The organism is Streptomyces sp. KL109B (assembly GCF_030766935.1).
Taxonomy (GTDB): Bacteria; Actinomycetota; Actinomycetes; order Streptomycetales; family Streptomycetaceae; genus Streptomyces.
Genome location: NZ_JASERL010000002.1, coordinates 230,687 through 346,029 on the forward strand (window position 1 = coordinate 230,687; position 115,343 = coordinate 346,029).

The 115,343-nt window shown below is 70.8% G+C and carries 80 protein-coding genes (2 of these 80 running past the window's edge); 46 read left to right on the plus strand and 34 right to left on the minus strand.

Translation table 11 applies throughout. The features are described 5' to 3' along the window. Together RBJ65_RS07015 and RBJ65_RS07020 are read left to right on the plus strand one after the other, a co-directional pair. Nucleotides 1-196: the 3' portion of a hypothetical protein gene (locus RBJ65_RS07015; RefSeq protein WP_306316531.1), read on the plus strand. Its footprint begins 1,202 nt before the window's first position; only the last 196 of its 1,398 coding nucleotides appear in the window; the start codon falls outside the window, past its left edge; its stop codon occupies nt 194-196. 81 nt (nt 197-277) lie between these two features. Continuing rightward, nucleotides 278-1,414, plus strand: coding sequence for a serine hydrolase (locus RBJ65_RS07020; protein WP_306316530.1), 1,137 nt, complete (start codon nt 278-280; stop codon nt 1,412-1,414). 12 nt (nt 1,415-1,426) lie between these two features. On the opposite strand, the gene RBJ65_RS07025 is transcribed toward RBJ65_RS07020, so the two are convergent. Genes RBJ65_RS07025 through RBJ65_RS07045 form a run of 5 tightly spaced genes read right to left on the minus strand, consistent with a single transcriptional unit; the run spans nt 1,427 to nt 8,835 of the window. Beyond that, the gene (locus RBJ65_RS07025) at nt 1,427-3,616 is read right to left on the minus strand and encodes a trehalase family glycosidase (protein ID WP_306316529.1); all 2,190 of its coding nucleotides are present in this window, start codon (nt 3,614-3,616) and stop codon (nt 1,427-1,429) included. Then, a complete protein-coding gene (locus RBJ65_RS07030) occupies nt 3,613-5,673 on the minus strand; it encodes a beta-galactosidase (protein WP_306316528.1) in 2,061 nt (686 codons plus the stop codon). Before RBJ65_RS07030 ends, RBJ65_RS07025 begins: the two co-directional genes overlap by 4 nt. Beyond that, nucleotides 5,670-6,503: a carbohydrate ABC transporter permease gene (locus RBJ65_RS07035; protein ID WP_306316527.1), complete on the minus strand. Its 834-nt coding sequence runs from the start codon at nt 6,501-6,503 to the stop codon at nt 5,670-5,672. Before RBJ65_RS07035 ends, RBJ65_RS07030 begins: the two co-directional genes overlap by 4 nt. After that, the gene (locus RBJ65_RS07040) at nt 6,500-7,450 is read right to left on the minus strand and encodes a carbohydrate ABC transporter permease (RefSeq protein WP_306316526.1); all 951 of its coding nucleotides are present in this window, start codon (nt 7,448-7,450) and stop codon (nt 6,500-6,502) included. Before RBJ65_RS07040 ends, RBJ65_RS07035 begins: the two co-directional genes overlap by 4 nt. Before the next feature lie 5 nt (nt 7,451-7,455). Next, nucleotides 7,456-8,835 carry a sugar ABC transporter substrate-binding protein gene (locus RBJ65_RS07045; protein WP_306316525.1) on the minus strand — a complete coding sequence of 460 codons (1,380 nt, stop codon included), beginning with the start codon at nt 8,833-8,835 and terminating at the stop codon, nt 7,456-7,458. Between the two features lie 184 nt (nt 8,836-9,019). Here RBJ65_RS07045 and gcvPA point away from each other — a divergent pair, with 184 nt between their 5' ends. From gcvPA to RBJ65_RS07075, 6 genes are all read left to right on the plus strand, one after another. Further along, a complete protein-coding gene (gene gcvPA, locus RBJ65_RS07050; protein WP_306316524.1) occupies nt 9,020-10,417 on the plus strand; it encodes an aminomethyl-transferring glycine dehydrogenase subunit GcvPA in 1,398 nt (465 codons plus the stop codon). Continuing rightward, a complete protein-coding gene (gene gcvPB, locus RBJ65_RS07055) occupies nt 10,414-12,003 on the plus strand; it encodes an aminomethyl-transferring glycine dehydrogenase subunit GcvPB (protein ID WP_306316523.1) in 1,590 nt (529 codons plus the stop codon). The genes gcvPA and gcvPB overlap by 4 nt, the downstream gene beginning before the upstream one ends. Further along, complete coding sequence (locus tag RBJ65_RS07060; RefSeq protein ID WP_306316522.1) at nt 12,000-13,409, plus strand: ATP-NAD kinase family protein; 1,410 nt, start codon at nt 12,000-12,002, stop codon at nt 13,407-13,409. Before gcvPB ends, RBJ65_RS07060 begins: the two co-directional genes overlap by 4 nt. A 20-nt stretch (nt 13,410-13,429) precedes the next feature. Then, nucleotides 13,430-14,176, plus strand: a complete 747-nt coding sequence (locus RBJ65_RS07065; RefSeq protein ID WP_306316521.1) for an SDR family NAD(P)-dependent oxidoreductase — start codon at nt 13,430-13,432, stop codon at nt 14,174-14,176. Between the two features lie 52 nt (nt 14,177-14,228). Next, nucleotides 14,229-14,870: a GntR family transcriptional regulator gene (locus tag RBJ65_RS07070; protein WP_306316520.1), complete on the plus strand. Its 642-nt coding sequence runs from the start codon at nt 14,229-14,231 to the stop codon at nt 14,868-14,870. 181 nt (nt 14,871-15,051) lie between these two features. Beyond that, nucleotides 15,052-17,721, plus strand: a complete 2,670-nt coding sequence (locus tag RBJ65_RS07075; RefSeq protein ID WP_306316519.1) for a TIM-barrel domain-containing protein — start codon at nt 15,052-15,054, stop codon at nt 17,719-17,721. 62 nt (nt 17,722-17,783) lie between these two features. Here the strand turns inward: RBJ65_RS07075 and RBJ65_RS07080 are convergent, their stop codons facing one another. Together RBJ65_RS07080 and RBJ65_RS07085 are read right to left on the minus strand one after the other, a co-directional pair. Next, a complete protein-coding gene (locus RBJ65_RS07080) occupies nt 17,784-19,433 on the minus strand; it encodes a cytochrome bc complex cytochrome b subunit (RefSeq protein WP_306316518.1) in 1,650 nt (549 codons plus the stop codon). A gap of 77 nt (nt 19,434-19,510) precedes the next feature. Beyond that, nucleotides 19,511-20,215 (minus strand): FadR/GntR family transcriptional regulator, encoded by a 705-nt coding sequence (locus tag RBJ65_RS07085; protein ID WP_306316517.1) that lies wholly within the window; start codon nt 20,213-20,215, stop codon nt 19,511-19,513. 154 nt (nt 20,216-20,369) lie between these two features. Here RBJ65_RS07085 and RBJ65_RS07090 point away from each other — a divergent pair, with 154 nt between their 5' ends. Both RBJ65_RS07090 and RBJ65_RS07095 read left to right on the plus strand, forming a co-directional pair. After that, nucleotides 20,370-21,641, plus strand: coding sequence for an MFS transporter (locus RBJ65_RS07090; protein WP_306316516.1), 1,272 nt, complete (start codon nt 20,370-20,372; stop codon nt 21,639-21,641). A gap of 145 nt (nt 21,642-21,786) precedes the next feature. After that, entirely contained in the window at nt 21,787-23,250 is a 1,464-nt protein-coding gene (locus RBJ65_RS07095) for an MFS transporter (protein WP_306316515.1), read from the plus strand. Between the two features lie 42 nt (nt 23,251-23,292). Here the strand turns inward: RBJ65_RS07095 and RBJ65_RS07100 are convergent, their stop codons facing one another. Then, nucleotides 23,293-23,817: a hypothetical protein gene (locus RBJ65_RS07100; RefSeq protein ID WP_306316514.1), complete on the minus strand. Its 525-nt coding sequence runs from the start codon at nt 23,815-23,817 to the stop codon at nt 23,293-23,295. Nucleotides 23,818-24,012: 195 nt separating this feature from the next. Here RBJ65_RS07100 and RBJ65_RS07105 point away from each other — a divergent pair, with 195 nt between their 5' ends. Further along, entirely contained in the window at nt 24,013-25,839 is a 1,827-nt protein-coding gene (locus tag RBJ65_RS07105) for a long-chain fatty acid--CoA ligase (protein ID WP_306316513.1), read from the plus strand. A 31-nt stretch (nt 25,840-25,870) separates the two neighbouring features. Here the strand turns inward: RBJ65_RS07105 and RBJ65_RS07110 are convergent, their stop codons facing one another. Beyond that, nucleotides 25,871-27,937, minus strand: a complete 2,067-nt coding sequence (locus RBJ65_RS07110; protein WP_306316512.1) for a pectinesterase family protein — start codon at nt 27,935-27,937, stop codon at nt 25,871-25,873. 211 nt (nt 27,938-28,148) lie between these two features. On the opposite strand from RBJ65_RS07110, the gene RBJ65_RS07115 reads away from it, so the two are divergent. Further along, the gene (locus RBJ65_RS07115; protein ID WP_306316511.1) at nt 28,149-30,320 is read left to right on the plus strand and encodes a DEAD/DEAH box helicase; all 2,172 of its coding nucleotides are present in this window, start codon (nt 28,149-28,151) and stop codon (nt 30,318-30,320) included. Between the two features lie 12 nt (nt 30,321-30,332). Here RBJ65_RS07115 and RBJ65_RS07120 read toward each other — a convergent pair whose 3' ends face one another. The 9 genes from RBJ65_RS07120 to RBJ65_RS07160 form a co-directional block, all read right to left on the minus strand. After that, nucleotides 30,333-31,412, minus strand: a complete 1,080-nt coding sequence (locus RBJ65_RS07120; protein WP_306316510.1) for an endo-1,4-beta-xylanase — start codon at nt 31,410-31,412, stop codon at nt 30,333-30,335. A 66-nt stretch (nt 31,413-31,478) separates the two neighbouring features. Next, nucleotides 31,479-33,722: a glycoside hydrolase family 3 N-terminal domain-containing protein gene (locus RBJ65_RS07125; RefSeq protein ID WP_306316509.1), complete on the minus strand. Its 2,244-nt coding sequence runs from the start codon at nt 33,720-33,722 to the stop codon at nt 31,479-31,481. Nucleotides 33,723-33,767: 45 nt separating this feature from the next. After that, nucleotides 33,768-34,613, minus strand: a complete 846-nt coding sequence (locus RBJ65_RS07130) for a carbohydrate ABC transporter permease (RefSeq protein WP_306316508.1) — start codon at nt 34,611-34,613, stop codon at nt 33,768-33,770. Next, nucleotides 34,610-35,599: a carbohydrate ABC transporter permease gene (locus RBJ65_RS07135; protein WP_306316507.1), complete on the minus strand. Its 990-nt coding sequence runs from the start codon at nt 35,597-35,599 to the stop codon at nt 34,610-34,612. Before RBJ65_RS07135 ends, RBJ65_RS07130 begins: the two co-directional genes overlap by 4 nt. A 6-nt stretch (nt 35,600-35,605) precedes the next feature. Then, nucleotides 35,606-36,904, minus strand: coding sequence for an extracellular solute-binding protein (locus tag RBJ65_RS07140; protein WP_306316506.1), 1,299 nt, complete (start codon nt 36,902-36,904; stop codon nt 35,606-35,608). 127 nt (nt 36,905-37,031) lie between these two features. Further along, nucleotides 37,032-38,096 carry a LacI family DNA-binding transcriptional regulator gene (locus RBJ65_RS07145; protein WP_306316505.1) on the minus strand — a complete coding sequence of 355 codons (1,065 nt, stop codon included), beginning with the start codon at nt 38,094-38,096 and terminating at the stop codon, nt 37,032-37,034. A 98-nt stretch (nt 38,097-38,194) separates the two neighbouring features. Then, nucleotides 38,195-41,326 carry a glycoside hydrolase family 2 TIM barrel-domain containing protein gene (locus RBJ65_RS07150; RefSeq protein ID WP_306316504.1) on the minus strand — a complete coding sequence of 1,044 codons (3,132 nt, stop codon included), beginning with the start codon at nt 41,324-41,326 and terminating at the stop codon, nt 38,195-38,197. A 95-nt stretch (nt 41,327-41,421) separates the two neighbouring features. After that, nucleotides 41,422-42,234: an SDR family NAD(P)-dependent oxidoreductase gene (locus RBJ65_RS07155; RefSeq protein ID WP_306316503.1), complete on the minus strand. Its 813-nt coding sequence runs from the start codon at nt 42,232-42,234 to the stop codon at nt 41,422-41,424. Between the two features lie 2 nt (nt 42,235-42,236). Then, a complete protein-coding gene (locus tag RBJ65_RS07160; protein WP_306316502.1) occupies nt 42,237-43,352 on the minus strand; it encodes an LLM class flavin-dependent oxidoreductase in 1,116 nt (371 codons plus the stop codon). 193 nt (nt 43,353-43,545) lie between these two features. Here RBJ65_RS07160 and RBJ65_RS07165 point away from each other — a divergent pair, with 193 nt between their 5' ends. Then, complete coding sequence (locus tag RBJ65_RS07165; protein WP_306316501.1) at nt 43,546-44,601, plus strand: biotin/lipoate A/B protein ligase family protein; 1,056 nt, start codon at nt 43,546-43,548, stop codon at nt 44,599-44,601. Nucleotides 44,602-44,622: 21 nt separating this feature from the next. Here RBJ65_RS07165 and RBJ65_RS07170 read toward each other — a convergent pair whose 3' ends face one another. After that, on the minus strand, nt 44,623-45,048 hold the full coding sequence (locus tag RBJ65_RS07170; RefSeq protein ID WP_306316500.1) for a PPOX class F420-dependent oxidoreductase: 426 nt from the start codon (nt 45,046-45,048) through the stop codon (nt 44,623-44,625). Nucleotides 45,049-45,275: 227 nt separating this feature from the next. Between RBJ65_RS07170 and RBJ65_RS07175 the strand changes: the two genes are divergently transcribed. Together RBJ65_RS07175 and RBJ65_RS07180 are read left to right on the plus strand one after the other, a co-directional pair. Further along, complete coding sequence (locus RBJ65_RS07175; protein WP_306316499.1) at nt 45,276-45,644, plus strand: CU044_2847 family protein; 369 nt, start codon at nt 45,276-45,278, stop codon at nt 45,642-45,644. Further along, nucleotides 45,641-49,975: a trypsin-like peptidase domain-containing protein gene (locus tag RBJ65_RS07180; protein ID WP_306316498.1), complete on the plus strand. Its 4,335-nt coding sequence runs from the start codon at nt 45,641-45,643 to the stop codon at nt 49,973-49,975. The genes RBJ65_RS07175 and RBJ65_RS07180 overlap by 4 nt, the downstream gene beginning before the upstream one ends. A 15-nt stretch (nt 49,976-49,990) precedes the next feature. On the opposite strand, the gene RBJ65_RS07185 is transcribed toward RBJ65_RS07180, so the two are convergent. Beyond that, nucleotides 49,991-53,407, minus strand: a complete 3,417-nt coding sequence (locus tag RBJ65_RS07185; protein ID WP_306316497.1) for an NACHT domain-containing NTPase — start codon at nt 53,405-53,407, stop codon at nt 49,991-49,993. A 443-nt stretch (nt 53,408-53,850) separates the two neighbouring features. Further along, nucleotides 53,851-54,726, minus strand: a complete 876-nt coding sequence (locus tag RBJ65_RS07190) for a LysR substrate-binding domain-containing protein (protein WP_306316496.1) — start codon at nt 54,724-54,726, stop codon at nt 53,851-53,853. A gap of 118 nt (nt 54,727-54,844) precedes the next feature. Here RBJ65_RS07190 and RBJ65_RS07195 point away from each other — a divergent pair, with 118 nt between their 5' ends. Further along, entirely contained in the window at nt 54,845-56,020 is a 1,176-nt protein-coding gene (locus RBJ65_RS07195) for a mandelate racemase/muconate lactonizing enzyme family protein (protein WP_306316495.1), read from the plus strand. Nucleotides 56,021-56,156: 136 nt separating this feature from the next. Beyond that, nucleotides 56,157-57,095, plus strand: a complete 939-nt coding sequence (gene kdgD, locus RBJ65_RS07200) for a 5-dehydro-4-deoxyglucarate dehydratase (protein ID WP_306316494.1) — start codon at nt 56,157-56,159, stop codon at nt 57,093-57,095. A 145-nt stretch (nt 57,096-57,240) separates the two neighbouring features. Here the strand turns inward: kdgD and RBJ65_RS07205 are convergent, their stop codons facing one another. Continuing rightward, a complete protein-coding gene (locus RBJ65_RS07205) occupies nt 57,241-57,999 on the minus strand; it encodes a FadR/GntR family transcriptional regulator (RefSeq protein WP_306316493.1) in 759 nt (252 codons plus the stop codon). Nucleotides 58,000-58,101: 102 nt separating this feature from the next. Beyond that, nucleotides 58,102-58,869, minus strand: a complete 768-nt coding sequence (locus RBJ65_RS07210; protein WP_306316492.1) for an SDR family NAD(P)-dependent oxidoreductase — start codon at nt 58,867-58,869, stop codon at nt 58,102-58,104. 149 nt (nt 58,870-59,018) lie between these two features. Here RBJ65_RS07210 and RBJ65_RS07215 point away from each other — a divergent pair, with 149 nt between their 5' ends. The 6 genes from RBJ65_RS07215 to RBJ65_RS07240 all read left to right on the plus strand — a co-directional run bounded on the left by RBJ65_RS07215 (nt 59,019) and on the right by RBJ65_RS07240 (nt 67,130). Further along, nucleotides 59,019-60,995 (plus strand): beta-galactosidase, encoded by a 1,977-nt coding sequence (locus RBJ65_RS07215; RefSeq protein ID WP_306316491.1) that lies wholly within the window; start codon nt 59,019-59,021, stop codon nt 60,993-60,995. A gap of 112 nt (nt 60,996-61,107) precedes the next feature. Beyond that, complete coding sequence (locus RBJ65_RS07220) at nt 61,108-62,439, plus strand: ABC transporter substrate-binding protein (protein ID WP_306316490.1); 1,332 nt, start codon at nt 61,108-61,110, stop codon at nt 62,437-62,439. Nucleotides 62,440-62,555: 116 nt separating this feature from the next. After that, nucleotides 62,556-63,419 carry a carbohydrate ABC transporter permease gene (locus RBJ65_RS07225; RefSeq protein ID WP_306316717.1) on the plus strand — a complete coding sequence of 288 codons (864 nt, stop codon included), beginning with the start codon at nt 62,556-62,558 and terminating at the stop codon, nt 63,417-63,419. After that, nucleotides 63,416-64,321 (plus strand): carbohydrate ABC transporter permease, encoded by a 906-nt coding sequence (locus RBJ65_RS07230; protein WP_372341168.1) that lies wholly within the window; start codon nt 63,416-63,418, stop codon nt 64,319-64,321. The genes RBJ65_RS07225 and RBJ65_RS07230 overlap by 4 nt, the downstream gene beginning before the upstream one ends. A gap of 51 nt (nt 64,322-64,372) precedes the next feature. Continuing rightward, on the plus strand, nt 64,373-65,521 hold the full coding sequence (gene dgoD, locus RBJ65_RS07235; RefSeq protein ID WP_306316489.1) for a galactonate dehydratase: 1,149 nt from the start codon (nt 64,373-64,375) through the stop codon (nt 65,519-65,521). A gap of 130 nt (nt 65,522-65,651) precedes the next feature. Beyond that, nucleotides 65,652-67,130 carry an MFS transporter gene (locus RBJ65_RS07240; RefSeq protein ID WP_306316488.1) on the plus strand — a complete coding sequence of 493 codons (1,479 nt, stop codon included), beginning with the start codon at nt 65,652-65,654 and terminating at the stop codon, nt 67,128-67,130. Between the two features lie 34 nt (nt 67,131-67,164). On the opposite strand, the gene RBJ65_RS07245 is transcribed toward RBJ65_RS07240, so the two are convergent. Continuing rightward, a complete protein-coding gene (locus tag RBJ65_RS07245; RefSeq protein ID WP_306316487.1) occupies nt 67,165-68,256 on the minus strand; it encodes an Lrp/AsnC family transcriptional regulator in 1,092 nt (363 codons plus the stop codon). Between the two features lie 90 nt (nt 68,257-68,346). On the opposite strand from RBJ65_RS07245, the gene RBJ65_RS07250 reads away from it, so the two are divergent. From RBJ65_RS07250 to RBJ65_RS07265, 4 genes are all read left to right on the plus strand, one after another. Then, entirely contained in the window at nt 68,347-69,588 is a 1,242-nt protein-coding gene (locus RBJ65_RS07250) for an amidohydrolase family protein (protein ID WP_306316486.1), read from the plus strand. Beyond that, the gene (locus RBJ65_RS07255; protein ID WP_372341167.1) at nt 69,585-71,144 is read left to right on the plus strand and encodes an AbgT family transporter; all 1,560 of its coding nucleotides are present in this window, start codon (nt 69,585-69,587) and stop codon (nt 71,142-71,144) included. Before RBJ65_RS07250 ends, RBJ65_RS07255 begins: the two co-directional genes overlap by 4 nt. A gap of 32 nt (nt 71,145-71,176) precedes the next feature. Then, entirely contained in the window at nt 71,177-71,710 is a 534-nt protein-coding gene (locus tag RBJ65_RS07260; RefSeq protein ID WP_306316485.1) for a GNAT family N-acetyltransferase, read from the plus strand. Nucleotides 71,711-71,836: 126 nt separating this feature from the next. Continuing rightward, a complete protein-coding gene (locus RBJ65_RS07265; protein ID WP_306316484.1) occupies nt 71,837-72,259 on the plus strand; it encodes a nuclear transport factor 2 family protein in 423 nt (140 codons plus the stop codon). 4 nt (nt 72,260-72,263) lie between these two features. Here RBJ65_RS07265 and eno read toward each other — a convergent pair whose 3' ends face one another. Then, a complete protein-coding gene (gene eno / locus RBJ65_RS07270; RefSeq protein ID WP_306316483.1) occupies nt 72,264-73,556 on the minus strand; it encodes a phosphopyruvate hydratase in 1,293 nt (430 codons plus the stop codon). A gap of 174 nt (nt 73,557-73,730) precedes the next feature. Here eno and RBJ65_RS07275 point away from each other — a divergent pair, with 174 nt between their 5' ends. After that, the gene (locus RBJ65_RS07275) at nt 73,731-74,153 is read left to right on the plus strand and encodes a MarR family winged helix-turn-helix transcriptional regulator (protein WP_306316482.1); all 423 of its coding nucleotides are present in this window, start codon (nt 73,731-73,733) and stop codon (nt 74,151-74,153) included. 24 nt (nt 74,154-74,177) lie between these two features. Here RBJ65_RS07275 and RBJ65_RS07280 read toward each other — a convergent pair whose 3' ends face one another. From RBJ65_RS07280 to RBJ65_RS07290, 3 genes are all read right to left on the minus strand, one after another. Then, nucleotides 74,178-75,752, minus strand: coding sequence for a polysaccharide lyase family 1 protein (locus tag RBJ65_RS07280; RefSeq protein WP_306316481.1), 1,575 nt, complete (start codon nt 75,750-75,752; stop codon nt 74,178-74,180). A 248-nt stretch (nt 75,753-76,000) separates the two neighbouring features. Then, complete coding sequence (gene ppdK / locus RBJ65_RS07285) at nt 76,001-78,649, minus strand: pyruvate, phosphate dikinase (RefSeq protein ID WP_306316480.1); 2,649 nt, start codon at nt 78,647-78,649, stop codon at nt 76,001-76,003. Nucleotides 78,650-78,854: 205 nt separating this feature from the next. Continuing rightward, on the minus strand, nt 78,855-79,730 hold the full coding sequence (locus RBJ65_RS07290; protein WP_306316714.1) for a universal stress protein: 876 nt from the start codon (nt 79,728-79,730) through the stop codon (nt 78,855-78,857). A 182-nt stretch (nt 79,731-79,912) separates the two neighbouring features. Between RBJ65_RS07290 and RBJ65_RS07295 the strand changes: the two genes are divergently transcribed. From RBJ65_RS07295 to RBJ65_RS07355, 13 genes are all read left to right on the plus strand, one after another. Further along, entirely contained in the window at nt 79,913-80,479 is a 567-nt protein-coding gene (locus RBJ65_RS07295) for a hydrogenase maturation protease (RefSeq protein WP_306316479.1), read from the plus strand. Next, nucleotides 80,476-82,848, plus strand: coding sequence for a carbamoyltransferase HypF (gene hypF / locus RBJ65_RS07300; protein ID WP_306316478.1), 2,373 nt, complete (start codon nt 80,476-80,478; stop codon nt 82,846-82,848). Before RBJ65_RS07295 ends, hypF begins: the two co-directional genes overlap by 4 nt. Next, on the plus strand, nt 82,848-83,123 hold the full coding sequence (locus RBJ65_RS07305; RefSeq protein WP_306316477.1) for a HypC/HybG/HupF family hydrogenase formation chaperone: 276 nt from the start codon (nt 82,848-82,850) through the stop codon (nt 83,121-83,123). Before hypF ends, RBJ65_RS07305 begins: the two co-directional genes overlap by 1 nt. A 148-nt stretch (nt 83,124-83,271) precedes the next feature. Next, entirely contained in the window at nt 83,272-85,989 is a 2,718-nt protein-coding gene (locus RBJ65_RS07310) for a bifunctional GNAT family N-acetyltransferase/acetate--CoA ligase family protein (RefSeq protein ID WP_306316713.1), read from the plus strand. A gap of 10 nt (nt 85,990-85,999) precedes the next feature. After that, nucleotides 86,000-86,737 carry a CBS domain-containing protein gene (locus tag RBJ65_RS07315; protein WP_306316476.1) on the plus strand — a complete coding sequence of 246 codons (738 nt, stop codon included), beginning with the start codon at nt 86,000-86,002 and terminating at the stop codon, nt 86,735-86,737. Nucleotides 86,738-86,776: 39 nt separating this feature from the next. Next, nucleotides 86,777-87,046: a hypothetical protein gene (locus RBJ65_RS07320; RefSeq protein ID WP_306316475.1), complete on the plus strand. Its 270-nt coding sequence runs from the start codon at nt 86,777-86,779 to the stop codon at nt 87,044-87,046. A gap of 90 nt (nt 87,047-87,136) precedes the next feature. Further along, nucleotides 87,137-88,150 (plus strand): L-threonate dehydrogenase, encoded by a 1,014-nt coding sequence (gene ltnD, locus RBJ65_RS07325; protein WP_372341181.1) that lies wholly within the window; start codon nt 87,137-87,139, stop codon nt 88,148-88,150. Between the two features lies 1 nt (nt 88,151). Next, the gene (gene otnK, locus RBJ65_RS07330; RefSeq protein WP_306316473.1) at nt 88,152-89,444 is read left to right on the plus strand and encodes a 3-oxo-tetronate kinase; all 1,293 of its coding nucleotides are present in this window, start codon (nt 88,152-88,154) and stop codon (nt 89,442-89,444) included. After that, nucleotides 89,441-90,124 (plus strand): aldolase, encoded by a 684-nt coding sequence (locus tag RBJ65_RS07335; protein WP_306316472.1) that lies wholly within the window; start codon nt 89,441-89,443, stop codon nt 90,122-90,124. Before otnK ends, RBJ65_RS07335 begins: the two co-directional genes overlap by 4 nt. Nucleotides 90,125-90,178: 54 nt before the next feature. Then, nucleotides 90,179-91,486: an MFS transporter gene (locus tag RBJ65_RS07340; protein WP_306316471.1), complete on the plus strand. Its 1,308-nt coding sequence runs from the start codon at nt 90,179-90,181 to the stop codon at nt 91,484-91,486. A gap of 36 nt (nt 91,487-91,522) precedes the next feature. After that, the gene (gene otnI, locus RBJ65_RS07345; RefSeq protein WP_306316470.1) at nt 91,523-92,320 is read left to right on the plus strand and encodes a 2-oxo-tetronate isomerase; all 798 of its coding nucleotides are present in this window, start codon (nt 91,523-91,525) and stop codon (nt 92,318-92,320) included. Then, entirely contained in the window at nt 92,317-93,333 is a 1,017-nt protein-coding gene (gene denD, locus RBJ65_RS07350; protein WP_306316469.1) for a D-erythronate dehydrogenase, read from the plus strand. The genes otnI and denD overlap by 4 nt, the downstream gene beginning before the upstream one ends. Nucleotides 93,334-93,337: 4 nt before the next feature. Next, on the plus strand, nt 93,338-94,084 hold the full coding sequence (locus RBJ65_RS07355) for a FadR/GntR family transcriptional regulator (protein ID WP_306316468.1): 747 nt from the start codon (nt 93,338-93,340) through the stop codon (nt 94,082-94,084). 32 nt (nt 94,085-94,116) lie between these two features. Here the strand turns inward: RBJ65_RS07355 and RBJ65_RS07360 are convergent, their stop codons facing one another. From RBJ65_RS07360 to brxD, 3 genes are all read right to left on the minus strand, one after another. Next, nucleotides 94,117-94,560 carry an Ig-like domain-containing protein gene (locus RBJ65_RS07360; protein ID WP_306316467.1) on the minus strand — a complete coding sequence of 148 codons (444 nt, stop codon included), beginning with the start codon at nt 94,558-94,560 and terminating at the stop codon, nt 94,117-94,119. 326 nt (nt 94,561-94,886) lie between these two features. Next, the gene (locus tag RBJ65_RS07365; RefSeq protein WP_306316466.1) at nt 94,887-97,046 is read right to left on the minus strand and encodes a DEAD/DEAH box helicase; all 2,160 of its coding nucleotides are present in this window, start codon (nt 97,044-97,046) and stop codon (nt 94,887-94,889) included. Continuing rightward, nucleotides 97,046-98,359 (minus strand): BREX system ATP-binding protein BrxD, encoded by a 1,314-nt coding sequence (gene brxD / locus RBJ65_RS07370; RefSeq protein WP_372341166.1) that lies wholly within the window; start codon nt 98,357-98,359, stop codon nt 97,046-97,048. Before brxD ends, RBJ65_RS07365 begins: the two co-directional genes overlap by 1 nt. A 252-nt stretch (nt 98,360-98,611) precedes the next feature. Here brxD and pglW point away from each other — a divergent pair, with 252 nt between their 5' ends. From pglW to pglZ, 4 genes are read left to right on the plus strand one after another with little or no spacing between them, the layout of a single operon-like run. Then, entirely contained in the window at nt 98,612-103,162 is a 4,551-nt protein-coding gene (pglW, locus tag RBJ65_RS07375) for a BREX system serine/threonine kinase PglW (protein WP_306316464.1), read from the plus strand. Then, a complete protein-coding gene (pglX, locus tag RBJ65_RS07380) occupies nt 103,159-106,770 on the plus strand; it encodes a BREX-2 system adenine-specific DNA-methyltransferase PglX (protein ID WP_306316463.1) in 3,612 nt (1,203 codons plus the stop codon). The genes pglW and pglX overlap by 4 nt, the downstream gene beginning before the upstream one ends. A gap of 20 nt (nt 106,771-106,790) precedes the next feature. Continuing rightward, entirely contained in the window at nt 106,791-110,627 is a 3,837-nt protein-coding gene (locus RBJ65_RS07385; protein ID WP_306316462.1) for a DUF6079 family protein, read from the plus strand. Beyond that, nucleotides 110,627-113,434 (plus strand): BREX-2 system phosphatase PglZ, encoded by a 2,808-nt coding sequence (gene pglZ, locus RBJ65_RS07390; protein ID WP_306316461.1) that lies wholly within the window; start codon nt 110,627-110,629, stop codon nt 113,432-113,434. Before RBJ65_RS07385 ends, pglZ begins: the two co-directional genes overlap by 1 nt. On the opposite strand, the gene RBJ65_RS07395 is transcribed toward pglZ, so the two are convergent. Then, nucleotides 113,431-113,619, minus strand: a complete 189-nt coding sequence (locus tag RBJ65_RS07395; RefSeq protein ID WP_306316460.1) for a DUF397 domain-containing protein — start codon at nt 113,617-113,619, stop codon at nt 113,431-113,433. The two genes, pglZ and RBJ65_RS07395, sit on opposite strands and share 4 nt — an antisense overlap. Beyond that, entirely contained in the window at nt 113,616-114,467 is an 852-nt protein-coding gene (locus RBJ65_RS07400; protein ID WP_306316459.1) for a helix-turn-helix transcriptional regulator, read from the minus strand. Before RBJ65_RS07400 ends, RBJ65_RS07395 begins: the two co-directional genes overlap by 4 nt. A 166-nt stretch (nt 114,468-114,633) precedes the next feature. Here RBJ65_RS07400 and RBJ65_RS07405 point away from each other — a divergent pair, with 166 nt between their 5' ends. Continuing rightward, complete coding sequence (locus RBJ65_RS07405; RefSeq protein ID WP_306316458.1) at nt 114,634-115,137, plus strand: ATP-binding protein; 504 nt, start codon at nt 114,634-114,636, stop codon at nt 115,135-115,137. On the opposite strand, the gene RBJ65_RS07410 is transcribed toward RBJ65_RS07405, so the two are convergent. Beyond that, nucleotides 115,049-115,343, minus strand: partial view of a hypothetical protein gene (locus RBJ65_RS07410; protein ID WP_306316457.1) — the 3' end only. It continues 353 nt past the right edge of the window; only the last 295 of its 648 coding nucleotides appear in the window; its start codon lies off the right edge, out of view — the gene reads right to left on this strand; its stop codon occupies nt 115,049-115,051. The genes RBJ65_RS07405 and RBJ65_RS07410 overlap by 89 nt on opposite strands.

Consider the following 115,343-nt stretch of genomic DNA (forward strand, 5'->3'; position numbering starts at 1 on the left):
CGAGTGCGCCCGCGACATCTGTACGTACATCCTGTCCACGCACCGCCGCTTCCCCGCGCACACGGACGCCATCCATGTGCCGGGGGTCTGGCTGCAGGCGCACCACGTGGAGGGCGAGTACTACGACCGCTTCTTCACGAACGGCCTGACCGACGCGCACCGCGATCACGACACCCTGTGGGACGGCGATCGATGAGTTGAGTCGGCACGGGCGGTCTTCCTCTGTACGCTCACGCGGACGACGGCACCGCACCCGTACGCATTGGAGGACCGCCCGATGACCGAGAGCACCGGCCTGACCGACGTCCTGAGCCCGCACGTGTCGAAGGGGCCCGTGCCGGGAGCCGTGGGGCTCGTGGCCCGCGGCGACCGGGTCGAGGTGGCGGCCGTGGGGCACGCCGACACCGAAGGCAGCGCGCCACTGGCCCGCGACTCGATCTTCCGCATCGCGTCGATCACGAAGCCGATCGTGGCAGCGGCCCTCATGACGCTCGTCGAGGAGGGCCGCATCGCGCTCGACTCGCCGATCTCGCACTGGCTGCCCGAACTGGCCGCGCCGAACGTGGTCCGCGATCCGGCGGGCCCCATAGAGGACGTGATCCCGGCGGCCCGCCCGATCACGGTCGAGGACCTGCTGACCTTCCGGGCCGGCTGGGGCTTCCCCTCCGACTTCTCGCTCCCGGCGGTGCAGCCGCTGTTCGCGCTGATGGACCCGCACCACCCGCAGCGGGTGCCCGAGCCGGACACCTGGCTGGCCTCGCTCGCCGGGGTGCCGCTGCTGTACCAGCCGGGCGAGGCCTGGCTCTACAACGCCTGCTCGGACATCCAGGGCGTGCTCATCTCCCGGATGACGAGCCACTCGCTGCCCGAGTTCCTCGCCGAGCGGATCTTCGAGCCGCTCGGCATGACCGACACCGGCTTCGAGGTCCCGGCCGCCAAGCGCTCCCGTTTCACCAGCTTCTACGCTCCCACGGCCGACGGCGGCGCCGAACTCGTCGACACCCCGGACGGCCAGTGGAGCGGCCTGCCCGCGTTCCCCTCCGGCGCGGGCGGGCTCGCCTCCACCGTCGACGACTGGCACGCGTTCGCGCGCATGCTGCTCGACGACGGCGGCTCCGTGCTGTCCGCCGACTCGGTGCGGCTGATGACGACGGACCACCTGACGGCGGAGCAGCGCGAGGCGAGCGGCCTGTTCACCGAGGGCGAGGGCTGGGGCTTCGGCGGCTCCGTCGACGTCACCCGCACCCACCCGTACAACGTGCCGGGCCGCTACGGCTGGGTGGGCGGCACGGGTACGTCCGCCCACCTCACGCCGTCGACGGGGACGGTGTCGGTGCTCATGACCGGGTTCGGGATGGCAGGTCCGACACCGCCGCGGATCATGCGGGACTTCTGGACGTACGCGGCGTCCTGAGCACCCCCTAAGTCACTGCTCGCCGCTCAGGATCGGCAGCAGCAGCGAAGCCGACCAGCTGAAGTTCGGCGAGTTGAGCGGGGCGCCGGTCAGCGGGTCGTAATTCTCCTGGATCGGGCGGTCACCGGTGAGCCCCTCGCTGTTCGCGAGGAGCTTGCCGGTGAGGTCGTCGGCGTCCTTGGTGTAGCCGTAGTGGCGCAGGGCGCCGAGGGCGATGTAGGCGTGGTCGAACCAGACGGGGCCGCGCCAGTATTCCTTGGACGCGAAGTACGGGGAGGCCTTGGAGACGGTCGGGAAGGGGACGTGGGTCGCGAACTCGCCGGGGTCGGTGAGGCGTTGGCGTACGTGTGCGGCCTGGTCCTGTGACGCGGCGCCGGTCCACAGCGGCACCGCGCCCTCGATGCCGCGGCCCCGGTCGGTGAGCGGCGCGTCGTCCTTGAGGGCGATGTCGTGGAACCAGCCGTCGGCCTTGTCGTAGAACTTGGCGCGCACGGCGGCGCTCGTGTGCTCGGACTTCTCGCGCCACTTCGCGGCCCCGCCGGGGCGGCCGATGGCGTCGGCGATGCGCGCCAAGTAGGCCTGGTCCTGGGCGAGATAGGCGTTGAGGTCGACGGACTCCTGGTTGAGGGAGTAGCCGATGAGGGTGCCGTCGGAGGCGTGGTTGGCGACGACGGAGGTGCCGAGTTTCGCGTCGAAGCGCGGCGCGTTGTCGAGGCCGCTCTCCCAGGCGGCGGCGAGGCGGCGCTGTTCGGTGGAGTCGTTGGCGGGGTCGACGGTGGCGCCGTACTCGGCGAGGCCGTCGTGGTCGTGGTCCCGGTTGCGGTACCACCAGGCCTGGTAGGCGGCGAGCTTCGGGTACAGCTCGCGCAGGAACGAGCGGTCGCCGCTCCTCTGGTACACCTCCCACACCGACCAACTGGCCATCGGCGGCTTGGAGTTACGCTCGTTCCAGTTGCCGCCGCCGCGTTCGGGGTCGTTGTAGAAGAGGGCGTCGGGGATCATTCCGGCGTCCTGCGGGCGGGTCTTGGAGTCCGCGGTGACCTGGTAGTCGAACATGGACCGGATCTGCGACTCGGCGAGCGCCGGGTCGAAGCGGGCGGTGCCCACGGCCTGCTTCCAGCTGTCCCACGCCCACAGTCCACCCGTGAACCACTTGTACGAGATGGAGGGCGTCATGCCGTCGTGCTTCAACTGCCCGGCGGCGGAACGCCAGTTGGAGACGAGGGTTTCGAGGGATTTGACGGCGGTACGGCGTCGGTCCGCCGGCACCCCGCGCGTGACCCCGGCGACGTACCGCGCCCACCGGGCGTCCCCTGCGGTGGCGTACGCGTCCGGGGCGGCGAGCACGGAGCGCGCCCGCTCGGCCTCGCGGGTGCGCTCGGCGTCGGTGAACGTGTAGGACTCGGTCCAGTCGAAGTGGTGCGCGGCGCCGGGCGCGAGGGTGACGGGCGACGCGGCCCGCGTCTTGTAGGTGTCGCCGTCGACGGTCGTGTGCACCGGGTCCTTGTGCGTGACCTCGAAGCGTTCGGTGCCGTCGGTGAGGTAGTCCCACTTCTCGCGCACCTTCGCGAAGTCGACGCCGACGCCGTGCCCGGTGGGCTTCAGGGACGGCGCGTCGTGCATGGGCGCCTTCTTGGGGCGCAGCAGGCTGCCGGTCCAGTCGGCGCCGAGGGTGCGGGCGGTGTTGCCGGTGTTGCGAACTTCGGCCCGCACCATGGCGGTTCGGTTCGTCGCGAACCGGAGCGTGAGGTCGAGGGTGAGGCCGCGCCCGAGGTCGTACGACTGGAGGAGGCGGCCCGGCTGCGAGGTGAATCTGGGGGTGCCGCCCGCGTCGAGGGCCAGGGTGCGGCCGTCCTCCGTGAGCCGCATCCGGCTGAAGGACTTGCTGAGCCACCACGGGTACTCCTGCGCGATGTACAGCGGCCCGCTGAAGCCTCCGTACGCCGCCTTGTCCCCGGCCTTCGGCAGGGCGTACGCGTGCCAGGCGCCGCGGTCCGAGAAGGTGCTGATGGGGTTGTTGTCCTCGGAGTCGCCTGGCAGCGCGGCCTTCGGGGTGCCGTGCAGGTCGAGGACGTCGGCGTAGTCGGGTCCCTGGGGTGCGGCGGCGCTGGCGGGCGGGGCGGCGAGGCTCGCGCCGCCGACGAGCAGCAGGGCGGCGGCGAGGGCGCGGGCGGGGCGGCGGGCGGATCGGTGGGTGGTCACGGGGTGGTGTCTCCAAGCGGTTGTTCGGTGGTGCGGAGGACGGCGGCGCCGAGCGGGCCGAGCGTTACGGAGCCGGAGCCGGAGCCGTGCGTGTCGGCGCCCGTGAGCAGGTCGGTTCCGAAAGTGCCGGGCGCCGGGACGTCGACGGCGTGGTCGTTGTGGTTGAGGAGGAAGAGGTACGAGGCGTCAGGCCCGGTGCGGACCGTCGCCTCGACGCCGTCCGGGACCGGGGCGCACGCGGTGACACCCGCGTCCCCCAGCACCCCGTCGAGGACGTCGCCGATGCCCTCCGGCAGGTGGCAGCTCACGTACCAGGCGGCGCCGCGCCCGACGGTGTTGCGGGTGACGGCAGGAAGCCCCGCGAGCGGTCCGGCGGCGTAGGTGTCACGGACATCGGCACCGGCACCGGCACCGGCATGGGCCACCACCCACTCGCTCCACACGGCGGCCTCGGCCCCCGAGGCGAGCGGCACCCGCTCCCCGTCCGGCACCGGCCAGAACTCGTCGACGCGGACGCCGAGCAGCGCGGCGAGCGGTCCGGGCGCTCCCCCGTCGTGGATGTGGTCGTGCTCGTCGACGACGCCGCTGAACGGCCCGCACACGAGGTGCCCGCCACCCGCCACGTACGCGGTGAAGCGCTCGGCGTCGGCGGTGCGCAACAGGTGCAGGTTCGGGGCGAGCACGGCGCGGTAGCCGGTGAGGTCTGCGGACGGCGGGGCGAAGTCGACGGTGACGCCGCGCGCGTGCAGCGCGTCGTACCAGGGGCGCAGCAGGTCGCGCCAGCGCATGCGGGCGCTGGGGTGGTCATCGGACTCCATGGCCCACCAGGAGTCCCAGTCGAGGACGATCGCGACGTCCGCCGTGATGCGGCTGCCCGCGACCTCGGCGAGCCGGGCCAACTCCTGGCCGAAGCGGACCGTCTCGCGCCAGCCCCGCGAGGCGGTGCCGCCGTGCGGGAGGAGGGCGCTGTGGTATTTCTCGGCGCCCGCACGCGAGGCCCGCCACTGGAAGTACATGACGCCGTCGGCGCCGCGCGCCACGGCCTGGAGCGACCAGAGCCGTTGCAGTCCTGGCTTCTTGGGGACGTTGACGGGCCGCCAGCTGACGGCGGACGGCGCCTGTTCCAGCAACAGCCACGGCCTGCCCCGCTTCAGCGAGCGCATCAGGTCGTAGTTGAGTGCGGCGTTGATGTGGGCGCGCGGGTCGGCCGGGTCCGGGTAGGCGTCGTCCGACACGAAGTCCTCGTGGCGGGCCCACTCCCAGTAGTCGAGGGCCTTGAACATCGACATGAAGTTGGTGGTGGCGGGGGTGTCCGGGGTGACCTCGGCGAGGACGGCGCGCTCGGCGCGGTGCAGGGCGAGGAGGGCGTCGGAGCAGAAGCGGCGCCAGTCGAGGAGCTGGGTCGGGTTGACCGGTCCCGGCGCGGTGCGCGGCGGTTCGACCTCGTCGTACGTGCCGTAGCGCTGGGACCAGAAGGCGGTGCCCCAGGCGTGGTTGAGGGCGTCGACGGTGCCGTACTTCGCGCGCAGCCAGTCGCGGAAGTGTGCGGCGGAGCGCGGGCAGAAGCACTCCGTGACGTGGTCCCCGTACTCGTTGTGGATGTGCCAGAGGGCGACGGCGGGATGGTCGCCGTAGCGTTCGGCCAGCTTCCGCGCCAGGTGGACGGCGGCGGCGCGGTACTCGGGTGACGAGGGGCAGTAGTGCTGCCGGGAGCCGAATTCGAGGCGGACGCCGTCGGCGGTGACCGGGAGGATCTCCGGGTGGGCGCGGACCAGCCAGGCGGGCGGGGAGGCGGTGGCGGTGGCCAGGTCGACGGAGATGCCGTGCGCGTGCAGCAGGTCGAGGAGCCGGTCGAACCAGCCGAAGTCCCAGTCATCAGGGCCCGGTTGGAGCCGCGCCCACGAGAACACGCCGACGGTCACCATGCTGACGCCGGCCTCCCGCATCAGCGCGGCGTCCTCCTTCCACACCTCCTCCGGCCACTGCTCGGGGTTGTAGTCGCCGCCGTACAGCAGCCCGGGTACGCGGGGCAGACGGCCGATGTCCATGGCGGTCATCCCTTCACCGCCCCGCCGAGCAGCCCGGCCACGAACTGCCGCTGGAAGAGGAGGAAGAGGGCCATCAGCGGCAGCGTCGCGAGCAGCGAGCCGAGCATCAGGCCCGAGTAGTCGACGTGGGAGAGACCCGTGAGGGTGTTGAGTGCGACGGGCACGGTGTATCGGTCCTCGGTGTTGAGCATGAGCAGCGGCCAGATGAAACTGTTCCATCCGGTCATGAAAGTGAAGATCACCAGGGCCCCCAACTGCGGGCGCACGCAGGGCAGCACGACCCGGTAAAAGGTGCGCAACTCCCCCGAACCGTCCATGCGGGCCGACTCGATCAGCTCGTCGGGGAAGTCGACGAAGCCCTGGCGCATAAGCAGGATCCCGAAGGAGTTCGCGAGGAACGGCAGGATCACGGCCTGGTAGGTGTCGATCCAGCCGACGCTCGCCATCATCTGGAACAGCGGGACGAGCAGCACCTGGAAGGGGATCATCATCGTCGCGAGCACGGCGGCGAGCAGCAGCCCGCGCCCTCGGAAGCGGTACTTGGCGAGCCCGTAGCCGCACATCGCGGAGACGAGCGAGCTGACGGCGGTGTGCACGACGGCGATGCCGACACTGTTGAGGAGGACCCGGCCGAAGCCGATGGTGTCCTCCAACCGGGCGAGATTGTCGAGGAGTTTGCCGCCGGGCAGGAGCGGCGGCGGCGAGCGGAACAGGTCGGACGTGGAGTGGGTGGCCGCGATCGCCATCCACAGGAACGGTACGAGGCTGACGACCGCGCCGACCGTGAGGACGAGGCGGGCGAGCCAGCGCGTGCCGCGCACGGCGAGGAAGGCTTTCATCGGCGGCGCTCCCTTCCGAACAGCAGGTACTGGAGCGCCGAGATCGCGGCGATGAGCACGACGACGACCCAGGCGATGGCGGCGGCGTATCCGAAGTCGAACTGCTGGAAGCCGACCTTGTAGAGGTAGACGACGGGGGTGAGGGTCGCGTCGTCGGGGCCCCCCTTCGTCAACACGTAGTTCTCGTCGAAGAGTTGGAGGGTGCCGATGGTGGAGGTGACGACGCAGAACAGGATCACGGGCCGCAGCTGCGGCAGCACGACGCGCGTGTACGTGGCGAGGGTGCCCGCGCCGTCGATGGCGGCGGCCTCGTACTGGTCCTTGCCGATGGCCTGGAGTCCGGCGAGCAGGATGACGGCGTTGTAGCCGGCCCACCGCCAGGTCAGCGTGATGATGAGCGAGATCCGCGCCCACGTCGGGTCGTTGAGCCAGTCGACGGGGCCGAGGCCGACGACGCCGATGATCTGGTTGACGAGTCCGCCGTCGGTCTTGAGAAGGACCTGGAAGACGACGGCGTACGCGACGAGCGTGGTGACCGCCGGCAGGAAGTGCAGGGCGCGCCAGGTGCCGCGGAAGCGCAGCCACGACTGGTTGAGCAGGACGGCGAGCAGAAGCCCGAAGCCGATCATCACGGGGACCTGCACGACGAGGATGAGCGCCGTGTTGGCGAGGGACTTCAGGAACGCCGGGTCGTGGATCATCCGCTGGTACTGGTCGAGCCCGACCCACGTGAGGGCGCCCTTGTCCTCGCTGGTGAAGGACTGGAGGAGGCTCGCGCCCAGCGGGTACGCGAAGAAGATCACGAAGAGCGCGGCGGCGGGACCGGCGAAGATCCACCCGGTGAGCCGCAGGCGGCGGCGCGGGCCGCGCGTCTTGCCGGGGGCGCGCGTGGGAGCGGGATCGAGAGGGCGCTCGGGGCGTTCGCCTTGTGCTTCGAGTACGGCCATGACCGCTACGCCACCTTCTTCCGTCCGGTCGCGTCGGCGAGCTGGTCGGCCGCCGCCTTCAGCACGGAGCGCGGGTCCTTGCCGCGCAGCGTCGCGCTGTTGACGGCGGCGGTGACGATGTCGGTCGCCTTGGCGTCGTCGTCGGTGTACTCGACGGGCGGGATGCTCTGGGCGAGGCGGGCGAAGACGGCGTTGGTGGCCTGCCCGCCGAAGTAGTCCTGCTTCCGGCTCAGATAGGGGTCGTCGAGCGCGGGGAGGTAGGACGGGAACAGCCCTTCGCGCTTGAGCATGGACACCTGATTGGTCCGGCTGGCGAGTACGGAGCGGAGGAACTCCCAGGCCAGATCGGGGTTCTTGCTCTGCGCGGGGATGCTGAGGGTGGAGCCGCCGACGTTCGATGTGCGGGTGCCGTCGGCGGTGAATCCGGGCAGCGGCACGACGCCGAACTTCCCCTTCAGCTCGGGCATTTCGCCGGTGAGGGTGCCGGTCCACCAGGCGGCGGTGGGCGTGCTGGTGGCCTTGCCCTCCTTGGTTCCGGTGACGAGGCCGTCCCAGCCCTTCTCGTAGTCGATGAGGCCGTGTTCGGCGAGGTCCCGCAGGACGGTGAGCGCGGCGACGGCCGCCGGGGTGTCGAGGGCGACGCGGCCACCCTTGAAGTAGAGCTGCCCCTGCTGCTGGAGCAGCATCGGGAAGATCCCGGGGTCGGTGGTGTCGGCGATGATCGCCTTGCGCCCGGTCGCCTTCTTGACCCGTACGCTCGCGTCGACGAAGTCGGCCCACGTCTCAAGGGACTTGGGGTCGACGCGGGCCGCGCGGAAGTGGTCGCGGCGGTAGTACAGGCCGCACGGCCCGATGTCCCAGGGCAGCGCGAACACCTTGCCGCGGTCCGCGCCACCGACGACGGTGCGCCACGCGGCACGGTCGAAGTCACCGCCGTAGCGCCCGCCGCGCTCGCCCAAGTCGTAGAACCCGGTGGGGAAGTTGGCGGTGTACCGGGGCAGATAGCTCCCCTCCATGGTGAGCACGTCGGCGAGTCCGGTGCCGCCCCGCAACCCCACCGTGATCTTGTCGTACGCGTTGTCGTAGCCGATGTCGACGACCTTGATCCGGGTGCCGGGGTGCCGTCGCTCGAAGGTGCGGGCGAAGCGTTTCAGGGCGCCGGCGGCCGTGTCCCACGACCAGACGGTGATGGCCCCGGAGAGCTTCTTGCCGCCCTCCGGGTCGCCGCCGGAGCCGTCGCCGGAGTCACCGCCCGCGCCGTCGAGTTCGCGCTCCTGTCCGCCTGCCCCGCCCGCGCCACCCATGGCACAGCCGCTGACCAGGGCGGACGCCGAGGCTGCGAGTCCTGCGCCGACAACTCGGCGCCGGGTTGGTCCTGTTGACACTCTTGCCTCCTGGAGCCTGAATGCCTAATGCTGTATTCAGAACACTGAATGACGGCCCCGGTCGTCAAGAGTCGTGCACACAAAGTCTTCTTGGCCCCGCCGCCGCCCACTCCCACCACCACGCGGCCCGCGAGCCATGCCCCCGGATGAACCGGACCACCTCCGCCCAACCGAAAGGCGCGGCATGACGTCGACACAGGACGAGACCTTCGAGCCGTCCACCCACCCGTACATTCCGAACGCCACCCCGGCCGTGCGCCGGGCGATGCTCGACGAGATCGGCGCGGCGAGCGTCGAGGAGTTCTACGCCGACATCCCCGCCGGCATCCGCCTGCACCGCCCGCTCGACCTGCCGCCCGCGCTGCGCTCCGAGGCCGAACTCGTGCGCCACATGGAGCGGTTGCTCGCCCGCAACACCTCCACCCGCGAGACCCTGAGCTTCCTCGGCTCCGGCTGCTACCAGCACCACGTCCCCGCCGTCGTCGACGAGGTCGTGAACCGCAGCGAGTTCCTCACCGCGTACGCGGGCGAGCCGTACGAGGACCACGGCCGGTTCCAGGCGATGTGGGAGTACCAGTCGCTGATGGCCGAGCTGCTCGACGTCGAGGTCGTCAACGTCCCGGTGTACGACGGCTTCCAGGCCGTCGGTACCGCGCTGCGCATGGCGGGCCGCGTCACCGACCGCCGCCGCCTGCTCATCGCGTCGTCGGTGGACGCCGACAAACTCTCCCGCGTACGCGACTATGTGCGCCCCGACCACGACGTGGTGGTGGTCCCGGTGGATCCGGCGACGGGCGGCGCCGACCTCGACGCCGTACGCGCCGAGTTGGCAACCGGCGACGTGGCGGCCGTCTACGCCGAGTCCCCCTCCGCCCTCGGTGTCATCGACGCCCACCTCCCCGACCTGGCCGAACTCGCCCACGCCGCAGGCGCGTTGTACGTCGTCGGCTGCAACCCGATCACGCTCGGCGTCCTCGCGCCCCCGACCTCGTACGGGGCGGACATCGCGTGCGGGGACATCCAGCCGCTCGGCATCCACCAGAGCTTCGGCGGCGGCAACGCCGGGTTCATCGCCACGCGCGACGAGGAGCGCCTGGTCGCCGAGTTCCCGACCCGCCTCTTCGGGATCGCGCCGACCGAGGTCGAGGGCGAGTACGGCTTCGGCGACGTGGCCTGGGAGCGCACCTCCTTCGCGCGCCGCGAGGAGGGCAAGGAGTGGGTCGGCACCGCGTCCGCGCTGCACGGCATCGGCGCCGGTGTCTACCTCGCCCTGATGGGCCCGCAGGGCATGCGCGAGATCGGCGACACGATCCTCAAACTGACGGCGTACGCACGCGAGCGCCTCTCCCAAGTCCCTGGCGTCGACGTCCCCTTCGGCGCCGACGTCCCCCACTTCGCCGACTTCACCGTCCGCTACACCGGCTCCCGCACGGCCGCCGAGATCCGGGCGGACCTGCGCGGCCGGGGCATCTTCGGCGGCGTACCGACCGGCGAGCGCGAGGCCGCGTTCTGCGTCACCGAGGTCCACACCACGGCAGACATCGACCTGCTCGCCACCACCCTTGAGGAGATCGTCAAGTGAGCGCCCACACCACTCCCGTGTCCGTCTCCCCCGAGGAGGCCCGCATCGCGCCGAAGCCGCGGCTGCGCCGCTTCCACCAGGCGTCCTGGGACGAGGACCTGATCTTCGACCTCAGCTCACCGGGCGAACGCGGAGTCCTGGTCCCGCGGCCCGATCCGTCCCTCCCGGAGCCGGAGCTCCCCGCCGCACTCCGCCGCACGCACGCGCCCGCTCTCCCGGAGATGTCCCAACAGCAGGTCCTGCGCCACTACTTGAGGCTGTCGCAGGAGAACCTGGGCGCGGACCTGAACATCGACGTCGGCCAGGGCACCTGCACCATGAAGTACAGCCCCAAGGTCAACGACCAGTTCGTCCGCGACCCGCGTATCTCGGCCCTGCACCCCCTCCAGGACGAGGACACGGTCCAGGGCGTCCTCCAGACCGTCCACGACCTGGAGGGCCTCCTGAAGGAGATCTCCGGTATGGACCGGGTGTCCCTCCAGCCCGCCGCCGGCTCGGCCGCGATCTACACCAACATCGCCATGATCCGCGCCTACTTCGCCGCGCGCGGCGAACTGGACCAGCGCGACGAGGTCATCACCACCATCTTCTCCCACCCCTCGAACGCGGCCTGCGCGAAGACGGCCGGGTTCAAGGTGATCACGCTCCACCCCGACGCCGACGGCTACCCCGACATCGAGGCCCTGAAGGCGGCGGTCGGCCCCCGCACGGCGGCGCTGATGATCACCAACCCCGAGGACACGGGCATCTACAACCCGCGCATCGAGGAGTTCGTCCGCACCGTCCACGAGGCGGGCGGCCTGTGCTCCTACGACCAGGCCAACGCCAACGGCATCCTCGGCATCACCCGCGCCCGCGACGCCGGTTTCGACCTGTGCCACTTCAACCTGCACAAGACGTTCTCGACGCCGCACGCCTGCGGAGGCCCTGCGGCGGGCGCGAGCGCGGTCACGGAGGACCTGGCCCCCTACCTCCCCCGCCCGACGATCGATTTCGACGGCGAGCGCTACCACTTGAACGACGACCGCCCCGAATCGATCGGCAAGATGCGCCCGTTCTACGGGGTGATCCCGAACCTGGTCCGCGCCTACGCCTGGATCATGGCCCTCGGCGCCGACGGCCTCCGCGCGGCGGCGGAGACAGCGGTCCTGAACAACAACTACCTCCTCCACAAGGTCCGCCAAATCCACGGCGTCTCGGTCCCCTACGCCGAGGGCCGCCCGCGCGTCGAACAGGTCCGCTACAGCTGGGAGAGGCTCTACGAGGACACGGGCGTGCACTCGGAGGAGATCGGCCTGCGGGCCGCCGACTTCGGCACCCACTACTGGACCAGCCACCACCCGTACCTCGTCCCGGAACCCATGACCCTCGAACCGACGGAGTCGTACACCCGGGCCGACCTCGACGAGTTCGCGGCGATCCTCACGGAGGTCGCCCGCGAGGCCTACGAGTCCACGGACACCGTCCACACGGCCCCGCACCGCTCCACGATCCACCGCGTCCGCCCCGACGCCCTGGAGGACCCCAGGACGTGGGCGGTCTCCTACCGCGCCTACCGCCGCAAGGTCCTGGACGCCCGGTCATGACACCCGCTCCCCGCGTGGGCCTCCTGGTCAACCCGATCGCCGGCCTCGGCGGCCGGGTCGGCCTCGGCGGCACGGACGGCCCCGACCGCGCCCACCAAGCCCTTCTCCTGGGCGCGACCCCACTGGCCGCGACAAGGGCAACGGAGGCGCTCCGCGAACTCCGCTCCCGCGGTTCCGCCCCCTTGATCGTGACGGGCCCGGGCCCCCTGGGAGAAGACGCAGCGCAAGCATCCGGGCTACGTGTGCAAGTAGTGACCAAGAGGGGCGCGAGGAACCACGCACCGCTCCCCGGACAACCCGACACAGGCCCTCCCGCCCCCACCACTCCACCGGCCAGGGGCGCGAGGAACCGCGCACCGCTCCCCGGGGAACGCCCCACAGGCACTCCCAAACCCACCACTCCACCGGCCAGGGGCGCGGGGAACTGCGCACCGCTCCCCGGGGAACGCCCCACAGGCACTCCCGAACCCACCACTCCACCGGCCAGGGGCGCGGGGAACTGCGCGCCCAACCCCGACCCACGCGGCACGGAGCCAACCCTCACCACCACTCCGGAGGACACCCGCACCACGACCACCGCCATCCTCAACGCCGGCGTAGACCTCCTCCTCTTCGCCGGCGGCGACGGAACCGCCCGCGACATCCTCACCGCACTCAACGGCACACCCCAACCAGTCCTCGGCATCCCCACCGGCGTCAAAATGCACTCCGCCGTCTTCGCCGTCGGCCCCCGCGCCGCAGGCGAAGTCGCCCACGCCCACCTCACCGGCACCGCCCACACCCACGCCGCGGAAGTCATGGACCGCGACGAAGCCGCGCTCAAAGAGGGCCGCACCGCCTCCCACCTCCACGGCTGGCTCCACGTCCCCCACGTCCCCACCCGCGTACAACAACGCAAAACGGGCAGCACCACCACCCCCACCGACACCACCACCGGCATCGCCGCGGAACTCGCCGCCCACATCGGCGACGCCACCCTCATCCTCGGCCCGGGAACCACCACCCGCTCCGTGGCGGCAGCCCTCGGCGCGGACTCATCGCTCACAGGCGTGGACGTCCTGGACGTCCGCGACGGCCACGCGAAAGCGATCACCCTCGACGCCCCAGAGGAAGAACTCCTCGCCCACATCGACCCCACCCGCCCCACATGGGTGGCGGTCTCCCCCATCGGCGGCCAGGGCTTCCTCCTGGGCCGCGGCAACCAGCAGATCTCACCCCGCGTGCTGCGCGCGACCGGCGGAAAGCCCCACCTCCTCGTCCTCTGCCCGGAACAGAAACTCGCCGCCCTCCACGGCCGCCCCCTCCTCCTCGACACCGGCGACCCCGCCCTGGACGCCGAACTCACCGGCCACGCCCGCGTAATCACCGGCCGCCACCACATCTCCCTCTACCGCACCACGCACTAGCACCGACCCCAGGAGCCCTCATGATCGACCTCACCGGTAAGCGCGCCATCGTCACCGGCGGAGCCACCGGCATCGGCCGCGCCACCGCCCACGTACTCGCCGAACTCGGCGCCCGCGTCGTCGTCGCCGACGTCGACGCGGACGGCGGCGAACAGACGGCGAAGGACATCGACGGCACCTTCGTCCACTGCGACGTCTCGAACCGCACGGACTGCGAAACGGTCGTCGCGACAGCGCACACCCAACTCGGCGGCGTGGACATCCTCTTCAACAACGCCGGCATCATCCGCCGCTCCACGGTCTGCGAGATCACCGAGGAGGACTGGGACCAGGTGATGGCGGTCAACGTCCGCTCGATCCTCCTGATGAGCCGCCTCGTCATCCCCGGCATGAAGGAACGCGGCGGCGGCTCCATCATCAACACCGGTTCCGGCTGGGGGATTTCGGGCGGCGCGAGCGCGGTGTCGTACTGCGCGTCGAAGGGCGCCGTCGTCAACATGACCCGCGCGATGGCCATCGACCACGGCCCGGCGAACATCCGCGTCAACTGCGTCTGCCCCGGCGACACCGCCACCGGCATGCTCGCCGACGAGGCCCGCCAGCTCGGCGAGAGCCCCGACTCCTTCTACACGGACGCCGCCGACCGGCCGCTCGGCCGCATCGGACAGCCGCGCGACATCGGGCAGACCGTGGCGTTCCTGGCATCCGACGCATCGGCGTTCATCAGCGGGGCGATCATCCCGGTGGACGGAGCCGGTACCGCCTGAGCGGCGGCGTAACAGATAATCGAGCGGACCGACCGGGGAAGGGCTGCCGCACATGCCAATCGACAACCGACCGCTGCGCGAGCAGGTGAAGGAAGAGCTGCTCAGGCGGCTCGGCAGCGGCACGATCGCGACGAACGAGCCGATCAACGAGGGGCAGCTCGCCACCGAGCTCGGCGTGAGCCGCACGCCGCTGCGCGAGGCACTGATCACGTTGGAGCGCGAGGGTGTCATCACCAGCGAGCGCGGCAAGGGCTTCCGTTTCACGCCGCTGAGCGCCCAGGAGTTCCGCGACCTCACCGCGATCGTCGCCACGCTCGAAGCGCTCGCCCTCGAATCGAGCCCGCCCGAGCACCTGGCGGAGATCGCTCCGCGCCTGCTCGAGCAGGCCCGCGCGTTCTCCGCCCCGCAGGCCCCGCACGACGTCATAGAGCAGTACGACGACGCGTGGCACGACCTGCTCCTTTCGGGCTGCGCGAACGACCGCCTGATGAAGCTGATCACGTCCCTGAAGGTGACGATGCACCGCTACGAGCGGGTGGCGCTCGGCAACCAGGACATCCTGGAGCGCTCGGCCGTCGAGCACGAGCGGATCGCGGAGTGCGTCACCCGCGGCGACATCCCCGCCGCGGCGCAGGCGCTCAAGGACAACTGGAACAGCGGCATGGACCGCATCCTGGAACACCTCAAGGACTGACCCGCGTACGCCACGAGGGCACGGCAGCACATCGGTGCGCCGTGCCCTCGTTCCGTGCTGTTGACACGGACCCGCCGGAGCGAGATCTTCATCCCTGACTCGGTGCGCAAAACTGCACGCTCGCACCGGACTTCACGCACAACTAAACAACAGCTGGTCATTCTGAGCGGAGATGCACCTCATGCGAAGACTGCACCAACGGCACCCCCGGCGAACCCAACGGCACCCCCGGCGAAGAAGCGCCCGCACCCTCGCCGCCTGGCTCACCGCCGCCCTCGCCGCGGCCCTCCTCGCCGCCCCCGCACACCAGGCGGGCGCGGCCACCCCACGCGGCGGTGTCCTCGACGCCGACCACAAGAGCGTCACGTGGCAGAGCCCCACCTACGCCTCCGGCACGGTCGACGACCCCAAGAAGTGTCCGTCGGCCGAAGAGGACCCGGACGGCAAGACGTGCGATCGCTTCGACCTCAAGGTGTCGGTCCCCGACGGGTATTGGGACGACAACCCCGAGGGCGGCGTCCCGGTCTCGATCGAGTGGGCGAAGCAGCCCAAGGACGACTTCGACATGTACGTCTACGACGACGCGGGCAAGCAGGTCGCGTCCAGCGCGGGCACCGCCGACCCCGAGGCGACGGTCGTACCGAAGGCGAACGGCACGTACCACGTGGTGGTCGTCCCGTACGACGTGCACGACAACTCCTTTGTCGGCAAGGCCTACTTGCCCGAGACGACGGACGCCGGGAACCTCACGTCCTTCACCGGCGACGACGGCGGCTACACGGTCGCCGCAGGAGACCTCAAGGCGCGCGCCGACTTCCTGAAGGGCGGTCAACTCCACCTCCAGGCCGACCCGTCGGGCGATTTCACCGATCCGACGAAGGGTCAGATCGTGCGCGAGCGCCCCGCCGTCGACCCGCACACCACGTCCTTCGACGCGGGCGCCTACTACGGCATCCGTTCCGCCGACGCCGTCCTGCGCGTCTACAAGAAGCCGCTGCGCTTCGGCCTCTACAAGGCCGACAACAGGACGCGGATCTGGCAGGAGGACAAGCCGCTGCGCTGGTCAACGGGCGGCATGCGGCAGAGCCTGGAGCGCGGGGCCGACGAGCAGTTCTTCGGCGGCGGCGAACAGAACGGTTCGTTCTCGCACCGCGACAGGACGGTCCGCGTCGCGAACAACACGGACTGGGACGAGGGCGGCTACCCCAACTCGCAGCCGTTCTACCTCTCTTCGGCCGGTTACGGCGTCTACCGGAACACCTTCGCGCCCGGCGTCTACGACTTCGGCCCCTCGGTCCACACCGGCCAGCAGGAACGCCGCCTGGACGCCTACTACTTCCTCGGTGACGCCAAGCAGGCCATCGGCAAGTACACGGCGCTGGTCGGCAGGCCGTTCATGCCGCCGGTCTACGGCCTCGAACCCGGCGACGCCGACTGCTACTTGCACAACGCCAACCAGGGCGAGCGGCACACCCTCGACTCGCTCAAGGTCGCCGACAAGTACGTCGAGAACCAGCTGCCGCTCGGCTGGATGCTCGTCAACGACGGCTACGGCTGCGGCTACGAGAACCTCGCCGAGACCGCCAAGGGCCTCCAGGACCGCGGCGCCGAACTCGGCCTGTGGACGCAGGACGGCATCGACAAGCTCGCCGACCAGGTGAAGGCGGGCCAGCGCGTCGCCAAGCTGGACGTCGCCTGGGTCGGCAACGGTTACGGCATGGCCCTCGACGCCTGCGACAAGGCGAAGGCCGGCATCGAGGACAACAGCGACGCCCGCGGCTTCGTCTGGATGCCGGTGTCCTGGGCGGGCGCCCAGCGCTGCGCGGTCCTCTGGTCGGGCGACCAGAAGCTGTCCTGGGACTTCGTGCGCTGGCAGATCCCGACGTACGCGGGCGCCACGCTGTCCGGCATCGCGTACAACACCGGTGACATCGGCTCGATCTACTCGCACGACGCGAAGATGTACGCGCGCGACCTCCAGGCCAAGACGTTCCTTCCGGCCGTCATGACGATGGACGGCTGGGCCCGCGACATGACCACGGGCGAGAAGATCAACCAGCAGCCGTGGGTGGACGGCGAGCCGTACACCTCCGTCAACCGCAAGTATCTGCACCTGCGCGAGCGCCTCATGCCGTACCTGTACACGCTCGCCAAGCAGGCCTCGGACACCGGCGTCGGCGGCGTACGGCCGCTGTGGCTGGAGTACCCGAAGGACCCCAACACCCTTGGCGCGGAGGCCAAGTACGAGTATCTGGCGGGCGAGGACTTCCTCGTCGCGCCGGTCTACAAGGACGCCGACACCCGCGACGGCATCTACCTGCCGAAGGGCACGTGGACCGACTACTGGACGGGCAAGGAGTACAAGGGCCCGACCACGATCGACGGCTACCACGCCCCGCTCGACACACTTCCGCTCTTCGTGAAGTCGGGGGCGATCGTGCCGATGTGGCCCAAGGGGACGACCTCGTGGAAGACGCGTGACAAGGGGCAACTCGGCTATGACGTCTACGCGTCGGAGCCGGGCCACCACTCGTACACGCTCTACGAGGACGACGGGGTGACCCGCGAGTTCAAGGACGGCGCGTCGGCGACGCAGCGGGTGACCGTGGACACCAGCGCCTCGGGTTCGGCCATCAACGTCGGTGCCAGCAAGGGCAGTTACGCGGGCAAGCCCGGCGAGCGCGCGTACACCTTCACGGTGCACGGCAAGGCGGCACCTGAGCGGGTGAGCGTGAACGGCCGCCCGTTGAGCGCCAGTTCATGGTCGTACGACGAGAAGGCACATGTGACGAAGGTCCGTACGGCGTCGCTTCCTACGGACAAGGCGTTCACGGTGCGCCTGAGCGGCTGACGGGACAGAAGAGAACGGAAGAGGGGGGTCGGCCCGCACCGGCGGGCCGACCCCCGTACCGCTCAGTCCACCCGCTCCGACTCGTGCCACCCCGAGTGCAGCGCCCGGTACTCCTCGGGCGTCGCCTTCGGCACGTACGTGCCGGGGCCGAACATCGCCTTGGCGAGCCGCGCCCGCATCCGCTGCCGGACGGAGAACCTGCGCTCCACTCCGTTCTCGTCGAAGCGCGGCCCCAACTCGTAGGCCCTGGGCTGCTCGTGGGCGTTGAGCGTGTAGAGCTCGGCGCGCGTGAGCGGCTCGTGGACCTCGATGAACTCGCCGTGCGGGAGGCGTTTGATCTGCCCGGACTCGCGGCCGTGCAGGGCCTTCTCGCGGTCGCGGTGCTGGAGCCCCTGGCAGACCCGTTTGGTGACGACGAACACGAGGACGGGCACGACGAAGCAGCTGATGCGCACGAACCAGGTGATGGCGTTGATCGAGAGGTGGAGTTTCGTGGCGACGATGTCGTTGCCGCCGCCGATGAGCAGCACCGCGTACAGCGACAGCCAGGCCGCGCCGATGCCGGTCCTGACCGGCTTGTTGCGTGGCCGGTCGGCCGTGTGGTGCTCGCGTTTGTCGCCGGTGATCCACGCCTCCAGGAACGGATACACCAGCATGAAGGAGAGGATCACCGGGAACAGCGTGAACGGGATGAAGACGCCCAGTTGCAGCGTGTGCCCCCAGGCGCTGATCTCCCACGCGGGCATCACGCGGATCAGCCCCTCGGAGAAGCCGAGGTACCAGTCGGGCTGCGCGCCCGTCGTGACGAGATCCGTTCTGTAGGGCCCGAAGGCCCACACCGGGTTGATGGTCGCCACCGCTCCGAGCAGCGCGAGCACCCCGAAGACGAGGAAGAAGAACCCGCCCGCCTTCGCCACGTAGATCGGGAAGAAGGGCGCCCCCGTGACCCGCTTCTCGCCGCGTCCGGGGCCCGCGAACTGGGTGTGCTTGTGGTAGAAGACCAGGATCAGATGGAGCGCCACCAGGCCCAGCATGATCCCCGGCAGCAGCAGGATGTGGATCGGGTAGAGCCGCGAGATGAAGTCGTCGCCGGGGAACTCGCCGCCGAAGAGGAACATCGCCAGGTACGTGCCCACGACCGGCACCGAGAGTATGGCGCCCTGCGCGAACTTGAGGCCCGTGCCCGACAGCAGGTCGTCGGGGAGCGAGTAGCCGGTCAGGCCGGTGACGATGCCGAGGAACAGCAGGGTCCAGCCGAAGGCCCAGTTCAGCTCGCGGGGCTTGCGGAACGCGCCGGTGAAGAAGACGCGCATCATGTGCACGGTCATCCCGGCGACAAAGACGAGCGCGGCCCAGTGGTGGATCTGCCGGATGAGCAACCCGCCGCGCACGTCGAAGCTGATGTGCAGCGTCGACTCGTACGCCTGGGTCATCCGGATGCCCTTGAGCGGGACGTACGTGCCGTTGTAGACGACTTCCTGGGTGCTCGGGTCGAAGTAGAGGGTCAGATAGACGCCGGTGAGGATGAGGACGATGAAGCTGTAGAGGCAGATCTCGCCGAGCATGAACGACCAGTGGTCGGGAAAGACCTTGCGCATCTGGGACTTGGCCAGTTGGTAGATCCCGAGCCGGCCGTCCGCCCAGTCGGCGAGACGCTCTCCGGAGCTCGGGGGGTTCCTGTCGCCTCGCGTACGTCCGCTGTCATCGCTCATGCGAATCCCCCTCAAGGCCGTTGAGGCTCCCGTCAGGGTAGAGCGGGTGGCGGTGGCACCGACAGAGGGCGACGCGGCTATTGCGCCCCGGTCGCCGGCTCCCGCCCCTCGGCCATCCGCTCCATGGCGGCCTCCACGGTGCGCGTGTGCGCCAGGGCCGCCTCGGCCGCCGCCTCCGGGTCGCGGCGCGCGATGGCGTCGGCGAGGTCGTCGTGGGCGTTCGCGCCGGGCAGCTCCGGCGTCCAGTTCGGGAGCAGCGAGGCGATGCTGTCGCGGACCGATTCGACGATGCTCTCGTACAGCTCGGCCATCAGCGGGTTGCCGCTCGCGGCGACGACGGCCCGGTGGAACTCGACGTCCCGCTCGACGTACGCGGCCGCGTCGTCGCTCTCCCGGGCGCGGCGCCTGGCGAGGAGGGCGGAGAGGATGCGGGCGAGGTCTTCCTCGCCGCGGTGGGCCGCCGCCGCGGGCGCCGCCTCCCGTTCGAGGGCGAGGCGGACCTGCAGGATGTGCGTCAACTCGGCGCGGCGCAGGCGGCGTTGGAGTGCGGCGTTGAGGTCGCTTGCGGCGCGTACGTAGGTGCCGTCGCCGCGCCGGGCTTCGAGGAGGCCGGTGTGGCACAGGGCGCGGACGGCTTCCCGCACCGTGTTCCGGCCCACGCCGAGGTCCTCGACGAGGCGGCCCTCCGCCGGGATGCGGTCGCCGACGGCCCACTCGCCGCGTTCGATGCGGCCCTCGATCTGCCGGATGGTGCGTTGGACCAGGGTGGCCGGTTCGGACACGGGTGGCCTTTCTCGGGAACGGTGCGGCTGGGTGTGGCTGGGTGCGGTCACCAAAATATCCCATGTCTGGGTGGAAGCACGAGGGTGGTAAGGGTTGATTTGCGGCTATATATTCCGGGCCTGAAGCGAAACATGGGATGTTACGTTGGGTCGCATGTCGCAGACCGATCCAGCGCCCGCACCGGGCTTGACGTCCCGGGGCGCTGCCCCGGACCCCGCTCCTCAATCGCCGGAGGGGCTGAAAAGAACCGCCGGCGCGCCGGCCGCCGGCATCCTCGCCGCCGGCATCCTCCTCATCGCCATGAACCTCCGCCCCGGCGTCGTCTCCGTCTCGCCCGAGCTCGACACGATCCGCCGCTCCACCGGGCTCAGCGGCTCGCTCGCGGGGCTGCTCACCACGCTGCCGATCCTCTGCTTCGGGCTGCTCGCGCCGTTCGCGGCGAAGCTGTCGCGGCGCATCGGCATGACGCGGGCGCTCGGCGCGATGATGGCGCTGCTCACGGCGGGCATCGCGCTGCGCCTCGCGCCCGGACTGCCCGCGCTGTTCGCCGGGACCGTGCTCATCGGCGCCGCGATATCCCTCTCGAACGTCCTCGTGCCCAGCGTCATCAAGCGCAACTTCCAGCGCCGTACGGGGCTGATGATGGGCCTGTACTCGGTGGCGCTGTTCTGCGGCGCCGCCCTCGCGGCCGGGGTGACCGTGCCGCTCGGGGACGCGCTCGGGCTCGGCTGGCGTGGGGCGATCGGCGTGTGGGCGGTGCTTTCGGCGCTCGCGTTCGCCCTGTGGCTGCCGCAGCTGCGCCGCTCCGACGCGCCGCCCGCGACGGCCCCGGACGCCGACAACTCCCGTACGCCGCTGCGCCGTTCACCGCTCGCGTGGAAGATCACGCTCCTGATGGGGCTCCAGTCGCTGCAGTACTACGCGTGCGCCGCGTGGATCCCGGCGATGCTCACCAGCCAGGGCATGGACGGGACGCAGGCCGGGTGGATGCTGTCCGTGATGAGCCTCGCGGGCATCGCGGGTTCGCTCGCCTTCACGGCGCTCGTCGGCCGGTCGAAGACCCAGGTGGCGCTCGCAGTCACCGGATCGCTCCTCGTACTCGGCTCCGTGCTCGGCCTGTTGGTGGCCCCGGTGGGCGGCGCGTACGCCTGGATGCTGATGCAGGGCTTCGGCTGCGGCCTCCTCATCAGCACCTCGCTCGCCGTGATCGTGCTGCGCTCCCCCGACGCGGCGCGCGCCGCCGAGATGTCGGGGATGGCGCAGAGCGTCGGCTATCTGCTCGCCGCCGCGGGCCCGTTCCTGCTCGGCGCGCTGCACGACGCGACGGGCGGCTGGACGGTGCCGCTGGTGATGCTCGCGGTGCTGTGCGTGCCGATGGGGCTCGCGGGTGTGGGCGCGGGGCGGAACCGGCAGCTCAGCGCCTGAGAGCAGACCCGTCTCACCTCTTGAGCAACAGCGTTTCTTAAGCAACTCCGCGACAAAAGTCAACCGTTGACCTGCTCCCCCTCCGCTGCCATCTTGACAAGCGCTTTCTAGGACTTGTTCGAGCCGCCGGCGTCCAGGGGGACCCATGTCGGAATCCGCCGCACCACCACGCTCCACCACCGGGGACAAGCGCCGCGCGCTCTTCTCCGGGCACCACACCCACCTGTGGGGGTTCCTGCTCGCGGGCTGGCTGGTCAGCTACGCGGACCGCACGGTCACCGGGCCCGTCGTGTCCTGGATGATCGAGAACAAGGCGGGGTTCATCGGTGACGCCTCGAACCCGGCGACGCTCGGCGGCCTCATCGGCTCGATGTTCTTCACCGGCTACATGCTCACGCAGTACGCGGGCGGCCGGCTCGGCGACCGCTACGGCCACCGCGAGATGCTCGTCGTGTCCCTCCTCTGGGCGGGCCTGCTGACCCTCGTCTCCGGGCTGACCGGCGGGCTCATCGGCTTCGTCGTCGCCCGCGTGCTCACCGGTCTCGGCGAGGGCGTCTTCTACTCCAACGACCGCGTCCTGGTCATCAATCACACGCCCGCCGCCCGCCGGACCATCGGCCTCGGCGTCGTCCTGTCCGGCCTGTCCATCGGCCTGACCGTCGGCATCGTCGCCACCCCGCACCTCATCGACTGGGGCGGCGCGCTCGGCATGGGCGACAGGGCGTGGAGCATGCCGCTGTACGTGTTCGGGGTGGTGTCGCTGCTGGTGGCGGCGGCGACGTGGACGTTCTTCCGGGCGCGCGGCGACCGGCCGCTGCGGCTCGGCCCGCCCGCGCTGCGGCTCATCGGCTACTCGATCCCCGCGGCGGTCGCCATCGTCGCCCTGTTCGTGCTCGCGGACGAGTTCAGCTGGCCGGAGTGGCTGACGGCGATCGGCTCCGGAGTGCTGTTCCTCGTCATGGTGACGCTCGTGATCCGCGGCATCGTCCGCACCGGACGCGGCACCCAACTCCTCAACCGGAACGTCTGGTTGGTCTACATCGGCTTCATCGCCGTGATGTGGAACCTGTGGTTCTTCTCGTTCTGGTCCGTGCAGATCGTCGCGGAGGCCGCGCACAGCAGCCTCGGCGCGGCGGCCCTCACGGCGGCGTTCAACGCGGGCGCGGGCATCATCGGCTTCCCCGTCGGCGGCTGGATCGCGGACCGGCGGGTGCGCGCGGGCAAGGGCCGCAAGCCGCTCGCGGTGACATGCGCCGCGGTGCACACGGTGCTGGCGGTCGCCTTCGGCGTGAGCGTGCTCGACGGCGATCCCTCGCTGCTGCTGCTCGGCCTGATCCTGTTCTGCTCGGGCCTGTTCTTCAACGCGCTCCAGCCGATCGTGCACAGCCTCCTCGGCGACCTCGCCGAGGAGAAGGACCGCGGTTCGCTGTTCGGCCTGTTCAACCTGGTCGCGGAGATCGGCGCGGTGGCCAGCCCCGTCGTCAGCGGCGTGCTGCGCGACGCGACGGGCAGCTGGGCCGCGGGCGTGTTCACGGCCGCCGGTGTGATGGCCGTGTCGGTGGTGCTGTACGCGCTGGTGAAGGAGCGGATCCCGGAGGTCGCCGCCTGAGCCGCCGCGTGAGCCGCCGTCCGAGCCGCTGCCGGTCCGGGCTCAGCAGCCCTTCCGGAGCGGCTCGATGGTGACCTTCGCCCGGTCGTCCGCACCCTGCACCCGGCCGTAGGTCGTGGAGTTGACCCGGTACCACTGGTCGTTCTTGCCGCTCTTGCCGCCGACGGCGTCGAGGCGGACGCACCAGCGCTCGGACCGCAGGACCCGCGTGTACTTCTCGGTGCCCTTGCGCACCTTGTGGCAGTCGCGGACCTTCTTCGTCGTGTACCAGGTCTTCTTGCGGCTCTTGTGGTGGCTCTTGACGCGCTTGGTGTGCCGGACCTTGCGGGTCTCGGTGCCGCACTTCTTCACGAGGTGCGGCCGGGTGGCGCGGGTCGTGCGCCGTGCCACGTGCCGCACGGTGTCGCGCACTCCTGTCACCCTGTCGTCGGGCTGCTGGACGGTGCCGCTGCCGGCCGCCTTGCCGCCGCCGTCCACCGACGCGGCCTTGTCCGGCCCACCGCCGCAGGCCGCGAGCGCGACCACCAGCAGCATCGTCAGTCCGGCCAGGGTGGGGCGCCGCTTCACGAAGATGACTCCTCTATATGTACATGCCATCGGAAAGCCGCAGCGTAACCGATCGTGTGCCGACGACCACCGACCGCCCCCGGGCTCATCGGGGACACCTGATTCGTTATGCAACACCGGGGCGAGGAAGCGGTCTTGGATGTACGTTTCCGTTCCGGTAACCGCCCCCGCGACAGAAAGGCGATGAGCAGTCACATGCGGCAACTCGCAGTACCCCGCCTCGCGCCGCCGTTGGCGCAGGGCGGCCTGGCCGACTCGGTGTTCGGCGCCGCCCTGGAGGATCCGCACCGGACCCGGTTCACACTGACCCGGGACGGGCGGCCGTGGCAGGAGGTCAGCACGGAGCGGTTCCGCGACGAAGTCCTCGCGGTGGCCCGCGGGTTCCTCGCCAGCGGGGTGGGCGGCGGCGACCGCGTGATCGTGATGTCCCGCACCCGCTACGAGTGGACGCTCGTCGCGTACGCGCTGTGGACGGTGGGCGCCGAGCTGGTGCCGGTGTACCCGACCTCGTCCGCCGAGCAGGTGCGGTGGATCCTGTACGACACGGACGCCGTGGGTGTCGTCGTCGAGAACGAGCACAACGCGATGACGGTGGCCGCCGCGTACGGCGCCCGTACCGATCTGACCCGGCTGTGGGAGCTGGACTCGGGCGGCGTCGACCAGCTCGTCGAGGCGGGCGCGGCCGTGCACCCGGACGACGTGCACGCGGCGCGGGCCGCCGTGCAGCCGCGCGACACGGCCGTCATCTGCTACACGTCCGGCACGACGGGCCGCCCCAAGGGCTGCGTGATCACGCACAGCAATCTGGCCTCGGAGGCGGACAACCTGGTGGCGGGCTGGTCCAGCCTGCTCGCGCCGCCCGGCGAACAGCCCTCCCTGCTCGCGTTCCTGCCGCTCGCGCACTGCTACGGCCTGATGGTGGTGGTGAGTTCGGTGCGCGCCGGGGTCAACATCGCGCACCAGCCGGACGTCTCCCCCAGCGCGCTGCTGCCCGCGCTCGCCGCGTTCCGGCCGACGTTCCTGTACGCCGTCCCGTACATCTTCGAGCGGATCTTCGCCAAGGCGCGGATCAACGCCCAGGACGGCGGCCACACCGCGCTGTTCGAGCGGGCGGTGCGCACGGCGATCCGGTACGCGGGGTCCGTGCAGCGGCACGCGGCGGGCGAGGGCGCGGGCCCAGGTCCGCGCATGCGCCTCAAGCACAAGGTGTACGACCGGCTCGTGTACGCGAAGGTGCGCGCGGTCCTCGGCGGCCGGGTCCGCAACGCGGTGTCGGGCGGCTCCCCGCTCTCCCGCGACCTGGGCCTCTTCCTCCAGGGCTGCGGCATCACCGTGTACGACGGCTACGGCCTCACCGAGACGACGGCGGCCGTCACCGCGCAGCCGGTCGGCGCGGTGCGGCACGGCACCGTCGGCAAGCCGCTGCCCGGCAATGCCGTCCACATCGCGGACGACGGCGAGATCTGGGTGGCGGGGGACGTGGTCTTCGCGGGCTACCTCAACAACCGCAAGGCCAACGAGGCGGCGCTGCGCGACGGTTGGTTCGCCACGGGCGACCTCGGCCACCTCGACGCCGACGGCTATGTCGTCATCACGGGCCGCAAGAAGGACATCATCATCACCAGCGGCGGCAAGAGCGTGTCCCCGCAGACTCTGGAGGAGGAGCTGCGCGCCCATCCGCTGATCTCCGGCTGCGTCGTGATCGGCGACAATCGGCCGTACGTCACGGCCCTGATCACCCTCGACCCGGAGGCCCTGGTCAGCTGGCAGGCGCTCAAGGGCCGCGCCCCGCGCCCCGTCGAGGAGTCCCTCGCGGACGAGGAGTTGCACGGCCACATCCAGCGCGCGGTGTCACGTGCCAACTCCCGTGTCTCGCGCGCCGAGTCGATCCGCGCGTTCCGCATCCTGCCCGGCGAGTTCGGCGCCGCCCACGGCCTCCTCACACCGTCCCTGAAGGTGCGCAGGGCGGCGGTCATGGAGGCGTACGCGCAGGAGGTGGAGGAGCTGTACGCGGCGCGGTGACACGTGCCGCGCACAGCTCTGGACCGGTGACTCAGGAGGCCGTGGGCGTCCAGTCGCCCAGCCAGTCCGCGACCTCCTGGTCGGCGGCCTGCGCGTCGGTCAGCTGCGGCCGGTCGGCGCTCGCCGAACCGGCCCCGGCGCCGGTGTTCTTGTACTCGGCGAACCGGTCGTCCTTCCACGAGAAGCCGCCCATGTCCGTCCACGGCTTCGCCTTGATCGCGGCGCTCAGCGTGGAGTTGCGGACGGTGGCCTGCGGGTCGAGGGAGGCGTCGCCGCCCGCGTGCCAGTTGCGGCCGAGGTAGAAGGAGCCGGCGGAGACGTCGCCGCCGATGGTGGACCGGTTGATGAGCAGGCCCCGCTTGCCGCCCGCCGTGCTCGGCGCCACGACATACCCGGCGGAGGTGCCGTTGTAGCGCTTCTTCAGGGTGATCGTGGACTGGTCGAGCACGGCGGTGGCGCCGCCGAAGACGAAGTCGACGTTGCCGACGACCTCCGAGCTCTTCATGTAGACGCGCTTGCCCGCGCCGTCGAGCAGCAGCGTGTCCTGGTCGCCCGTGGTCGCGATGGAGTCGAGGAACACCCTGTCGGCGCTGGTGCGCAGCGCCACGGCCTGCGCGGCGATCGAGGTGTCCTTGCTCTCGTCGAAGTCGTTGGCGACGGTCAGGTTGCGCAGTTGGGTGTCGGCGCCGAGGACGGTGACGGTGGCGCTGCCGGAGGTGCCGTACGTCGATCCGTCCGGCTTCTTCGTCCCGGCGGCGTGCCCTTCGACGAGGACGGTGGACGTGCGGCTCGATCCGGTGCCGACGACGGTGATGTGCGGCTTGTTGGCGGGGATGTTCACGGTCCCCCGGTACGTGCCGGGCGCGACCTTGATGTCCACGCGCGCGGTGTTGTTCGCGGGCACGGCGTCGACGGCGGCCTGCACGGTCCTGTACTGGGCGCTGCCGTCGGCGGCGACGGTGAGGGTGGTCGCGGCGGCGGCCTTCGCCTCGGTCGTGGTGCTCACTGTGGCGCCTATGGAACTGCGCGGCCCGGCACCGGACTTGAGGATGCCCGGTATGTCGGCCGCCTTGTCCAGCGTGTAGGCGTAGAAGTCGGACGGTGTGAAGGCGGTGCCGCCGCTCTCGTTGCGGCCGCTCGTGCCGGAGAAGACGTTGCCGCGCTGCACGAGTGCGGCGGTGGAGTCCTTGATGACGGGGTTGTTGAAGCCCTGGAAGTAGCTGTTCTCCAGGACCATCTTCGTCTTGCCGCGCGAGTAGTTCCCGTACGAGGACTTGATGTCGGTGCCCGCGGCGTCCTCCAGATAGTTGTTGTAGAGGTGCGCGTGCGCGGCGTTGTCGGTGGACGGGTTGCGCTGTTCCGTCTCGCGGATCCAGTTGTGGTGGATCGTGATGTCGGTGAGTACGTTCTCGGTCCAGCCGATGCCGAAGGCCTTGTTGTCGTTGCTGAGCTTGTTCCAGGAGACCGTGACGTTCGTCGAGTCCTTGCGTACGTCGATCAGTCCGTCGGCCATCCGGCGCAGGTCGTTGTGGTCGATCCACACGTGGTGCGCGCCGTCCATCTGGACGGCGTCGAAGTCGTGGTCCTTGTCGTTCCAGATGCCCTGGTAGGAGTCGCGGATCGTCAGATTGCGGATGATGACGTTGTGCACGCCGGTGCCGAGGAAGAAGCCGCCGCCGACGATCTGTCCGGCGGTGCCCGCGCCGACGATGGTCTTGTCGGAGGCGACCTTGATCTCCTTGCCGACGGGGTCCATCTTGATCTCGCCCGCGACCACGATGACGTAGGGGGCGCTGGCGGTCGCGTACTTCTCCAGGTCGGCCAGGGTCTTCACGGTGACCGTCTGACCGCCCCGGCCGCCGTATGTCCCGTTCTGCCCTTGGGAGTTGACGGAGGCGAATCCGTCGGCGGTGTCGTCCGCCCAGGCGGCGGCGTCGGTGGTGCTGGTCGCGGCGCTCGCGCTGTCCGCGCCTTCGCCGCCGAAGACGCCGCCTCCGTAGGCGAGGGCGGCCGCCGCGGCGACGGCGAGCGGCGCCCCCGCGACGAGGACGGTTCTGCGCCTGCGGTGCCTGGGCTTGCTGCGGGTGTCGTCGCTCATGGCTCTCGCACTCCGTACGTGGTGGGGGTGATCCGTGCCGGGTGGCACGTGCCGGTGTGCTGTTGCCGCGAGGGGCGCGGAAGGTTGCCGGGTCCGGGCGACGGGCCGCGGGGCAGGTGGGGTGGGGGCTTCGGCGGGCCCGTTGTCAGTCCTCGATGGGAGGATGCGGGCAGTGGTGGAGGAGCGGTGGTGGACGAGAGGGGCAGGCCGGATGGGACGCGCGGAGCGGGCGGCGGTGGCCGACGGAGCGCGGCTGCACGCGGCCGTGCGGGGGCTGCTCGGCGATCACGCGCGGGCCGTGGCGGCGGTGCGCGCGGCGCTCGACCCGCTGCTCGACGAGTCCGTGGCGCGGGTTCTCGACACGATGCCGGTGGCGCGGTTGCAGGAGGCGACGGACGGGCGGGTGCGGGTCGGCCTGGTGGAGCGGGCCGGTCTCGGCACGGTGCGGCAGGTCCTCGACGCGGGCCCCGGGCGGCTGCACCAGATCCACGGGGTGGGCCCCCAGACCGCGACGCAGCTGCTGGCCGCGGCGGGCCGGCTCGCCGACCGCGTGCGGCAGACGGCGGCGGTGCCGCTCGACGTGGACCGCCCTGAGCCCCGGACGACGGCGCTGGTCACGGCGTTGCACGTGCTCGTGGAGGCGGGCCCCGACGCGCGGCACGCCGTGGACACCGCGACCCGGCTCGACCGGCGGCTCGGGCCGCTGCTCGACGAGGCGCGGCCCGTGGCGGGGCGGCTTCGGTCGCTGTTCGCCGGGCGGGAGCGCAGGGCTCGCGCCGTCGACGCGGCCGGGCAGGTGCGGGCGCTCGTCGCGGAGGCCGAGCGGGCGGGGACGCCCGCGCTCCTTGCGCAGGCGTCGGTGGACCTGCTGCGGGGGCCCGCGAGCGACGTGGCGGCGTGGGTCGACTTCGAGGTGCGCTCGGCCGAGTACTACAGCGCGCTCGGCGAGATCTCCGGCCTGACGCCCGACAAGGACGCCGCTGAGGGCTTCCTGCCCGCCGAGATCGCCCAGCAGGTGCGGGACCAGCAGCTCGACGAAACACGGCTGCGGGTGTCGCTGCGCGGCTACCAGGCGTTCGGCGCCCGCTTCGCGCTCGCGCGGCGCCGCGCGCTGCTCGGCGACGAGATGGGCCTCGGCAAGACGATCCAGGCCATCGCCGCGCTGACCCATCTCGCGGCGGAGGGGCAGACGCACTTCATGGTGGTGTGCCCGGCGAGCGTCCTCGTCAACTGGACGCGGGAGATCGAGGCCCGCAGCGCGCTGCGCGTCCTCCCGGTGCACGGCCCTGACCGGGTCGAGGCGTTCGCCGACTGGAAGGGCAGGGGCGGTGTCGCCGTCACGACGTACGACGCGCTGCGCGGACTGCCCGCGCCCGGCGGCGGCGAGGTGGGGATGCTCGTCGTCGACGAGGCGCACGCGGTGAAGAATCCTCAGGCGCTGCGCTCGCAGGCGGTCGCCGAGTGGGCGGCGCACTGCGAGCGGGTGCTGTTCATGACCGGCACACCGATGGAGAACCGGGTCGGCGAGTTCCGCAACCTCGTACGCGTACTGGACCCCGAGACCTCGGCCCGGCTCGACGAGGAGGACGGCCTCGCCGGCTCCGTCGCCTTCCGCACGGCGGTTGCCCCGGTCTATCTGCGCCGGAACCAGGACGATGTGCTCGCGGAGTTGCCGAGCCTGCAACACACCGACGAATGGGAGGAGTTGAGCGCCGAGGACGCTGAGGCGTACCGGGCCGCCGTCGAGTCCGGGAACTTCATGGCGATGCGCAGAGCCGCGTACGCGCGCCCGGACGCGTCCGCGAAGCTGGAGCGGCTGCGCGAACTCGTCGAGGAGTCCGCGGAGGCGGGCCTCAAGGTCGTCGTGTTCTCGAACTTCCGCGCCGTGCTCGACGTCGTACGCGACGCACTCGACGCGCAAGGCGGCCAACCACCCGTCGGCGGCCCGGTGTTCGGGCCGCTCACCGGCAGCGTGCCGCCCGCGCGAAGACAGCTGCTCGTCGACGCGTTCGCCGACACGGACGGGCCCGCCGTCCTCGTCTCCCAGATCCAGGCCGGGGGCGTCGGGCTCAACATCCAGGCCGCGTCCGTCGTGATCCTGTGCGAGCCGCAGATCAAGCCGACCCTGGAGCACCAGGCGGTGGCGCGGGCGCACCGGATGGGCCAGGTCAGATCGGTGCGGGTGCACCGCCTGCTGGCCACCGGCGGCGTCGACGAGCGCCTGGTGCGGATACTGGCGAACAAGTCCCGGCTGTTCGACGCGTACGCGCGGCGCAGCTCCATGGCCGAGGCGACGCCCGACGCCGTCGACGTGTCCGACGCGGAGATCGCGCGCCGGATCGTCGAGGAGGAACAGGCACGCCTCGGCGTCGCGGAGGACTGACGGCCGGGGCCGTCAGTCCTTGAGCGCCTCACGGATCGCGTCGTACGCCGGCTTGTGCTGGAGGTTCTCGTCCCAGGGCAGCGCGGCGCCCTCGCCCTCGAAGAAGTCGGGGATCCACGAGTGCCGGTCCGAGTAGCCCCACAGCGTGATGCCGACGCAGCGCTTCACGGCGAGGCAGGCGTCGGTCACCTGCCCGTACCAGTCGGCCTGTTGGGCGAGCTTGGCCGCGTCGGCGGGGAGGATCATCCGGATGTCGAGTTCGGTGATGGCGACGTCGACGCCGAGTTCGGCGAAGCGCTGGATGTTCTCCTTCATCCGGTACGGGAAGCCGTACTGGAGGGCGAGGTGGGCCTGCATGCCGAAGCCGTCGATGGGCACGCCGTCGGCCTTGAGCCGCTTGATGAGCGCGTAGTAGGCGTCGGACTTCGCGCCCGTGCCCTCGACGTTGTAGTCGTTGAGGTACAGCTTGACCTTGGGGTCGGCGGCGCGGGCCCAGCGCAGGGCGTCGGCGATGTAGCCGGGGCCGAGGGTCTTGTAGAAGATGTTCTCGCGGTACGTGCCGTCCTCGTTCATGATCTCGTTGGCGACGTCCCAGGCGAAGACCTTGCCTCGGTAGTGCTTGACCTCGGTGGTGATGTGGTTCTTGAGGATGGAGCGGAGTTCGTCGGCGGTCCAGGTGCCGGAGGTCAGCCAGTCGGGCAGCTGGCTGTGCCACAGGAGGGTGTGGCCGCGCACCTTGAGGCCGTTCGCGCGGGCGTAGTCGACGATCTCGTCCCCGGCGGTGAAGTCGAAGACGCCGCGCTGGGGTTCGGTGGCGTACCACTTCATGCCGTTGCCGGGGGTCGTCTGGCCGAATTCGCGGCCGAGGAGATTCGCGTACGGGGTGTCGGCGAGCTCGGGGTTGTCGACGGCGGAGCCGAAGTAGCGGCCCTGGGCGCGGGCGAGGTCGTGGAGGGTGGCGGAGGCGGGCGGCTTCTTCCCGCCGTCCGGGGCGGGGGTGGCGGCCGTGGCGGCGGGCGCGGAGGCGAGGCCGCCGAGGAACAGGGCCGCCGCGGTGGCGAAGGTGGCGGATCTCATGCGGGTGGCGCGCATCACGGATCTCCTCAACTGGTCGTTCTTCATGGCGGGTTGACCGGTACGTCACTTGCATCACTTACGTCACTTCACGCGCAGCTCGCATCGCAGCCTGCGGTCGTGTCCCACCTCGCGCACCGGCCCCGTCAGGGTGAGCGGCACCGTGTGGTGGACGTGTTCGCTGGAGGCGGCGACGCGGAGTTCGAGGGCGCCGGGTTCCACGACGCGGCGGCCGTCGGCTCCGGTGTACGCGGCGAGGTCGGCGGGGAACGTGGCGTGCACCTCGGCGGCGGCGCCCGGGTCGAGGGGGACGCGGGCGTAGCCGACGAGCCGGGCCTCGGGGCGGGCGACGGTGCCGACCGGGTCGTGGAGGTAGAGCTGGACGACTTCGGTGCCGGGGCGGTCGCCGGTGTTGCGGACGGTGAGCCGCAGCGACACCTCGCCGTCGGTGGCGAACTCGGGGGTGTCGCACTGCGGGGCTTCCCAGGCGAACGTCGTGTAGGAGAGGCCGTGGCCGAAGGGGTACAGGGCGGTGGGGTCGACGTTGCTGGCGCCGCCGTGCCGGCCGAGCGGTGGGGCGAGGTAGGGGGCGGGCTGGCCGCCGGGGGTGCGGGGCACGCCGATGGGGAGGCGCCCGGAGGGTTCGACGCGCCCCGACAGCACGCCCGCGACGGCCGCGCCGCCCGCCTGCCCGGGGAAGAAGGCCTGGACGACGGCGGCGGCCCGGTCCGCCCAGCGGCCGAGCGCGTAAGGGCGTCCACTGAGGACGACGATGACGGTGGGCGTCCCCGAGGCGAGCGCGGCGTCCAGCAACCCGCCCTGCCCGTAGGGCAGTTCCAGGTCCTCCACGTCGCAGCCCTCTCCCGAGGAGCCCCGCCCGAACAACCCGGACCGGTCCCCCACCACGGCGAGACACACATCGGCGCCCGCGGGATCGTCGACGAACGACGCACCCGGCAGCTCGGCGCGCAGCGCCTCGGCGAGGGTGGGGATGTCGACGCCGGTCGGCAGTTCGGGGTGGTTGACGCCGACATGGCGGGGGAACGTGTAGCAGCCGAGCATCGCGGCCTGCTCGTCGGCGAGTTCCCCGACGAGGGCGACGCGCAGGCCACCCGCCTCGGGCAGCGGCAGCAGCCCCGCGTCGTTGGCGAGCAGCACCACGGACTCCTGCGCCACCTTGGCCGCCACCTCCCGCATGTGCGGCGGGTTCAGGTCGACGGAGCCCCCTTGAGCGACCGCCCCGTCGCCCGACTCCGGGTCGAGGAGTCCCAGTTCGCACTTCTGCGTGAGCACCCGCAGCGCCGCCCGGTCGAGCAGTTCCTCCGGGATGCCGTTGCCCGTCCGTACGCAGTTGGCGGCCGGGAGTTCGACGTCCACGCCCGCGACGAGCGCGAGCCGTCCGGCCTCCGCCTCGGTCGCGGCGACCCGGTGGGCCGACTTCAGGAACGCGATGCCGAAGTAGTCGGAGACGACCGTGCCGTTGAACCCCCACTCCTCCCGCAGCAGCCCCGTGAGGAGTGCGGTGTGGGCGTGGGCCGGCAGCCCGTCGATGTCGTTGTACGCGGCCATCACGGAACGGGCGCCGCCCTCGCGCAGCGCCATCTCGATCGGCGGCAGGAACACGTCCGCCAGTTCGCGCGGGCCGAGGGAGGCGGGCGCGTGGTTGCGGGCGGCCCGGGAGGCGGAGTAGCCGACGAAGTGCTTGAGCGTGGCGACGATCCCGGCGGCTTCGAGGCCGCGTACGTAGGCCGTGCCGATGGTGCCGACGAGGTAGGGGTCCTCGCCGATGGACTCCTCGGTGCGGCCCCACCTCGGATCGCGTACGACGTCGAGGACGGGGGCGAGGCCCTGGTGGATGCCGACCGCGTTCATGGAGGCGCCGATCGCCCCGGCCATCTCCGTGATCAGGGCGGGGTCGAAGGTGGCGCCCCAGGCGAGCGGCGTCGGGAACACGGTCGCCTGCCAGGCCGCGAAGCCGGTGAGGCACTCCTCGTGGGCGAGCGCGGGCAGCGCGAAGCGGTTGCCCGCGCGGATGCGGCGTTGCAGGTCGGCGAGGCGGGCGGCGCCCTCGGTGGGGTCGAAGGGGACCGTGCCGAAGGGGCGGGTGAGCTGGCCGAGGCCGTACGGGAGGAGGGCGTCGAGGTCCGCGCTCTCGGCGGCGTACGCGTGCTGTCCGGGTGCGACGGCGGCTTCGGAGTCGGAGTCGATGGAGGCGCCCAGCCAGACGCTGGACAGTTGGGCCGTCTTCTCCTCTACGGTCATCCGGGCGAGCAGGTCCGCCGCCCGGAGGTGGGCGGGAAGGCTGGTGTCCTGCCAGGGCTGTGCCATGGATCTCCTCAAGTGCTGGACGCTTTACGGTTGTTGGCAGGGCTCTCAGCCCTTCGTCGCGCCCATCGTGATGCCGCCGATGAGCTGGCGTTCGGCGACCGCGTAGAAGCCGAGCGCGGGCACCATGGCGAGGACGAGATACGCGAAGACGCGGGCGATGTCGGTGGCGTACTGGCCCTGGAACTGCTGGACGCCGACGGGGATCGTCCACCAGGTGGGCTGGGTGAACACGAGCAGCGGGAGCAGGAAGTTGTTCCAACTGGTGACGATGGCGAGGACGGAGACGGTGCCGAGCGCGGGGCGCGCCATGGGCAGCAGGATCCGCCAGAAGAAGCCGAACGGGGAGCAGCCGTCGAGGGTGGCGGCCTCCTCCAGCTCGCCCGGGATCTCCCGGAAGAAGCCGCGCAGGATGACGATGGTCATGGGCAGGCCGAACGCGGCCTGCGGCAGGATCACGCCGAGCGGGTTGTCGAGCAGTCCGAAGGTGCGCAGCAGGATGAACAGCGGCAGGATCGCCACGGCGAACGGGAACATCAGGCCGACGGTGAAGAGAGTGAACATCAACTCCCTTCCCTTGAAGGCGAATCGGGCGAGCGCGAAGGAGGCGAGCGCTGCCGCGCCGACGGTCAGGACCGTGGTGCCGACGGCGACAAGCGTCGAGGAGCCGAGCATCCGCCAGAACGAGCCGTCGGCCAGGATGTCCGTGTAGTTGGACACGACCCACGGCGAGGGCAGCCCGAACGAGTTCCCCGACAGCTGGTCGGTGGACTTGAACCCGGACACCAGCGCGTACAGGAGCGGGGTGACCATGACGACGCCGACGAGCCACACGGTGACGTACAGCGGCGTGGAGCGAAGGCGTCGGCGCACGGTGTGAGTGAGGGCGCTCATCGGGCGGCTCGCATGTTGGTGAGGGCTCCTTCGGTGTCCCGGCGCAGCACGTACCGCTGGTAGGCGATGGCGAAGACGAGGCTGATGAGGAACATCGCGATGCTGATCGCGCTGGCGTAGCCGATCTGGTAGCGCTTGAAGCCGAACTGGAAGAGCGTGACGGCCATCGTCTCGGACGTGTGGTCGGGGCCGCCCTGGGTGGTGACCCACACCAGGTCAAAGAGTTGGATGGCGCCGATGACGGAGAGGAAGACGCTGATCCGGATGGTGGGTCCGAGCAGCGGCAGGGTGACGCTGCGGAACCGTTGCCAGGCGTTCGCGCCGTCGATGCGGGCGGCCTCGTGGAGTTCGGCGGGGATGCCCTGAAGACCGGCCAGGTACAGCATCATGTGGAAGCCGAAGTACTTCCACATCATGACGAGGAACAGGGTGGGCAGCGCCCAGTCCTGGTCGGCGAACCAGAGTCCGCCGAGGCCGTCGAGGCCGATGGAGCCGAGCACCTTGTCGGCGAGCCCGTCGTCCGGCGAGAAGATCATGGAGAACAGGACGCCGGTGATGACCTCGGACAGGACGTACGGGGCGAAGAACAGCATCCGGTAGACGGCCCGGCCGCGCAGCTTCTGGTTGAGCAGGACGGCCATGGCGAGCGCGAACGGAAGCTGAAGCCCGACGGAGAACACCACCAGGAGCAGTCCGCGCCACAGGTCGCCGAGGAAGACCGGGTCGTCGAAGAGGCGGGTGTAGTTGTCGGTGCCGGCGAAGTCCGAAGGCGCCCCGAATCCGCCCCAGTTGAAGAAGCTGACGTACAGGGCGTAGAGGATCGGCGTGAGCACGAACAGGGCGAACAGGACGAGGGCGGGCACCGTGAAGGAGAAGGCGGTGAGCCAGTCCCGCACCCGGCGCGCGAGGGGGCGGCGGTGCGGTGCCGGGGCGGCCTGCTCCTTGGCGGGAGCGGGCCGCGCGTCGTTGATCTGGGTCGAAGTCATGGTTGCTTACTGGCTCTTGGCGACCTGGGTGATGGAACGGGCCACCTGCTCGGGCGACTTGCGGCCGGCGAGGAGGGCGGCGACCGAGTCGTTGATCTCCTGGCCGAGGGCGGGCGGGTAGGCCTGGTCGAGGTAGAGCTGGAAACCGGTGGCCCTGTCCAGGGCGGCGGAGACGAGCTTGAGGTTGGGGTCGGTGAGGGAGCCGATGGCGTCCTTGAGGGCCGGCATCAGGTTGGCCTTCTTCACCAGGATCTTGTCGGACTCGGACGACATGAAGAACTTCAGGAAGTCGACGGCCGCCTGGGGCGCGCCCTTGCGCACGGCGTAGGCGTTGCCGCCGCCGAAGATGTCGTATCCGTCGCCCTTGCCGCCCGCGACCGTCGGGAACGTGAAGAAGCCGAGGTCCTTGCCGATGCCCTTGCCCGCGTCCGCCTGTGTGACGGGCGCCCACTGGCCCATCAGCTCCATCGCGGCCTTGCCGTTGCCCATGGTGGCGGCCTGGCCGCCCGGCGTGGAGTACGCGGCGCCGAGGAAGCCCTTCTGGAACGGCTTCAGGGCGACGAGTTCCTTGAGGCGCTCCCCGGCCTTGACGAAGTCGTCGCCGGTGAAGTCCTTGGCGTCGGCGGCCTTCTGCATGCCGTCGACGCCAGCGATGCGCATCGCCAGGTAGGCCCAGTAGTACATGCCGGGCCACTTCTCCTTGCCCGCGAGGGCGATGGGCGCGATCCCGGCGCTCTTCAGCTTCTTGACGGCGTCGAGGTAGTCGCTCCAGGTGGTGGGCGGGCTCGTGATGCCGGCCTTCTTGAAGTGCGCCTTGTTGTACCAGAAGCCGACGCCGCCGACCTCGATGGGCATCGCGTACATCTTGCCGTCGAACTTGTAGGCATCGGGGGCCACGCCCACGAACTTGTTGGACAGCGGCTTGCACGCCTCGGTGATGTCCTCGACGAGGCCCGCGTCGATCTGCTGCTTGAGGACCCCGCCGCCCCAGGTGTGGTAGATGTCCGGCAGCTTCCCCGAGCTGGTCAGCGCGGTCATCTTCGACTTGTACGCGTCGTTCTCCAGCGTGACGAGCTTGATGTGCACATCGGGGTGCTCGGCCTCGAACGCCTTGGCCCGCTCCGGCCAGACCGTCTTCGAGGGCTCCGTGGTCTGGATGTTCCACCACTCCACGACGGTGCGGCCCTTGCTGTCCTTCCCGCCTCCGGAGTCGGAACCGCCACAGGCGGCGAGAGCGGCGGCACCGACGCCGACGGCGGAGGCGGTGCCGAGGAAGCGGCGGCGGGAGAGAGCGGAGGCTGACATGGCGCACCTTCCGGAAGGGATCCGAAAATTATCGGTAGATGGCCAGGGAAGTTACGGGCATAGAACAGGGGCGTCAACGGCCTTAACAAAAAAGCCTGTTGACGCCCCTGGAGGCACCGCCGCGGAACTACTCGTTCCGCGATTTCGGCGTACTCGGCTCCGCCGTACTGGCCCTCACCACGAGCTCCGTCGCGAGGTCGACGCGCGGCGCCGCGGGCGCCACGGAACGCGCCAGATCAAGCGCCGTACGGGCCGCCAACTTGCCCATGTCGGCGAGCGGTTGGCGCACCGTGGTGAGCGGCGGCGCCGACCAGCGCACTTCCGGAAGGTCGTCGAAGCCGACGACGCTCAGGTCCTCGGGCACCCGCAGGCCGCGCCGCCGCAGTGCCTCGATCGCGCCGAGCGCCATCTGGTCGCTCGCGGCGAACACGGCGGTCGGCGGCTCGTCCAGGTCGAGCAGCCGGTCGCACCCGGCGAACCCGGCCGCGTGATAGAAGTCGCCGGGCACGATCAGCGCGTCGTCGACGGGCACGCCCGCGACGTCGAGCGCGGCCCGGTACCCGTCGAGCCGGGCCCGCGAGCACAGCAGCCGGGGCGGCCCCTCGATGAACCCGATGCGCCGGTGCCCGAGTTCCAGCAGATGCTCGGTGGCCGCCATGCCGCCCGCCCAGTTGGTGGCGCCGATGGTCGGCGCGTCCGGGACGGGCGTGCCCGCCGGGTCGATCACCACCAACGGCACGCCGAGCCGCTGCAGTTCGTCCCGCAGCCCGGATTCGAGCACCGACGTCACGAGGATCACGCCGTCCGACGCGCGGGCCCGCAGGTTCGTCATCCACTCCCGCGCGGCCCCCGCCCGGTCGTGGATCGCGGAAACGACCGTCCCGACCCCCGCCTCGTGCGCGACCTCCTCGACACCCCGGATGATCTCCACCGCCCACGGGCTGTCCAGGTCGTTGAAGACCAGGTCGAGCAGGGCCGCCGTGCGGGCGCCCGGCCCGGGCGGCCTGCGCTGATACCCGTGCCGGTGCAGCAGGTCCTCGATGCGGGCCCGCGTCCCCGGCGAGACGTCGGAGCGCCCGTTGACGACCCGCGAGACGGTCGGCACCGACACCCCGGCCTCCCGCGCGATCTCGGTGATCGTCACCTTGCGCTGCGCGTCTACCCCGTCCACGTTCCCCACCTCCGTCGACATGCCCTCGCGGACAACTTCCGAACTGGTTCCGGAAGAACCGTAGGACATGCCCTCGACGGCGGTTTGGTCAAGCCCGGCTCACACCTGGACTTCGGGGATCACTCCTGGGCCACCTCCAGCGCACTGATGCCGACCGCCCCTTCAACGGCCCCTGGCTTACGGCTGGTCAGGGTGAGCCGGATGCGGGTGGTGCGGACGGCGTCGAAGGTGATGACGGTCGGGCTGCCGGAGGTGCCGGACCAGGCGATGTCCACGTCCGGGACATCGGCGTACGCCTCGCCGTCCCAGGCCGCCACCGTGATCTTCGCGGGCAGGGAGTGTCTCGCGTCGACCGTGAACGACGCCTCCACCCGGCCGACGGTGCGCACCTCGGCCCATTCCACGGAGATCCAGTCCTCGGGGCGGGCGCCGTTGAAGGCGGGGAGGAGGGCGGTGGCGGACTTCTGGAAGGCGTTGGACCACTGGGTGGCGGGGTCGCCGTCGAGCAGCGCGGCGGGGAGGGTGGTCGGGGCGCCGGAGTAACTGGCGTCCGCGTGCGGGTACTTGATGACACCCGGGCCGGGGTCCGGGGCGAAGGGGCCGGCGGGGGTGACGGGGGCGCCCGCGGGGCCCGTGACGCGGAGCGTGGCGGTGCCGGTGCGCAGGCCCTTCGCGCGGGCCGTCACCGTGAGCGCGCCGGGGTCCGTGCCCGCGCGGACGATGGCGAGCGCGAGGCCGTGGAAGGTGGTGCGGGTGCTCGCCTGGTAGCGCTCGGCGGACTCCTGCTGACCGTTGTCGACGCCCGCCAACTGCCCGCCGCGCACGTCGAATTCGAGAAGGGTGGCCGCGTCCGGAACGACGAGCCCCTTCGCGTCGACCACCTCCGCCGTGACGAAGGCGAGGGCGCGACCGTCGGCCGCGACCGCCTTGCGGTCCGGGGTCAGCCGGATCGCGTGCGGGTCGCCCGCCGTACGCAGCACATCCGTGGCGACCGTCTTGCCACCGCGCCGCGCGACGGCCTTCAACTCCCCTGCGGCATAAGGCACTTGCCAGGTCAGATGCAGCTTGCCCGCACTGCCGTTGGGGCTGGTGTAGCTGCCGGGGTAGGGCCCGGACGTGACCGTCTTGTCGTCGTGGGTCGCCTCCGTCGTCTCCAGATACGTACGCCCGTCGACGGTCTTCTTCTCGTCGAAGCGGCGCACGCCCAACGACCGGCCGTTGAGGAAGAGTTCGACCTCCGCCACATTCGCGTACGCCCACACCTCCACCTCCTCCCCCGCCTCGTACGTCGTCCAGTCCATCGGCAGCAGATGCACCATCGGCTCGTCCGACCACTGGCTGCGGAAGAGGTGGTACATGTCCTTCGGGAACCCTGCCGTGTCGACCGCGCCGAAGAACGACGCCTTCACCGGGAACACGTCGTACGGGGTCGGTTCGCCGATGTAGTCGATGCCCGACCAGAGGAACTCACCGGCGAAGAAGCGCCGGTCGCGGTCCTTCTTCAGCCCGTACTCGCCGCTCATCGTCCAGGAGGCGAGGTTGTTGTCGTACGAGGAGGTGGCGCGCTTGCCGGGGGTGTGGTTCTCGCCGGTGTTGAGGTGCTGCGGCTCCTGGTACGTGCCTCGGCTCGATGTCTCCGACGAGGACTCGGACTCGAAGAGGAACAGGTGCGGGTAGCGCTTGTGCAGGGCGTCGACGGACGCGGCGGTGTTGTAGTTGAGGCCGAGTCCGTCGAGCCCCGCCACGATCTTGTCGGCCGGCGAGCCGACGGCGGGCAGCGAACGGTACTTGTCGGAGCCGATGACGATCGGGCGGGTGCCGTCGAGCGCCTTGACGTCGGCGATGAGGCGCTCCGCCATGGCGATGCCCTCGGTGCGGGTGGAGTCGGGGATCTCGTTGCCGATGGACCACATGAGGACGGCCGGGGAGTTGCGGGCGGCGCGCACCATCTCGGCGATGTCCGCGTCGGAGTGCGCGTCGAAGAACCGGCCGTAGTCGTAGGTGTTCTTGCCGCTGCGCCAGCAGTCGAAGGCCTCGACAAGCATGATGAGCCCGAGGTCCTCGCACGCCTCGACGACCTCGGGGGCGGGCGGGTTGTGCGAGGTGCGCAGCGCGTTGACACCCATGGACTTCATGATGGTCAACTGGCGCCGGACCGCGTCCGCTTGGACGGCGGCGCCCAGCGCGCCGAGGTCGTGGTGCAGGTCGACACCCTTGATCTTCGTGTGCGTGCCGTTGAGGGAGAAGCCGTCGTCGGGGTCGAAGGTGGCGTGCCGGACGCCGAAGCGGGTGCGGTAGGTGTCGACGGTGCGGCCGTCGACGCGGAGGTCGGTGACGAGGGTGTAGCGGTTCTCCGGGGTATCGATGGACCACAACTGTGGTTCGGTCAGGCGGAGTTGGACGTGATCCGTCCTTCCGTCCCCACCGACTGCCGCGAGGGTGGACTCGGTGCGCGCCACCCGGCGCCCCTTCGCGTCCCAGACCGTGGAGAGCACCGTCACGTCCCGCGCCGCGTCGCCGTCGCCCGCGACGGTGGTGCGGACGTCCACGGTGGCGTACCCGCGCTTGAGGGTCTCGGCGAGGTCGGGTGTGGTGACGAAGGTGCCCCAGCGCCGGACGTGCACGGGTTCGGTGACGACGAGCCGCGCGTGGCGGTAGATGCCGCTGCCGGAGTACCAGCGGCTGCTGGGCAGCTGGTTGCGGACCTCGACCGCGAGGACGTTGGAGGTGGCTCCGTCGGTGTGCAGCAGGTCGGTGATGTCGTGGGCGAAGCCGGTGTAGCCGTAGGGGTGACTGGCTACGCGCTCCCCGTTCACGTACAGCGTCGAGTCCATGTAGACGCCGTCGAACTCGACGGAGATCCGCTTGCCCGCGTACGCCTTCGGCACGGTGAACTTCTTGCGGTACCAGCCGAGTCCGCCGGGCAGGAAGCCGGTGCCGCTGGTCGTGCCGTGCTCGGTGGTGGGGGTCTGCTCGATGGACCAGTCGTGCGGGACGGCGACCATCCGCCAGTCCCCGTCGTCGAACCCGGGCTGCTCGGCGTCCGCGTACGCGCCGCCCGACTCGGCGCCGCCGTCGCGGCTGACGAGTGCGAAGCGCCAGCCGTCGGACAGGTCGACGGTGCGGCGGCCGACGACGCTTCCGGCGCGGGTGTCGGCGGAGGCGGCGTGGGCCGTCGCGGGCGCGGCAAGCGCTCCCACGACGGGGGCGGCCGCGCTCGCGGCCAGGACGGATCTACGGGTGACTGACATGACGAGGCCCCTCGAAATCAACATGACCCACCAGAACAGAACCTGAGGCAACAGATTCTGGCGGGTGGACATAGGGATTCGTCAATAGCCTTAACTTACGTGTCACCGATCGTCGGATACGGGAACTTCACCCCGGCCCCGCCGTCCACGACGAGCGTCTGCCCGGTGACGTACGCGGCCAGCGGCGACGCCAGGAAGAGCAGGGCCGCCGCGATGTCGGCGGGCTGCGCGACCCGCCCCAGCGGCGCGTTCGCCGCGTTCACGGCCCGCCCCTCCTCCCCCAGCAGCCCGGCGACACGCGGCGTCCACACCACACCCGGCGCCACGGCATTGACCCGCACCCCACGCGCCCCGTACTCGACGGCGGCCGTCCGCACCAGGGACATCAACCCCGCCTTCGCCGCCCCGTACGCGCCGTGCAGCGGCGCCGCCGTGAGCCCGGAGACGGAGGCGACGAACACCAGCGGCCCGCCGCCCGCCGCCGCGACCGCCGCTCCCCCGTACTGAACGGCGAGCCAGGCGTGCCGCAGGACCAGGTCGAAGTGCCACTGCCACGCGTCGTCGTCGAGCGCGTCCAACGCCTCGTAGCGCGCCATGCCGACGATGTCGACGACGCCGCCCACGGGCCCCAACTCCCGCTCCGCGTAAGCGAAAAGCTCCCGCATGTCGGCGCGCCGCGTGACGTCCGCGACGTACGCCACCCCGCCCGTCTGCGCGGCCACCGCCTCCGCCCGCGCCTTGTCGACGTCGACGCACAGCACGCGCGCACCGGCCGAGGTGAGCGCGTGGGCGGTCTGCCGGCCGATGCCGTTGCCCGCGCCGAGCAGGACGAAGGTGCGGCCGTCGACGCGGTGGAGGGAGGCGTAGTCGGGGACGGGGGTGTCGTCCAGCGGCTCGCTCGCGTTCACGCTCACTGTGCGGACAACTTCGGCTTGTACGTGGCGAGTTCGGGGATGACTTCCTTCCCGAGGATCTCGATGGTCCGCAGGATCTCCTGATGTTCCAGGTACCCCCACTGCACGTAGCAGATGAGCTGGTCGATGCCGAGGTCCGCGTACCGCTTGGCCTTGCGGACGATGGTCTCCGCGTCACCGACGAGGATCATGTCGCCCGCGTCGAAGTCGGCGACCGGCACGTCCCCCTCGATGATCGGATTGAGCAGCGGGAACGTCCGGTCCCGCTCCTCCGCCGACAGGTGCGGCAGCTCCCAGTCGAGGGTGAACTGGGCGAGGTTGCGGTACCACCAGGCGACCGAGTCCCATACCCGCTGGGAGGGTCGGTCGGCGGCGTGTACGAGGGTGTAGGCGGCGACCCTGTTCGTCGTGACGTCCGTGATCGAGCGCGGGGTGCGGGCGGCCTCCCGGTACGCGGCGACCTGCCGCCCCATCGCCTCCAGCGGCTGCATGATCGAGAACGACAGCAGCCCGAGCCCGGCCGCGCCCGCGACCTCGGCCGACCCGGCCGATGTGGCCGCCATCCAGCACGGCGGATGCGGGTCCTGCACGGGCTTCGGGGTGACCATGCGGCGCGGGAAGCTGTACCGCTCGGACTCGTACTCGAAGTACTCCTCGCGCCACATGCCCGTGACGATCTCGATGGCCTCGCGCCAGTCGGCCCGCGACAGCTCCCGGTCGACGCCGAACGCCGTCTGCTCCATGGGCGTGGAGCGGCCGGTGCCCCACTCCACGCGCCCGTCCGACAGCACGTCCACGGCGGCCACCTTCTCCGCGATCCGGGGCGGCGGCGTGAAACCGAAGGGTGTGAGGGTGACACCGAAGCCGAGGCGGATGCGTTCGGTCAGCGCCGCCAGGTGGCCGAGCAGCACCTCGGGGGCGGGGCAGTGCGAGCGCCCCTCCCTGAAGTGGTGCTCCACGGCCCACACCGTACGGAAGCCCATCCGGTCCGCGAGCCGGATCTGCTCGACCGCCTCCCGGTAGGCGCGCTGCTCGGCGGCGCGCTGGCCGTGCGGGTGGGAGCCCTGCCAGGGCTTCGGTACGTCGATCTCGTAGAGCACGTCGAGGTCCATGGGCCGGCTCCTCCGGTAGGCGGTGCGGCAGGCGGTACGTGCGGTGGGCGTGCCGTGGGCGTGCGCGGGGCGACCATGCGGGAGATCTGACGAACAGTCAAGGGAGAGCGGTGCTCACACTGACACCCGGAATGTCCGGCTTCCGGTTAGCGTTGACCGCAAGCAGTGACTCACCTGGTGAAAGGCGGCGCTCGTGCACGGCGAGTACAAGATCCCCGGCGGCAAGCTGGTCGTGGTCGATGTGGACGAGGTGGCCGGGGTGCTGCGGAACGTCCGCGTCGCGGGCGACTTCTTCCTCGAACCCGACGACGCGCTGCTCGCCATCAACGCCGCGCTCGAAGGCGCCCCGGCCGACGCCGACACCGCCGCGCTCGCCGCGCGCGTCGACGCGGCACTGCCGGCCGGCACGGTCATGCTCGGCCTGACGACGGAGGGCGTCGCCACCGCCGTGCGCCGGGCGCTCGCCCAGGCCACGGACTGGCGGGACTACGACTGGCAGCTGATCCACGACGCGCCCCAGTCCCCGGTGCTGCACATGGCGCTGGACGAGGTGATGGTGGAGCAGGTCGCGCTCGGCAAGCGCCCGCCGACGCTGCGCGTGTGGGAGTGGGACCGCCCCGCCGTGATCATCGGCAGCTTCCAGTCGCTGCGCAACGAGGTCGACCCGGAGGGCGTGGAGCGCCACGGGGTGACGGTGGTCCGCCGGGTCTCGGGCGGCGGCGCCATGTTCGCGGAGCCCAAGTCCACGATCACGTACTCCCTCGCCGTCCCCGAGTCCCTCGTCTCCGGCCTCTCCTTCCAGGACTCCTACGCCTACCTCGACGACTGGGTGCTCGGCGCGCTCGCCGACATGGGCATCAAAGCCTGGTACCAGCCGCTCAACGACATCGCCACGGACGTCGGCAAGGTCGCGGGCGCCGCGCAGAAGCGGGTCGCGGCAGGTCAGGGCGCGGTCCTGCACCACGTGACCATGTCGTACGACATCGACGCCGACAAGATGGTCGACGTGCTGCGCATCGGCAAGGAGAAGCTCTCCGACAAGGGCACCAAGAGCGCCAAGAAGCGCGTCGACCCACTGCGCCGCCAGACCGGTCTGCCGCGCGAGGAGGTCATCTCGCGGATGATCGACTCGTTCCGGGGCCGGTACGGCCTCACGGACGGGAACGTGACCGCCGAGGAGATGTCCCGCGCCGAGGACCTCGTCCGCACCAAGTTCGGCACGGACGAGTGGACGGCGCGGGTGCCGTAGCCTCCGGCGGCCTTCCGGACCTCACACGGTGGCCTGATCACTGTCCCGGAACTCGCCCCACCCGTGCCAGCGCTCGATCTCCATGACGGCGGTGACGCGGGCGCGCTCGCGGTCGGGGTACTGGTCGCCGCCCGTGTAGTGGTGGGCGATCCGGTCGATGTCGGCCAGTCCCTTGTCGTCACGGAGTTCGACGACGCGGCCGATGAGGGTGATGTGGGTGTACCAGCTGTCCTTGTCGAGGACGGTGAGGGTGAGCCGCGGGTCGCGCCGCAGGTGCTTCAGCCGGACCCGCCCCTCATCCATGTTCAGCAGCACCCGTCCGTCCTCCCAGAGGTACCAGGTCGCGGCCGACACGGGCGCGCCGTCGGACCGGAGCGTGGCGACGGTGGCCGGGTTGGCACGCTCCAGCATGGCGACGGCTTCGGCGGAGAGCGGGGGCTTGGACATGGTTCCTCCTGATACGTCGGGGGTCGTTGTCGACCCTAGTGTCACCCGGCGGGGCTCCGCCCCTGCACCCCGCTCCTCAGTCGCCGGAGGGGCTCGAACGGCCGGGGTCGGCTTGACTGGTCAGAGGGGGCTTGAATGGCCGAAGTCGGGGTGACGGGAGGGCAGGAGATCTAGTGTTGTGGGCCAAGTCTGCTTGAGTCGGGGCGAGTTGGGGGAGGGCAGTACGTATGGCCTATGTGGTGGAGTTGCCGGTCGGTGCGGGTGGGGATCGGGCGGCGGAGTCCGTCAAGGTCACCATTGAGGAGGCACCCGCTGAGGGGCTCGTGCAGGTGGCACGGCCGGGGCAGGTCGTGGCTCGGGCCACCCGGTCCCTCGGCGAACTCCTCTCCGGCGTACGGCCGGTGGCGGCGAACTTCGTCGAGACGTTCGGCGGCATGGTGAACGGGCCCGACGAGATCTGCCTCGAATTCGGGCTCTCGCTCTCCGCCGAGGCCGACGTCGTGATCAGCAGCACCGCCGCCCAGGCCAATTTCGCCGTCCGGTTGACCTGGGACCGGCGCGGTTCCGAGGCTCCCGCCGGGGACGGCGGGGCGTGACGCTCATCGCCCCGGGGCCGGGGGCCGGGGTGCTCGGCGCCTCCCTGCTGCGGATCAGCGATGAGCGCGGCGAGCCGCGCGGGGTCGGGTTTCTTGTCGCCGACGGGCTCGCCTTCACCTGCGCGCATGTGGTCTCCGCCGCGCTCGGTCTCGCCGCCGGGGCGGCGTTGCCCGAGGGCGCCGAGGTCGGTGTCGACCTGCCGTTGGCCGGAGCCGGGGCGCCGGACGCCTCGCGCGCGCGGGCCCGGGTCGTGCACTGGGAACCCGCGAGGGAGTCGGGGGCGGGGGACATCGCCGTACTGGAACTGGTGACGGCGTTGCCGGACGCACGGCCGGTGCGGCTCGTCGAGTCGGCCGACGTGTGGGGGCATCCGGCGCGGGCCTTCGGGTTTCCCGCCGGGCGGCGCGGCGGCGTCTGGCACTCGGGGGTGCTGCGCGACCGGCAGGCCGGTGGCTGGGTGCAGGCCGATCTCGCGGCGGACGGCCGCTACCGGGTGACCGGCGGGTTCAGCGGCGGCCCCGTGTGGGACGACGAACTCGGCGGCGTGGTCGGCATGATCACGGTGGCGGAGGCGGGGGAACCGCCGGCCAGTTATCTCATTCCGGCCGACACGTTGCTCGGTGTGCGGCCGGGCCTGCGTGAACTGACCCTGCCCGCCTCGCCGTTCAAGGGGCTCGACGCCTTCCGGGAGGCCGACGCCGGGCGGTTCTACGGGCGGGTGGCGGAGAGCGGGGAGCTGGCCGCGCATGTGGTGAGGGAGCGGCGGAGCTGTCTGGTCGGGCCTTCGGGGTGCGGCAAGTCGTCGCTCGCGCTGGCGGGGGCCGTGCCCCTGTTGCGGGACGAGGGGTTCGCCGTCGCGGTGCTGCGGCCCGCGTCGGGCAGCGGGCCCGCCGCCGCGCTCGCCGCCGCCCTGCTCCCGCTGCTCGAACCGGAAGCGAGCGCGGCGCAGCGGTTCGAGCTGCTGCCGCGGTTCACCGACCGGCTCGGCGAGGGCGGGCTGCCGGATCTCGTCGCCCAGGTCCTGCGCCGCCAGGAACGTGAGCGACTGCTGGTCGTCGTCGACCAGTTGGAGGAGGTGTTCGGGGCCGGTCCCGACATCTCCGGTGAACTCGCGGGGCTGCTTTTCGGCGAGCGCCTCGTCGACCGGCTGCACGTCCTGACGACGCTGCGCGCCGACTTCCTCGAAACCGCTCTCGCCCATCCCGCCCTCGGGCCCGCACTGCGGCGCGGACTCTACGCACTCGGGCCGCTCGACGCCGAGGGGCTGCGGGAGATCGTCACGGCGCCCGTCGCCGCGATTCCCGGCGTCGAGTACGAGTCCGGGCTCGTCGATCTGCTGCTCGCCGACACCGGCGACGCGCCCGGCGCCCTGCCCCTGCTCGGCTTCACCCTCGACCAGCTGTGGCGGGGGCAGACCGGCGGACTGCTCACCCATCGCGCGTACGGGGAGCTGGGCGGCGTCACCGGGGCGATCGGCCGGCACGCCGAGCGGATGTGGGCGGCGAACGTACCCGAGGACGAGCAGCCCGCCGCCCGCCGCCTGCTCACGGCCCTGGTGCGGGTGCCGCCGGGCTCGGGCGCGGCCACCCGCAGAACCGCCGCGCGCGCCGAACTCGATCCGGTCCAGTGGGAGATCGCGCAGCGCCTCGCCGAGACCCGGCTGCTCGTCACCGGGCGCGGCCCCGAGGGCGCAGAGACGGTCGAACTGGCCCACGAGGCACTGTTCGGCGGCTGGCGGCTGCTCGCCGAACTCGTCGCCGAGGACCGGGCGTTCCTCGGCTGGCGGGAGCTGCTCCGGCACGACCTGGAACGCTGGGAGCGCGCCGACCGCGCCCCCGACCTGCTGCCCAACGCCACCGCGCTCGCCACCGCCGAACCCTGGCTGCGCGAGCGCGCCGCCGACCTCAGCGAGGCCGAACGCGGCTACCTCGACGAGGGCCGCGCCCGCCGCCGCGCGGGCCTGCGCCGACGCCGCTTCCTGCGCTCGGGCCTCGCGCTCGCCGCCGTACTCGTGCTCGTCTTCGGGGCCCTCTTCTCCTACTACCGGTACGAGAGCGCCGAGCGTGCCGCGCAGTCCGCGTCCCGCGCCTTCGCCCAGTCGTCCGCCGACCAGGCCGACAACGACCCTGTGCTGTCCGCCCAGTTGGCGCTCGCCGCGTACAAGTCGGCGCACACCCGTGAGGCACGGGACGCGCTGCTGCGCGCCTACTTGGCGCAGGACTTCACCGACCGGGTGCTGACCGGACAGCAGGAAGCCCCCATCGGCACCGAGGACATCATCAACGGCGACGCGGGCGCCATCGACACCAGCACCGACGGCGACGTGGTCTTCGCCCGCTCGACCGGCGGCCAGGCCACGCTCTACACCCACGTCACCGCCGACGAAGTGCGCAGAGAGCACATCGAAGAGCCGGTCCAGATCGCCCAGCCGCTGGTCTCCGCGAACGGCCGCAGGGCCGCGTTCCTCACCCTGGAAGGCCGGCTGATCTGGTACGACGTCCACCGCGACGGCGCCGACGGGCAGTTGCTCTCGCGCGCCCACCGGTTGCCCGCCGTGCCCGGGGCGGGCAACCGGGACTACGACAGCTACCGGAGCGTGCTCTCCGCCGACGGCCGCTACGTCGCGGCCATCGGCGAGAAGTACCTGCTCTGGTGGGACCTGGAAGCCCCGGCAGGGTCCGCCGCGCGCAGCGGCCGGGTACCCGCGCCGAGCGGCGTGAGCCACGACATCCGGTTCGCCCCCGACGGCCGTACCGTCCTGATCAAGAGCTACGAGCCGAAGAAGGCAAGCTACGAGGTGAAGGCCGTCGACCGTGTCACCGGAAAGAGCCGCACGCTCGCGGGCGGCAAGGGCGTCGACGAGGTGCTGCTCGCCGGGGACGGCAAGGCCGCCGCGTTCTGCGCCGAGCACGGCTACGGGGTACGCGTCGAGATATGGCGGCAGTCCCTCACCGACGGCGCGCCGCGGAGCAGACCGCGCGCGTACGAGGAGAAGGACCTGAACTGCAGCGCGATGCAGAGCGTCGACGCCACGGGGCGCCGGGTCGCGGTCCGGGAGAGCGGCTGGATCAACCTCGTCGACCTGGAGCGCCGCGAGATCGCCCTGAGCACCGGGAAGCCGAGCGGTGACGCGGCCCTGAGCACCTACCCGCGCCTCGCTGTCGCCGACGGCGAGCCCGCGCAGCTCCTCGTCGGGGCCAACCGTGTCGTCTACTCCCGGCTCACCCCGCACAACCGGATCATCCCGGCCTCCCAGAGCCGGCTCAACGGCGACGGCAGCAAGCTGATCGTGACGCTCGCCGACGCCTCCCGCATCGGGATCGTGCCCGTCGGCGGCAACAAGCCGACGGTCCGCGTCTACCGCCCCAAGCCGTACTGGAAGCCACTGAGGGACGACTTCATCTCCTTCGACCGCGAGGAGAAGCACCTGGCGGAACGCGTCGGAGTCAACCGCTTCATGATCCGTGACTTCCCCACGCTCAAGGCGGAACACGAGATCACCACGGCCCCGCTGCCGCCCGACGACACCGCCAAGAGCCTCCCCCAGTTCTTCGACCGCTCCGGAAACCTGGTCACCGTCTCCGGCACGGTGATCCAACTCTGGGACGCCGACAGCGGAAGACAACTCGCGCGCTACGACGCCAAGGTGCTGCACCCGCGGATGAAGGACGGCGCACCGCTCATGACGGTGTCGGCCCACCCCGAGCCGGGCCGGGTCGCGATCACCGTGTGGGACCAGCGCTACACCCGCGTCGTCGACCTGGCGACGGGCCGCACCCGGGCCCGCCTCGACACCGGAACGAACACCAACCGGCTGGCCTTCGCGCCGGGCGGCCGCTACTTCGCGTTGCTGCGCCGCGGCGGCGCCATCGAACTGTGGCAGCGCGACCCGCTGCGCAAGGTGCTCGGCGGCCTGGGCACGGGCGGCGGTGACGAGGCCTACGCGATCGCCTTCCCGGACAGCACGTCGTTCGTGCTGGCCGCGAAGAGCACGGTCCGCACCTACCGGTTCGGCGACCCGGGCGAGGAGAAGGACGTCGCCAACCTCGGCCTCACCGCGCAGAACGCCCCGTACCGCTTCCCGTCCCTGTCGGCCGACGGCCGCACCGCGCTCGTCGACGACGACAACGGCCGCATCGCTCCGGTCCGCTTCGACCCCGATGTCTGGCGCACCACGCTCTGCGACGTCATCGGCCACACCGAACCGGACCGTGACCAACGGACGGGCCTGCCCGCCGCCCTGCCGGACCAACCACTGTGCCCGAAGCCCGGGTCCCGCCGGGGGGAGCCCAACCCCGGCCGCCCCGAACTGATGCGCGGCGACGGCTAGGGCACTTCTGACGGATCAGGCTGAGCCCGGTTGGCCGTACCCACGCAGCTCGGGCACCCGTGCATAGACCCGTGCCGTGGCGAGTGCTCCGGCGATGTTCTCGTGGTCCTCGTGGTCCTCGGGGGACGCCGCGTCGAGCAGGCGGTGGAGGGCGGGAGCGGTGTCCGGCGCGGCGGGCCAGAGCGCGGCCAGCAGGTCGACCGCTGTCATCCGGACCGTGTCGTCCGTGTCGTCCGTGTCGTCCGAGTCCTCCAGTGCGGCGAGCAGATAGTCCGGTGCGGCGGGGGCCGTGTCCCGCCAGGCACGGTCCTTGAGCCGGGTGACGCGGGCGGTTCGGCGGACATCCGGTGCGGCGGCCGCGTCGTTGAGGGCTTCCTCGGTGGCGGGGTACCCGGCCCAGTGGGCGAGGAGGCTTTTGACCGCGTGCGAGCGGACGCGTTCGGCGGGGTCCCTCAGCGCATGCCGCAGCATCAGGTCGCGGACATCCGTGTCGTCCGGGGCACCGTGGCTGAGCGCCCACAGGCACATGCGCCGCGCTTCCGCGTCGGGGTCGTCCACGGCGGACCGCAGCATCTCCGCGCGCACGGCGCCGTCGGTGATCCCTCCGAGCACGTCCCATCCCGCGCTCCTGACCGCCACACTCGGGTCCTCCGCGATGCGGCGCCGGACGAACTCCACTGCCTGTGGCCCCTGCCCGTCGGCGTAGAACCACGTTCGCAGCGCCGCGCCGCGGGCCTCACCGTCGACGTCCTGGACGGCGCGCTCGCGCAGCAGCACACGCAGGGTCGGGTCGCCGAGGGCGCTCCGCACCAGCCAGCTCAGCGCTGCGGCGCGTACGCGGCCGTCCGGATCATGGACTGCGCGGTCGCGCAGGAAGGCCGCGCCCTCGGCATCCGCGGGGGTGGCCAGGGCGAGGCCGATCACTGCCCCTCTCCGTGTCCATACCGACGTGGCCTGCGTCGCCAGGCGGCGCAAGTACCGCTTCACGTCCGGGTCTTGGGGCCACTGCCTGCCGATCTGGGACAGGACGGTCAAGTGCGAACTGGGCTCCGGGTCCTCCTCTCCTCGGCGCAGGAGCAGGTCGCGGATCGCGGGGTCGTCGGGGTGTGTGGTGGCGAGGGCCGTGAGGATCTCGGCGCGGTCGCGGTAGCCGGGTGCTTCGGTGGCCAGGCGGACGAGCCGGCGTCCGTCGTCGGAGTCGAGCGGTGTGCACCGGACGAGGGCGGCGTACGCGGCGGCGCGCAGGTTCGCGTAGCGTCCGTGCGCGCTCACCGCGAGCAGCCAGGGACGGCTCGGGCGCAGCGAGGCGACCAGATAGGGCATCCATGGGGTGCCGGTCCAGTCGATCTGGGTCGCGCGCAGCAGGAGCGGGCGCCCCGACCAGTTCTCGCCCAGGCTCCGCAGGGCGCCGGTCAGGTCGCCGTCGAGGGAGTCGGTCCAGCGGTACCGGTCCCGCCATACGCGTCCGGCGGCCGTCGCGACCCGCTGGTTGACCTCGCCGAGCGTGCCCGGCCTGCGGATCTGCCCCAGAGCGCGCAGGGCCAGGGAGGCGGGCGGGTGCTCGTCGAAGGAACGGGTGTCGGTGGGGCCGCGGTCCCGGTCGAGGATCGCCTCCACGACCGCGCGCGCCGTCCGGGTCCCGTTCCGGGAGACGAGGGCGGTGACGAGGAGGATCACCTCGTGCCACGACGGGTCGCCCATCCGGGCGTGGACGACGTCACGGATCAGCTCCTCCGTGGTCAACTCGCGGGCGTCGAAGCGGCGGACGACGTCACGTGCGCTCAGATACTCCAGAAAGGTCCGGTGGACGAAGCCGTACACCTCGCTGCCGTAGTGGCACAGGATGAAGTTCCGCTCGCGGAACTGCTGGATCATGGCGCGTGCGGTCCGCCGCGCGGTGCCGGCCGGGAGGTCCTGCTCGTCGCGGAGGTAGTCGGTGAAGACCCGCTCGATGTCCTCGCCGATGACGTGGTTCCCGGCGAGCCCTCCGGTACCTTCCTGGCCTCCATGGCCTCCATGGCCTTCCTGGCCTTCCTGGTCTTCCTGGTCTTCCCGGCCCTCTTGCATGCGGCGGGCCAGGAGTTCGAGCATGTCCAGGCGGTCGCGGTCGTCGAGCGCGACGACGGTGCGGACGTCGTCGGGCAGGTCGAGGTGTTTGGTCTCCTCGTCCCAGCGGGCCACGAGAACGTCGACCGCCTGCCGGTAGACGTCCACGCGGTCACGGGGCAGGGCGCGGCGTCGCCCGATGATGGCGAGGATCGTCAACAGGAGCGGATTGCCCGCCAGTTCGCGCACCTGTCGGGAGTGGTCGACGGCGTCCAGCAGCCGGTCGCCCAACTGCCCCGCGTGTTCGGCTTCCTGCGGAAGGGCCGCCGCGTACCAGCGGCGCACGAAGTCGGTGATCTGCTCCCGGGCGAGCGGCTGGAGGACATGGTGGCCGAAGCCGGCGGCGTCGAGGATGTGCCGGTCGTAGCCGATGAGGCGCGAGGTCACGATGATGCGCGCCTGCGGGTGGTGGGAGGCGAACCCCTGGATACGGCGGGTGACCTCGGCCCGCGTCCTAGCGGTGAAGAGCTCGTCGAGGCCGTCGAAGACGACCACGGCACGACCCTCGGCGAGACGGCGACGCAGCAACTCCGGGTGCGGGGCGCGGTGTTCGTGCTCCCACACGTGCGCGAGGAAGTCCTCGAAGGTGCGCTCCCGCCAGGCGGCGTCCGCGTAGCGCCGCAGTTCCACCACCACCGGCAGGAGGTCGGCGAACGGGCTCAACGGTGCGGGAACCTGCGGCGCGGTGAGCGCGAGCAGCAGGTAGCGGGCGAGGGTGGACTTCCCCGAGCCCGGGTCACCGAGTACGACGAGGCGGGTGGCGCTCGGGGCGGTGAGGGTCGCCAGCAGGTCCGTCGGCGGCCCGCCCGACCGGTCCCGGGCGGCGCCACCCCACACGCCGTCGGCGACGCCCGCGTCCGGCAACTCGCCCCGTTCGACGAGACGTTGACGCAGTTCCACGGGCAGGTCGACGAAGGCCGATTCGGTGCGCACGGCCGGCGGGACGAATACGTCCCCGAGGTGGATGTGGGGATGCGCACCCTCACTGGCCGGTATCAGAACCTCCAGGTCGAGGCGCCCGTAGCAGTCCCGGAGCTGCCGCGCGTAGGTCGTCTCGGCCGCTTCCTCCTCGACGGGTGTGAGCGGGGGCCGGTCCGGCTGCGACGGCAGCGCGACGAAGGTGTGCTGACTGATGTACGTCCTGCCGTCGTGGACCGAGCTGTATTTCCCGGTGGCGTTGTACGAGGCGTCGCGGCCGGCACCGACGGCGCCAGGCCCGCGCGCTTCCACGGGCGGCGAGGGTTCCGGCCCGCCGGTGGCGCCACCGGACTCCTCCGTCATGCCTCCTCCGTCGGCGGCGCCACCGGACCCGGACTCCTGAGTCATGTCTCCTCCGTGGGCGGCGGTTGAACGCTGCTGCCCGCGCCGGTGGCGTTTCCCGTGGCGTCACGGCCCGCGGCCACGGCGCCCCGGCCGCGAGCATGGATGCCCCATCGAATGCCCCACCGACGGGCGGGCGGGCCCGAACCGTCACCTCCGGGGTCCGAGCCGGGGGTACGCAGGGAAACGGCCAGCGCCACCACACCGGCACCCGCCCCGACAAGACTCGCCACCTGGTCACCGGTGTCGAGACCCGCGAACAGCGCGGCGGCCCCCAGCCCCAGTACACACGCACCGCACACACCCGCCACGATCGACCCGCGCAGGCCTCGTCCCCCGAACCCCCGCACCGCTCGCTCCCTCCACCGATACGCACGCGAGCCCACCACTATCCCACCGGCCTTGGCGACCCGACCAGAAATTCCCCAGGCAAGCCCGGCAGCCCCCGGTCACAACAACCGCAGAAGCGCGTGCAACGCCGGATTGTCATTGGCCTTGCGCCACACCAGGTGCAGCTCCACCGGCGTCGCGTCCGAAAGCTCCAGCGGCCGAAACGCGATCCCCGGAAAACGCATCTGCGCCGCCGACTCCGGCACGAACGCGATGCCCCACCCGGCGTGGACCATGGCGAGCAGACTGTGCACCTGACTGAGGTACTGCGTGAACCGCGGCCGCACCCGTGCCTCGCGGAAGATGCTGACCAGCAGCTCGTGGAAGTAGCGGGCCTCGATCGGCGAGTACATCAGGACGTCCTGGCCGTCGAACCCGGCCATCGGCAACGCCCCCTCCCCCGCGGCCAGCGGATGCGCGCTCGGTACCGCCGCGAGCAGCCCCTCCCGCGTCGTCGACCGGGTCTCCAGGTCGGGCCCCGTACTGGACGGCCGGATCATGCCGAGGTCGAGCGAGCCCTCCGTGAGGGCCTCCAGCTGGTCCCGCGTCACCTTCTCCCGCAGCACGATCTCCGTCCCGGGCATGGAGGACCTGGCGACGTCGAGCAGCGGCCCGAGCGCCGAGTACGCGCTCGCGGCCGTGAACCCGACCGCGATCGCCCCCGCCTCGCCCGTGGACACCTGCCGCGCGGCCAGCGCCGCCGCCTCGGACTGCCGCAGGATGGTCCGCGCCTCGTTGAGGAACGCGCGGCCCGCGGGCGTCAGGCGCACCGTACGGTTCGTACGGTCCAGCAACTGCACGTCCAACTCGTGCTCGAGGAGCTGGATCTGGCGGCTCAACGGGGGCTGCGTCATCCGCAGCCGCTCGGCGGCCCGCGTGAAGTGCAGCTCCTCCGCGACGGCCACGAAGCTCGCCAGCTGCGCAAGCGTGAACAACGATGCCCTCCAGGTATTGGATCATCCAAAAACTATGTTTGACGTGGATTAATCGCCGACCTTAGCGTCAACGAAAACCAAAGGCTCACACCCCCAGGGATTCGCAGTGGTGACCAGCATGTCCACAGCCCGTTCAGCTTCCGCCGCCGCCGGTCAGGGCGGTGCGACCCTCGACACCATCGCCTGGATCAAGCTCTCCTCCGTCACGCTGCCGCTCGCGACGCCGATCAGCGACGCCAAGGTGCTCACGGGCCGGCAGAAGCCGATGACCGAAGTCGCCTTCCTGTTCGCGGAGATCGAGACCGCCCAGGGCCACTCCGGTGTCGGCTTCTCGTACTCGAAGCGCGCCGGCGGCCCCGCCCAGTTCGCGCACGCCAAGGAGATCGCCGACAACCTGATCGGCGAGGACCCCAGCGACATCGGCCGGCTCTGGACGAAGCTGGTGTGGGCGGGCGCCTCCGTCGGCCGCAGCGGCGTCGCCACGCAGGCCATCGCCGCGATCGACGTCGCCCTGTGGGACCTCAAGGCCAAGCGCGCCGACCTCCCGCTCGCCAAGCTGCTCGGCGCCCACCGCGACTCGGTGCGCTGCTACAACACCTCCGGCGGCTTCCTCCACACGCCGACCGAGCAGGTCCTCGACAACGCCACGGCCTCCCTCGCCAACGGCATCGGCGGCATCAAGATCAAGGTCGGCAATCCGGACCGCAAGGCGGACCTCGCGCGCCTGACCGCCGTACGCGAACACATCGGCGACGACGTGCCGTTGATGGTCGACGCCAATCAGCAGTGGGACCGACCGACGGCGCAGCGCATGGGCCGGGCCATGGAGGACTTCGACCTCGTCTGGATCGAGGAGCCGCTCGACGCCTACGACGCGCAGGGCCACGCCGCGCTCGCCGCCTCGCTCGACACACCCGTCGCCACCGGCGAGATGCTGGCGAGCGTCGCCGAACACGTCGAGCTGATCAAGGCGAACGCCTGCGACGTCATCCAGCCGGACGCCCCGCGCATCGGCGGCATCACCCAGTTCCTCAAGCTGGCCGCCCTCGCCGAGCACCACAACCTCCAGCTCGCCCCGCACTTCGCGATGGAGATCCATCTCCACCTCGCCGCCGCCTACCCGATCGAGCCGTGGGTGGAGCACTTCGACTGGCTGGAGCCGCTGTTCAACGAGCGCCTCGCGATCAGCGAAGGCCGCATGCACGTGTCGTCCCGCCCCGGCCTCGGCATCACGCTGAGCGAGCAGGCGCGCGCGTGGACGGTGGCGACGCACGAGGTGGGCGTGCGCCCGTAACCGGGTGCCCCGCGACCCTCGCACCCGCGATACCCGTACGGCATCAGAAGATGCAAAAACAGTGTTGGACGGGCATGAGTGACGCCTCGTAACGTCGTACTCACACGTTCCCTTCACCAGCAGGAGCAGCCCACCCATGCCCACGTCGTCCTTCACCCCGTCCGAACTCGGTGCCCGCGTCGGCTCGGGCCTGCTCTCCTTCCCGGTCACCCACTTCACGGCCACCGACCTCGCGTTCGACGAGGCCGCCTACCGCGCCAACATCGAGCGGCTCGCCGAGCACGAGGTCGGTGGCCTGTTCGCGGCGGGCGGCACCGGCGAGTTCTTCTCGCTGACCGCCGCCGAGACGGAGCGGGTGGTGACCGCGGCGGTGCAGGCGGCGCCCGCGGGCACGCCGATCCTCGCCCCGGCCGGGTACGGCACACGGACCGCGATCGAGTACGCGCAGGCGGCCGAACGGGCGGGCGCCGACGGCCTGTTGCTCTTCCCTCCGTACCTCACGGAGGCCCCGCAGGACGGCCTCGCCGAGCACATCGAAGCGGTCTGCCGGTCCACCTCGCTCGGCGTCATCGTGTACGGGCGGGCCAACGCGACGTACAGCGCGGACACCCTGGCCCGGGTCGCCGAGTCCTGCCCGAACCTCATCGGCTACAAGGACGGCGTCGGCGACATCGACTCCATGACCCGCATCTACACCCGCCTCGGCGACCGCCTTACGTACATCGGCGGCCTGCCCACCGCCGAGACGTACGCCCTCCCGTACCTCGAACTCGGCGTCACCACCTACTCGTCGGCGATCTTCAACTTCCTGCCCGAGTTCGCCCTCGACTTCTACGCCGCCGTACGCGGCCGCGACCACGCGACCGTCCTCAAGCACCTGCGGGACTTCGTGCTCCCGTACACCGAGATCCGCAACCGCAAGGCCGGCTACGCGGTCTCCATCGTCAAGGCGGGCATGACGGCGACCGGCCACCCGGCGGGCCCGGTCCGACCTCCGCTCACCGACCTGACCGCCCGCGAACTCGCGGAACTGACAACCCTGATCGGCACCCAACCAAGCCTCGCCGGCGAATGACCACCATCAAGCCCCTCGCCGGCGAACGACCACAATCAAGCCCCTCGCCGGCGAACAACCACAATCAAGCGCCTCGGCGGCGAACAACCACAATCAAGCCCCTGCGGCGATTGAGCAGCGGGGTCCGGGGCAGCGCCCCGTGGCGTCAACCGACACTCCCGTCGGATGCACCCACGACCCGCCCCAGATCACGCGCGGCCTGATCCAAAAGCTTCCGCATCGCGGCCTCCGCCGCATCCGCATCCCCCACCCGCACCGCGTCGAGCACAGCACGGTGACTGGGCACCGGATCCCGCGGGGACCGCCCCGTGCCGTGCACGAGCCGGTCACGGTAGGCGAGCCCCGCGGCGATCACCAGGTCCATCCGCTCCAACAGCTCGTTGTGGGAGGCCCGCAACAACGCCCCGTGGAAGGCGAGGTCCGCCTCGACCGCATGGGCCGCACCACCACCATCCCCCTCCTCCCCCTCCTCCCCCATCGCCGCCAACGCCTCCTCAAGCGCCGCCAGATCCTCATCCGTACGCCGCCGCGCGGCGAGCCGAACCGCCGCCGGTTCGACGATGCCGCGCACCTCGTCCAGGTCACCCAGCAACGGATTCCCCGCGCCGGAGGCGTCCCGCACCCCGTCCATCGCCTCGAACTGCCAGCGCAGCACATCCGCGTCGAGCAGATGCCAGTCCGCGCGGGGCCGCACGAACGTGCCGCGCTTCTGCCGGGCGTCGACCATGCCCTTCGCGGCGAGCACCTTCAGGGACTCCCGCAACGCGGTGAGGCTGACGCCGAGTTCGGCCTGGAGCGCTCCGAGGTCGAGGGTGTCGCCCTCGCCGATCCGGCCGCTCAGCACCCGGTGCGCGATGGTCTCCACGGTCTGCCCGTGCACTCCGCGGCGCGCGTACCCCACCATGTCCTACCTGCTGTTCTCTCGTCGTGTGCCGTATCGGACGTCCGGCCGGTCAAGTATCCGTGACGCGCAGGGAGTTGAAGACCCCTCACCCCCCTCGCCCCCTCACGCCGAGGACTTCACCACGCTCCACCCGCCGTCGACGACGAGACTCGTCCCGGTCACGTACGAAGCCTCCGCAGAGGCCAGGAACGCGATCGCCGACGCCACCTCCTCCGGCTGACCGAAGCGGCGGGCCGCCGTGTCCGCGACGCTCGCCGCCCGCTCGTCCTCGGGCACCCGGTCCCACACCCCGGTCAGGATCGGCCCGGGCAGTACCGTGTTGACCCGCACCAACGGACCGTATTCGGCGGCGAGTTGACTGCTCAGCGACAGCAGCCCGCCCTTCGCGGCCGCGTACGCCGGATGTCCAGGAATGCCGTGCCGGGCGTGCACGGAGGAGACCAGGACCACGGCGCCGTCCTGCGCGCGCAGGTCGTCGAGGCACGTCCGTACGCCGAGGAACGCCGCGGTGAGCCCGATGGACAGCTGCCGGTTCCAGGACTCGGGCGAGGTCTCGTGCGCGGGCGCCACCTCGATCTTGACCGCGTTGCTGACGAGCACGCCGACCGGGCCGAAGGTGTGCGCGGCGGTCAGCAACTCCTGCCAGGCGTCCTCGCGCGCGACATCGGCCGGCACGAACGCCGCACGGCCGCCGTCCCGCTCGATCTCCTTCGCGACCTGCGGCCCGCGCCGCTCGTCGATGTCGGCGAGCACGACGGCGGCGCCCTCCGCGGCGAGCCGTCGAGCCGTGGCGGCGCCGATGCCCGCGGCGGCGCCGGTGACGATCGCGGTGCGCCCGCCGAAGCGGTCACCCGGGCGAGGGGCTGTCATGGGCTGCCTCCTGATCATCAAGTGTTCGTGCGTGCACAGGGGTTGACCCCCGACTCACTGCGTTCCTATATTCCGCCACGTTAATTCCTAATTAATGGATTGAACAGGCCGAGCGACACCAACAGCTCCAACGGATCAGGTGAGGTGCGATGCTCCACTTCGGCGCCGACTACAACCCCGAGCAGTGGCCCGAAGAGGTCTGGGCCGAGGACACCCGGCTGATGAAGGAGGCCGGGGTCACCATGGTGACGGCCGGGATCTTCTCCTGGGCCAAGGTCGAACCCCGCCCCGGCGAGTACGACTTCGGGTGGTTCGACCGCGTCATGGACAACCTCGGCGACGCGGGCATCCGGGTCTGCCTCGCCACCATGACCGCGTCCCCGCCGCCGTGGCTGTCGCGCCTGCACCCGGAGGTCCTCCCGGAGACCGAGGACGGCCGCCGCAGGTGGCCCGGCGGCCGTCAGCACTACTGCCCGTCGAGCCCGGTGTACCGCAAGCACGCGACCCGCCTCGTCGAGCGCCTCGCGACCCGGTACGCCGAGCACCCCGCCCTCGACACCTGGCACATCGGCAACGAGTACGGCTGCCACACCCGCCAGTGCTACTGCGACGAGTCGGCCACCGACTTCCGCCGCTGGCTGCGCGAGCGGTACGGCTCCGTGGCCGCGCTCAACGAGGCCTGGTCCACGGCCTTCTGGTCGCAGCGCTACGACGACTTCGCCGAGGTCCTGCCGCCGCGCCTGGCACCCACCTTCGCCAACCCGGCGCAGCAGCTGGACTATTGGCGCTTCAGCGACGACGCGCTGCGCCAGTGCTATCTCGCCGAGCTGGCCGTGCTGCGCCGCGTCACACCGGACGTGCCGATCACCACGAACCTGATGCCGAACCACAAGCCGGTCGACGCCTTCGCCTGGTCCGAGCACATGGACGTGATGGCGCTCGACCACTACCAGGACCCGTACGAGGAGGCTCCGCACCGCACGGCGGCGTACAACTTCGACCTGATGCGTTCGGCGCGCGGCGGCCAGCCCTGGCTGCTCCTGGAGCAGGCGCCGAGCGCGGTCAACTGGCGGCCCCGCAACAGCCCGAAGCAGCCGGGCCGGATGCGCCTGTGGAGTTGGCAGGCCGTCGCGCAGGGCGCGGACGCGGTGCTGTACTTCCAGTGGCGGCAGTCGCGCGGCGGCGCCGAGAAGTACCACTCGGCGATGGTTCCGCACGCCGGCACCGACACCCGTATCTTCCGCGAAGTATCGGACCTGGGGCGGGAGTTGGCGTCCGTGCCGGAGATCGCGGGTACCCGCTCGAAGGCCGACGTCGCCCTCGTCACCGACTGGAACAGCTGGTGGGCCCTCGAACTCGACTCGCACCCCTCCACCGCGCTGAACCAGTCCGAGATCAACCTCGCCCACCACCGCGCCCTGCTCGACGCGGGCGTGCCGTGCGACATCGTCCCGCCGGACCGTGACCTCTCCTCGTACAAGCTCGTCGTCGTCCCGAACCTCTACCTCCTGAGCGAGGAGAACGCCGAGCGGCTCACCGCCTACGTCGAGGGTGGCGGGCACCTCGTCGTGTCGTTCTTCTCCGGCATCGTCGACGACTGCGACCGCGTCGAACTCGGCGGCTACCCGGCCCACTTGCGGCGCCTCCTCGGCATCCGTACGGAGGAGTTCTGGCCGCTCGACGAGGGCCAACACCTCACCGTACGAGGAGAGTTGAGCGGCTCCGCCGACCTGTGGTCGGAGGCGATCGACCTCGAAGGCGCGGACGCCGTCGCCACCTACGAGGACGGCGACCTCGCGGGCCGCCCCGCCGTCACCCGCCACACGTACGGCGAGGGCACCGCCTGGTACCTCGGCACCCGCCTCGAACCGGCCGCGCTGCGCGCCCTGTTGGACCGCGTCCGCACGGAGGCCGACGTCACCCCCGTACTCCCGAACCTGCCCGAACAGGTCCAGGCCACGGTCCGCGAGGGCACGACGGGCCGCTTCCTGTTCCTGCTCAACCACGGCGGGGCCGAGGTGACGGTGCCCCTCCCCCAGCCGATGCGAAACCGGCTGGCGGACGACGCCACGCCGACATCACACATCCAACTCCCGCCCCACGGCGTGGCCGTACTTCAACCCTGAGGCGATACGCAACCCAATCAAGCCCCTGCGGCGATTGAGCAGCGGGGTCCGGGGCAGCGCCCCGCGACCGCAACGCCGCACCACCGCATGCGCACTCTGACAAGGAGGTCAGATGCCCGCAACACCCACCCGGCGAACACTCCTGACGTGGGGCGCCGCCGCGGCCGCGGCCCCCGCGCTGGCGGCCTGCGGCGAATCCGCCGGCGCCGCCCGCATGACCAAGGACCACGGCCGCAAACCCGGCCAGAAGGTCACCCTCCGGCTCTGGACCTGGGTCCCCCTCCAGAAGGCGGTCGCCCTCTGGAACAAACGCAACCCCGACATCCAGGTCGTCGCCCAGATGGTCCCCGCCAACACCTCCGGCGGCTACCAGAAGATGCACGCCTCCATCAAGGCGGGCAACCCGCCGGACCTCGCCCAGGTCGAGTACTACGCGCTGCCCGCGTTCATGCTGGAGGGCGGCCTGACGAACCTGAGCCGTTACGGGGCCGACAAGCTCAAGGACCAGTACATCGACTGGCAGTGGAAGCAGGGTGTCTTCGCGGGCGAGACGTATGCGATCCCGCAGGCCTCGGGCCCGATGGGGCTCTTCTACCGCAAGGACCTCTTCGAGAAGTGGGGCATCGAGACCCCGAAGACGTGGGACGAGTACCGCGCCGCCGCGAAGAAGGCCAAGAAGCACGGCTCGTACATCTCGGCCTTCCCGCCGTCGAACGCCCAGTGGTTCGCCAGCTTCCCCTGGCAGCGCGGCGCCCACTGGGTGCGTACCGAAGGTGACACCTGGATCGTCGACCTGACGTCCCCGGAGTCCCTTGAGGTCGCCGACTACTGGGACGGTCTCGCCCGCGACCGCTTCCTCCTCCAGACGCAGGACGCACAGAGCGCCTTCTTCAAGGGATTGCAGACCGGGCAGCTGGCGACCTGGCCGGGCGCGCAGTGGTACGACGCGCTGATCCGCGGCAACGCGCCGCGCACCAAGGGCAAGTGGGCGGTCGCCGAACTGCCGCAGTGGGAGGCGGGCGCGCACGCCTCCTCCAACTGGGGCGGCTCCGCCACCGCGATCCTCCAGGGCTCCCAACACCCGGTCGAGGCGCTGAAGTTCGCGCACTGGCTGAACACGGACCCGGACAGCATGAAGCTGCTGGTCGAGGCCGGCTACGGCTGGCCCTCCGCGAAGATCGACCTGCCGAAGACGCCGCTCGGCAAGCCGGACCCGTTCTTCGGCGGGCAGCGCTACAACGAGGTCTTCCAGACCTCCGACCACAACGTCGACACCTCGTGGCGGTACGCGCCGACCACCATCCAGTCCTTCACGCACATCCAGGACAACCTGGCGCTGGCCCTCGCGGGCAAGGGCACGTTCGTGGACGCGCTGAAGGACGCGCAGGGCAAGTTCGTCGACGACCTCAAGGCCAAGGGACTCAAGGCGAGGAGCGCACGATGACGACATCATCCGTGAAGTCCGCGCGGCCCGGTACGAAGGACTCCGCGCCCGCGGCCACCGCCCCCGAGGCCGGCGGTCGCCGCACCCGCCGCCCCCGGCCCGACCGCAAGGCGTGGATGTTCCTCGGCCCGTTCCTCGCGGTCTATCTCTTCGCGATGATCATCCCGGTGTTCTACGCGATCTACCAGAGCCTGCTGAAGGTGGAGCGCTCGGGACCGCTCGGGCTCGGCGCCCCGAAGGTCGTCTTCGGCGGCCTCGACAACTACGCGCTCGCGCTCCAGCAGGAAGCCTTCCTTGAGGGCTTCGGCCGGGTGCTGCTGTTCGGCGTCGTGCAGGTCCCGGTGATGCTGCTGCTGTCGCTCGTCCTCGCCCTGCTGCTCGACCAGATATCGGACCGCTGGGCGGGCCTGATGCGGGCGACGTACTTCCTCCCGTACGGCATCCCCGGCGTGATCGCGACGATCCTGTGGGGCTTCCTGTACGTGCCCGGCCTCAGCCCGATCACCGAGATGCTCGGCAACCTGGGCTTCCAGCCGGACTTCCTCGGCCCTGACAACGTGCTGTGGTCCCTCGCGAACATCGTGATCTGGGAGTTCGCCGGCTACAACATGCTGATCATCGTCGCTCAGCTGAAGTCCATCCCGCAGGAGCTGTACGAGGCCGCGAAGATCGACGGGGCGGGCCCCTGGCAGGTCGCGCTGCGCGTCAAGATCCCGCTCGTCCGCCCGGCCCTCGTCCTGACCTGCGTGTTCTCCATCATCGGCACGATGCAGCTGTTCGGGGAGCCGCTGGTCCTGAAGAAGATCGCGCCGGCCGTGACCCCCGACTACACGCCGAACCTCAGCGCCTACTTCGACGCCTTCTCCAACGCCAACATCTACGTGGCGGCGGCCAAGTCGGTGATCCTCGCGGTGGTCGCGATGGTCCTGTCCTTCGGCTTCCTGAGCCTCGTCAACCGTAAGCAGAGGAGCGAGCGGTGAGCGCAGTCGACGTCAAGTCTCCCCCGGTCACGCCCGTGGCACCGCCGACGGCGAGCAGGCCGCGCCGCTTCACGCCGGGCCGCATCGTGCTCGTGGCGGTCCTCGCGATCGCCGCGATCTACTTCCTCGTCCCCGTCTACTGGCTGATCGTCGCCGCGACGAAGAACAACGACAGCCTCTACGGCTCGTTCGGCTTCTGGTTCGACGCCCCGCAGCTGTGGCACAACCTGAGCAACATCTTCGCCTACGACAACCACGTCTACCTCCAGTGGGCGCTGAACTCCGTCCTCTACGCGGGCGTGGGCGCGGTGCTCGCCACCCTGTTCTCGGCGGCGGCCGGCTTCGCGCTCGCCAAGTACCGCTTCCGGGGCCGCGAGGCGATGTTCAAGTTCGTCCTGGCGGGCGTGCTGCTCCCGTCGACGGCCCTGGCGCTGCCGCTGTACCTGATGTTCAGCAAGCTGCACCTCACGGACACGTACTGGGCGGTGCTGCTGCCGAGCATCGTGTCGCCCTTCGGCGTCTACCTGTGCCGGATCTACGCGGAGGCGTCCGTGCCCGACTCCGTCCTGGAGGCGGCGCGCGTGGACGGCGCGGGCGAGGAGCGGATCTTCGCGACGCTGGTCCTTCGCATCATGACCCCGGCCCTCGTCACCGTCTTCCTCTTCCAGTTCGTGCACATCTGGAACAACTACTTCCTGCCGTTGGTGATGCTCTCCGACGACCGCAAGTACCCGATCACGCTCGGCCTCGTCACCTGGCAGCAGGCCGCCGACCGGGTGCCGGAGCTGACGCAGTACACCATCGGCGGCTCGTTCGTCTCCGTCATCCCGCTGGCCATCGCGATGCTCGTCCTCCAGCGCTTCTGGCGGACGGGTCTCACCGAGGGCAGCGTCAAGGAGTAGGACAGCGCCACAGAGCGCAGGACAGCACCACAGAGCAAGGGAGCAACTGGCTTGAAGATCACCCGAGTCGAGACCTTCGCCGTCCCGCCCCGCTGGCTGCTGTGCCGGATCGAGACGGACGACGGTCTCGTCGGCTGGGGCGAGCCCGTGGTGGAGGGCCGCGCCGACACCGTCCGCACGGCCGTCCACGAGCTCGCCGAGCAGTTCCTGATGGGCGCGGACCCGCTGCGCGTCGAGGACCACTGGCAGCTGATGACCAAGGGCTCGTTCTACCGGGGCGGCCCCGTCCTCTCCAGCGCCGTCGCGGGCCTCGACCAGGCGCTGTGGGACATCGCGGGCCAGGCGTACGACGCGCCCGTGCACCAGCTCCTCGGTGGTCCGGTACGCGAGAGGGTGCGCGCCTACTGCTGGGTGGGCGGCGACGAGCCGGCGGAGCTGCGCGACCAGATCGCCGAACAGGTGGCGGCCGGTTTCACCGCCGTCAAGATGAACGGCGCGGGCCGCACCGACCGCCTCCCGACGGTCGGCGAGCTGGACCGGATGGCGGCGCGCGCCGAGACGGCCCGCGAAGTCCTGGGCCCCGAGGGGGACTTCGCGGTCGACCTGCACGGCCGGTTCACGGTGGCGGGCGCGGTGCGTGCGACGGCGGCCATCGAGCCGTACGCCCCGATGTTCGTCGAGGAGCCGGTCCTGCCGGAGTACACGCACCGCATCGGCCGGGTCGTGGACTCCACGCGGACGCCGATCGCGACGGGCGAGCGGCTGTACTCGCGTACGGACGTGCTCCCTGCCCTCCAGGCGGGGGTGGCGGTCATCCAGCCCGACCTGTCGCACGCGGGCGGCATCTCGGAGTCGCGGCGCATCGCGTCGCTCGCCGAGACCTTCGACACGCTCGTCGCCCCGCACTGCCCACTGGGCCCGGTCGCCCTGGCCGCGAGCCTCCAACTCGCCTTCTGCACACCGAACTTCCTGATCCAGGAACAGTCCATCGGCATCCACTACAACAAGGACTCGGAACTCCTCGACTACGTGGCGGACCCCGAGGTCTTCCGCTTCCACGAGGGCCACTTCGCCCGGCCCACCCGCCCGGGCCTCGGCGTACGCGTCGACGAGCGGGCGGTACGCGCGGCGGACGCCTCGGCGAAGAGCTGGCACAACCCGGTGTGGCGGCATCCGGACGGCTCGTTCGCGGAGTGGTGAGCACGGCACGGCGCGCGCCGCCGGGCGGGCGTCGCCCCCGCCCTTGACCAGCATTCGGACAACCGGACGATTGTATTCCGGTGGCTGCATACGATTCCGGGACACGTACCCGCAGCCCCGGAAGGCGACCGTGAGCACCACCCCACCCCAGACCGCCGCCACCCCGCCGGACACCGTGTCCGGCGGGGTGCCGATCCGCTCGGCGGCCGACGTCTCCGACCTCGTCAACTCGGGCGCCGCACGCGGCCGGCACGCGAAGATGATCGTGGTCATCGCGCTCGGCGGCATCTTCCTCGACGCGTACGACCTCAGCTCACTCGCGTACGGCCTTCCCGACATCACGAAGCAGTTCGGCCTCAGCTCCACGATGGCCGGTGTGGTCACCGCGTCGATCAGCGTCGGCTCGCTGATCGGCGCGCTGGTCGGCGGCTGGCTGGTGGACCGAATAGGCCGCTACCGGGTGTTCATGGCGAACATGCTGTTCTTCGTCGTCACGGCGTTGGTGTGCGCGTTCGCGCAGGACGCGTGGACGCTGATCGGCGCGCGGTTCGTGATGGGCATCGGCGTCGGCATGGACATCCCGGTGGCGATCGCGTTCCTAGCCGAGTTCTCCCGGCTGCGCGGCAAGGGCAGCAAGGGCTCGCGCACGGCGGCCTGGTCGCCCGCCTGGTACGCGGCGACGAGCGGCTGCTACCTGGTCATCATGGCGCTGTACTTCCTCCTCCCGGACGCCCAGTTGGGCTGGCTGTGGCGCTTCACCGTCGGCTTCGGCGCGATCCCCGCGCTCGTCGTCCTGCTGCTGCGCCGCCGCTACATGAACGAGTCGCCGACCTGGGCCGCCGACCAGGGCGACCTGGAGGGCGCCGCCCGCATCCTGCGCCAGTCGTACGGAGTCGAGGCGTACGTCCCCGACGACGTACCGGGCACTCCGGACGAGAACCGCTCGAAGCGACCGGGGCTCTCCTCCTACGCGCGTCTGTTCAAGGGCCCGTACCGTACGAGGACGATCCAGTCGGTGGCCGTCGGCCTCGCGGAGACCTTCGGCTACAACGCCGTCGCCTTCGGGCTGCCGATCATCATCGCGACGCTGATGACTCAGGGCCCGCTGACCACGATCGCCTCGTCCTTCGCCCTCAACCTCGTCTTCGCGCTCACCGGCGGGCTGCTCGGCATTCGCTGGGCGTCGACGAAGGGGGCCTGGCCGATGATGACGCTGGGCTTCGCGATCCAGCTCGTCGCGATCACGGTGCTCGCACTGATCGGTGAGCCGTCGGGCACGGCGGTGGTGACGGCGGGCATCCTCATGCTCGGCTCGTTCATGTTCGCGCAGGGCTTCGGCCCCGGCGCGCACATCATGAGCTACGCCTCGCTCGGCTTCCCGACGTCGATGCGCGGCGTCAGCATCGGCTTCAACCAGGCGGTGCTCCGCCTCGGTTCCACGCTCACGCTGTTCTTCTTCCCGATCCTCAGCTCCGGCCTCGGCACGGGCGTGTACTGGGTGATTCTGGGCGCGCCCGTCCTCGGCCTGATCGCGCTGCTCGTCAAGCGGTGGGAGCCGGTGGGCTTCGACGCGGACGCCGAGGAACGGGAGCTGAAGTCCCTCAACTGAAGTCCCTCGACTGAAGTCCCTCGTCTGAAGTCCCTCAGCCGTCCGTCGAGCTGAGCGGCACCGCGCCCACGCTGTGCCCACGCCGGTCGAGCAGTCGGCCGGCGTGCTTCAGCGTGCGCAGCACGACCGCGCGCTCGGTGATGCGCAGGCCGAGGTCGGCGAGGCGGCGGTTGAGGAGGGCCTCCGTGGTGTGCACCTCGGCGAGGGTGCGCAGCCAGATGTCCAGGATGAGGTTGTGGGTGCCGGCGGTGATGCTGCACATCCGCAGCCCCGGGAGCGTACGCAGTGCCTGCACGGCGGTGTCGAGGTTCTCGGCGGGCACGGACCCGAAGTAGACGGCGGAGACCGGGAATTCGGTCAGCGGCCGGGCCAGCGTGCAGCGCAGCGAGAGCCGTCCGCCCGCGCTCAGCGCCCGCAGCCTGCGCCGCACGGTGGCGGTGCTCGCCCCGGTGGCACGGGCGAGCCCGCTCAGCGGCATCCGCCCGTCCGTGCCGAGCGCGTGCGCGATGCGCCGGTCGACGGGGCGTATCGGCTCGTCGGGCACGGCGCAGCCACCACCGGCGTCCGCGTACTCGGGCCGCAGCAGCGCGCGCTGGGCCGGCGTGAGACTCCGCAACCGCCACTGCGCGCCCTCCACGGGCACGGCGGTGATGACATGGATCCGGGTGCCGCGCACGCCGGGCAGCCGGGAGATCCGCTCACCGGTGTACCGGGCGAGGTCGTCGAACGACGAGGCACCCACGATGGCGAGCAGATCGCGCCCGCCGGACGTCTGCTTCAGGCTCAGCATGCGCGAGTCCGCGGCGAGCGACGCCAGCACGTCCTCCGGCAGATGCCCACCGGTGTCGATCTCCACCTGCGCGTACACGGACCCCTCGTCGCGGTCGAGCGCGAGATACCCGTCGACCCACGCGGCCCCACTCCGCGCGAGCCGCTCCCAGCGCCGGGCGGCGGTGACGGGGTCGATGCCGAGGGCCTCGCCGATGAGCGTCCATGGGGCGCGGGTGTTGATCTGGAGGGCGTGCACGAGCGCGAGGTCGAGTTCGTCGACGCGGGTGCGGTCGAGGTGGACGGGGCGCTCCGCGATGGCAGGTTCCACCACTGGTTCCGAATGCTGCGTGTTCACGATGGCGGAAATCCTGCACAGATCGTCGGGCGAGGTCAGATTCCTGCGATTTTACGTGTTCGTCATCGCCGAATCCGACAGTGTTCGCCCATGAGCTCCCAACAGTCTTCCGCGCTCCGCATCACCAACGCCCGCCTGATCGACGGCACCGGCGCCGCGCCCGTCGACAACGCCACGCTCGTCGTCGACGCCGATGGCCTGATCGCGTACGCGGGCCCGGCGGCGACGGCACCGGCCGCGGCCCCCGGCGTACCCGCCGTCGACGCCCACGGACACACCCTCCTGCCCGGCTTCATCGACACCCACGTCCACCTCGGTGTCGAGTCGGCCCGCCAGATGGTGCGCCGGTACGAGCAGGACACCACGGTCGAGGTGTTCCGCACGGCGGAGCGGCTGCGTGCCACGCTCGACGCGGGTGTCACCACGGTGCGCGACCTGGGCGGGCTGCCGTCGGGCTACCGCACGGCCGTCGCGCAGGGTCTCACCACGGGTCCGCGCATCCACACCGCCGTACGCATCCTGAGCCACACCGGCGGGCACGCCGACTTCGCCACCGAGTGCGGCTTCGACCCGAGCGCCGGGATGGGCGAGATCGCGGACACCCCGGACGAAGTGCGCCTCGCCGTACGCAAGTTGCTGCGCGCGGGCGCCGATGTCATCAAGGTGTGCGCCACCGGCGGCATGTCATCGCCCTACGACCACCCCGACGACGAGGGCCTGACCGAGGACGAGATCCGTACGGTCGTCGAGGAGCTGGCCCGGCACGGCGGCCGTCCGGTGGCCGCGCACGCGCAGGGCACGGCGGGCATCCTCAACGCGATCCGCGGCGGCGTCACCAGCGTCGAGCACGGCTACGGCATGTCGGCGCAGGCGCGTGAACTCGCGGGCGAGAAGGGCACGTTCGTCGTCCCGACGCTCTCCACGGTCTTCGACGGCATCGACAAGGCCACCATGGAGCCGTACCACTACGAGAAGAAGGTCCGCTGGTCGTCGATCACCAAGGAGAACATCTCCGCGGCGATCTCCGAGGGCGTGAGGATCGCCATGGGTACGGACGCCGCGATGGTGCCGCACGGCCGCAACCTCCGCGAGCTGACCCACCTCGTCGCCCTCGGCATGACACCCCTGCGGGCCATCACCACCGGCACGCTCTCGGCGGCCGAACTCCTGGGCCTGGACGCCGAGATCGGCTCCCTGGAGGCGGGCAAGCGGGCCGACCTCGTCGTGTGCGAGGGCGATCCACTGGCGGACATCGAGCTGCTCGCGGACCCGGCGAACGTGGTCCTGGTCGCGCAGGGCGGAGTCCTCCGCAAGAACGGACTGCGGACGTGAGAACTCAGACACCGGCCCCCGAGACAGCTGCCCCCACCGGACACGGCTTCATCGACAAGGCCATGTCCGGCATCGAACGGGTGGGCAACAAGCTCCCCCACCCGGTCCTCCTCTTCCTCGGCCTGTTCGTCCTCGTCGGCGCCGCGTCCACGGCGCTGGCAGCGACGGGCGCGAAGGTCCGCATACCCGGCGAGGACAAGACGGTCGCCGTACAGGGGGTGTTCACCGGCGACGGAGCGGTCTGGCTCCTCGAGAACTTCATCCCGAACTTCACGGGCTTCCCCTCCCTCGGCACGGTGCTCCTGATGATGGCGGCGGTGGGCGTCGCCGAACGCACGGGACTCCTGGAGACGGCGGTCCGCGCCTCGATCTCCCGCGCGCCGGGATGGCTCCTGCCCTACCTCGTCGCGTTCGTGTCGGCGCAGGCCCACCTGATGAGCGACGTCGCGATCCTCGTCATCCCGCCGCTCGCCGCGCTGGTCTTCAAGAACGCGGGCCGCAACCCGATCGCGGGCCTCATCGGCGGCTTCGCGTGCGTGTGCGCGGGGTACGCGGCGGGCTTCTCGATCGGCGCGCTCGACGCCCTCTACACCGGCATCACCCACCAGGCGGCGCAGGTCCTCCCGCAGGGCGCGGACGCCCCCACCCACATCCTCATCAACTACTTCTACACGGCGTCGGCGAGCATCGTCCTCGCCCTCATCGGCGGCTTCCTGATCGCACGGGTCCTGGAGCCACGCCTGCCGCACCCGACGACACATGGCGAGGAGACACCCGCCGAGGTCACCACGGAGGTGACGGCCCTCCAACGCCGCGGGATGCTCCGCGCGGGCGTGTCGGTCCTCGCGTACGCGGCGGTGGTCATCACCTGCTGGCTGCTGCCCGGCTCACCGCTGCGCGGCGAGGGCGGCGCACTGGTCCCCTCCCCCGTCCTGGACGGCATCGTGCCGCTCCTCTTCGTGGCGTTCCTCCTGGCGGGAGCGGTGTACGGCGTCACGGTCAAGGCGGTCACGCGCTTCGAGGACGTGCCGCGCATGATGGCCGAGGCCATCACCGGCATGTCCGCGTACATCGTCCTGATCCTGGTCATCGCGCAGGTCATCGGCGTCTTCGACTGGACGAACCTGGGCACGCTGCTGGCGGTGAAGGGCGCGGCCCTCCTCGAATCGGTGGGCCTGACCGGCTACTTGGGCCTCGTCGCCTTCGTCCTCCTGGTCTGCGTCCTCAACCTCTTCATCACATCCGGTTCGGCGCTCTGGTCCCTGGTGGCCCCGGTGTTCGTCCCGGCGTTCATGCTCCTGCACATGGAACCGGCGGTCACCCAGGCGGCCTTCCGCATCGGCGACTCCGCCACCCAAATGATCACCCCTCTGAACCCCTACGTCTTCCTCCTCCTCACCGTCCTCAAACGCTACGAACCCGAGGCCCAACTCGGCTCCCTCCTCTCCCGCTTGTCCGTCTTCGTGGTCCCGTTCCTGGTGGCGTGGCTGGCGGTCCTGGGCATCTTCTACGGCTTCGACATCCCACTGGGCCCGGGGGCGTCGATCAGCCCGTGAGGGCGGGTCCGGGAAAGGTGATACTGGCCCTCATGAGTCCACAACCCCGCACGGACACCGTCCACTTGAGGGCCTTCACCGAAGCCGACCTCGATGTCCTCGACCGCCTCTGCACGGACCCCGAGGCGCTCGGCGCGTTCGAGTGGCCCGGGTTCTCCGACCCCAGGTCGCGCCGCAAGCGGTGGGAGGCCGACGGGTACATCTCCGCCGAGTCCGCGGCGGTCGCCATCGCGCGGGCCGACGACACCGTCGCCGGCATCGCGAGCTGGCTCCCGCGCGGGTCGCCCTCGGGTGTCGCCTACGAGATCGGCGCGGCGCTGCTGCCCGAACACCGCGGACAGGGCCTCGGCGCAGCGGCCCAACAGCTCCTGGTCGACTACCTGTTGGACCACACCACCGCCAACCGCCTGGAAGCCCTCACCAACGCCGGCAACATCGCCGAACAGAAGACCCTCACCCGCCTGGGCTTCCGCCACGAGGGCACCATGCGCGGCCGCTCCTTCCAGCACGGCGAGTACGTCGACGTCCTCGTGTACGGCCTGCTCCGCTCGGACCGCCGCGGGTAGGGCGTCCCCGCCCTTACCTCACGGGTAATCGTCCCGGCACACCGTGCGCGGGCAGGATTGCGGATCACTCCGCGTCGACCGGATGCGGACCGAGACGAAGGGGCAGCCGTGTCCACAGTCACGCCCATGAACACGCGCACGGTGGTCGAGGAACTGCTGCGCAGGATCGGCGAGGGAGACGCCGAGCGCATCGCCGAGTTGTTCGCCGAGCCGTGCGACTGGCGGCTTGACTGGCCGGAGGCCGAGCACGGTCGGCGCGAGACACCATGGATCCGGCACCGGTCCACCCGGGCGGACGTGGTCGGCCACTATCGGGGGCTCGCCGAGCACCATGTGCCGGAGCGGGCGGCGACGGAGGTCGAGCGCGTCCTCGTCGACGGGGACGACGCGGTCGTGCTCGGGGAGATTCGTCAGACGGCGCGGCGAACCGGGCGCGCGTACCGCTCCCGGTTCGCCCTGCACCTCACCGTCGCGGGCGGCCTTGTCACCCGGCATCACGTCTACGAGGACAGCCTCGCCGTGGCCCAGGCATTCGACGGCAGGGACTAAGAAGCTAGCGGCGCGGTCGCAGCGCCTCCGACCCTGCGTACCGCGCACCCTCGCCCAACTGCTCCTCGATGCGTATGAGTTGGTTGTACTTGGCCGTGCGGTCGGAGCGGGAGAGGGAGCCGGTCTTGATCTGGCCGCAGCCGGTGGCCACGGCCAGGTCGGCGATCGTCGTGTCCTCCGTCTCGCCCGAGCGGTGCGACATGACGACGGTGTAGCCGGCCCGGTGGGCGGTGGCGACCGTGGCGAGGGCCTCGGTAAGCGTGCCGATCTGGTTGACCTTCACCAGGATCGAGTTGCCGACGCCGGAGGCGATGCCCTCGCGGAGGATGGCCTCGTTCGTGCAGAAGACGTCGTCGCCGGTGAGTTGGCAGTGGGCACCGACGCGTGCCGTCAGCTCGCGCCAGCCCGCCAGGTCGTCCTCGGCCATCGGGTCCTCGATCGACACGACGGGGTAGGCGTCGATCAGCTTGGCGAGGTAGTCGGCGTTCTCGGCGGGGGTGCGGCGCACCCCCTCCCCCGCGTAGTCGTAGGCGCCGTCGCGGAAGAACTCGGACGACGCCGGGTCCATGACCAGGCCGATGTCCGCGCCGGGCCGGTATCCGGCGCGCTCGACGGCGGCCACCACGAAGTCGAGCGCCTCCTCGGCCGTACGCAGCGCGGGCGCGAAGCCGCCCTCGTCGCCGACGCCGGTGGAGTGCCCGGCGGCGAGGAGGTCGCGGCGCAGGGTGTGGAAGATCTCGGAACCCATCCGCACGGCCTCGGCGAAGGTCTCCGCGCCGATCGGCGCGATCATGAACTCCTGGAAGTCCAGCGGATTGTCGGCGTGGGCGCCCCCGTTGACGATGTTCATCATCGGTACGGGCAGCAGCCGGGCGTCGGCCCCGCCGAGGTAGCGGTAGAGCGGCAGACGGTGGGCGGCCGCCGCGGCCTTGGCGGCGGCCAGGGAGACGCCGAGGATCGCGTTCGCGCCGAGCCGGGACTTGGTGGGGGTGCCGTCCGCGGCGACGAGCGCGGCGTCGAGGCCCGCCTGATCCTCCGCCTCGCGGCCCACGGCGACCGCCGCGAGTTCGGTGTTGACGTGACGTACCGCCTGGTCGACACCCTTGCCGTGCCAGCGGTCCGGGTCCCCGTCACGGAGTTCGACGGCCTCGCGGGCACCGGTCGACGCGCCGGAGGGAACCGCGGCGCGGCCGAGCGAACCGTCGGCCAGTTCCACGTCCACCTCGACGGTGGGGTTGCCCCTGCTGTCGAGGACGCGGCGGCCGGTGACGGAGGTGATGGCAGTCGTCGGAGTCATGGGAGCCATGGGAGCCATGGGAGTCCTTCCCGTTGCACATACGAGCCGGGGTTCGGCTGCGGCGACGGTGGCGCTGAACCCGGCACCGTGGACTCTACAGCAATGCTGTTCAGTTGCGCTGTTAAGTTGTGCTGTTTAGCTTCGCTGCGCAGCTCAGCTGCGTTAAAGTGCGGTATGCCCCTTCCGGAATCCGCCGCCGTCGCGGCCGAACTGCGTACGGCGATGGGAAAGCTCACCCGACGCGTGAAGCTTGAGGACCAGATGCCGCTCGGCCAGGTCGCCGCGCTCGGCGCCCTCGACCGCAGCGGCGCGATGACGACCAGCGAGCTCGCCGCCGACCAGCGGGTGCGCCCGCAGTCCATGGCCCGCGCCGTCGGGCTGCTCATGGAGCAGGGGCTGATCACGCGCCGCGCGCACCCGACCGACGGCCGCAAGAGCCTCGTCGAACTCTCCGCCACCGGCCGGGCCCTCCTGGAGGAGGAGCGGGAGCGCCGCGCGGACTGGCTCGCGCGCGCCATCGAGGCCGAACTGACCGAGGACGAACGGAAGTTGCTGTCCAAGGGGATCGGCCTCGTGGAGCGGCTCGCGGCCCACTGACCGCACACCGGACTCGTACGTCGGCTACGAAGCGTAGGTCTCGAACTCCGCCACCTGCGGCGTCGCGCTCGCGCTGGTGATCTCGAAGGTGACCTTGTTCAGCGAGGTCTTCGGGAAGGAGATGACACCGGCCCCCGACGTCCCCGAGGTCAGTACCGCGCCCGTGTCACCGTTGAGCACCCGCCAGGACTTGATCCGGCCCGTACCCGCCGAGGTCTCCCTGATGTTGATCTTCGAGACCGCGGTGGCCGTACCCCACTTGATCGAGACGGAGCCGGTCGTGCCGGTCGGCGACCAGTACGTGGTCATGCTGCCGTCGCGTACGTTCCCGTAACTGGTGCCGTCCGCCTTGCTGGAGCCGTCGGAGCCCGCGCCGATGCTCAGGTTGGTGCCCGAGGGCGGCGGCGTGGTCGGGTCCGTGGGTGTTGGCGTGGGGTCGGTTGGGGTGGGCGTGGGATCGGTGGGCGTCGGGGTCGGTGTCGTCGTCGAGCAGCTGCCGTCCGAGACCTTCATGCCCTTGTTGGCGCCCGCCGTCTGACCCACGACGCTCGGTACGCAGGACGCGGCGTCGAGCTTGAAGGAGTACGGGATCGAGACCGAGGTGTTCGACGTCGGGTTCGGCCCGGCCGGCTTGTAGTCGCTCGCGGCGCTCGACCACGTCACGTTGTCGAAGGTGTTGCCGCTGACCTGCCAGTACCCGGCGGCGGTCGTGTAGAAGGTGCCGAGGACGTCCTTGGAGTCCTTGAAGTAGTTGTTGTCGACCTTGGCCTTCGCCCCGGCGCGGGAGTTGATGCCCGACTCGTTGAGGTGCGAGTAGTAGTTGTTGTACATGTGCGCCGTGCCGCCGCGCAGCAGGGGCGTACGGGAGTCGATGTTCTCGTACAGGTTGTGGTGGAACGTGATGTAGCTGTTGGAGAGTTCGGTCTCGCTGGAGCCGATCAGGCCGCCACGCCCGGAGTTGCGCAGGGTGCTGTACGAGAGGGTGACGTACTGGGTGTTGTCCTTCATGTCGAAGAGGCCGTCGTAGCCCTCCGACTCGCCGCCGGAGGCGAGCAGGTTCACGTGGTCGACCCAGACGTTGCGGACGTCGCTCTCCATGCCGATGGCGTCGCCGCCGTTGGAGGTCGGCGAGCCGGACTTCTTGACGTTCTGGACCGTCACGTTCTGGATGATGATGTTGCTCGACTCGCGGATGTGGATGCCGAGTTGGTCGAAGGTCGCGCCGTTTCCGACGCCGACGATCGTGACGTTGCTGATCTGCTTGAGCTCGATGACGCCGTCGGCCGTGTTGCAGCTGTCGCCCGAAACCTTGCTGGTGTTGCCGTGGTTGATCGTGCCCTCGACCTCGATGGTGATCGGGGTGCTGTCGCTGGCGCGGTTGCACAGGGCCGCGTGGATCTGGGTGCCGGTGGTGGCCTTGACGGTCGCTCCGCCCGCGCCTCCCGTGGTTCCGCCGTTCTGGGTGGCGTAGCCGGTGGCGGTGCCGGTCACGGCGGCCGAGGCCGTGGACGTCGAGAGCGTCACGGCGGCGGCGCCCGCGAGGGCGAGGGCGCCGATTCCGGCGGTGAGGCGGAGCGCGACGGGTCTGCCTAACTTCATGGTCGTGGGTCCCTTCGGGTGCGCTGACGGGGGGGTGATCCGGGTCTTCCGGGTCGTTCGGTCCTTCCGGATCGTCCGGTCCTTCCGGGTCGTTCGGGCCGTCCGGGCATGCCGGAGCTGCCGGTGAACTGCCCGGCGGAGAAAGGGGGAAAGCGCTTTCTGACGCGGGACAATAGAGCGCCGCCGGATCGGGTGGCAAGACTCCGCGCACCGCTTGTGACCCGACCTCCCGGCACTCGGTCCGGCGCTCAGCCGTCCAGCGCGGCCCGCCCCGCCTCCAGGCGCGCCACCGGGATCCGGTACGGGGAGCAGGACACGTAGTCGACACCCGCCCGGTGGAAGAAGTGAATGGACCCGGGGTCACCTGCGTGTTCTCCGCACACTCCGTTCTGGATACGGGAGTTGGCGGCCCGCCCCGCCCGCACCGCGAGCGACACGAGCGCGCCCACGCCGTCCTCGTCCAGCGTCTCGAAGGGCGACGTGCCGAGCACGCCCTGGTCGAGATAGCGCGGCAGGAACGAGGCCTCCGCGTCGTCCCGCGAAAGACCCCACGTGGTCTGGGTGAGGTCGTTGGTGCCGAAGGAGAAGAAGTCGGCCTCGCGGGCGAGGGCGTCGGCCGTGAGGGCGGCGCGGGGCAGTTCGATCATCGTGCCGATGGGCACGCGCAGCTCACGTCCCGCCTCCTCGCCGACCTCGGCGAGCGTCCGCTCCACGAGGGCGCGGGTTCGCCGCAGCTCCTCCACGGTCGCGACCAGCGGGATCATGATCTCGGCGCGCGGGCTGCCGCCGTCGTGCAGGCGGCGCACCACCGCCTCGGCGACGGCCCGCACTTGAGTGGCGACGAGGTCGGGGACGGTGAGGCCGAGGCGTACACCTCGAAGGCCGAGCATCGGGTTGCGTTCGCGCAGCCGGGACACGGCCGCGAGGAGCCGGCGGTCGCGCTCGGTGGGGTGGGCGTTCGCCGCGACGCGGGCGGACAGCTCCGCGTGGTCGGGCAGGAACTCGTGCAGCGGCGGGTCGAGCAGCCGGATGGTGACCGGCAGCCCGTCCATAGCCTTCAAGATGCCGATGAAATCGAGGAGTTGGAGGGGCAGCAGCGCGGCGAGCGCCTTGCGCCGCTCCTCGCTGCCCTCGTCGGCGAGGATCATGGTCTCGACGAGTTCCCTGCGCGTCCCGAGGAACATGTGCTCGGTGCGGCACAGGCCGATTCCCTCGGCGCCCAGTTCGCGGGCGAGGGCGGCGTCACTCGGGGTGTCGGCGTTGGCGCGCACTTCGAGGCGGCGTACGGAGTCGGCGTGCGCGAGGGCGCGGCGGACAGCGTCGGCGAGGGGGCCGGTGCGGATGTCGCTCAGCAGCGCCTCGCGGACCTCGGAGTCGGTCAGGGGCAGGGCTCCCAGGTGTACGGTTCCGGCGGTGCCGTCGACCGAGACGGTGTCACCTTCGCGGACCACCACCCCGTACTTGTTGGTGAGTTGGCGGGCGGACGGGTCGACGACGAGCGTGTCGGCGCCGCACACGCACACCGTGCCCATGCCGCGCGCGACGACCGCCGCGTGGCTGGTCTTGCCGCCGCGGCTGGTGACGATCGCGTCGGCGGCGATCATGCCGGGCAGGTCGTCCGGGCTGGTCTCGCGGCGTACGAGGACGGTGTGCTGGCCGGCCTTCGAGCGGCGGATCGCGGCGGCCGAGTCGAAGACGACGACGCCGACGGCTGCGCCGGGTGACGCCGGGACGCCGGTGGCCAGGGGGACGTCGGTGGGACCGGTGTCGAAGCGCGGGAACATCAGGCGGGTCAGCGCGGCGCCGTCGACGCGGGACAGGGCCTCGTCGTCGGTGACCGTCTTCTCGTCGAGCAGGTCGTACGCGATCCGGAAGGCGGCCTCCGCGGTGCGCTGGCCGACGCGGGTCTGGAGGATCCACAACGTGCCGCGTTCTACGGTGAATTCGACGTCGCACAGGTCGCGGTAGTGGTGTTCCAGGGTGTGCAGGTGGGTGTCGAGTTCGGTGTACGCGCGGGGGTCGCGGGTGCGTAACTCGTCGAGGGGGAGGGTGTCGCGGGCGCCCGCGACGACGTCCTCGCCCTGGGCGTCGGGGAGGTAGTCGCCGTACGGGCCGTGGGCGCCGGTGGCGGGGTCGCGGGTGAAGGCGACGCCGGTGCCGGAGTCCTCGCCGAGGTTGCCGAAGACCATGGCCTGTACGTTCACGGCGGTGCCGAGGTCGTCGGGGATGCCGTGGCCTGCGCGGTAGAGGCGGGCGCGGGCGCCGTTCCAGGAGTCGAAGACGGCGCGCAGGGCGCGGTGCAGTTGGACGACCGGGTCCTGGGGAAAGTGTTCGCCCGTCGTGCGGTGGATGATCCTCTTGAACTCCTTTACGAGGGTGGGTGGTTGTGTACCGCGCAGTTCGGCGGCGGCCTGCTCGAACCGGGCGGCGTCGACGCCCATCACCGTGTGGCCGAACATCTGGAGGAGCCGCCGGTAGGAGTCCCACGCGAAGCGTTCCTTGCCGGTCGCCGCGGCGAGGGCGGTGACGGAGGTGTCGTTCAGGCCGATGTCGAGGATGGTCTCCATCATGCCGGGCATCGAGTGGCGGGCGCCGGAGCGGACGGAGACGAGGAGGGGGGCGGCGCCGTTGGAGGCCGTGCCGAGGGTGCGGCCTGCGCTCCGCTCCAGGGCGGCGAGTGCGTGGGCCACTTGGCCGCCCAGGTCGGGGGGTTCGGTTCCGGTGGTGAGGTAGTGGCGGCAGGCCTCCGTGGTGATCGTGAAGCCGGGTGGGACGGGGAGGCCGAGGTGGGTCATTTCGGCGAGGCCGGTGCCTTTGGCGCCGAGTTGGTCGATCGGGGGGTGGGGGTGGGCGGTGAAGGGGTGGACGTAGCGGGTGGGGTTGGCGGGTGGTGTCATTGCGGTCGACCTCTTCCCACGTCGCGGGGCTCCGCCCCGGGCCCCGCTGCTCAAGCGCCGCAGGGGCTTCAATTGCCCGGCCGTCATGGAGCGGTCGGACTCCTCCCACGCCACGGGGCTCCGCCCCGGACCCCGCTGCTCAAGCGCCGCAGGGGCTTGATAGGCGTCACGTCGTCTCTCAAGCGCCGCAGGGGCTTGAGAGGCGTCACGTCGTCTGCGGTATCACCGCTACCGGGCACTGGGCGTGGTGCAGCAGCGCGTGGCCCACGCGGCCGAGTTGGAGGCCGAAGTGGGTGTGGCGGTGGCGGGCGCCGATGATGACCAGGTCGGCGGCGGCCGTGCGGCGGAGGAGGGTCGTGCGGGCCGGGCCCTCGATGGTGTCGCGGCGCACCCGCACGTCGGGGTGTGCGGACGCCGTGTCGGACAGGGCCTCGTCGAGGAGTTCGGTGGCGCGCCGACGGTGTTCCCGCTCGGCCTCGCCCGCGCTCGCGGGGACGTCGGCGTACTCGTGGGCCGGGCACCGCCAGGCACGTACGGCGTCGAGGACGCAGTCGCGTACGGTCGCCTCCCGGAACGCGAACTCGATGGCCTGGGAGGAGTGTTCGGGGTCGCCGACGCCCAGGAGGATGCGGCCGTGGGTGCCCGCGACGCCCTCCTTGTCGCCGCGTACGACGATCACCGGGCACTGCGCGCGGGCCGCGACCGTCAGGCCGACCGAGCCGAGCAGCGTCCCGGCGAGTGCACCGCGCCCCCGCGATCCGGTCACCACGGCAGCGGCCTGCTCGCTCGCGTGCAGCAGCGCCGACGACGGCTCCTCGGGGAGCACGCTCGTCGTCAACGGGACGTCGGGTCGGCGGAGTTGGGCGCGGTGGGCGGCAGTGCCGACGACGTTCTCGGCGTAGACGCGCTCGCCGGGTCGGCCGACGTCGCCGCCGAGGGTGGCGCCCTCGTACCGTTCCCACAGCGACGCGTACACGAGACGGACCGGCAGTCCGCGCCGCCCGGCCTCGTCGACGGCCCAGTCAAGCGCGGCCAGACTGGCGTCCGACCCGTCCACGCCCACGATCAGGGGCAGCTCCATGCTCCCCACCGCCTTCCCGTCCCGGTCGAACTCGAACTCGTGCCGTGCCGTTACGGGCAGCGTGGCAGCGCGGCGCGGCGCCGTGACGGGGCCGCTTCGGCCCACGTTCGGGGACCTTCGGCCCCCTCCCCCGGACCGCCCGGTGCTTCGAGGATGCCTGCGGACGACCGAGGGAGGACGCCATGTCCGCAGCGGCGCGCGCACGCATCGTGGTCATCGGGGTCGGCAACGAGTTCCGGCACGACGACGGCCTCGGCCCCGCCGTCGTCGCCCGCCTCGGCACCCGCGCGGCGGACCGCCCGCTGCCGCCCGGCACCGTCCTCACGACCTGCGACGGCGAACCGGGGCGGCTGCTCGGCAGCTGGGAGAGCGCCGAGCTCGCCGTGGTCGTCGACGCGGCGCACGCCGAGCCTCCCCAGCCGGGGCGCGTGCACCGGGTCGAGCTGGACGACGGGGCGTTGGCGCGACCGGGACCGGGGCCGGGACAGGCGAATTCGCACGGGCTCGGGCTCGGCGAGGCCATCGAGCTGTCCCGTGTCCTGGGGCGGCTGCCGGGACGGCTCGTCGTGTACGCGGTGGAGGGCGCGGACCGCCGCGTCGGCACGGGCCTTTCACCGGTGGTCGCCGAACGCGTCGACGCGGTGGCGGACGCCGTGGAGGCCGACATCGTGCGGCATCGCGACGCGGCGGCGCGCGGCGGGGCGGCCCGCGATCAGGGCCACGGTCACGGGGGCGGGGTGTCCGTGTGAGTGCCACCGACCGTGCCCCGCAGTCCTGTCAGACCTGTCAGACCTGGCGCATCGCCGTCTTCGGCCGTGTCCAGGGCGTCGGTTTCCGTCCGTTCGTGCATCGCACGGCGGGCGCGCTCGGCGTCGCGGGCTGGGTCCGCAATGTCGACGGGCACGTGGAGATCACCGCCCGCGCGCCCGCCCGCGCCCTGGACCGCCTCGTCGCCCGGATCCGGGACGAGGCCCCACCGCTCGCCATGGTCCGCACGGTCGAGGTGACGCACGCCGACGACCAACTAGCCGCAGCAGAGGGTACGTTCACTGTCCGGCCCAGCCCCCACGCCCCCACCGTCACCGGCCGCCGCGAGATCCCGCCCGACGCCGCGACGTGCGATCCGTGCCTGGCCGAACTCTTCGACCCGGCCGACCGCCGCTTCCGGTACCCGTTCCTGAGCTGCTCCGACTGCGGCCCGCGCGCCACCGTCATCGAGGCCCTGCCCTACGACCGCGCCCGTACGACCATGCGCCGCTTCCCGCTCTGCGCGGCCTGCGCCGCCGAGTACACGGACCCCGCCGACCGCCGCTTCCACGCCGAACCGCTCGCCTGCCCGGACTGCGGGCCACGCCTCGCGTGGGCCGGGGCCGGTCGTCCGGATCAGCCCGGCCCCAGCGGTGACATCGCGCTGAAGGCGGCCGTGCGGGCCGTCGACGACGGCGGCATCGTCGCCCTCAAGGGCCTCGGCGGCTACCAACTCGTGTGCGACGCCTCCCGGTTGACGGCCGTCGCCGAGCTGCGGCGGCGCAAGCACCGGCCGGCGAAGCCGTTCGCCGTCATGGTCGCCGACCCGGCCGCCGTGCGCCGCCTCGCCGAGTGCGGCGCCGTGGAGGAGGCCGCGCTGCGCTCCCCGCAGCGTCCCATCGTCGTCCTGGACGTCGGCTCGCACATCCCGCTTCCCCAGGTCTCACCCGGCACGGGTCGCTTGGGGCTCTTCCTGCCGACCACGGGGCTGCACCATCTGCTGCTGCGCGCCCTCGACCGGCCCCTCGTCGTCACCAGCGGCAACCGCTCGGGCGGCCCGATCGCCATCGACGACGCCGCCGCGCGCCGGACGCTCGCCGGTATCGCGGACGGTTTCCTCACCCACGACCGGCCGGTCGCCGCCCGCTACGACGACTCGGTGGTGCACCGGGTGGGACGTCGCGTACGCACGGTGCGCCGGGCCCGCGGTCTCGCGCCCGCCCCGCTCGGGCTGCCGCTCGCGTCGCCGCTGCCCCTGGTGGCGGCCGGGGCCCACCTCAAGCACACCTTCACCCTCGTCGAGGGCGACCGCGCCCATATCGCCGCGCACACCGGCGACTTGGCGGACGCCGACACGTACGACGCCTTCCGCTCCTCGTACGCGGATCTGACCCGCCTCACCGGCATCGCCCCGCGCGCGGTGGCCCACGACATGCACCCCGGTTACCTGTCCACCCAGTGGGCGCAGGGCCTGCCGGACGGCGTGCGGCGGGTTCCTGTGCAGCACCATCACGCGCATGTGGCCGCGGTGGCCGCCGAGCACGGGGTGCGGACCCCGTTCATCGGCGTCGCCTACGACGGTCTCGGGCTCGGCGACGACGGCACGCTGTGGGGCGGCGAGGTCCTCGTCGCCTCGCTCACCGGCTATCGGCGGGTGGGCCGGTTCGCCCGCGCCCCGTTGCCCGGCGGCGAGTCCGCCGTCCGGCACCCCTGGCGCACCGCACTCGGCCACCTGTACGGCGCCGAACCGCTGGGTTCGCAGCCGCCTCCGGCGTGGCTGGCGCGGACGTTCGCGCGGCGCCTCGACGCGGTGGCCGCCGAGCGGGTGTGCGCGCTGATCCGGCGCGGCACGCACTGCCCCCAGGCCTCAAGCGCGGGCCGCCTCTTCGACACGGTGGCCGCGCTGCTCGGCCTGAGCGAGGACACGGTGTCGTACGAGGGTGAGGCCGCGGTCGCCCTGGAGAGCGCGGCGGACCGGGCACCGGGGAAGGTGCCCGCGCTGCCGTGGCGGATCGCGCGGGCGGACGGGGTGTGGGTCTACGACCCGGCGCCGACGCTGACGGCGGTCCTGGAGCGGCGCGCCGAGGGCGAGCCGGCGCCCGTCCTCGCGGCCGCCTTCCACGCGACCGTCGCCGAGGCGACCGCCGCGCTCGTCGAGCGGGTGGTGGCCGACGGCGGCCCGCGCACGGTGTGCCTGGGCGGCGGCTGCTTCGTCAACCGCCGTCTGCTGCAAGGGACTTCGCGGCTGCTGCGGGCGCAGGGGCTGCGCGTGCTCGCGGGCTCCGCGGTCCCCGCGAACGACGGCGGCATCAGCTTCGGCCAGGCGGCCGTCGCCGCGGCCCGCCTCCGTGCGGACGAAGGGCGTACGTGATGTGTCTCGGGATCCCCGGCCGCGTGCTCGCCGTGCGCGAGGACACGGGCGTGCGCATGGGCGACGTCGACTTCGGCGGCGTACGGCGCGAGGTGTGTCTCGCGTACGTCCCCGAGGCCGGGGTCGGGACGTACGTCGTCGTCCACGTCGGCTTCGCGATCTCCTACGTCGACGAGGCCGAGGCCGTCCGCACCCTCGACGTGCTGCGCGCCATGGCCGACCAGGTCGAGGGCGAACTCGGCGAGCCGCTGCCCGGCCGGGCGGACGCGGTCTGAGGGACCGTCGGCCCCGTACCGGTGCACCGCCCGGCCCATCGGACGGCGCCCGCGCGCGGCGGACGCTGGGAGTGCCCGGACGGAGAAGGGGACGACGATGACCGGACTCCAGGACCACGGCCAGGACCGGTTCCATGACCAGGGCCCGATGACGACGCCGGGTGCGCCGGTGCACGCGCTGCTCGCGGACGGCACCACGGTGCGGATCCGCCGCGCGGGGCCGCAGGACCGGGCGGCGGTGCTGCGCCTGTACGAGACGATGTCGCCGGAGCACCTGCGGCTGCGCTTCTTCTCCCTCAGCCGGGCCTCGGCGCGGCAGGCCGCCGACCGGGTGGCCAGGACCGAGCGCCCCGAATATCTGGCGCTGGTCTGCGAACGGGGCGGCGCCGATGCCGAGTTCGGGCTGATCGGCCTGGCCGAGTACGAGCGCACAGAGCACGCCGACGACGGCTCCGGGGCGGGCACGGGGGCCGCCGAGATCTCCCTCGCCGTCGACGACCACTGGCACCACAAGGGTGTCGGCACCCTCCTGTTGGAGCATCTCGCGGGCGCCGCGCGGGCCGCCGGGGTCACGGAGTTCGTCGCCGACGCGCTCGCCGAGAACCACGAGATGCTGAAGGTCTTCGCCGACCTGGGGCTGCGCACCAAGCGCTCCTTCGACGGGCCCGAGGTGCACTGCACGGTGCAACTCGCGCAGGACGAGGACTACTTGACGGCGGTCGAGGCGCGGGGGCGGGTCGCCGACGTGGCCAGCCTGGCGCCGCTGCTGCACCCCGGGACCGTCGCCGTGATCGGCGTCGGGCGGCGGCCGGGCTCCGTCGGCCGGGCGATCCTGCACAATCTGCGCACCGGCGGCTTCGCCGGGCGGCTGTTCGCGGTGCACCCGCGGGCGGTCAACCTGTGCGGCGTTCCGGCCAGGGCGTCCGTGGCCGAGCTGCCGCGCGTGCCGGACCTCGCCGTGCTCGCGGTGCCCGCCGACGCGGTGCCGGGGGTCGCCGAGGAGTGCGGGCGGGCAGGCGTGCGCGCGCTGCTCGTCGTGTCCGCCGGGTTCGGCGCCGAGGACGCCGCCCGACTCGTCGACGTCTGCCGCCGGTTCGGGATGCGGCTCGCCGGGCCGAACTGTCTCGGCCTCGCCAATACCGCCCCGGACGTCCGGCTCGACGCGACCTTCGCGGCCCGCCATCCGGGCCCCGGCACGGCGGGCGTCGCGGTGCAGTCCGGCGGCGTCGGCATCGCGCTGCTCGACGGGCTCGCCCGGCTCGGCATCGGGGTGTCGTCATTCGTGTCGCTTGGCGACAAGTACGACGTCAGCGGCAACGACCTGCTCCAGTGGTGGGAGGGCGACGGCCGCACCGACCTGGCGCTGCTGCACCTGGAGTCGTTCGGCAACCCGCGCGCCTTCTCCCGCACCGCGCGCCGCGTGGCCCGCGCCATGCCGGTGCTCACCGTCGACGCGGGCCGCTCCGAACCGGGGAGGCGGGCGGCGGCCTCGCACACCGCGGCGGCCGCCACTCCCACCATGACCCGGCAGGCCCTGTTCACGCAGGCCGGTGTCACCGCGACCCGGACGATCGGCGAACTCCTCGACACGGCCGCCCTGTTGCACGCGCAGCCGCTGCCGAAGGGCCGCCGCGTCGCCGTGGTCAGCAACGCGGGCGGCATCGGCGTGCTCGCCGCCGACGCCTGCGCAGAGGCCGGGCTGGCGGTGCCGCCGCTCGCGCCCGAGCTCGTGGACCGGCTGCTCGACGTGCTGCCCGCGGACGCCCGCGCGTACAACCCGGTCGACGCGACGGCGGCCGTCGAGGAGCGTCAACTGCGCGACTGCGTCGAGGTGTTGGCCGCTCACGGGGCCGTGGACGCGGTGCTCGTGGCGCTGGTGCCGACGGCGGTGGCCGCCGCGACCGGCACCGATCTGACCCGCGCGCTCACCGCCACCCGCGCCCCACAGCGCCCGCTGCTCACCGTGCTGCCCGCGCAGGCCGCCCGCGTCGAACTGCTCGACGCCGCCGTGCCCGCGTACGCCGACGCGCAGGACGCGGCGCGAGCCCTGGCGCACGCCGTCACCCGCGCCGAGTGGCTCACCCAAGAGCCCGGCGACGTACCGGAGTTGAAGGGTGTGGAGACGGCGGCGGCGCGCGCCCTCGTCGCCTCCTATCTGGCCGGGCACCCCGACGGCGGCTGGCTCGACCCGCGGGACACCGCCGCGCTCCTCGCCGCGTACGGCATTCCGCAGCTGCCGTGGGCGTGGGCCCGCGACGAGGACGAGGCCGTCGTCGCCGCCGAACGCCTCGCGGGCCCGTCCGGGCTCGTCGTGATGAAGGCGCACTGGCCCGGCCTGCTGCACAAGAGCGAGCAGCGCGCCCTCCACCTCGACCTGCGCGGCTCAAGCCAAGTGCGCGCCGCGCACCGGGACTTGACGACCCGCTTCGGCGACCTGATGACCGGCGTCGTCGTGCAGCCGCTCGCCGAGCGCGGCACCGAGCTGTTCGCCGGGGTCGCCCAGGACGAGGTGTTCGGGCCGCTCGTGGTGTTCGGGCTCGGCGGCACGGCGACCGATCTGCTCGCCGACCGCGCGGGACGCCTCGCCCCGCTCACCGACCGCGCCGCGCACGAGCTGCTGACCGCTCCGCGCTGCGCGCCACTGCTGTTCGGCTACGCCGGCCGGCCCGCCGCCGACCTCGCCGCCCTGGAACAGCTCCTGCACCGACTGTCCCGGATGGCCTGCGAGCTGCCGCAGCTCGCGGAGGCCGATCTCAATCCCGTACTGGCCGGTCCCGGCGGCATCACCACGCTCGACGTCCGGGTGCGGCTCGCGCCGCGCCGGGCCCACGACCCGTATCTGCGCCGCCTGCGTCGGCCCGCCTGAGGAGGTTCCCGTGAAACACGTCAAGACCGGAGCGGTGATGGTCACCGATGTCGTGACCGTCCGCGGCGGCACCCCGTTCAAGGAGGTCGCGCGGCTGCTCGCGGAGCGTCGCATCAGCGGCCTGCCGGTGGTCGACGACGACGGACACGTCGTCGGTGTGATCTCCGAGACCGATCTGCTGCGCCACCAGGCCGAGCAGTTGGAGCCGTACGAGGAGCCGGGTGGCGTACGCGGCCGGCTGCTGCGGATGCGGCCGGGCCACCGGAGGGCGGCGCGGCGTGCGGTCGCGCGCACCGCCGACGGCCTCATGTCGAGTCCCGCCCGTACGGTGCGGGCCGAGGCCACGCTCGCGCAGGCCGCCCGCACCATGGCCGAGCACGGCGTCGAGCGGCTTCCCGTCGTCGACGAGGAGGACCGGCTCGTCGGCATCGTCACCCGCCGCGATCTGCTGGGCGTGTTCCTCGTCCCGGACGCCGAGATCCGCCGCACCGTGATCGAGGAGGTCCTGGTGCGCGCCCTGTGGCTGACGCCGCGCAGCGTCGCGGTCGATGTCCGCGAAGGGGTCGTGACGCTCGACGGGCAGTTGGAGCGGCGCAGCGAGCGGGACATCGCGCGCGCGATGACGCGCCGCGCGGACGGCGTCGTGGGCGTGGTCGACCGGTTGACGTTCCGCGTCGACGACTCGCATCTGCGCCCGGACGAGCAGGCGTTGCACGGCGTCGCGGACGACTGGCTGCGCAAGCTGTGAACCCGGAGAGCCCGTGAGGAGCCTGAGGGGTAGTCCTTCATGACCGCGGCACCCCCGGCGTCGAGCCCGTCCGCCGCCCTCAACGAGATCGCGCGCGCCGCGTCGGTCCCGGTGGAGCTGGACGAGTCGGCGCTGGCCGTCCCCGACACGGTGGCCGCGGCCTGCGATCTGCTCGGCCTGGCCCCGCGCACCGTCGCGAACGAGGGCTGCCTCGTCGCCTTCGTCGCCTTCGTCGCCCCGGAGGCGGGCGAGGCGGCGCCGGCCGTGGTGGAGATACCGCTGGGGGAACAACTCCCGCGCGTCTGCTGACTTCCACGGCGTCTCCGACGGCACCTTTCGCAACACCTTTGTGATCGGCATCACCCTGTACTCATCGTGGACGTCAGGTCATCATATGACCTGCGCTCAACGACGAGAGACAGACAGGGACGGTCACACATGCACGACCAGGATCACCCGGCACCGACCACACCTGAGGCGCCCCGCGTGGGCGTCGTCGGCCTCGGGGCCATGGGCCTCGGCATGGCACGCAGCCTGCGCGCCGCCGGGTTCCACGTGGGGGTCCACGACCTGCGCGCGGAGGTGGCGGAGGAGTTCGCCCGCGAGGGCGGCGCCGCGTACGCCTCGGCCGGAGACCTGGCGGCCGACGTGGATGTGCTCGTCGGTGTCGTGGTGAACTCGGCGCAGGTCGAGTCCGTCCTGTTCGCCGAAGGTGACGGCGGCGCGGCCCACCGCCTGCGCCCCGGCTCCGTCTACGTCATGTGCTCCACGGTCGACGCGTCCTTCGCCGCCCAACTGGAGCGCAGGCTCGGCGAGTTGGGCGTGCACTGCCTCGACGCGCCGATCTCCGGCGGCGCCGCCCGCGCCGCGACCGGCGAGCTGACGATGATGACGTCCGGCTCCCCGGCGGCGTACGCCCTCGCGGACCCGGTGCTCGAAGCGATGAGCGCCACCGTCTACCGGCTCGGTGACAGCGCCGGACTCGGCTCCAAGGTCAAGATCGTGAACCAGCTGCTCGCGGGCGTGCACATCGCCGCCGCCGCGGAGGCCATGGCCCTCGGCATCAAGGCGGGCGTGCCCGCCGATTCGCTGTACGAGGTCATCACGCACAGCGCGGGCAACTCGTGGATGTTCGAGAACCGCATGGCGCACGTCCTCGCCGGGGACTACACGCCGCTGTCCGCCGTCGACATCTTCGTCAAGGACCTCGGTCTCGTACTGGACTCGGCGCGGCCGGAGAAGTTCCCGCTGCCGCTCTCCGCGACCGCCCACCAGATGTTCCTCCAGGCGTCCGCCTCGGGGCTCGGCGGCGAGGACGACAGCGCGGTCATCAAGATCTTCCCGGGCATCGAACTGCCCCACGCCCAGAACGCCCAGCACACCCAGCACGCCCAGAACGACTCGGAGGCCTGACGTGCCCATCCGCCTCGGCTGCATCGCCGACGACTTCACCGGCGCCACCGACCTCGCCAACAACCTCGTACGCGCGGGCATGCGCGTGGTCCAGCTGATCGACGTACCGGCGCCGGGAACCCCCGCCCCGGCCGGAGCCGACGCCGTCGTCATCGCGCTCAAGTCCCGTACCGTGCCCGCCGCTCAGGCCGTCGACGCCTCGCTGCGCGCCCTGGAGTGGCTGCGGTCGACCGCGGGCGCCGAGCAGATCTACTTCAAGTACTGCTCGACCTTCGACTCGACCCCGGCGGGCAACATCGGCCCGGTCACCGAGGCGCTGATGGACGCCCTCGGCACCGACTTCACCGTCGCGACGCCCGCGTTCCCCGACAACGGGCGCACCATCTTCAAGGGGCACCTCTTCGTCGGTGACGCGCTGCTCGGCGAGAGCGGCATGCGGCACCATCCGCTGACGCCTATGACCGACTCGAACCTGGTGTCGGTGCTCGGCGCGCAGACCACACGGCCGGTCGGGCTCATCGACCACAAGGCGGCCGCCGCCGGGCCCGAGGCGATCGCGGCGCGGATCGACGAGTTGCGCGCCGACGGGGTCGGCGCCGCGATCGTCGACGCCGTGTCGAACGACGACCTGGTGCGGCTCGGCGCGGCCGTCGCCAAGCTCCCGCTGGTCACCGCCGGTTCGGGCCTCGCCATTGGGCTGCCCGCGAACTGGGGCATCACCCCCTCCCCCGAGGCGGCCCAACTCCCCTCCGCCTCCGGGCACTCGGCGGTCGTCGCCGGTTCGGTGTCCGCCGCGACGAACGGTCAGGTGCGGGAGTTCCTGACCACCGGGCGGCCAGGCTTCAGCGTGGATCCGCTGCGGATCGCGGCGGGCGAGGACGTGGCCGCGGAGGCGCTCGCCTTCGCCGACGCGCACCTGGCCGGGTCCGACGAGCCGGTCCTCGTCTACTCGACCGAGTCCCCCGAGGCCGTACGCGATGTGCAGGGGCAGCTCGGGGCCGCCGAGGCCGGGGAGTTGGTGGAGCGGACGCTCGCGCGGGTCGCCGAAGGGCTCGTCGAGCGCGGGGTGCGGCGGCTCGTCGTCGCCGGTGGCGAGACCTCCGGCGCCGTCGTCCGGGCCCTCGGCCTGACCGGCCTGCGGATCGGCCCGCAGATCGACCCGGGCGTGCCGTGGTGCGCGGCGCCGCTCCCCGGCGGCGACACCCTGCACATCGCGCTGAAGTCGGGGAACTTCGGCGGCCCGGACTTCTTCACCACGTCGTTCGACAAGCTCGGCCAGGAGGCGCGCCGGTGAGCACCCTCGACCTCAACTCGGCTGCCGAGTCCGCCCGTTCGGAGATCGTCCGCGTCGGCACCAGCCTCTTCGACCGCGGCTACGTCCACGCCAGCGCCGGCAACATCAGCGCCCGGCTCGACGACGGCCTCGGCCACCTCATCACCCCGACCGACGCGGCCCTCGGCTTCCTGCGCCCCGAACGCCTCGCGCTCGTCGACGCCGAGGGCGAGCAGGTGGCGGGCGACCGCGCCAGCAAGACACTCACCCTGCACCGCCGGATCTACGCGGCCGACCCCACGGCCCGCTTCGTGATCCACACCCACTCGACACACCTCGTCGCGCTCACCCTCGCCGGTGTGTGGCGCCCTGACGACGTGCTGCCGCCGATCACCCCGTACTACGTGATGAAGGTGGGGCACGTCCCGCACATCCCGTACCACCGCCCTGGCGACCCGCGCGTCGCCGAGCTGGTGACCGAGCGGATCAACTCCCGTACGGCGCAAGGCACTCCGATCCGTGCCGTGCTGCTCGACCGGCTCGGCCCCGTCGTCTGGGGGCCGGACGCCGCGTCCGCGCTCGCCGTCCTCGAAGAGCTGGAGGAGACCGCCCGCCTCTGGCTGACGACCGGCCGCACCCCCGCTCCCCTGCCCGAAGACGCCATCGCCGAGCTGAGAGCCACCTTCGGCGCGGCGTGGTGACACACCTCCCCCGTCCGCTCGTCTCCCCCTGAGCCGCACAAGGAAGTGCCCCTCATGTCCACGACCGTCCCCACGGCCGAAAGCCCCGAACTCGCGCGTGAGAACGCCGTGTTCCGCAAGGTGATCCGCCGCATCGTCCCCTTTCTGATCCTGTGCTACGTGGTCTCGTACCTGGACCGCGTCAACGTGGGCTTCGCCAAGCTGCAGATGTCCTCGGACCTCGGCTTCAGCGAGGCCGCGTACGGGCTCGGCGCGGGCCTGTTCTTCATCGGCTACTTCTTCTTCGAGGTGCCCTCGAACCTGCTGATGCAGAAGGTCGGCGCCCGCACCTGGATCGCCCGCATCATGATCAGCTGGGGTGTGGTGTCGGCGGCGTTCGCCTTCGTATCGAACGAGGCGACGTTCTACGCGCTGCGCTTCCTGCTCGGCGCCGCCGAGGCCGGCTTCTACCCCGGCGTCATCTTGTACTGCACGTACTGGTTCCCGTCGCAGCGGCGGGCGCGCGTCATCGCGATGTTCATGTCGGCGATCCCCGTCGCGGGCATCTTCGGCAATCCGCTCTCCGGCTGGATCATGGACGTCTTCGACGACGCGGCCGGGTGGAGCGGCTGGCAGTGGCTGTTCGTCGTGGAGGCGATCCCCGCCCTCGTCATCGGTGTGGTCTGCCTGTTCTGGCTCGACAACAGCGTGCGCGACGCCAAGTGGCTGACCGACGACGAGAAGACGGTCGTCGAGAAGGCGCTCGCCGCCGACGCCACCCACCAGACCGTGCACGGCCGCGCCCTCGACGCCTTCCGCAACGGCAAGGTGTGGCTGATGTGCCTCATCTACTTCTGCTTCGTGATGGGCCAGTACGCGCTGACGTTCTGGATGCCGACGTTCGTGGAGTCCACCGGCGTCAAGGGCGGCCTCGCGATCGGCGCCCTGAGCGCCGTCCCGTACCTGGCCGCGCTGATCGCCATGAACCTCTTCGGCTTCTCCGCCGACAAGCGCCGCGAACGCCGCTGGCACCTGGTGATCCCGTCTCTGATGGGCGCGGTCGGCTTCTCCCTCGCGGCGAGCTTCACCGGTTCCACCGCGCTGGCCCTGGTCGCCCTGTCGATCGCGGCGGCGGGCGTGCTGACCTGCGCCCCGCTGTTCTGGTCGCTGCCGACGGCGTTCCTCGGCGGCACGGCGGCCGCGGCGGGCCTCGCGGCGATCAACTCGGTCGGCAACCTCGCCGGCTTCGTCAGCCCGTACATGATCGGCGCGTTGAAGGACGCGACCGGTTCGACGGCGATCCCGATGTACGTTCTGGCGCTGTCGCTCGTCATCGGGGCGGCGGCCGTCCTGACGACGAAGAAGAGCGTCGTCAACCGCTGACCCGATCCGACCACCCGTCTCTTACTGGGAGCCACCATGCCAAGGTTCGCGGCGAACCTCTCCACCCTGTACCCCGAGCACGACTTCCTGGACCGCTTCGCCGCGGCCTCGGCGGACGGCTTCGAGGCCGTCGAATACCTCTTCCCGTACGCGTACGAGCCGGGAGACCTCCGTGCCCGACTCGACGAACACGGCCTGCGCCAGGTCCTGTTCAACGCGCCGCCCGGCGACTGGGACGGCGGCGAGCGCGGCATCGCGGCGCTGCCGGGCCGCGAGCCGGAGGTGCGCGAGGGCGTCGACCGGGCCCTGGAGTACGCGGCGGCCCTCGGCAGCCCGCGCGTGCACATGATGGCGGGCCTGGTGCCGGAGGGTGTGTCACGGGCGGCGTGCCGGGACACGTACCTGTCGAACCTGGCGTACGCCGCCGAGAAGGCTGCCTCCGCCGGGGTCGACATCCTGATCGAGCCGATCAACACCCGCGACATGCCGGGCTACTTCCTGAACCGTCAGTCGGACGCGCACGCCGTCGTCCAGGAGGTCGGCGCCGCCAACCTGAAGGTCCAACTCGACCTGTACCACTGCCAGATCGTCGAGGGCGACCTCACCACCACGCTCCGCCGCGACCTGCCGACGGGCCGCGTGGGCCACCTTCAGATCGCGGGCGTCCCCGACCGCCACGAACCGGCCGACGGCGAACTGAATCTCCGTCACCTTCTCGCCGTGGTCGACGAGTTGGGCTTCGCCGGCTGGGTCGGCTGCGAATACTTTCCGAAGGCCGGCACGAGCGAGGGCCTCGGCTGGCTGAAGCACATCCAAGGAGAACAGCACGCATGAGGATCGTCATCACGGGCGGCTTCGGCTTCCTGGGCCGCCAGGTCGCCGAGGCACTGCTGGAGCGGCGCACGTTCGACGGCCGCCCCATCGACCGTCTCACCCTGGCCGACAGGTTCGTCCCTGACGAGTCACCGCTGACCTCGGACCCCTTGGTCGAGGTGGTCAAGGGTGACCTCACCGAGCGCCTCGGCGAGCTGTTCGCCCGCCCGGTGGACGTGGTCCTGCACCTCGCGGCGGCGGTGTCGGCGGAGTGCGAGGCCGACTTCGACCTCGGCATGACCGCCAACCTGGACACGACCCGCGCCCTCCTGGAAGCGGCCCGCGCCCAGTCGGAGGCGGGCGGACCTTCCGTACGACTCGTCCTGGCCAGCAGCGTCGCGGTCTACGGCTCGGACGCGGCACTCCCGCTGCCGCCCGTCGTCGACGAATCGACGCTGCCGACCCCTCAGTCCAGCTACGGCGTGCAGAAGCGGATCTGCGAGCAGCTCGTCGCCGAGTACACGCGCCGCGGCTACCTCGACGGCCGCGTCACCCGCCTGATGACCGTCTCGGTGCGCCCCGGCAAGCCGAACGCCGCCGCCTCCGGCTTCCTCTCCGGCATCGTCCGCGAACCCCTCGCGGGCGCCCCGTCGACGTGCCCGGTGAGCCCCGACACCCGGGTGGCGCTCGCCTCGCCGCGCCGCACGGTGGAGGGCATCCTCCGGGTGGCCGAAGCCAAACGCGGCACGGGGGACGGCCAGTTGACAGGCAACGTACCGGTGAACCTCCCCGCCCTCACGGTCACGGTGGCCGAGATGCTGGCGACGCTGCGCGCGGTGGCGGGCGACGCGGCGGCCGACCTCGTGACGGTGGCGCCGGACCCGGCGGTCGAGCGAATCGTCGGCTCGTGGCCCGCCGCCTTCGACAACACCCGTGCGGCGGCCCTCGGCCTCGGCCCCGACCCGGACTTCGCTTCGGTGGTGCGCCAGTACGCGGCCGACCACGCGGCCGCCGTGACGGCGCCGATAGACTGAACCCATGTTCAACAAGGTGGACGGACCCGTGCGGCTCGCGGATCGCGTCGCGGCGATGCTCACCGAGGAGATCGAGTCCGGGCGGCTGACGGCGGGCGACAAGCTGCCGACCGAGGTGGAGCTCGTCAAGCAGCTCGGCGTCAGCCGCACCGTGATCCGCGAGGCGGTCTCCCGGCTGCGCAACGCGGGCCTGGTGGAACCCCGCCAGGGCCGCGGCGTCTTCGTGCTGCCCCGCCGCACCCGTCCCCTGGACCTGGAAGCGGACGGCACGCTCGCGAAGGTCCTCCAGATCGTCGAGGTGCGCCGCGCGATGGAGGCCGAGGCGGCCCACCTCGCGGCGACCCGCGCGACCCCGGCCGACGTGGCCCGCATGCGCGCGGCGCTGGAGGCCATCGACGAGGCGGTCGCGGCAGGCGGCGACGGCACGGACGAGGACCTCGCCTTCCACCGCTCCATCGCCGAGTCGACCGGCAACCCGGTCCTCGTCTCCACGGTCCGCTACCTCGGCGAGGTGTCCCGCGGCGGCATCCGCGTCACGCGTGCCAACGAGGCCCGCCGCGACGACTTCTTCGAAGCGGTCCGCAGCGAACACCAGGCCATCCTGACCGCGATCGAGAACAGCGACGCGAAGGCCGCCCGCACGGCGGCCCGCCGCCACATGAAGCAGGCGGCCACCCGCCTCCAGAAGGCGGACCCGGAGTTCTGGGACGAGGCGGAGCGCCTCGCCGTGGACCTCGACGCGGGAGCCTGAGCAGCCCCCGCGCCGGCCCGTTCCCGCGGTCCTCAGACCGCGAGCTGAATCTGCCCGTGCGCATCGGCGCCGGAGTGCGTGGCATCCCCGGCGAACGAGGCGTCGTAGCCCTGCAGCAGCTCGTCGACGATCCCCGGCCCCAGCTCGATCGGCACCGAGCCGAGGTCCGCGACACCGGACTCGTCGGTGACGGCCGTGCCGAGCTCACGCCCGGACGAGCTCTGGAAGTACACCCGCTGCCCGGCGATCGGGTCCCCCTGGTCGTCGGTGAGCCACGCCTTGACGTCGGTCACCTTGAGCTGCGTCACGTCGAGGCGCGCGTCGGTGACGTCGAGCATCGACGCCTCCTTCGCCACCGAACTGCGCGGCACACTCTGGAACCCGGCATCCGGCGCCGCCGCCTGCGCGACCCCGGCCCCGGCCCCACCGATGAGGAGGGCACCAGCGAGCGACGTTGCAATAATTGAGCGCCTCATGACCATTTACCCCTTTTGTCGGATTGGAGCCCGCAATGTACGAATCGGCGGAGCGGCGGGGCAAGGACCGTTGGCGTGGGCGTGTCCAGGGGACTTGGTGTGTGTCACCAGGGACTGCCCCTAGCTATGGATAGACGCACGCACCAGTGGATCGCCGCGTGGAGCGTCAACGTAGATGCAGAGCCGGGAGCGCAACGCGTGGATTCGGTGAGGCCTACGGGGTGAGATGGGTTGAATCACCGGACAGGTCCGGACGACCCGACACGCTTGTTGACGGTGGAGCGCTCAGGCTCCCACGGAGAGTCCTCGTCGGGACCTCCAGCAAATCACCGCTGAACCTCCCAGCGCACCGCCTCGTCGAGGACGGATCGAGCACCGTCGAAGTCCGCCAGGCGGGCGGCGATGGTGCGGGCGGCTAGGTCCTCGGGCAGGGCGGCCGAGAACTTCAGTCCGCGTACGGCACGGGGGTTGACCTCGGGCAGGACCAAGTGATCCGCAAGATCAGCGCAGGCCGCCTGCCAACTCTGCGGTGTCATCTCCGAATTGAGACGAATCCGCTCGTCATCGGGCTGTTGTACAGGATCGGCGAGGGACCCGAGGGAGGCAACGAGTGCGGCGTTGGCGCGGAAGCCGGCCCAGGTCCACCACTCGAGCTTCTCGCCCTCGCGGAGCAGGAGTGTCCCGCACGCGCTGACCTGCGAAGCCCGGTTCTCACGAAGCTCGGAAAGGCGAGCCTGCGCACGCCTGGTGAGATGCACCGGCGGGTCCGCACCAAGGAGTATGTCGCGCATGGCGCGGGTCAGTGCGAAGGAGAGGCCGCTGAGGCCAAAACTGTCCCAACGTGCACGGCCACCGCCGTCGGCGGGTTCGACGAAGGCGCGCCGGCGAGTGAAGTCGATGTGGCCGACCTGCCAGCTGCGACCGCCGAGGAGCAACAGACGCGGCCCTTCGCGCTGTTCGAGAAGGAGCCGGGGGTCGATGGTGCCGAGGTCCTTGCGGCCGAAGTAGACGGTGAACTGTGGCGGGGCAGTGAAGGCCGCGGTGAGGTCCATGAAGTGGCGGCGGCCGAAGTTTTTCTCGGCTTCGGGGCCGATGAACAGCAGCCCTTCGTCGCTGTCGAGGAAGCCCTCGCCGACCAGGTACTTCATGATCGGCGCCGCGCTCTTGTCGAAGGGGGCGAGACCGTTCCACTCCTCGTACCAGGTGTTCTCGCCGAGGGTGTGCTGCTGCAGGGCAGCGGCAAGGATCTGCTGGGCGACAAGGTGGCGTGGCTGGGGCGGCGGAACGACCGGTTCCACCCAGTGGCGGCCCCAGAGAAGGAGCAGCGCCGCGGCCTTGAGGAGGTCGGATTCTTCGACGGCGAGGAAGAGCGCGTTGCGCACGGTCCCGGAGCGTCGCCCTGTGCGCCCCAGGCGCTGTAGGAAGGAAGCGACAGTGTCGGGGGCGCCGATCTGGATGACGCGGTCCAAGTCGCCGACATCGATGCCGAGTTCGAGGGTCGACGTGGAGACGATCACGCAGTCGCGGGCCTCGGCGAAGGCCTCTTCGGAACGGCGCCGTTCGTCGAGGGAGAGGGAGGAGTGGGAGAGGTACGTCGTGACACCGCGGATGCGGAGCTTCTCGCCGAGCTCCTCGACCTGTGCCCGGGAGTCACAGAAGACGAGACGCTTTTCACCGCGGTGGAGGACTGAGATGAGTTTGGAGGCGTTGTCGAGGGAGCCTACGTAGTCGAGCTCGACGTCGCCGGGCGGCGGTGTGCTTCCCTCGCGCACCTTGACATGTACGCCGGGCGCGACGACACGGCCCGCACGCTCATGCGAACTTGCCCCTTGCAACCAGTGCAGCAAATCCTCGGGATTGCCGACGGTGGCGGACAGTCCGATGCGCTGGATGCGCCGCCCCACCAGGCGCTCGAGGCGTTCGAGCACGGCCAGCAGGTGCCAGCCGCGGTCGTCCGAAGCAAAGGCATGCACCTCGTCAACGACCACGGCCCGCACCCCTCCGAGCATGTGCTTGTGATCGGTCTTCTCGCTGATGAGCTGCGCTTCGAGGGATTCGGGGGTGGTCAGCAGGATGTCGGGGCTCTCGACCCGCATCCGTTTGCGTGCTGCTTCCTGGGTGTCGCCGTGCCACAGTCCCGCCGTGCGGCCCAGCCAGCCCGCATAGGTCTGGAGGCGCGGTTCGAGGTTGTTGAGGAGCGCCTTGAGGGGGGCGAGATAGAGCACCGAGGTGCCGTGCCAGTCACCGGTTTCCATGGCCGCGAGGAGCGGGAAGGAGGAGGCCTCGGTCTTGCCTCCCGCAGTGGGAGCGAGCAGCACGGCGTCCTCGCCGTCCATCAGTGGGTCGATCGCGGCTTTCTGCAGGGGTCGCAGGTCGGGCCAGCCGAGGGTGTTGACGATGTGGTGGAGAAGTACGGGATGCAGTCGGTCCAGCGGGTCCGGCCGGTCCACGGGCTCCGGGGGGCGATCCGCCGAGTCCTGCGCCATCACAGCTCCAGGTCGATGTCGTCGGCGGCCGCCGCGTTGCGTTCTACATCAGTCAGCTCACTCCCGGACAGGGTGAGTTGATAGTGCACTCGTGGGTCGAAGTCCTCGAACTGATCGATACGGTCGAGGACGTCTCCGACGAGCTTCTTCAGGAAGATCCGCGGGGCGACGCCGACCTTTCCGCCCAGACGCCCGCCGACGGCCCTGGCGAGGTCTCCGATGTACGCCTCGTCGGCGACCTCCGCCACCCGCGCCGGATCGCTCGCCCCGGCAGCGTACAGATCGCGGATCTTCAGCCCGAGCTGGACGAGGCGTTCCTCGGTGAAGCCGGGAAGCCGGAGCTGCACGGCACGCGGGTTGTCGAAGCGCGGGTCGGTGGTGAAATCGGTGGCGAGTCGCTGGGCGAGAGGGGCCAGCCGCTGCACCCCCTGGGGGCCGTCGTAGAAGGCCGGGGTGCCGGTGATCACGAGGTAGAGGCCGGGGAAGCGTCCGGAGTGCACCTCGTCGATGAGCTGGCGCAGCGCGTTGAGGGCCTTGTCGCGGGCGTCGGAGCGGACCCTCTGCAGCGTCTCCACCTCGTCGAGTACGACGATGAGCCCGGCGTGCCCGGTGTCGCGCAGGACGGTCAGCAGTCCCTGCAGAAATGCCAGGGCTCCGAAGTGGTCGAGGTCGCCTCGCACACCGGCGGCCTTGCGCGCCGCGGCGGACACGTGAGGCTGCCCGCCGAGCCAGGCGAGGACAGCCGCGGCCGAGGTCTCGTCGCCGGCTTCGAGTGCCTGCCGGTAGCCGCGCAGTGCGGCGGCGAAGGCCGGTGCATGCCGGGACACCTCGGCGAGCCGCGCCGACATCAAGCGGTCGACGGCGTCGCCGAGCTCCTCTTCGGCCACTCCGTCGGCGAGTGCGTCCTCCTCCAGTGCGTAGAACCAGCCGTCGACGACCTGCTGCATCGCGCTCGCCGGGAAGGCCGATGTGGTGAGCCGCTCGATGAGCCGCCGATAGACGGTCTCGAGCTTGTGCAGCGGCGTCTCGTTCTCCGAGACCTGAATCTCACAGACCGCGAACCCGCGGGCCTTGCCGCGCTCGGCGAGCCACCGGGTGAAGAACGTCTTGCCGGAGCCGTACTCGCCGCGCACCGCTTTGAAGACGGAGCCGCCGCCCGCGACGGTGCCGAGTTCCTCATCGAGGGCGGGCGCGAACCGGTCGAGCCCAGTCGCGAGCAGATCGAGCCCCTGCTCGGGCACGGCCCCCCGCCGTAGCGCATCCACGACACCCCGCCGTCGTACGGCGCTGACCTGACCTCGTACGTCATTCACAGGCGCCATCCTCGCAAACCCGACCCGTGTGCTGCTCGGGCTCTGTGTGCGCGAGGGGCTTACGTCCTGCGGCCGCAGGGCGAAGGGCCCGTGTGCAGGGCGGGTAACAAGGGAGAAAGACAGTGATCGCACCCGTACAATCGAACGGGGTTGGCTACGGGAATGACGCTGCGTTCCGCCCCATGTGACCGTTCACCGCCTACCGGGGCCGGCCCTGATGAAGGAGCCGTGCGGGATCGGAGAGTCAGGCTTATGAAGAAGGGCCGCTGGACGGCCGTCGCTCCTTCCGAGTATCCGCATGAGCAGGCGGCCCTCGAGAGGATCCTCACGCCGTTGCCGGACGACGGTCCGTGGCGGGCATGGTCCAACTTCACCTTCGTCAGTCAGACGGGACACGTCCGCGAGGTCGACCTGCTGGTCGTGGCCCCCGGCGGCGTGCACATGATCGAGCTGAAGAGTCTGCACGGCCGGGTGGAGCGGCGCGGTGGCCAGTGGGTGCAGATCCCGCCGGGGAACCGGCACGGGCACGGGAGGGGGCTCGGCGATCCGCTGCGGCTCACCAACCAGAAGTCCAAGGAGCTGGCCTCGTTGCTGCGCCGCTACGGCGCGAAGGTGTACATCACTGAGGGCGTGTGCTTCACCGAGGACGGCCTCGACGTGGCGCTGCCGTCGCACGAGCTCGCCGCGCACATCTACAACGGGGTACCCGCCCTTCTCGACGAGCTCCGGCTGCCGCCGCGCGAGGACCGGTTCAGGATCACGCCTCAGGACAGCGCCGCCATCGGCAAGGCGCTCGCCAAGGTTGGTATCGAGCAGGTGGTCAGGGAGGCGAAGGTCGGGCCGTTCATCCTGGACAAGCGGCCCTTCGACACGGGTGCCACGTGGGCCGACTACGCGGGCAGGCACGAGCAGCTGTCCGAGACCGTTCGGGTACGTGTCCACCTGCGGCCCCGCAATTCGAGCAGCGAGGCACGAGCGGCACTGCTCGATGCGGCCAGGCGGGAGGCCGACACGCTGAAGCGGATCCACCACCGCGGCGTGGTGCGCATCCGTGACTACTACCCCTCCGACCACGATGCCGGCCCGGCGCTCACCTTCGACCACCATCCGGAGAGGCTGCACCTGGACGAGTTCCTCGACAGGTGGGGCGCGAAGCTCAACCTTGAGGACCGGCTCGCGATCATCCGCCAGCTTGCCGAGGCGATGAAGTACGCGCACGGCAAGCGGCTCTACCACCGCGTTCTCACGCCCCGCTCGATCCATGTCATCCCCCGCTACAGGGGCGATGCGGGGCGCGAGTTGAGTGAGGAGGAGCGCTGGCGGCGGCCCCTCGTGCAGATCTCCGACTGGCAGCTGGCTTCGCGTACGGTCACCTCCAGCGGAGTCTCCGTGGCGCCGTCCACGGTCTCGGGCGGCAACGTCGACGACGCCTCGGACCCTTACTTGGCACCGGAGTTGACCGCCCCGAAGGCGGACCCGGCGCGCATGGACGTGTACGGCATCGGCACGCTCGCCTATCTGCTCACCACCGGCAACTCCCCCGCCACGACCCGTGCGGAACTGCAGGCGCGCGTGGAGAACGGCGAGCGGCTCGCCCCGTCCGCGGTCCAGGACGGCATCCCGACGTTCCTCGACGACCTCATCGACGCTGCCACCGCCCAGCAGCCTGACCGGCGGCTCGACGCGGTGGGCGACTTCCTCGAAATGCTGGCGGAGGTTGAGGAGGACCTGCGGCCTCCTGCTCCCGCGCAGGACGAGGAGCGAGCGGAACCAGAAGTAGCCGACGACCTCGACCCGCTGGAGGTCGGACCCGGCACGCTCCTTCAGGGGCGGTGGCGGGTGCGCCGTCGCCTCGGTACCGGCTCCACGGCGCGCGCACTGCTCGTACTCGACGAACAGCAGGAAAAGAACGATGCTTTCGCGGTATTGAAGGTGGCGCTCGACGACGACAAGTCGGACGCGCTGGAGCGCGAGGCGCAGACGCTCGGCCGGCTGCGGGACTCGAGCATCATCCGCCTGCTCGTGCCCGGCACGTTCACCGTGGGCGGGCGCACGGTCCTCGCCACCGAGTACGTCGGCAACATCAAGGCCGAGGCGGACGACAAGCGCGACGACCGCACGGCACGGGACGAGACCATGGCGCGCGTCCTGGGCCGCCAGGGCCGTCTCACCATGGACGAACTGGAGCGGTACAGCGACAACCTGTTCAACGCCCTTTACTACCTGGAGGGCGAAGGCGTCTGGCACCGCGACATCAAGCCGGACAACATCGCGATCCGTATCCGCCCCAACGGCACCAAGCAGGCGCTGCTCCTGGACTTCTCGCTGGCCGCCGTCTCGGCCCGCGAGACCGGGGCGGGCACGTCCGGCTACCTCGACCCGTTCGTCGGCACGGTCATGCGGAACCTGTACGACGACACCGCGGAGCGGTACGCACTCGCTGTGACGCTGCACCAGATGGCGTCGAACGAGCTGCCGCAGTGGGGCGATGGCTCCGTCACCCCACGGATGACGGAGCCCAAGGAGTGGCCGTACCCGACGGTCGCGTCGGAGGGATTCGAGGACGAACTGCGCGACGGGCTCACCGAGTTCTTCCGCAAAGCACTGAGCCGGAACGCAAAGGAGCGCCACAAAGACCTGCGGGAGATGCGCACGTCCTGGCAGCGGGTGTTCCAGGACGCACAGCGCCTGGCCGCCAGTTCCGGCCACGAGTCCCTGCGGCGGCAGGGGCGGCAAGGGCAGGACCTTGCACCGGTGGGCGAAGCCGACCCCGCCGAGCTGCGCGACCAGCTGGCCGAGCTCGCCACCCGCGACACCCCCCTGGTGAGTGCGGGCCTCACACCGTCCGCGTACTCGATCCTGCGCGACATGAAACTCACCACGGTCGGCGAGTTCCTCGACCTGGCCAGCCGTAGGTTCATCAACCGGCCTGGGCTCGGCGCCCGTACCCGTACGGAGATCCAGCGCCGGCAGAAGGAATGGCGCGCCCGGCTCGGCTCACAGCCCGAGCAGGAGCCCGATGCTCCGGCGGGGGGAAAGGCGGAGACACCGGTCGAGAAGCTCCTCGAGCGCATGGTCGAGGAACGGCCCGACGCACAGGACATCGACCATCTGCTCGCCCGGATCATCCCCCCGGCCTCCGGGAGGACGAAGCGGCTGCACGAGGTGGCCGTGCACCTGCTGCGCGCGCCGGGCCCGGACGGCACACTGCCCGACCTCCCTGTATGGCCGCGCCAGTTCGAGGCCGCGGAGGCTGCCGGCGCCAACCAGGCAACCATCTCGGGTGAGTTGAAGAAGCTCCGCAAGCGCTGGGCCGAGGACGAGGGCCTGGAGGAGGTACGTGCGGCGGTGTTGGAGCAGCTCGGCGCGCTCGGCCGGGTCGCCTCCGTGGACGCCCTCGCCGGCTGGTTGCTCGGTACCCGCGGCTACTCCGAAGGGGGCCCGGAGGTACGGCGGGCAGCCGCGTTCGCTGTGCTGCGCGCGCTGATCGAACGCGAGCAGCAACTGCCGGTCGACAGCAGGGCTTTTCAGCACTTCGCCCCCTACAAGGCAACCGATCCGGTACGCCGCGCGGGCTTCCTGGCCCTTGAGGTGGACCCGGACAATGAAGCCGACGGCCCTGACACCCCGGCCGCACCCGCACTGCTCAGCTATGTGAAGCGCCTCGGCGACGCTGCCGACCGGCTCGCGGGACGCGCCTCCCTTCCGGGTTCCAGCACGGTCCTGGCCGAGCTGAGCGCGGTGAAGCTGCCCGAAGGCGACTTCCCCTGGGACAACCGCCGCGTCGCCAACCTCGCGGCCCAGGCCAGCCAGAACGCCGCGCTGTCCCCACGTCTCGAGATCTACCCGCGCGATCTGGGTCTCGTTCGCGCGCTTCGGCTCACGCAGGCGGGGCTGGTGCAGATCCTGCCGGGGCTACCCGAGAAGCAGCAGCCGGGGCTGCCACTGCGTGAGGTTCTTGAGCGGGTGAATGACCGCTTCCCCGGCCTGGCTGCTGTGCAGGGGATGAAGGACCGGCCCGAGCAGCTACTCAAGGAGCTGCGCGAGGCTGGCTTCGATCTCAAGTACGTGGCCGAGAAGAAGGCCTTCCTGCCCAGGAAATTCGAGGCAGCCCTGTCGTACACGTCTGCCCTCAGCGGCAGCGGTTCCGGGACGGGCGGCCTCCTGGACCGGGAATCGACGGCGGCCCGGGCGGACACGCAACTGTCGGGTGCCGCGCGACAGGACGGCTTCCGGGTCCTTACTGTGCGCGCGCGGACCGCGCCGGTGGTGGGCCGGGAGCTGCACCGCCTGTACGGGGCGCGGGGTGTATCGGTCACCGAGCTGTTCCTGAAGGGGCTGCGGGGCGAACTCACGGAGGGGCGGGCGATGCCGAGGTGGGACGTCATCGTCAAGGCGGACGTGCTTCCGGCTGCGCAGCGGCCTACTGGGTTCACGAACTTGGTGGGGGCGGTGTGGCAGGCCGTGCAGGGTGTGTTGGAAGGGGAGTTGGCGGCTTCCGATTCGGCTACGGATTCTGATTCCGGTGACGGCCGGGCCACCCCGATCCTGCTCACCGATGCCGCCGTCTTCGCCCGGTATGACGGCATGCACGTTCTCGACCGGCTGACCGCGCTCGCCCGGCGCGGCGGCCGACCGTTGTGGGTTCTGGTTGCCCAGGACGACGAGACCGCCGTCCCGAAGCTCGCCGGGCGCCCCGTCCCGTACCTCGAAGTCCAGCAGGAGTGGATCCCCATCCCCAAGTCCTGGACCCTCATGCACGAACCGAACGACCCGACCGCCCTCGAAGGAGCCACCAAGTGATCGACCGCAAGGCGCTGCTTTCCGACCTGCAGGCGCAGGTCAAGGCGGCGGAGACGGACCTCGAGGGCCAGGTCAAGCGCGAGGACGAGGTTCGGGCCCGGCTGCGGGCCGAGTACGACGCGTCGAAGAAGGTCGGCCGTACTGCGGCGACGTGGCAGTCGTGGCTGGACGAGCGGATCACGCAGGTGGCTGTGGCGTGGGTGCTCGGGACCGTCTTCGTACGGTTCGTCGAGGACAACGGCCTGGTGCCGGAGCCGTACATCACCGCACCGGACATCGCGGGGCGGGAAGTCGCGCAGGCGCGGTACGACGAGTACGTGGACAAGACGGAGGACCCCACATACCGAGGCTGGTTCGAGCGGGCCTTCGAGGAGCTGGCGGCGGGCCCGGCGGGCAAGTTGCTGTTCTCGGAGCACAACCCGCTGCGGCAGATCCCGCTTTCGCATGAGGGTGCGGGAGCGCTGCGGGGCTTCTGGCAGCGGATGGTGGACGACGGCGAGACCGGCGCGTCGGTCCTGGTGCACGACTTCACGGACCCGCTGTCGGAGGACGAAGACGCCGACGGAACGAAGGGGTGGGATACGCGGTTCCTGGGTGACCTGTACCAGGACCTGAGCGAGGCCGCGCGGAAGAACTACGCGCTGCTTCAAACCCCGGAGTTCGTCGAGGAGTTCATCCTCGACCGGACGATGAACCCGGTGGTCCGGGAACGGGGCGGCGTCGAGGGCCTCAAGATGATCGACCCTACGTGTGGGTCGGGGCACTTCGTGCTGGGTGCCTTCCGGCGGCTGGTACGTGAATGGGCTTCCCGGCGGCCGGAGTTGGACGCGCATGCGCGGGTGCGCGGGGCGCTGGATTCGGTGCACGGAGTGGACGTCAATCCGTTCGCGGTGGCGATCGCGCGGTTCCGGCTGCTGATCGCGGCGATGGCGGCGGCGGGGGTGCGGACTCTGGGGGAGGCTGCGGGGATCGAGTGGCCCATGCAGTTGGCGGTGGGTGACTCCCTCATCAAGCCGCGCCAGGTGACGGACCAGCTATTCACGGACGAGGCCGACCCGCTGGCCGAGTTCAAGTACGCGACTGAGGACATTCAGGACCGGCCACACCTTCTGGACGAGGGTCGGTACGACGTGGTTGTGGGGAACCCTCCATACATTACGGTCAAGGACAAGAGGCTCAACGAGCTGTACCGGTCGCTCTACGACGCCTGCCAGGGAACATACGCGCTGTCGGTGCCGTTCGCTCAACGCTTCTTCGAGCTGGCGAAGCAGGGCGGATCCGACGGCAAGGGCTACGGCATGGTCGGCCAGATCACAGCGAACTCCTTCATGAAGCGGGAGTTCGGAACTAGGCTCATCGAGTCCTACTTTCGCGACACGGTGGAACTGACTGAGGTAATCGACTCGTCCGGCGCGTATATCCCAGGTCACAGCACCCCTACGGTCATCCTCGTCGGCCGCAACCGCGACTGGACACGTGGGCGCGGGGACACGATTCGTACGGTGCGGTTGGTACAGGGAGAGCCTTCAACTCCGGAAAATCCGGAGGAAGGGCTGGTCTGGCGGGCGATCGTCACGCAGATCGACGAGCCCGGCTCCAAGAGCCAGTGGGTATCCGTGGCAGACCTCAGGCAGAACCGCTACTTCGCCAAGGCACCGTGGATCCTGGCGGATGGCGGTGCCGAACTCAACGAGCAGCTCAACGCTGGCGACACCATGCCGTTGAAGGCAGTCATCGAGCCTCCTATCGGTCGGGCCATTCGCGCGGGTGCTGATGAAGCGTATACCCGCCCCAATCGCCGCATGATCAGGACGATTAGCGACCGTTCAGCGCTGCGTCCGCTAATGGTTGGAGAAGCCGTTCGTGATTGGCGTGCGACTCCAGATCAGTTGATCTGGTACCCGTACACCCCGGGAGTCAATCTGGACGACCTGCGTTCCGATCTTTGGCCAATGCGAACCTTGCTGGCGGCTCGCAAGACTTTTCAAGGGGACATGGGGGACGCAGGCTTGGGCTGGTGGGATTACATGCAGCACACCGCCTCGGCGTACAAAACTCCACTCGCAATCAGCTTTGCTGAGGTAGCAACGCATAATCACTTCGTGTTGGACCGGGGCGGGAAAGTGTTCAAACAGACCGCGCCAGTCATCAAACTAAGAGAAGGCGCATCCGAGGAGGAACATCTCCAGCTGCTCGGCGTACTCAACAGCTCGACAGCTGCTGTCTGGTTGAAACTGGTCTGCTTCTGCAAAGGAAATGCCACGGCCTCCAGCGGCATCGCTGACCAGCCGTGGTCGTGGAACTACCAGTTCAACGGCGCGAACGTCAGCGATTTTCCCCTCCCATCGACGTACCCAGCCGGAATCGCCACCGCCCTCGACTCCGCCGCCCAGCATCTTTCCGCCACCACCGTAGTGGCCAAGGCCACCCCCACCGCTGCATCTCTCCACGACGCCCGCGCCGTCCACACCGCCACCCGCGCCCAAATGATCGCCCTCCAGGAAGAGTTGGACTGGCAGGTCTACGCCCTCTACGGCCTCACCGACACCGACCTCCGCCCCGCCACCCCGGACGACGTCCCGCCCCTGGCCCTCGGCGAGCGTGCCTTCGAGATCGTCCTGGCCCGCGCCATCGAGCGCGGCGAAGCATCGTCCGAATGGTTCACGCGCCACAACTCCACACCCCTCACCGAACTCCCGGCCCACTGGCCAGCCACCTACAAGGACATCGTCAACCAGCGCATCGCGACGATGGAATCGAATTCCGCGATCGGCATGGTCGAACGCCCCGAGTACAAGCGGCGTTGGGCCACCGCCGGTTGGGATGCCATGGAGAAGGCAGCCCTCCGCGCCTGGCTGCTCGACCGCATCGAGGCCCAGCGTGACCTGTGGTTCGACGGAGCCGACCAGCCCACCCTCATCTCCCTCCCCCGCCTGACCGACCGCCTCCAGGAGGACGACGACTTCGCCACCGTCCTCAACCTCTACGCACCCCGCGCCGACTTCGCGAAGACCGTCGCCGAGTTGGTCAGCGACCAGCACGTCCCGGCCGCCTCCGCCCTGCGCTACAAGCCCACCGGCCTCAAGAAGCGCGCCGACTGGGAGCGGACCTGGGAGATGCAGCGCAAGGAGGATGCCGCCGAGTCGGAGCCGGAGAAGCGGAAGATCCGGGAAGCGACCGCCGTACCGCCCAAGTACACCTCCGCCGACTTCCTCCGCACGAGCTTCTGGTCGCAGCGCGGCAAGCTCGACGTACCCAAGGAACGCTTCATCTCCTACGGGGCCCAGAGCAACGTACAGACCCCCGTCCTCCTCGGCTGGGCCGGCTGGGATCACCTCCAGCAGGCGCAGGCCATCGTCGGCCACCTCAACGAGAACGAGCTGACGCCGGACGAACTCACCCCGTACCTCGCCGCCCTGCTCGAACTCCAGCCGTGGCTGGACCAGTGGCACGGCGAACACCTCCCCGACTACGGCCAGTCGGCGGCGCAGGCGTACCACGACTTCCGGCTCGCGCTGCAGGGTGAGCACGGGCTGACCGACGACGACATCCGGGCCTGGCGGCCCACGGCGGCGACACGCGGCGGTCGCGCCAAGAAGACGAAGTGAGCAGGGACAGAGGCACAGACATGGCAACCAGCCCCGCAAACGGCACCCCCCTCCTCCGAGAACTGATCAACATCAAGCCGGAGGTGTCCAGCTCCGACTTCGTCCTCCAGCTCGCCGACGCCACCACCCCCGATGGCGCCGAGAAGGCACTGAACGAGTACGTCGTCACCGATGACCTCGTCCAGCACTTCAACGAGGCCCTCGCCATCATCAAGTCGGCGGTGGACAGCCACTCTTCGAAGGCCGCCTACCTGCACGCCTCGTTCGGTGCAGGTAAATCCCACTTCATGGCCGTCCTGCACGCCCTGCTCAACCAGGCCCCAACCGCCCGCGACAACACCGACTTCGACCCGGTATTCGCCCAGAACGGGTGGCTGCAGGACGGCGACCGGCGGTTCCTGATGGTGCCCGTGCACATGCTGGACGCGAAGTCGATGGAGCAGCGGATCCTCGGCGGGTACGTCAAGCGGATCAAGGAGTTGGAGAAAGACGCCGACACCCCCCGCGTCTACCGCACCGACGCCATGTTCCGCGACCTCGACTCCATGCGAGAGCGGCTCGGCGACGCCGAAGTGATCCGGTTCCTGGCAGGCGCCGCGCCCGCCCAGGCCGAAAGCACCGACGACTGGGGCGAGTTCGGCGCCGCCTTCGCCTGGACCGCGGACCTCCTCGACGAGGCGATGGCCGCCGAGGAACTGGAGGTCGGCCAGAAGTTCGACGCCGCCAACCCGTCCACCCCCGCCGAACTCCGCGCTCGCCTCGCACAGGACACGGCCAAGGTGCTGCCCGGCTACGCGGAGCGTGCCGTCGAGCAGGACGGCGGCTTCATCAGCCTCGACCGCGGGCTCTCGGTGATCGCCGAGCACGCGAAGAGCCTGAACTACGACGGGGTTGTGTTCTTCCTCGACGAGCTGATCCTGTGGTTCGCCTCCCGTATCTCGTCCTCGGAGTTCGTGTCCCGCGAGACCGCGAAGATCACGAACCTGGTGGAGGGCGGCGACGAACGCCGTGCCGTCCCCGTCGTGTCGTTCATCGCCCGTCAGCGCGACCTGCGCGACCTGGTCGGATCGGCAGAGGACGGGGGCCGCTACCAGCGGGCCATCGTCGACAACCTGGAGCTCGCCTCGGGCCGGTTCGACCGCATCAGCCTGGAGGACCGCAACCTTCCGGAGATCGCCCACGCGCGTCTCCTGAGGCCGTTGTCGACGGAGGCGGACGCCACGATCGGCGAGGCGTTCAAGAAGGCGAAGTCCACCAACGCCAAGTTCTGGGACGAACTCCTGGGTGGCGACGGCAACAACGTGGGTGCCACCGAGAAGGCATTCCGCTTCACGTACCCCTTCTCGCCCACCTTCATGGACACCCTCGTCCACCTGTCCTCGGCCCTGCAGCGTTCCCGTACCGGCCTGAAGCTGATGGGCGAGCTTCTTGCCAAGCGCCGCAATCTGCTGCGCGTAGGCGAGCTGGTGCCGCTCGGCGATATCTACGGGCTGATCTCGGGCGGCGGCGACAAGCCGTTCACCGACGAGCTGCGCGCGGTGTTCGAGGAGGCCGACCGGCTGTACCGCAACTCGATGCGCCCGTACCTCCTCGACCAGCACCGGGTCGAGGAGAAGCAGGTGGTCACATACCAGAGCGACCCGGACGCCATCGAAGACGACGACCTCTCCCGCCGGCTCCAGCAGTTCACCGACGACAACCGGCTGATGTCGACCCTCGTCCTGTCCGCCCTCGCACCCGCCGCACCCGCCTTCCAGAACATGACGGTGAAGCGGCTCCTCGCCCTCAACGCCGGCACCATCAAGGCCCTCCTTCCCGGGGGCGAAATCCCCGCTCTGATCAACAAGTTGAAGGAGTGGGCGGGCCGGATCCCCGAGATCAAACTCGCGGGCGACGGCGCGACGATGACCGTACGTCTGGAACTCTCCGGCGTGGACATCGACTCGGTCGTCCGCAATGGCCGCGAGGCCTTCGACAAGCCCCGCTACCGGCACGACGCCGCCGTCGAGCTGCTGCGCACGGAGTTCGGGCTCACCCCCGCCAAGGCGCAGAGCGGCTTCGACGCGTACGACACCCTCGACTTCACGTGGCGGGGCAGCAAGCGCCGCGCCGAGGTCGTCTTCGCCAACATCGCCGACAAGGACGAGACCACCGACTCCACGCTCACCCCTACCGACGACGAGACCTGGCGGCTGGTCGTCGATCTCCCTTGGGACGAGGGCGAGTTCGGGCCGCGCGAGGACCTGAACCGCATGAACGGCTTCTGGGAGCGGCATCCCGAGGTGCAGCACTCCCTCGCCTGGGCGCCCACCCATATGACGACGACCATGTACGCGGACTTCAACCGGTACGTGATCATCAAGCGGGTCCTGAACAGCGGCGGCGACTTCGACTCCCGGTTCGCCGCCCACCTCGGCGCCGACGACCGCGTGCGGGCAAGGGGACTCCTCACCACGCAGGCCGACACCCTCCGCGACCGCGTCATCACCGCCTTCAAGCAGGCGTACGGCCTGGCGAAGAAGCAGGAGGGGGACGTCCTCGACGACTTCTCGAACCACATCGCCACCAGGCCGGGCGCACCCACGCCCACCCTTGGTCTGAGCGCGGCGCCACGCGACGCGATCCGCGACATCGTGGGCAAGATGCTCGCCTGGCAGTACCCGGCCCACCCCGACCTGGGCGCGCAGGCGGTCACCCCCGCTCAGGCACGTACCGTCCTCGGATACGTCAGCGGGGCCGCCGGAACCCGGGAGAGCAAGGCGGAGGTCGCGCGCGGCGACCAGGCGCTGATGCGGACGGTCGCGCAGCCGCTCAAGCTCGGCACGATGGGCGAGAGCTACTTCACCCTCGGCGACTACTGGCGCGACCACTTCAATCGACTCGCGAAGAACGACCCCACCGCGGACATCGGCTACGCCTCGCTGACCACGTGGATGGACGAACCGCAGCGGATGGGGCTCCCGACTCACCTCCAGCAGCTCGTCGCGGCCGCGTACGGCGAAATGGAGGACCGGGTGTGGGTCATCGGGGGTGCCCCTGTCGCCGACCTCAAGCCGGGCGAGATCAAGGACGGCTGGGCGCTGCGGCGCCAGCCCCTGCCTTCCGAGACGGACTGGGAGACGGCCCGCGAGCGGTACGCGAAGATCTTCGGCGAAAAGGCCCCGGTGCAGCTGCGCGGGCGGATCGTCAACTCTTTCGCCGAGCTGGTCCGTACGCACGTCGACAATCTCCTGCCGTTCAACCGCGAGCTGGTGGGCGAGCTGGAGCGGCGCACGGACTTCCTCGGCCTCGACGACACCGCCGTCACCGGGCGTCTGCACACCGCCCACCGCGGACTCGCGCTGCTCGAGGAGCTCCACGCCGAGAAGGGCCGCGGGGCCAAGCGGGTCGTGGAAGCTCTCGCCGCATTCGACCTCGGCGAGCTGACCCCGGAACGGCTCGGCTCGTCCGTCACAACGGCACGCGTAGTGGCGTCCGCCCTCCAGAACGCCTCCTGGGACGTGCTCGAACTCGGCACCGGCATGGACGCCCTCACCACCCTCCAGGAGGACGCGGGCCAGGACCAGTTCAGCAAGAAGCTGCAGGACTCCCTGCCACGCGCCCAGCGGGCCATCACACAGGCCCTGGCCGTCCAGCGGCAACAGCAGCAGCGGACCGAACCGCCGGCCGACAGCGAGCCCACCCCCACCGCCGACCAGGTGCAGCTGACCACCGACACCTCGCACCCCAAGGTCGAGACCACCGCCAGGACGGGCTCCGTGCAGGGCAGCGCCACCGAGGTCGAGCAGACCGTGCGTCAGGTGACGGCCGCGCACCCCGGCAGGACCATCGAGATCACGTGGAAGGTGGTCGACTGATGTCGACGGAGGCCGCCCAGGGCGTCGCCCGCCTCACGCCGAGCGCCGTCGCCAACTACCTCGCGGGACAGCGAACGCTGCTCAAGGAGGCCCGGGAGCCGGACGGCGGAGATCGCCGTGTTGTCCTCCTGCGCTCCGCGCCCGTGTGGGAGGAAGCGGCGATCCTGCCCTGGAACGGCGGTCGCCGCGCACGAGTGGCCGCCGCGCCGTCCGTACTCGCCGTCTACCAGGAGGCGCTCGGCCACCTCGACTCCCCCGCCCCCGGTTCGGCGAATGACCCGTCTCTGCTCGTCCTCCTCACTGACCGGGAAGACGCCGAATTCGACCCCGGCATCCTGGTACGCACATACCGGCACTCCATCCAGCACGTCGACAACTGGGACCTGATCCGCGAGACCTTCACGGCTTCCGGCATCGACCCGCGGCTCGGTGACGAGACCTGGGGGGTGGCCGAGTCGCTCCTCGAAGCCACCCCTGCAGGCGGCTGGTCCGGCCTCAACCGACAGGTCCTGTCCCGCACGCACGCCCTCACAGCCCTCGCACGACGGCGGCTGGTGCTCCATGCGGACTCCCAGCTCGACATCGACTCGCTGCTGCTGTGGAGCCGCCATTCCTCCGAAGGCACACGTACCTACCGCGCACTGCGCGACGGGGAGCGGACCGGCCTGCGGCACTTCCTCGCCGAGGTCGACCAGGCCGGCGAGACCGCCGACGTCCTGCTGTCGATCGTCGAGCACGACGATCCTTCCGTGGCCCTGCCGTTCGGGCTCGTCGCCGCCGCCCTGTGGCAGCATGCGCCGGCAGGCCCAGAAGTCTTCCGGGCGCGCGGCCGGGCCGAGAACATTCTCGGCCGCGAATTCCCCGATGAGGCCATGCGACGTTACGGGGCAGCCGCCGAGAACCTCGTCGCACGCAACGCACAACTGCTCGCCCAGATCACCCCGGATGCCGAACGGCTCGCTGAACACCTCGGCGCGACCGATGCCATACGCCACAGCCGCTATCTGCCCACCGGCCTCGAAGCACGCCTTGCCGCCGTAGGATCGGCCATCACCGCCCGCGACCTCGACGCCTGCCGTACGGCGCTGCGCGAGGCACAGACGCACTATCTCGCCGAGACCGCCCGACCCCGCATAGGCCGTGCCCGCATGGCCGTACGCCTGGTCCAGTGGCTGGCCACCGAACCCGCGTGGACACCGGACACCATCGCCGACTCCCTCGCCCACTACAACGCCGAACTCTCCTGGGCCGACCGCGCGTTGGAGCACCTGGACGCGGGTGGCGACACTCAGCCTGCGCTGTCCGACGCCTACGACGCACTCGCGACCGACGTGCGTGCGGTGCGGCGTCGTATGGACCGTGCCTTCGCCGAGCAGGTCGCCGAGTGGACCGCGGCGGGCACGGCCCCCGGCTCGATGCTGACGGTAGAGACTTTCCTCGAGCGGGTCGCAAAGCCTGTCGTGAAGTCCCAGCGGCGGCTGATGCTGCTCGTCGTGGACGGCATGAGCGCCGCTCTCGCGGCACAGCTCGGCGAGGAACTCGCGGCGCACTGGACCGAGTACGACCCCACCGGCGAGAAGACGCTGCCGCCCACCCGCCAGGCGATGGCCGCCGCCCTGCCCACCATCACAGCCGTCAGCCGCACCACACTCCTCACGGGCAAACTGCAGCGCGGCGACCAGAAGACCGAGAAGCGCGAATTCCCGTCTCTACGGCTGTGGTCGGGGCAGAAAGCGGCCGTCTTCCACAAGGACGACCTCCGCCCCGCCGACACCGGTGGCCGCTTCGGACCCGCCCTGGAGGCGGCGCTGACCGACGGCGAGTCGCACCTCGCGGTCGTCCTCAACACCGTCGACGACGGCCTGAGGAACGACGAACGCCTCGACGAATGGGACTGGTCGATCGCTGACATCGACGCCCTGACACCCCTCCTCGACGAAGCTCGTCGCCAGGGCATGGCCGTCGTCCTGACCAGCGACCACGGACACGTACTTGAGCACCGTGGCACGAAGGTCCCCACCCCGACCGCGGTCAACGCCCGCTATCGCGAGGTACCGGCAGGCGACGCCGAACCGCTGCTCGACGAGGCGGAGATCACGCTCGCCGGCTCACGCGTGATCGACGGACCGATCGTCGCCCTGTGGTCTGCCAATAGCCGCTACACCAACCGGGCCGCCGGATACCACGGAGGCGTGCACCCGGCCGAGTTCACGATCCCCGTGCTCGCCTACCTGCCCGACGGCGCGAGTGAGCAGATCCCGTCGGGGTGGCGACAGCTCGCAAACGCCTACGAGCCGCGCTGGTGGAGGCTGGACGCGCCGCGCCTACACACGACTTCGGCACTTCCCGCCACAGAGGCCGCGCCCACCGCGAAGCCTGCGAAGCCCCGGAGCACCACGAGGAAGCCCGCCCCTCAGGAAACGGGCCTCTTCGAGATCGCGGTACCACCCGAGCCCTCCGCGATCGAAGCTTCGCCGCTCTCCGAGCAACCGCAGTCGCCCACACAGCAGCTCCTGGACGACCTCTTCGCGTCCCCTGTCTTCACCGCCCAGCTCGCCCTCCTCCCCCGCAAACAAGACCCGGAAAAACTCCGACAGGCACTCGCAGCACTCTGGGAGAACAACACCCTTCCCCTGACAGCCGTGGCCGCCGCGGCAGACATGTCTCCGGCCCGCGCCCGCGGCTACGCCACTGTCCTCACCCAGCTCCTGAACACGGACGGAATCCAGGTCCTGGAACTCCTCCCCGACAACAAGACACTGAAGCTCAACCCGACGTGGCTGAAGACCCAGTTCGGACTCGCCTAACCCGCAGCCGCGTACCGCACGAACTGCGCCCACCCGTCACGCCCGACGGCGAACGGGGGGCGCGTCGTGTCCTTGGAATCCCTTACGTGGATGGCCTGTTGGGCGATGGCTACCTCCACGCAATCGTCGCCCTGGCTGCCGCTGTAGCTGGACTTGAACCAGGCGAGTTCCGTCGTGCCACTCATAGCTCTCCTCGCAATCGCTCCAACAGCCCGCGGGACTCTTGGGGGTCCAGGGCCTGCGAGCGCAGTGTGTCATAGCGCTGCTGGAGGAGGCTCACCTCTTTAGGGTCGGAGATCAAGCGGCCGTTCTGCTGTCCTTCGGAGTACCCGAACCGCCGCCCCTGCTGCGTCTCCAACAGCCGGAGCGGCCCATCGAGACAGGCATGCAACATGGCCTCCAACGACACCACTTGAAGAGTCACATTCCGCAGCGCGCTCAGTTCCAGCACATGCTCCATCAGCTCACGCATCTTGCCCACGTCACCGAACCGGCGCCGGAACACCGACTCCTCCACGATGAAGCTGAACGGGACCTTCGGCCGCTCCCGCAGCATCTTCTGCCGCTCCAGACGAGCGACCGCCTGCGCCTCCAACTGCGCGTCCGTCAGCAAGGGAATCGTGCCCTCGAACGTCGCCCGCGCATACGCCTCCGACTGCAACAACCCCGGCACCAGGCGACACTCATACGTACACAGGCTCACCGCCGTCCGCTCCAGCCGCGCCCACCGCCGGAACCACACGGCGAGCCCCGCCTCACCACGCGTCAGATACCCGGAAGCCTTCCTCAACGCCCCCGTGTTCCCGGTCGCTCCCTCCGCCCGGTCGACGAACACCTCGTCCGGCATCCGACGCCCCAACTCCACTGATTCCACGGTGTGCTTGGAGAATCGGACGAGACCCGCGAACTCCTGTCGGCTGAGCCCTTTGTACTCCCGCAGGGCCTGGACGACGGCCCCGAAAGTTCGCAGACTGTCCGAGGGCCCTGGCTCCCGCTCGGCATCCACGTCGGCCATCACGTCGTCGTCGGTCATACGCGCCGCCTCCAGAGGGACAGTTGACGCGCTTCGACCGCGCGCTCACCTCACCCAGAGTGATCGCGTGAGCACCGTACTGTCCACAGCACGTGCCCGTACGCTGACGCACCGTACGGGGTCCACCTCTGGCGCACGCCCCCGCGCGACGACCACCGTGACACCCATGAACCCAGCAACACCCCAACTCCACACCACAGAGCACACATTCACGCAGCTTCTTTCCGCCACCCGCCGTGGCACCCGCCTGGCCCGACTGCTCACCGCCGAAAAACTGCGCGCCTGGGACGTGGACATGGACACGGCCGAGTGCGCTGAGCAGATCGTTGCCGAGCTCGCCGCGAACGCCGCGTTCCATGGGAACGTACGCGGACGCGGCTTCCGCATCTCCCTCACACTCGACGACGCGTCCGCCACCCTCCGCATCGAGGTGTCGGACGCCCGAGGCGACCGGCTCCCGGAGGCCACCCGCTCCCCCGCCGACGAGAGCGGCCGCGGCCTGCTCATCGTGGAGTCGCTCGCCGACGGCTGGGGCGTGGAAGGGTACGCACCGGGCGGCAAGACCGTGTGGGCCGAACTGGCTAAAGCACGCCTCGGCTCATCCGCTGCAACAGGCAGCTCTGCCAGAGCTCATGGGCGCCACGGGCCTCACGAATCATGGCGCGTGTGAAATCCATATCCGCGAAGCCGGTCTGCGCAAGCCGCCTGACCACTGCTTCCAGGTGGCCGCCCACCCGCGCGATACGCGCCGCGTGGGCTGCCGCGAGCCGTGGGGCGAGCTCCACTTCCCGGTCGGCCATGGCCAGAAGATCGTCGTACTCTCCGTCACTGTAGGAGGACGGAACCTCGGGCAGGTCGGCCGCTGTGAGCCTCGGA

Excerpts from the sequence above, each read along its gene's own strand:
- RBJ65_RS07020 (WP_306316530.1), top strand. The coding sequence starts at position 278 with ATGACCGAGAGCACCGGCCTGACCGACGTCCTGAGCCCGCACGTGTCG.
- RBJ65_RS07030 (WP_306316528.1), bottom strand. The coding sequence starts at position 5,673 with ATGACCGCCATGGACATCGGCCGTCTGCCCCGCGTACCCGGGCTGCTG.
- RBJ65_RS07035 (WP_306316527.1), bottom strand. The coding sequence starts at position 6,503 with ATGAAAGCCTTCCTCGCCGTGCGCGGCACGCGCTGGCTCGCCCGCCTC.
- RBJ65_RS07040 (WP_306316526.1), bottom strand. The coding sequence starts at position 7,450 with ATGGCCGTACTCGAAGCACAAGGCGAACGCCCCGAGCGCCCTCTCGAT.
- gcvPA (WP_306316524.1), top strand. The coding sequence starts at position 9,020 with ATGACGTCGACACAGGACGAGACCTTCGAGCCGTCCACCCACCCGTAC.
- RBJ65_RS07060 (WP_306316522.1), top strand. The coding sequence starts at position 12,000 with ATGACACCCGCTCCCCGCGTGGGCCTCCTGGTCAACCCGATCGCCGGC.
- RBJ65_RS07065 (WP_306316521.1), top strand. The coding sequence starts at position 13,430 with ATGATCGACCTCACCGGTAAGCGCGCCATCGTCACCGGCGGAGCCACC.
- RBJ65_RS07070 (WP_306316520.1), top strand. The coding sequence starts at position 14,229 with ATGCCAATCGACAACCGACCGCTGCGCGAGCAGGTGAAGGAAGAGCTG.
- RBJ65_RS07075 (WP_306316519.1), top strand. The coding sequence starts at position 15,052 with ATGCGAAGACTGCACCAACGGCACCCCCGGCGAACCCAACGGCACCCC.
- RBJ65_RS07080 (WP_306316518.1), bottom strand. The coding sequence starts at position 19,433 with ATGAGCGATGACAGCGGACGTACGCGAGGCGACAGGAACCCCCCGAGC.
- RBJ65_RS07090 (WP_306316516.1), top strand. The coding sequence starts at position 20,370 with ATGTCGCAGACCGATCCAGCGCCCGCACCGGGCTTGACGTCCCGGGGC.
- RBJ65_RS07095 (WP_306316515.1), top strand. The coding sequence starts at position 21,787 with ATGTCGGAATCCGCCGCACCACCACGCTCCACCACCGGGGACAAGCGC.
- RBJ65_RS07105 (WP_306316513.1), top strand. The coding sequence starts at position 24,013 with ATGCGGCAACTCGCAGTACCCCGCCTCGCGCCGCCGTTGGCGCAGGGC.
- RBJ65_RS07110 (WP_306316512.1), bottom strand. The coding sequence starts at position 27,937 with ATGAGCGACGACACCCGCAGCAAGCCCAGGCACCGCAGGCGCAGAACC.
- RBJ65_RS07115 (WP_306316511.1), top strand. The coding sequence starts at position 28,149 with ATGGGACGCGCGGAGCGGGCGGCGGTGGCCGACGGAGCGCGGCTGCAC.
- RBJ65_RS07120 (WP_306316510.1), bottom strand. The coding sequence starts at position 31,412 with ATGCGCGCCACCCGCATGAGATCCGCCACCTTCGCCACCGCGGCGGCC.
- RBJ65_RS07125 (WP_306316509.1), bottom strand. The coding sequence starts at position 33,722 with ATGGCACAGCCCTGGCAGGACACCAGCCTTCCCGCCCACCTCCGGGCG.
- RBJ65_RS07130 (WP_306316508.1), bottom strand. The coding sequence starts at position 34,613 with ATGAGCGCCCTCACTCACACCGTGCGCCGACGCCTTCGCTCCACGCCG.
- RBJ65_RS07135 (WP_306316507.1), bottom strand. The coding sequence starts at position 35,599 with ATGACTTCGACCCAGATCAACGACGCGCGGCCCGCTCCCGCCAAGGAG.
- RBJ65_RS07140 (WP_306316506.1), bottom strand. The coding sequence starts at position 36,904 with ATGTCAGCCTCCGCTCTCTCCCGCCGCCGCTTCCTCGGCACCGCCTCC.
- RBJ65_RS07145 (WP_306316505.1), bottom strand. The coding sequence starts at position 38,096 with ATGTCGACGGAGGTGGGGAACGTGGACGGGGTAGACGCGCAGCGCAAG.
- RBJ65_RS07150 (WP_306316504.1), bottom strand. The coding sequence starts at position 41,326 with ATGTCAGTCACCCGTAGATCCGTCCTGGCCGCGAGCGCGGCCGCCCCC.
- RBJ65_RS07160 (WP_306316502.1), bottom strand. The coding sequence starts at position 43,352 with ATGGACCTCGACGTGCTCTACGAGATCGACGTACCGAAGCCCTGGCAG.
- RBJ65_RS07170 (WP_306316500.1), bottom strand. The coding sequence starts at position 45,048 with ATGTCCAAGCCCCCGCTCTCCGCCGAAGCCGTCGCCATGCTGGAGCGT.
- RBJ65_RS07175 (WP_306316499.1), top strand. The coding sequence starts at position 45,276 with ATGGCCTATGTGGTGGAGTTGCCGGTCGGTGCGGGTGGGGATCGGGCG.
- RBJ65_RS07185 (WP_306316497.1), bottom strand. The coding sequence starts at position 53,407 with ATGACTCAGGAGTCCGGGTCCGGTGGCGCCGCCGACGGAGGAGGCATG.
- RBJ65_RS07195 (WP_306316495.1), top strand. The coding sequence starts at position 54,845 with ATGTCCACAGCCCGTTCAGCTTCCGCCGCCGCCGGTCAGGGCGGTGCG.
- kdgD (WP_306316494.1), top strand. The coding sequence starts at position 56,157 with ATGCCCACGTCGTCCTTCACCCCGTCCGAACTCGGTGCCCGCGTCGGC.
- RBJ65_RS07205 (WP_306316493.1), bottom strand. The coding sequence starts at position 57,999 with ATGGTGGGGTACGCGCGCCGCGGAGTGCACGGGCAGACCGTGGAGACC.
- RBJ65_RS07210 (WP_306316492.1), bottom strand. The coding sequence starts at position 58,869 with ATGACAGCCCCTCGCCCGGGTGACCGCTTCGGCGGGCGCACCGCGATC.
- RBJ65_RS07215 (WP_306316491.1), top strand. The coding sequence starts at position 59,019 with ATGCTCCACTTCGGCGCCGACTACAACCCCGAGCAGTGGCCCGAAGAG.
- RBJ65_RS07220 (WP_306316490.1), top strand. The coding sequence starts at position 61,108 with ATGCCCGCAACACCCACCCGGCGAACACTCCTGACGTGGGGCGCCGCC.
- RBJ65_RS07225 (WP_306316717.1), top strand. The coding sequence starts at position 62,556 with ATGTTCCTCGGCCCGTTCCTCGCGGTCTATCTCTTCGCGATGATCATC.
- RBJ65_RS07250 (WP_306316486.1), top strand. The coding sequence starts at position 68,347 with ATGAGCTCCCAACAGTCTTCCGCGCTCCGCATCACCAACGCCCGCCTG.
- RBJ65_RS07260 (WP_306316485.1), top strand. The coding sequence starts at position 71,177 with ATGAGTCCACAACCCCGCACGGACACCGTCCACTTGAGGGCCTTCACC.
- RBJ65_RS07265 (WP_306316484.1), top strand. The coding sequence starts at position 71,837 with ATGAACACGCGCACGGTGGTCGAGGAACTGCTGCGCAGGATCGGCGAG.
- eno (WP_306316483.1), bottom strand. The coding sequence starts at position 73,556 with ATGACTCCGACGACTGCCATCACCTCCGTCACCGGCCGCCGCGTCCTC.
- RBJ65_RS07275 (WP_306316482.1), top strand. The coding sequence starts at position 73,731 with ATGCCCCTTCCGGAATCCGCCGCCGTCGCGGCCGAACTGCGTACGGCG.
- RBJ65_RS07280 (WP_306316481.1), bottom strand. The coding sequence starts at position 75,752 with ATGAAGTTAGGCAGACCCGTCGCGCTCCGCCTCACCGCCGGAATCGGC.
- ppdK (WP_306316480.1), bottom strand. The coding sequence starts at position 78,649 with ATGACACCACCCGCCAACCCCACCCGCTACGTCCACCCCTTCACCGCC.
- RBJ65_RS07290 (WP_306316714.1), bottom strand. The coding sequence starts at position 79,730 with ATGGAGCTGCCCCTGATCGTGGGCGTGGACGGGTCGGACGCCAGTCTG.
- RBJ65_RS07295 (WP_306316479.1), top strand. The coding sequence starts at position 79,913 with ATGTCCGCAGCGGCGCGCGCACGCATCGTGGTCATCGGGGTCGGCAAC.
- RBJ65_RS07305 (WP_306316477.1), top strand. The coding sequence starts at position 82,848 with ATGTGTCTCGGGATCCCCGGCCGCGTGCTCGCCGTGCGCGAGGACACG.
- RBJ65_RS07310 (WP_306316713.1), top strand. The coding sequence starts at position 83,272 with ATGACGACGCCGGGTGCGCCGGTGCACGCGCTGCTCGCGGACGGCACC.
- RBJ65_RS07320 (WP_306316475.1), top strand. The coding sequence starts at position 86,777 with ATGACCGCGGCACCCCCGGCGTCGAGCCCGTCCGCCGCCCTCAACGAG.
- RBJ65_RS07340 (WP_306316471.1), top strand. The coding sequence starts at position 90,179 with ATGTCCACGACCGTCCCCACGGCCGAAAGCCCCGAACTCGCGCGTGAG.
- otnI (WP_306316470.1), top strand. The coding sequence starts at position 91,523 with ATGCCAAGGTTCGCGGCGAACCTCTCCACCCTGTACCCCGAGCACGAC.
- denD (WP_306316469.1), top strand. The coding sequence starts at position 92,317 with ATGAGGATCGTCATCACGGGCGGCTTCGGCTTCCTGGGCCGCCAGGTC.
- RBJ65_RS07355 (WP_306316468.1), top strand. The coding sequence starts at position 93,338 with ATGTTCAACAAGGTGGACGGACCCGTGCGGCTCGCGGATCGCGTCGCG.
- RBJ65_RS07360 (WP_306316467.1), bottom strand. The coding sequence starts at position 94,560 with ATGAGGCGCTCAATTATTGCAACGTCGCTCGCTGGTGCCCTCCTCATC.
- RBJ65_RS07365 (WP_306316466.1), bottom strand. The coding sequence starts at position 97,046 with ATGGCGCAGGACTCGGCGGATCGCCCCCCGGAGCCCGTGGACCGGCCG.
- pglW (WP_306316464.1), top strand. The coding sequence starts at position 98,612 with ATGAAGAAGGGCCGCTGGACGGCCGTCGCTCCTTCCGAGTATCCGCAT.
- RBJ65_RS07385 (WP_306316462.1), top strand. The coding sequence starts at position 106,791 with ATGGCAACCAGCCCCGCAAACGGCACCCCCCTCCTCCGAGAACTGATC.
- pglZ (WP_306316461.1), top strand. The coding sequence starts at position 110,627 with ATGTCGACGGAGGCCGCCCAGGGCGTCGCCCGCCTCACGCCGAGCGCC.
- RBJ65_RS07395 (WP_306316460.1), bottom strand. The coding sequence starts at position 113,619 with ATGAGTGGCACGACGGAACTCGCCTGGTTCAAGTCCAGCTACAGCGGC.
- RBJ65_RS07400 (WP_306316459.1), bottom strand. The coding sequence starts at position 114,467 with ATGACCGACGACGACGTGATGGCCGACGTGGATGCCGAGCGGGAGCCA.
- RBJ65_RS07405 (WP_306316458.1), top strand. The coding sequence starts at position 114,634 with ATGAACCCAGCAACACCCCAACTCCACACCACAGAGCACACATTCACG.